This window comes from Sphaerisporangium sp. NPDC051017, from assembly GCF_040683095.1.
Lineage (GTDB): Bacteria > Actinomycetota > Actinomycetes > Streptosporangiales > Streptosporangiaceae > Sphaerisporangium.
In genome coordinates, this window is the sequence record NZ_JBFBCI010000006.1 from 1 (window position 1) to 114036 (window position 114036).

Sequence of the window (114036 nt, forward strand, 5' to 3'; positions counted from 1 at the left end):
CGCGGCCCAGGTCGCGATCTGGGCCGCGCTCGTGCACGGCCACGGGTACGGGCTGCGCGCGCTGAGCCGCGTAGGTCGGGGGCTCGGTGGCGGCGGGGGCAGGGGTGGCCCGGGTCACCGGAACGCGGTCATGCCGACGGGGCCAGGTCGAGCGCGATGAGCCGGAACGGACGGTTGAGTTTGGACGTGGGCTTGGGCAGCGCGGCGGACAGGGCGGCGTCGTCGCCCCCGGCCGCCGCGTCGAGCGCGGCGATCAGCTCGGTCTCTTCGTCGGCCATCCAGGTTCTCCTCTCGAAAGGAACCCGATGACACGCCGAGAACGTGTCACCCGCGCTTTCCTCGTCTGCGCCGTGCCCCTCGGCGACCTGGAACGTCCGCGCCGAACCCGGAAGGCACGACGGACACGCGCCGATGATCACAGAGGGTTTCGGCTCTGCTGTCGCGCACCGATCTTGCAATGGCACGGATCCGGTTGTCTTCTTCGGACGTGCTGGCCTTCGGCGCCGCGCGCACGCTCGAAGAAGCCCGCGCCGCACGCCCGCACTGCCCCGCAGCGCGCGAGACGGCCCTGATCAGGGGCTGAACCCCGGGGGACGCCCGCCGGAGTGGTACTCGGCGCGACGGCTCCCCGGCCCGGCGGGGAGCCGCCCCCGTATACTCGGCATTTTGGAAGGTGGCCGATCCGGTCCCGATGGCTAGCTTGGGCGTCGATCCTGTCTACCTGGCCGGAATGACGTCGTGAATTGGGGCGAGTTCGAGGGCGTGCAGTTTGGTCCGTAGGGTATCGGCATCGGGATGGCCGAGTTCGGCGAGGATGGCAAGGGCGCGTAGCCAGGCTCGGTAGGCGGCGTCGCGGTCGCCCGCGGCGCGCTGGGCCTCGCCGAGGCGGGTGAGGGTGTAGGCCTGTCCGTAAGGTTCGCCGAGCTGCTGGAAGAGCGTGAGAGCCTCCTGGTAGCCGGCGACGGCCTGGGCGTGCCGGCCGAGGTGATGCAGGGTCTGACCAAGGCTGTCCCAGGCGGCCGCCTGACCGTAGCGGTCGCCGCTTCGCTGGTGCAAGGCCAGAACCTCCTGACAGTGAGGCAGGGCTTGGCGGTGATCGCCGAGCTGGCTGTGGGCCCACCAGATCCCCACCAGGGCGAAGGCTTGTCCGATCTGGTGGCCGGCTGCGCGGAACAGGTGAAGTGCTTGCTCGGCGTGGCGCAGCATGTCGTGGTAGCCGGCTTGGCGGGCGAAAACCAGGGCGAGGCTGAGATGAGTTCGACCCTTGCCAGAGGATTCGGTCAGTTTCTCCCACTGCGACAGGGCGTGCCGGTAGTGGGTCAGGGTGTCGTCGCCGAGCCCTGGGGCGTTCGCGTCGTGGCGCCCGCACTGGGTCAAGAAGTCGGCCAGGCCGCCTCCGAGGACGAGGGTCCACACCAGTTGCCAGGCGTGGGTGTCGAACCCGGCCTCGGCTGCGTGCTGGACGACACCGATGAGGACCGTGTGCTCGGCGGCGGACCAGGCCAGCGCCTCATCAAGGCCGGTGAGGGGGTGGATCGTCACCCCCGGCTGCGCCGGGACCAGGGAAAGCGGATCGCGAGCCGGGTCCAGCAGCAGCGCCGCGGTATGAGCGGTATGCAGGTAGTGGTCGAAGACCCGGAGCAGCGCCGCGTGCCGTTCGGTGTCGCCGTCCCACCGCCGGGTCAGCTCGGTGGCGTAGGCGCGCAGCAGGTCATGCATGCCGTACCGGCCTGGGGCCTGTTCGGTGAGCAGGTGGGCGCGGGTCAGCTCGGCCAGCAGTCGCCGGGTCTGTGCCGGTGGCAGGCCGGCCAGGCTGGCGGCGGCGGGCACCGCGAGATCGGAGCCGGGATGCAGGCCCAGCAGCCGGAACAGGTTCGCCGCCCGGGCGCTCAGGGCGTGGTAGCTCCAGGAGAACACCGTCCGCAGGTCGGTGGTGGCATCGTCGGCGCCCAGCCTGTGCAGCCCGCCGCTCGTCTCCCTCAGCTCGCCGGCCACGGTCGCGAGCGGGAACGCGGGCCGGGTGGCGGCACGCGCGGCCACGATCGCCAATGCCAGGGGCAGCCCCTCGCACGCGGCGACGATCTCCTCGGTCGCTTCGGGTTCGGCGGCCACCCGGCCGGGCCCGAGGCGGGCGGCGAGCAGTTGGCGGGATTCGGCGGCCGTGAGCAGGTCCACGGTGAGCGGCTGGGCGCCTTCGACCGCGACCAGACCGGCCAACTGCTCGCGACTGGTCACCACCGCCACGCAGCCGGGCGAGCCGGGCAGCAGCGGTCGCACCTGCTCGGCGTCGCGTGCGTTGTCCAGCACCACCAGCACCCGCCGGTCGGCGAGCAGGCTGCGGTACAACGCCACCTGCGCGTCGAGGACGGGCGGGATGTCGTCCGCCGGGACGGCAAGGGCGTGCAGGAACCCGCGAACCGCCTCGCCCGGCGTCATCACCGGCCCGTTCGGGTCGAACCCGCGCAGGTTTACATACAAAATGCCAGCAGACGACGCCACTTCGCCGGCTCGACCGCCACGGCCACCCCGTCGCGACGCACATCCAGCGGTCCAAGAACGCCGAACTCGATCAACCGCCCCCTCTTCATCGGATGACATTCCGAATCTGACGCTGATCAGTCGGCTGGTCAAGGAGGGAGACAACTGCCACACAACCACCGCACAACCACCACGGCTCACCATCAAGATAGATCAGGCAGACGGCCGGAAATTCGGCTCACGAGTCGGGACACGCCCGAGAATTCACCCTGCCTGTTTCCTGTGGTACGTCGTATCCCGTCTCGGCCACTGAGAACACCGGCCCAAACGAAGGAAGCCACATGCTGAAGAGACTTGCGAGAGGCGCGGCCGTCCTCACCTTGGCTTGCACAGCGCTCCTGGCCACACGGCCCGCCCACGCCGCTTCGATGGACGCCGGCTTCGCGGCAGTGCCCAAGCCGGCGCTGGTTCCGGTCGGCACCGGCTCGCCGGAGGTGGAGAGCCAGCGGCAAGCCACGATGAAGGCGGTAGCGGCATCGGCAGTGTCGGGGAAGGCCACGACGGCGACCCTGCCGTGCTGGGAGGACACCTCGTTCAGGCGGGACGGCCTGATCAAGTACGTTTCGATGGAGTGGAACTACCCGGGTGACCGGCAGTACGAGCTGAGGGCGCGCTCCAGCTGGGTCGGTCCCTGGGAGCTGTTCACCGTCTGCCGCGACCCGTTCAGCAAGCTCACCACCATCAAGTCGCAAAGCAACAATAAGTACGTGTCGGTTGAGATGGGCTACCAGGGCACGATTTACGCCATGCTGCGGGCCCGGACGAGCGAGGACAGCCTCATCGATTCCTGGGAGCTCTTCTACACCGAATTCGAACCGAGGGAGGGCTACTGCGGCCAGATCCGGGCGAAATCCAACGGGCTCTTCGTCGCGGTGGAGGAGGGCTACACGGGCGAATCGCAGGGCATGCTCCGCGCCCGCACGCCGAGATCGCAGATCGGCACCTGGGAGACCTTCTGCTACTGAGCTGACGACGCAGGCGTGCCGGTGCATGTCCTACGGAAGATCGCTAGACACGGATCGCTGACCACAACCCAGCGATACCTACACCCCGACCGGCAGTCGATCACGGACGCGGAGCGGCGCTGAGCGCTCACCTGAAGGCCCGCCGGTCCCCAAGTGGTCCCCAGCTACGCGCGTCCTAATTTAGACAACACATCGGCCGAGGGCCGGGCGGCATTCAGCCGCCCGGCCCTCGGTGGACACCGAGACACACGCCCTTCTCGCCGTGATGCTTCGCTGGTCAACGGCGACCTGGCCGCGCGGCGGAAGCCGATCGCATGCGGCATCGACGAGATGGGTGGTGCGGCGGAGATCATCAGCCTTGGACGAGTCGCTCTATCTCCGGGCGGGGGTCGTCGGCCCGGCGGAAGGCATCGAGCGCTGCGACGTAGTCGGCCACGAAGTCGGCGTCGTCGGCCAGGGTGCCGAACCAGTCGGGGTTGCGAAGGAACCCGACCGGGTCGTCGGCGTTGCGCGCGACGGCCTCAAGGACTGCTGCTTCCTGACGGTCGCGGAACGGCACGTCATCGGTCGTGGCGTGACGTTCGGCATACCGCACCCAGCCGGCCACCACGGATGCACTCAGCGGCACGCTTTCGCCGGCGTCGCGGCGTTCACGGATGACGGGGACGAGCCACTTCGGTATTCGATCGGAGGCATCGGTCGCCAGCCGCGCCAGCGTGTCCCGCACGTAGGGGTTCGCGAACCGCTCGATGAGCCGGTCCTTGTACGCGTCGAGATCCACCCCCGGCACCGGCGCAAGGGTCGGGGTGGCTTCCCGGTCCATGTAGGCGCGAAGGAGGCCGACGATCACCGGGTCTGACGCCCCCTCATGTGCGAACTCGTATCCGGAGAGGATGCCGGAGTACGCAAGCGCCTGATGGCCGGCGTTGAGGAGCCGCAGCTTCATCAGCTCGTAGGGGCGCACATCCCCGACCAGCTGCACGCCGACCTGCTCGAACGCGGGGCGGCCCAACGGGAAGTGATCCTCGAGCACCCACTGAACGAAGTCCTCGCTCAGCACCGGCCAGGCGTCGTCGACGCCGTACCGCTCGAGCACCCACGCGCGGTCCGCGTCGGTGGTGACGGGTGTGATGCGGTCGACCATGCAGTTCGGGAACGACACCGACGACTCGATCCACGATGCCAGCTCCGGGTCGATCAGGCCCGCGAACGCGGCGAAGCTGCGGCGGGCGACGTCACCGTTTCCCTCGATGTTGTCGCACGACATGATCGTGAAAGGAGCGACCCCCCGCTCGCGGCGCAGTCGCAGGCCCGCGACGATGATCCCGAAGACCGTGGCCGGCGCAGCGCCTGGCTGCGCGTCCGCAACGATCGCGGGGTTGGCGGTGTCGAACTCGCCGGTGACGTCGCTGATGTTGTAGCCACCTTCGGTGATGGTCAACGACACGATGCGAGTGGCGGGGTCGGCCAGGCGTTCCAGAACGGCGTCGATCTCGTCGGGGGCGTAGAGGAAGTCGACGATCGACCCGACGCACGTAGCGGGAGCAGCCCCGTCCGGGTGGCGCTCGATGAGGGTGTACTCGTGGCCCTGGCTGCGGAGCGCGTCCCGCATGCGGGCGTCGCTCGGCAGGACGCCGATGCCGCAGATTCCCCACTGTGCAGCGGCAGCGAACGTGGACGGGTTGCGCAGCAGCTGGTCGAGGTACATCGCCTGGTGGGAGCGATGGAAGTTCCCGACACCGAAGTGCACAATGCCAACGCTGATCTGGGCTCGGTCGTAGGTGATGGGGGCAATTGACTCAGTCATGGCTCAAGCCGGCCATCGGGGTGATTCACGACGAGCGTGTACTCCGGGCTCGGGACGGTGTCGACCTCCGACGCGGCTGCTGCGACGATCCCGTTCACAGCCAGTCCGCCAGGGCCTGTTCGGTCGCCGTGAGATTGTCGAGCTGCAGGTCGTGCAGCCCGCCCGGGACCACGCGGACGACGTAGCCGCCGTCGCGCAGTCGCTCCTGCAGATCCGTCGGGACGTACGCGGAGGGGTCCGCGAGCACGAGGAGCGACGGTACCACCGGCGTCTGAGGCGGATCGAAGTCAGCGAGCCCGCCATCCGCCTTGTGGAACATCGTCAGATCGAAGCGCTCGGTGAACTGTACGATCTGGCGATGCTGCGCGGGGCTGCGGGTCGGCATGAGCACCGCCAGTTCGTCGGCGGTGATCGGCGAACCGTCCTCGTGGATGAGGATCGTCGCGGTCTCGCCCTCTGGGATGGTCCATGCGGGATCGAGGTAGATCGCTTTGGCCGGGCGGAGGCGATCGACGACGTGGCCGAGCAGTCGGCCGCCGAGGGAATGGCCGATGATGAGGTCCAGGCCGGTGGGGAGGGTGTCGACCAGGTCGTTCGCGATCTCCCAGTAGCCGTACGACTCGGCGCGGGGACTCTGGCCGTGGCCCCGCAGATCTACGAGCGTCACGGTGTAGCCCTGTCCGGCAAGCCACGGCGCGAACTCGAACCAGATGCCCGAATCGGCGGTGAATCCGTGGATCAGCGCGGCCGTCTTGGCGCCGTCTCCGAGTGTGGCGGTCCAGAGCTTCATCTCTTCGTCCTCGTGGATCGTGCGGTCTCGCGGGTGGGGGTGGTCGAGGTCATCGCTTTGACAGCTCGCGGATGACCGCGAGCCCGGCCGGGTCGACCGGGATGCCGTCGAACACCGCGCGGGCGTTGGCGTGACCGGCCTGGTGCAGGGCGAATGCGTGTCGCAGAGCGTTGTACTGCCCCTGGGCCTCGAGCGCGCCGTTGACAGAAAGCTTCGCCAGCTTCAACCCGAACGGCGGACGCTGAGCGATCTCGCCGGCGATCTCCAGCGTGAACGCCTCGAGATCGTCGCGAGGGACGACGTGGTTGACCATCCCCAGGCTGCGACACTCTTCGGCGGTGAGCGCGTTGCCGCGGAACAGCATCTCCTTCGCCTTGCGCGGGCCGAACTCCCACGTGTGGGTGTGGTATTCGTGTCCGTTCAGCGCGAACGCCACCGTGGGGTCGGAGAAAGTCGCATCGTCACTGGCGATGATGATGTCGCAAGGCCATACCAGCATGAGCCCGCCGGCGATCACCTTGCCCTGTACCTGCGCGATGGTCGGCTTCGGCACGTTGCGCCACCGCCAGCACATCCCGAGGTAGAACTCCTCCTCGTTCGACATGGCGCCGGCCTGCCCGGGCTGCAGGTATCCGCCCGTCATGTTCTTCGGCTCGAAGTCCGCCCCGGTCGAGGTGCCGGTGAGGTCGTGTCCCGACGAGAAGTGCGGCCCGTCCGCTGCCAACACGATCACGTGGATGTCGTCGTCGAGGGTGGCGCTCTGGAACGCGTCATCGAGCTCGTGGAGCATCAGGTAATCCTGGGCGTTGCGCGTCCCGGGCCGCGCCAGAGTGATGCGGGCGACGTGCGCCACGGGGGTGTCGACGCGGATTCGCTGATAGGTGACTTCCGACACGTGCTCGTTCCTTCCGGCGACGGAGCAGCACACTTGGCTGCCTTGCCAATTCTATGTTGGTCACCATAGAGCATGCGCGATGACCTTCCAAGCCGTCGACTAGATGCTCGAGGCGATCGCCGCGGCTCAGGGTCGGGGGTCCGCCCCTTCGACCCAGACATCGTCGAGGTTGTCGTCGATGAGCTGCGCGATGAGGGCCAGACCGGCCTGAAGGTCGACCCCATCCGGATCGATCAGCGCCTGGAGGTGAATGCCCATGACTGCGCCGTTGATCCCCGCGGCGAACGCCCTCTCACGCTCGCCCGCCCAGTCGGCGGCGACGCCCTCCGGCCGTTGCGCACGAAGCCATGCCTGAACAGCCGCCCTGCGCGATTCGAGGAACTCCTGGTACTGGGCGTGGACGACACCGGTGCTCGTCATCGCCTCGGTGAGAATCATGAACATCAACCCGGAGGGAGTGTCCCGCGCCCACGTGAGGTAGTCCGCGAGCACCTCCCCCAGCGACGGCACGGTGCCGTGCCGCTCGGATCGGGCTAGTCGGTTCATCGCCCGCTCGACCACGGCGAGGATGAGTCCGTCCTTGTTATTGAAGTGCCACGGGATGCTGCCGCGGCTGATGCCCGATCGCTCGGCGATGTCGACGAACGACGTGCGGTCGACGCCGCGCTCGGCGAACAGCTCTTCCGCGGCATCCAGAATTCGCCGCCGACTCTCGTCGCCGATCTCGTCGATCCGGCGTCGGGGGAGAGAACTCACGGGATCATCCTAGAACCGCGGCCGGAGTCGACAGCGGGCGCCGCCGACCGGGCGACCATCATGCCCGGGTGGACTGACATGCGAGGAACTCGTCGGCGTGAGTCATGGCCGCCCCGACCGCTTCGGTGCGCAGCCGAAGGTACGGCAGCAGCTCACTGCGCGTGGCGATATAGGCGGCATCGGTCTCGACGCCTTCGAGCACGAGCTCCCCAACCGCATCTGGCGATGCGCCCTGCGCCTTGAGCACCTCGTGAGCCGTGTCGAGGATCTGCGTCACCCGACTCGACTGAGCCGGCGCGCTCGTCGGCCGGAGTCCGCGGGTGTTCTGCACGATATCGGTCGCGACGGGGCCGGGGAAGAGCACTGACACACCGATCTGGAAGTGTGCGAGCTCGCGACGGAGCGCTTCGCTGAGCCCGACGACCGCGTACTTGCTCGCGTGGTACAGAAAGCCTGAACCGGCCTCGAGCAGCCCCGCTTCCGACGACGTGTTGACGATGTGACAGCGCTGTTCAGACGCGATCATTCCCGGCAAGAAGCTCTGGACGCCGTTGTACACACCCTCGAGGTTGATGCCCATGACATGATCCCACATCGCGTACGAGAGCTTGGTCGGACTCACGCTGTCGATGACGCCGGCGTTGTTGAACAGCAGCGTCACGTCTCCCAGCTCAGCCTGGACCGCGCTCGCGGCCTCGGCGTACCGAGCCCGATCGGCGACGTCGAGCTGATAGCAGCCCAGCCGGCCCGTGTCTGCGCCGAGGTCCTCGCGAAGCTGCTCGAGCGCGTCAACGCTGATGTCGGCGACGCCGACGCGCGCGCCGCGCCGCAGCAGGGCCTTCACGATGCCGCGACCGATGCCGCGGGCACCGCCCGTCACGAACGCTGTCCGGCCTTCAAAGTCGGTGAGAACCTGATCTGTTGTCATGCGCGCATGCTCCCTGGTTTCGAACGGCCGTCCTCCGTCGGACGGCCGCTGACCACTCTAGATCGTATGACCAACTCTATGTTGACTGTTATAGTCCTGGCATGAACAACGACGCGTCCGCAGCCTCGCTCGAGACGGTCCGCATCCGGATCGATGGTCCGGTCGCCACAGTCAGACTGGCGCGGCCTCACCGTCTCAACGCGATCACCTTCGCACTGCTGCGCGAGTTGCGGGATGCGCTCGAAGGACTCGGACGACGCGGCGACGTGCGCGCGATCGTGCTCACCGGCGAGGGGCGCGCGTTCTGCGCAGGACTCGACCTCGATGAAGGACTCGCCGATCCGGCAGTCGCCGATCCCGTCGAAGCCATGCATGCCGGCATGCAGGCCGGAGCGGCGGTCACTCAGACGCTCCGCTCGATCCGCCAGCCTGTCGTCGCCGCCATCCGCGGGCACGCGGTCGGAGCGGGATTCTCGTTCGCCGCCGCGGCCGACCTCCGCATCGCCGCGCCGGATGCGCGCTTCTCGGCTCCGTTCCTGCGCCTGGGAATGACCGCCGGCGACTTCGGCTTGTCCTGGCTGCTCCCGCGCCACATCGGCTACGGCCGCGCCGCGCACCTGTTCCTCACGGGCGGATCGCTCGACGCCGAACAGGCGCTCGCGTGCGGCCTCGTCTCCGCCATCGATGACGATCCGCTCGCAGCAGCCACCCGCCTCGCCGAGCAGATCGCCGCCGCACCGGCCTTCGGCGCGCAGGGCACGAAGGCGCTCGTGGATGCCGGTCTAGAGACCTCGCTGTCGGCCCACCTCGCGTCGGAGGCTCGCGCGCAGACGATCGGCGCGCTGTCGGGGGCCGCCCAGAAGGCGTTCGCCGACGCGCTCGCCGCCACGAAGAAGTAGACGAGGGAGCACCGGCGAACCAGCACCGGTGCTCTCCCTCACGCTTCGATCGACGAGTCAGCTTCGGTTCGGCATGCCGGCATAGGTCTCGACCCGCAGGTCATCGGCTCCGAAACCCGACGGCAGACCGGTCACGTGGATCCGCCGACTGGTCCCTGCTCGCAGATCGACGTAGTTGTCGCTGAACCTCACGCCCGGGGCGGGGGTCGGCAGGTGCACGAAGTAGGCGAAGTGCTCCGCAGCGATGTCGACCACAGCCTCACCGTCCCCCGCATCCGTGATCGTCACCTCGAGCGCCTGCTCGGAGAACGGCAGATCCTTGATCTCGGCGAAGAACAGGCGGTTCTCGGGGAACGCTCCGTCAACGCTCTCGACCCAAGCGAACCGGTCTTCGCTGAACGGGCCCTCCGTGCGCCACACGAGCGAGGCGGAGCGCGGTTCGACGGTCGCCGCGACGGTCTCACCCTTCCCGCGCCCCTCGAACGGGCTGACAGACACGCGAGCGGTCGTCGTCACCAGCGACGCGGTGCTGTTGCAGATCCAGAGCTCGAGGCCGTCCCCGACCTGGCGGAAGCTCGCAAGGACGGGGGCGTAGGCGCGTCTGGCGTACCAGTACCCCGCCTTCGGCACTCCCTCGTAATCGACGACGGACCAGCTGAACCCCGGCCAGACGTCGTTGAACTGCCATACCAACGTGCCGTTGTTGCTTGGCTGCCGACGTCGATAGTGCTCGATGCCGAACTTCAGCCCTTCGGCCTGCGTGACCATCGTGAAGTCCACATACTGCGGCATCGACTGGGGCAGGCCCGTGATGATCTCCATGATGGCGTCACCCTTGTTCTTCGGGTGATCCTTGTTGTGCGCATCCATCGTCGGGCTGTGCACGTCCAGTTCAGCCGGCGTGATCCAGCGTTCCAGCGTGCTCAGTTCGGGCGACGCGTGGATGCCGAACTCGCTGATGAACTTACCCGTGTCGTTCGCGTAGCGGCGGTAGTGGCGGGCCTCGCCGGCCGACGCGTAGTCTCCGCCGCCGGCGCCGACGTCCATCCCGTGCCAGACCTCCCACGCGTGGCGATCGCCGTCGCGAACCCCGTTGATCGCGAGGAAACCCTCCTCCGGCGAGTCGCCCCACGGACTGCCCGGCCAGTACGGGACTCCGCCGCCGTGCTCCGCCACCGCGCGCGGCAGGATGTCGTGGAAGAAGTGCCAGCCCCAATCGCCCGGGTCGTGATTCTGATACGCGTAGCCGTGGAGCACGTGCACCTCGTTGTTACCCGCCCACAGCGCCATCGATGCCCGGTTGCGCAGCCTACGTACCTGATACTCGGCTTCTGCGGCGACCTCCGCTGCGAGCTTCGGGTCGGCACTCGGGTAGTCGACGCACGCGAACATGAAGTCGTGCCAGATCAGCACGCCAAGTTCGTCGCACGCGGAGTAGAAGGCGTCGTGCTCGTAGATGCCCCCGCCCCAGATGCGGAGCATGTTCATTCCGCCGTCGCGCGCGAGTCCGACGAGTTCGCGGTGCCGCTCCGCGGACACCGAACCGACCAGCATGTCCGCCGGCAACCACGCCGCACCGCGGGCGAAGATCGGCACGCCGTTGAGCACAAAGCCGAACCGTCGGCCGCCTTCGGGGTCGTCGGATCTGTCGAGCTCGATGCGCCGGATCCCTACTCGGTCGCTCAGGGCATCGACCTCGACGCCGCCGGCAACGAGCACGACCGTGACGTCGTACAACGACGGCTCACCCAGGTCGTGCGACCACCACAGCTCGGCGTCGGCGATCCGCAGCAGACCCCTTGCGCGCCCGTCAACGACGGGCAACGAGACATCGTGACGTGCGCCCCGGGGCGAGACCAGCGAAACGGAAGCCTGCAGGGATGGCGTCGGCGAGAAGTCCTCCACCTCCACGAGCACGGTCACCAGAGCCGTGCCATCCGGCTCGATCGCTTCGGTGCGGATGTGGTGTCCGGTGATCGTGGCGATCCGCTCGCGACGGAGTTCGACGGGCCGCCAGATCCCGATCGACGGCGCTCGCGGGCCGAAGTCCCATCCCCACGAGAATGCCGCCTTCCGGCGCAGAGTCGCGAGGGGAAGCATTTCGCTGATGAAGGTTCCCCCGCCTGTGTTCGCTTGGGGCGCGGCATCCTTTGACCGGCGTCCGCTCATTGCGGCGAGCACCGCGGCCAAACGGGTGAACAATGCGGTGGCCTGGGGCGGAACGTCGAGTCCGGCGAGGGGCGGTCTGAACCTTACGAGGATCTCGTTGACGGGTTGCAGAACTGCGGTGACGTCGAAGTCCGCGGGCCGGAACATGTTCTCGTGCCCCCCGACGTGACGACCGTTGAGCCAGACATCTGCCACGGTATCGAGGCCGTGGAACACGAGACGGACACGTTCGTCGGCCGCGAGCTCGCTCGGCCCATCGAAGCGCGTCCGATACCACCAGTCCCGCTCTTCGATCCAGCGGATCGAGGCCTCGTTCTCATCGCGGTAGGGGTGTTCGATCAGGCCGGCCGCGAGCAGGGACTCGTGCACACCGCCGGGGACGATCGCGGGGATCCAGGACGACTCGGCAACGAGTGCGATGTCGACGTCGAGGGGGGCCTCTGCGATCTCGAAGCCCGACAGAGTGATGCTGGAGCGGCTCACGCCGGCCTCCTTCTTCCGTGGGACGGACAGTTCATTCGCCGCGAGTGATCGCGGCGAATCGGGGGTCGCCTTCGCGACCCAGTTCCGGGAGTCGCGCCACCGCGACGGCGCCCGCGAGGCCGAACGCGGCCAGGGTGAGATACAGCGCGTTGTATCCACCGAGCGCGAGCAGCGCGGGTGCGATGAACGGCACGAACGACTGCGGGACGGTGTTCGCGATGTTGATGATCGCGAAGTCCTTGCCCGCGTTCTCGGCGCTCGGCAGCATGCGCACGCACAGTGCACTGTCGATCGCGAAGAACAGGCCGGTACCGATGCCGAGCAGCGCCGCTGCCACGTACACGTACTCGATCGAGGGCGCGAAGGCCTGCAGCGTGAGCCCGGCGGCGCCGATTGCGCCGCCCGCGACGACGAATGGCTTCTGCCGCTGGAGCTTGTCTGAGACGAAGCCTCCGACGACGCTGCCGAGGGCGAGGAGGGCGACTGCGAGCAGCGACGTCAGCAGGACGGGGCCCGCGACATCCTCGGGCGTGAACCCGAACCGGTCCATCATGAAGAAGGCTCCGTAGGTTCCGCTCGCATACGCGCAGGTGACGAGGAACCGCACCAAGAACGCCCACCCGAACGCGGGGTGCTTCCAGGGGTTGAGCCAGAACGAGCGGAGGAGTTCCTTCAGGTTGAGTCCGCCCTCGCCGGCGGCAGGCACGTGCTTCGGATCACGCAGCATGAGGACCGCGAGTGTGCTGAGTGCTGCCGAGGTGACGGCGATCACACCCCACTGCACGGCCGGGTCGGTGACGATGCTCACCAGCGCGATGCCGACGAGCGGCGCGAGCGCTCCCGAGAGCCCCATGAAGCCGGAGACGGTGCCCCGTCGCGTGTGGGGGACCTGGTCGGCCAGCAGTGCACTCGTCGCCGCGAACTGGAAGTTGTACATGACCTGAGCGACGCACCAGATGACGGCCACCTGCCAGATCTCGGTGGTGAATGCGAGCCCGAAGTACACGAGGGCACCGCTGAGCCCGCCGACGAGGATCCAGGTACGGCGACGGCCGAGGCGAGCCGCCGTGCGGTCGCTGATGCGCCCGGCCAGGGGGTTGGCGATCAGGGCGAACAGCGCCCCGAAGCCGGTGATGATTCCGAACGCGGCGGCGGCCTCGCCGGCGATGCGCGTCGTATGGAGCGTCAGCAGCAGCTGCGTCGCGGTGAACAAGGCGACGAATGTGCCGGCGTTCGAGGAGAAGATCACTCCGACGAGTCGGGCGAACGGGGTGGCCGCGGGAGCCTCCAGAGCGGCTACCGGGGCGTCGTTTTGGATGGGCATGGCACTCCAATGTGCAGGGTGTGGCGCCGCATCGGGTCGGGTGGATCCTGCGGGTTACCGCTGAAGGTCTGTCGCGGTTTCGAAGAGGAGCAAGTGACACAGGGCGCCGAGCGCTCCCGGCACGCCCCGGTACCTGTTGAGTTGCGGGACCCGCGCGGCGCTGTTGATGATGTCGACCGCAGCGTGAACCCGGATCCGCGCTTCACCCGGTGTGAGCGAGGGCCGGGACAGCTGCAGGAGGTGCGTCCACTCGGTCAGGTAATCGTGCTGAGCGCGCCGCGCGACCTCCTGTTCGACGGGCGACAGGTGGCGCGGCTCGGTGATCAGCACGCCGACGAAGTCCTGATTGCCTCGGGTGAAGTCGACGTAGGAACCGGCGAGCGTCCGAAGCGTGGCCTCGGCGTCCCCGCCCGAGGCATAAGCAGCGCCGACTCCGGAGAACAGCACCTCGATCGTTCGACGGAACGACAACGTCAGCAGGTCGGCCTTCGTCGCGAAGTGGTTATAGACGCTGGGACCGGCGATGCCGACCGCAGCGGCGATCTCCTCCAGGCTGACGCTCTCGAAGCCGGATCTGGCGAACATCCGCGTCGCCTGGGCGAGCAGCGCTTCGCGACGGGATGCCGGCATCAGCGGCTGTGCCGACGCTCCCGTGCCGGCGCGCAGCTCGACATCGCCGAGACGGAACTCGAACACCGCGCTCAGAAGCCGCGCGAGGATCTGCTGGTACTCGGCGCGACCGATGTCGACATGGTGGAAGGAGGGACTGACGAGCAGAGCGAGCAGCGCCCACGCGAGGAAGTCTGCGGAGCCGTCGTTCACCGCCGGGCTCGCGGTGCGCACCCAGGCGGCGAATCGCCGATGTCCGGCCAGGAGTCGCCGCGTCAAACGGACCTGGTCGACGGGGAAGAGATGGCGTGCCTCGCGCTGCCAAAGCACACCGAGCTCGTGCCCATCCAGCGCGATCCCCGCGAGATGGTCCAACGCCGCGGCGACATCGTGCAGTTCGGCGGTCTCGATGGCGGCGAACATCGGCTCCAGCCCGCCCGAGACGACTTCCGAGAGCATGTGACGCTTGCTCGGGAAGTGGCGGTAGAGCGCGGAGGCGCTGATGCCGACGCGCTCGGCGATATCGCTCATCCCGGTCTGCTCGAAACCGCGGGAGACGAATAACGCCGCTCCTGCGTCAAGGATCTGCCGGCGGCGGTCACGGGGCCGCCGGCGCGGGGCCTGATCGGCGACAGGGCTCGGCGTTGTCATCGGCAGTCCTCTTCCCCGCGGCCCCGTACCGCCCACGACCAGTGTCGTCACGATTGGGTCGACCCGACAAGTCGGCTGATGACCTCGTCGCGGACCGCCGTGCGGCGGGCCTTGCCCGCAAGGTCGCGCAGCGGAGCGTCTCTGAACTCGATCTGTCGCGGCACTTTGTACCCGGCGATTCGTTCGGCCAGGAATGCGACGAGCTCATCGGCCGTGAGCTCGGCCGAGGGGTCTGCCTCGACGAGGGCGTAGGGGACCTGCCCAAGGTCGTCATCGGGAATGCCGACGACGAGGCAGGAGAGGATCGCGGGGTGCGCCGAGATCGCGGACTCGACCTCAGCGGGGTACACCTTGCGACCGCCGACGTTGAACATGTCGACCCGGCGATCGCTGATGTACAGGAACCCGTCCTCATCGAACCACCCGAGGTCACCGACCGTGTCCCATCCGTCCCTCGTCTCAGGCTCGGACCCGATGTAGCGATACGTGGCGCCGGCAGTCGGCCGCATGAAGATCTCGCCGACCTCCCCCGCGGGGAGCATGCGCCCCTCCTCGTCGACGATCTTCATCTCGCCGACGAGCGGGCGACCCACCGACCCACGGTGCGCCAGCCACTGGTCGCCGCGGATAGCCGTGACCGAGACCATCTCGCTGCCGCCGTACATCTCCCAGACAGCGGTCGGGCCGAGGATGTCCATCCACGCCTCCTTCAGCTCCGGGGGGCACGCAGCCGCCATATGCCACAGGTGGTGAATCGATGAGACGTCGTAGGCACTCGGGTCTGCCTTGTAGACGGGGAGCATCCGCTGCAGCACCGTCGGGACGGTCGACATGAACGTGACACGGTGCTCGGCGATGAGGCGCAGGCACTCCTCGGCGTCGAAGCGAGCCATGAGGACCACGTGCTGCCCGAGCAGCAGTCCCTGGATCGTGGTGACGAACGGGGTGTTGTGGGTGAGCGGGCCCGTGACGATCTGCGTCTCGCCGGGGATCAGCCCCATCGCCGCTGCAAGCGGGCCGGCGTCGATGCGGCTGTCCTGGGTGGCGGCGATGAGCTTCGGACGGCCCGTACTCCCGCCGGAGGGCACGACCTTCCACACCGGCGACACGACCGACGGGAGCGGCTCATCCGAAAGCGATGACGAGGGTTCGAAGCCGCTCGGAACGCTGGGCGTGGACATATCGGTTCCCTCGCGTCCGACGATGAGCGCTCGCGGCACGAGCGCCAGGATGTCGCGGTACTCGTTCTCGGGCAGGCGCGCCGAGAGCGGGGCGACGATGGCACCGAGCTTCCATGCGGCGACCGCCGCCTGAATCCACTCGAGGCCGTTGGGGAGAACGATCGTGACGTAGTCCCCCTGCCCGACCCCCAGTTCTGCATAGGCACGCGCAAGCCGGTTCGTCGAGGACTCCAGCTCGCCGCGCGTGATGGTGACGGCGCCACAGGTCACCGCGGGCGCGTCGGGCTTCTCGGCGGCAAGGCGTCCGAGCTGGTCGCCGATCGGCAGCACGGCGTTCTCGGCCTGACTCGTCGACTGCTCGGACTGCTGAGTGGACGTCATGGTCTGCTCACCTTCGTTGTGGGTCGCAGCAGTCACTTCGTCGCGCGTTCGGTCACGTCATTGTGAAGCTGCATTAGTTCGTGAGTAAGACCATCATCCCAACAACAGCCGCTTGTCAACCGACCTTGTGGGCAATATGTGAACCTGCAATAGTCATCGTCGACCTCACACGGTCACTCACCAACGAGGAGCATCGCCGTGCCGACCCCCGTCATCGTCGACATCGTCCGAACCGCCTCAGGGCGGGGCAAGCCGGGCGGCGCGCTATCGACCTACCATCCCGTCGACCTGCTCGCAGAGCTTCTGCGCGCGGTGACGGCACGGAACGAGCTCGACCCCGCGATCATCGACGACGTCCTGATCGGCTGCGTCGGGCAATCGGGTGAGCAGGCCATGAACATCGCGCGCAACGCCGTGCTCGCAGCAGGCTTTCCGGTGACGGTTCCCGGCGCGACCGTCGATCGGCAGTGCGGCTCCGGACTTCAGGCTGTGACGTTCGCCGCCGCCTCTGTCGCCGCGGGGATTCACGACACCGTCCTGGCCGGCGGCGTCGAGATGATGAGCCGGATCCCGCTCAATTTCGCCACGTCTGGTCGAGACCCGTTCGGACCCGCAATCGGCCGGAGATTCACGGGGGGCCTCGTCGGGCAGGGGATCTCGGCCGAACTGGTCGCCCGACGCTGGGGCCTGGACCGAGACGAACTCGACGCCTACGCGACGCTGTCGCACGCCCGCGCCGCCGCCGCAACCGCTCGAGGAGTCTTCGACCACGAGATCGTCCCGGTGACCCCGCCCGGAGCGGCCGCACCCCACACGGCGGACGAGACCATCCGTCCGGGCACGAACGCGTCGGATCTGGCGGCGTTGCCCTCGGCCTTCGCGTCATCGGACGCTGCCGCACGGTTCCCTGACATCACGTGGCGTGTGACGGCGGGAAACTCTTCGCCGCTTACCGACGGCGCGAGCGTCGCGCTCATCATGAGCGAAGCGAAGGCGTCGGAGCTCGGCCTCACCCGGCGGGCGCGGTTCGTCTCCCATGCCGTGGTGGGGAGCGACCCGATCGAGATGCTCACGGGGGTGATCCCCGCAACGAGACGCGCCCTCACCCGCGCCGACCTCACGATGACCGACATCGGCGCATTCGAGATCAACGAAGCGTTCGCGTCTGTTCCGCTCGCATGGGTGCGCGACCTCGACGCGGACCCGGAACTTCTGAATCCGTACGGCGGCGCGATCGCGCTCGGCCATGCCCTCGGCTCGTCGGGAACGCGACTGCTCGGCACGCTTCTCACACGGCTCGAAGACACCGGGGCCCGCTACGGCCTGGAGGCCGTCTGCGAAGGACAGGGGATGGCGAACGCCGTCGTCATCGAACGGCTCTGACGCGCTCGAAGATGCCGGGATGCGGGTGCTCCGACACGGGACTCCAGGGCGAGCCTAGGGCGCTGAGGCGCCGGACCTGTTCCTCACTGACCTGTCCACTCCCGAGGGCTGCGAGCAGCTAGCTACCCACGTTGCGGAGCGCGTGGACACGATGTGCTCGTGAACAACGCGGGGCTCGAGCAGCCGACGCGCCTCGAGAGCATCGAGGCCGAGGCGCTGACTCGAACGCTCCGCGTCAACCTCCAGGCACCGGTGCTCCTCGCCCGGTCGTTGCTGCCTCAGCTGCGCAGGTCGGCTGCTCCATCGGTCGTCAACATCACCAGCATCCACGACGCCGTGCCCTATGCCGGCAACGTCGCCTACGTCGCATCGAAGGCCGGGCTCGAGGCGGCGGGACGCACGATGGCGCTCGAGCTCGCCGCCGAGGGAATCCGCGTTAACTCCATCGCCCCCGGGGTGATCGAGACCGACATGAACCGCGAAGTCATCGACGGGTCGAGACAACTTCGAGGACTGGAGCCCCGACCCCCGCTGACCGGTTCCTCCCTGAGCGGAAGCCACGCCCGTCAGGCCACCTTGACGTCAGGATGGCCTGACGAAATACTCGGGGCATGGTCACACCTGACGAGCTCGAGAAGCGGTTCACGCTGCTGACGGCCACCGCCCGGTACGACGACCTGCGCGCCCGCGAGGCGCTGGCGTCCTGGGCGCGGGACGATTCCGGCGAAACGGGCGACGCCGATCCGTACACGCCGCCTCCCCTGACGCGGGAGGAGGCGCTGGAGGCGCTCGCCCTCGGAGAGGTGATCGCGCGCAAGGCCGCGTACGGCCGGCAGCTCGCCGTGCGGTCGGCGCGCGCGGCCGGGGCCTCCTGGTCGCAGATCGGGGCGGCCCTCGGGACGAGCAAGCAGGCGGCCTGGGAGGCGCACAGCCGATGGATCGACGACCAGGCGGAACGCCATCGCCGTGACGGCTACTCCGGCATGGACGAGCAGTACAGCGCGGCCGCGCGTGTCCTCGCCGGCGAGCTCGACGCCGGGCCCACCCCGGACGACGACGGCGCACCACCACCCGTCCGGTGAGGGCCGCAGTCAGGTGAGGGCGGCGAGGGACCTCCGCCCGCGGGGGAAGACCTTGTGCGTCACCGCGGCGAAGAAGGCCGTCACATCGGCGACGAAGACCGTCGCCGGGACGCCGAGGCGGCGCAGCGCGGGGCCGTGGTCGAGGGCGACGACCGCGCAGACGCCGAGCGTGAGCACCCACCAGCCGTAGCGCACGGCCGCGCGTAGCGGCCGGGGCAGGTCCCGGAACCCGTCGCGCAGCCGGTCGCAGTGGAAGGGGACGTGCCGCCGCTCGTCGTCGAAGATCCGGCCCGCGACCTCCGCGGTGAGCCGATCGCCGCTCCCGTCGCGCAGCGCCCGGTAGTAGCGCAGGGCGATGACCTCGGCGATCATGAGCACCATCAGTTCGAGCCGGAGCCCCAGCATGCGGCGCAACCGGACGAACACCGCGTCGCTCCAGTGCCCGCTGATGATCGGCGCGCCGGCGGCGGCCAGCAGGCGCGCAAGCAGCCGCGCATGGTTACGCTCCTCGGCGACGAACAGGCGCACCGCCCGCGTGTAGCGGTCGTCGCCCGCCGCGGCGGCCTTGGCGACCAGGTTGGCGCCGTCGCCGTCCTCGCCGACCTGGAAGCGTTGCAGGCTGCGCAGCACCGAGCCGTGCAGGCGTGCGCCCGCCGTCCAGTCGGGATCACCCCGCAGCTCGCGCCGCCGCGCCTCGGCCTCGAAGTCGCGCAGCCAGTCGTCGAAATCATGCGTGTCCGCCATGTCAGCGAACGTATGGGTCGCCTGTGCAGAAACCGCGCAGCCGTTGTGGGGGCTTTGCCAGAGCCATGTGCGAGTACGCCGCACCGCGACCGCCCGGCGGAGTGCGTTCCCGGACGCGCGACCGCCTTTCCGGCACGCCTTGATAATGGGTTGACAGTGATATTCACGGCGGATTGTTCGAGGCCGTGAAATGACCGCCGCGCCCGCTCGCCGCGATGCCCGCCGGCGCCGACGCCGAGCTTGGCGAGAAATTCTGGCCTTGTGGACCGGCGGAACGCGCGTGGCCCGCGCCTCCGGGCGGAGGCGCGGGCCACAGGGGTGGAGCTACGGGCGTCCCGTCAGGCACCGCCGAACACGGCGCTTACGGACACGGCATTGACGGACACGGCGCTGACGGACGCGCCCGTCAGACGCGCGAGATGCGGATCGCGTCGGCGATGACGTAGCCGACGCCGGAGGTCCAGCGGCTCACGGCGACCGCGTTGTAGTCGCCGGCGTTGAGCGCGAAGGTGCCGATGCTGCGCCAGCCTCCGCCGCCCGATCGCTGGTCGACGTACACCGTCTGGTTGCCACTCGACGTGGCGACGATGTACGGCGCCGAGCTGTTGTAGCCGGGGTCGGAGGAGTACCAGACCTCCACCCGGTAGTTGCCCGCGCTCGGGATGGCCGCCTTGTACCAGGCCGGGTCGCTCGACGCGACGGGGTTGGCGAAGCGGTAGTCGGCGCCGTACCGCTGGGAGGAGAAGGAGGACGTGCCCCAGTTCGCGCTCGCGGTGAACCGCCCCGCGGTGGTGTTGTCGAGGGTCGTGGACCAGGACGGGGTGCCGCCGCCGGTCACGTACGACATGTAGGTGTTCCAGTTCCAGTGCGGGCCCGGGTCGGTGTGCGTCGCGCCCGGTACCTCGACGTGCCCGATGATGTGGGTGCGGTCCTTGGGGATGCCGTACTTGTCGCAGATGTAGCGGGTCAGCGCCGCCGAGCCGCGGTACATCGCGTCGGTGAACCACGAGGCGTTGTCGACGAAGCCCTCATGCTCGATGCCGATGGACCGGGTGTTGTAGTTCCAGTTGCCGGCGTGCCAGGCGACGTCCTTGTCGCGCACCATCTGGGTGACGGCGCCGTCGGAGGAGCGGACGACGTAGTGCGCCGACACCTGGGCGCTCGGGTTCTGGAACCACGAGATGGTACCGGCGTACGAGCCCTGGGTGACGTGGATGATCACCCGGTCGATGGCGTAGCTCGACGGGCGGCTGGAGGCGGTGTAGTTGCTGCTGCTCGCCGCGACCCAGCTCCCGTTCGGGTAGTCGGGGCTGGCGGCGAGGGAGGCGTTGAGGTCGCGGGTGCGGGCGTAGGCGCCGCGGTCGGCGGTGACCTCCTGCGGGGCGACCGTCACCCCGGCGGCCTGGACCCCGGTGCCGAGCAGCTGGTACACGGTGTCGGCGTAAAGCCGGGCGATCTCGGGGGTCGAGGCGTTGGCGTACGCGGCGACGGCCTGGTACCACCGCCCGGCGTCCTTCCTCGCCTCGGCGTCGAGCCCGGCCTTGTCGGCGTACGAGCGCAGCACGGCGGCGCCGCCGAGGATGTTGGCGCCGGTGTCGGAGCGCAACGCGTCCACCGACAGGCCGGTGAGCTCGGCTGCGCGTTCGAGGGTGTGGTTGGTGGGGTTGCTGACGAGGTGCATGACGCCGTACCCCCCGCCGGCGCTCGGCTTGCCGCCGTGGCCGTCGAGGTGGGTCTCGGAGTAGGCGAGCGCGACGAGCAGGTCGCGGGGCACCTCCTGGGCGGCGGCGGCGCGGGCGAACGCGTCGGGCAGGGGCGCGGGGGCCGTGGCGTGGGCCGGGCGGACGGTGAAGACCAGGACGGAGCAGGAGATGACGAGGGCGGTGAGCAGGCGGTGTGCGGCTGTGGCCGGCCTGACATCGGGGGGTGTCATGGGGACTCCTCGGTAGAGGGTGCCAACGGCTGCACAGTAGAAAGTTTGATGACAAATGTCGATAATTGACATTACTTTCCATTTGACCGAAGATTTCTGTCCGACTCGACCGCATGTCAAGATCAATCTGACCGACCGTGTGAAGACTATTGCGTTCCGGCGCGCTTGCGATGAAGATTCTTTACATGACCACACCCGGAGCGGGCCGTACGGGCCGGCTCACCGCCGCACCCCCGGTCACCGCTCCCCGCACCACCCCCGGCACAGCCGCCCGCACAACCACCCGCGCGGCCGCCCCCCGCCGCGGCGTACTCGCCTCCCTCGCCCGTGCCGCAGCCCTGGGCCTCTCCTTCCTGCTGCTCGGCGCGCTCCTCACGCCCACGGCGTCCGCGAGCGCCGCCCCCGCCTCCGTTTCCGCGACGGCGCCGGCCGTCTCCGTCTCCCCGACGACGTCGGCCGCCTGCGCCACCGACCCGGCGACCCCCAAGCGCCAGCTGCGCGCCATGTGGATCGCGAGCGTCGCCAACATCGACTGGCCGAGCCGCACCGGCCTCACCGCGGCCGCGCAGCAGTCCGAGTTCCGCGCGTGGCTCGACCTCGCGGTCCGCGACCGGATGAACGCCGTCGTCGTGCAGGTCAGGCCGACGGCCGACGCGTTCTGGCCGTCGCCGTACGAGCCGTGGTCGGAGTGGCTCACCGGCACCCAGGGGACCAACCCCGGCTACGACCCGCTCGCCTTCATGGTCGCCGAGGCCCACGCCCGTGACCTGGAGTTCCACGCGTGGTTCAACCCATACCGCGTCGCCAACCACGAGGACCCGAACCGCCTGGTGGCGAGCCACCCCGCACGCAGGAACCCGTCCTGGCGGTTCGCCTACGGCGGCAAGATGTACTACAACCCGGGCATCCCCGCCGTGCGGACGTTCATCGAGGACGCCGTCATGGACGCCGTGACCCGCTACGACATCGACGGCGTGCACCTGGACGACTACTTCTACCCGTATCCGGCCAGCGGCCAGACGATCCCGGACGCCGACACCTACGCGCAGTACGGCGGCGGCTTCGCCACCATCGACGACTGGCGGCGCGACAACGTCAACCTGATGATCAAGGAGACGGGCCGGCGCATCCACCAGGCCAAGCCCTGGGTGCGGTTCGGCGTGAGCCCGTTCGGCATCTGGCGCAACGCCTCGACCGACCCGCTCGGCTCGCGCACCTCCGGACTGCAGTCCTACGACGCCATCTACGCCGACACGCGGCTGTGGGTGAAGCAGGGCTTGATCGACTACATCGCGCCGCAGATCTACTGGCACATCGGCTTCGCCGCCGCCGACTACGCCGCCCTCACCTCCTGGTGGTCGGACACGGTACGGGGCACCGGCGTCCAGCTCTTCGTCGGCCAGGCCGCCTACCGCGCGGGCGTGTCCGGCCAGGACCCGGCGTGGCAGCAGCCTGGCGAGCTGTCCAGCCACCTGTACGAGAACCGGGGGCATCCGGAGGTCGCCGGGGACATCTACTTCAGCGCCAAGGACGTCCGCGCCGACCGCATCGGCGCGTTCACCCGGGTGATGACCGACCACTACACCAGGCCCGCGCTGGTCCCGGCTTACGGCTCGGCGTCCGCGCCCCAGGCGCCGTCGATCACCTCGGCGACGCGGGTCGCGGGCGGCGTCGCCCTGGCCTGGCGCGGCGGCCCGGGCGCCCCGGTGTCCTACGCCGTCTACCGGGTCGGCGGCTCCCCGAGCGCGGACCCGTGCCAGTTCGCCGACGCGCGCAACCTGCTCGCCACGACCCGCGCGACGTCATTCACCGACACCACCGCGTCGTCCTCCGGCGCGTACACCTACTACGTGACGGCGTCCGACCGCACGCACCACGAGAGCGCGCCCAGCGCGGGCCGGGCGGTTCCGGGCACCGGCGGCGGGTTCAGCGTCATCGTGGACAACGCCGAGGCCGGCTTCACCGCGAGCACGGCCTGGGGCACGTCCGCGTACTCGCCCCAGCGATACGGCGCCGACTACCGGTTCGCGACCCCCGTCGCGGCGAGCGACCCGGCGTGGTTCTCGGTCGCCGTTCCCGAGGCCGGCTCCTACCGGGTCGAGGTCCGGTACCCGGCCGACCCCGGCTACAACTCGGCCACGCCGTACATCGTCGCCACGGCCACAGGCAACCAGGTCGTCACCGTCGACCAGCGGACGGGCGGCGGCCAGTGGCGCGACCTCGGCACGTTCACGCTCGCGGCCGGCACGCGCGACATGGTCGGCGTGAGCCGCTGGACCTCGGCGACCGGCTACGTCATCGCGGACGCCGTGCGCGTCACCCGGGTGTGACGCGCACCGGCGACCATGCCTGCCCCGTGCCTGCCCGGCGGCTCACGAGCGGCCGGGCAGGCGCATCATCGGGTACAGGGCCGGCCCGTCCGGCAGCACCATCGGGTCGCCCACGTCGCGGTAGCCGTGCCGCAGGTACAGCTCGCGGCTGCGGGTGCTGCTGGCCTCCAGGTAGGCGGGGACGCCCGCCGCGTCCAGCGCGCGGTGGTGTTCGCGCAGCAGGGCGCTTCCGGCGCCCCGGCCCTGCTGCTCGGGCAGCACGGCGAGGTAGGCCAGGTAGTGGTGCGGCAGGTGCGGGTCGTACTCGTCCCTCAGCTCGGCGAGCGTCGCGAAACCGTCGGCGTAGACGTCCTTGAGCGACATGACGTACTCGTCAAGGCCGGGCGCCGGGGGAACCGGGGGCCCGTCGTTGCGGAACCACACGGCCACCGCCGCCCCGTCGGCCGTCGCGTGTACGTCGCCGTAGGCGAAGGCGTGCCCGGCATGCCGGGAGTAGATGCCTGGCAGGATCTGGCGGCGGTCGTCCTCCGGCGGGACGAGCCAAGCCGACACCTCCAGGTCGTGGAACGCGGTGCCGATGACGCCGCCGATCTTCTCGGCGGCCCCGGGCTCATCGTGAACACGGATGATCTCGGTCATTTGCTTCCTCCGATCGCCGCCTGGGCACCCAGGCCGATGCCGGCGTGAACGCGCACGTCATCGGCCGACCGGAGATCCGGCAGAGCGACACCAGTCACGACGCGTGATCTTATAGGCGTTTTGTCAAATCTGCCATTACTCACTCCGAACAAGATGTCCGGGACGGACCATCAGTGATCGTGCGCGAATGGGAACCGGACGGCCTCCACCCGTCGAATGCCGTGACGCCCGTCCGGCCGGCACGTCAGCACGATCGAGACGTCCATAATCCCGGATGAACCAGGGAATACGACTGCCCCACCAACCCCACCGGTCCCTGCCGGAGGCCGTGCCCGATTACGGATGCCCGGCCGAAAAGAACCGGGCCGACCATTTCCAGGTGACCTCGAAAATCCTTGACTGACGCCCAATGGTCCGACGCTATACAAAGCGACCGAATCCCTCGATTCCCCACCCGCGGCGCGGCCGGATCCACGTTTCCCCCAGCCCCCGAGAACGCCCCGTCGACCCCAGGGTGACGACGGGGTCGCGATATGCGATGGCAGGCAAGCATCAGGACATGTCACTGTATGACGGTGTCCGAGACTCTCACCCTGCCGTACTCCGTGGACGAGGCCGTCGCCGCCGAGAAAGCCGGCCGCGGCCTGCGCTATCTGTTCTTCTGGGGCCACCGCCCCGCCCGCGACGGCGGCGTCGGCCCGGGCGTGCTCAGCCAGTGGTGGCCGGGCGACTTCACCGAAGACGGCCACCTGTTCCGGTCCGCCGAGCACTACATGATGGCCCACAAGGCATGGCTGTTCGGCGACGGCGAGACCGCCGCCGCCGTCCTCGCCGCGGACCACCCCGCCGAGGCCAAGGCGCTCGGCCGCAGGGTGCGCGGCTTCACCGACGAGACGTGGAACGCGCACCGGTCCGAGATCGTGACCCGCGGCAACATCGCCAAGTTCGGCGGGGATCCAAAGCTGAAGGCCTTCCTGCTCGCCACCCGGGACCGCGTCCTGGTCGAGGCGAGCCCGCGCGACCGGATCTGGGGCATCGGGCTCGCGGCCTCGGACGAGCGCGCGGCCTCCCCCGCCACGTGGCAGGGCCTCAACCTGCTCGGATTCGCCCTCATGAGGGCACGTGACGCCCTGGCGGCCTGAGCTTGGGCGCGCACGTCCTCAGGGTCGTTCATCGCCGTCCCCCCAGGGCGCGCCTGGCGCGGACGTCCCAGACCGGGGTGACGGCGGTGACATCCGGGCCGTGCCCGCGCCGGTAGAGCGGATGCCGGTAGACATCGCCGACCTGGAAGTCCTCGAAGTGGCGGCCGTGCCACGACACCTGGCGCCCGCCGTCCCGCGCCGCCGATCCGTCGTCCATGGTGTTTCTCCCCGGGTGTGGTGAAACGCGCGTCACACGCGTTTCACCACGCCGGCCCGGCCCGGAGGTTCAGGAGGAGGGGAACAGGCAGAACTCGTTGCCCTCGGGGTCGGCGAGTGTGGTCCAGCCCTCGCGGGCCGCGATCACGCGCGCCCCGAGCCCGACCAGCCGCGCGACCTCTGACTCGACGTCATCGCAGGTCAGGTCCAGGTGCAGGCGGTTCTTGACGGTCTTCGGCTCGGGGACCAGCACGAAGAAGAACCGCGGCGCGCGGCCGGGCGCCTCGACGAGCACGGTGGGATCGTCCTCGGGGTCGTCGACGCCCATGCCCCGCAGCCGCTCCAGCTCCGCCTCGTCGTACGGGGCGACCGCGTACCCGTCCAGGACCGCCGCCCAGAACCGGGCGACCGGCGCGGGATGACGGCAGTCGACCACGACGTCCTTGACCCGGGCCATGCCGCCATGATGCGCCCGCCCCGGCCGCTGATCCACTCGTTTTCGGCGGACCCTACATTCCCAAGTCCCTGCTCCCCTGAGCACCGCGGGCCACGGCGTCCGGGTACAGCCGTTCCAGGGCGGCGAGGCTCTTGGACAAGTAGACGTCCTGGCCGGGGTCCAGGCCGTAGGCCAGGTCCTCCAGCAGAGAGCACCTGGCGTAGAAGGCGGCGCGGGCGGCGATCGCCTCGCGCCGGCCGTCGCCCGGGTAGCGGCTCAGGGCGCGGTCGAGCGCGGCGGGACCGAGGTCGCGGTAGAGGAGGCCGAAGTCGTAGGCCGGGTCGCAGATCGCCGCATCGCTCCAGTCGATGACGCCGGTCACCGTCCCCGTGGCCGGGTCGAGGAGGACGTGCTCGACGCCCAGGTCGTTGTGGGAGAACGCCAAGGCTTCGGGGCCGGGCGGCGGGGGCGCCTCCAGGAATGCCTCGATGGCCGGGCGGCGCGCCGCGGGCACCCGCGCGGCGACCGTCGCGTACATCTGCGCGGCCTCCTCCAGCCACACCCGGGGCGGCTGGTGGTCGACCTCGACCAGAGGGACCAGGTGCTCGGCCGCGGCGCCGTGCAGCGCGGCGAGCAGCTCGCCGGCGGCGGCGCCGACCGTCTCGGCGTGCTTCGGCCACCGCGACAGGGGGACGCCGGTCAGCGGCAGGCCGGGAAGCTTGCGGTAGGCCAGGCAGCCCCGCTCCGCGTCGGCGAAGCACGGCTCGGGTACGGGCAGCGGCGCGAGGTCCGCGACGGCGGCGAGCAGCCGGGCCTCGCCCTCGACCCGCGCGGCCCTGGCCTCCGGGTCGGGGTCCTTGGCGAAGCGGACGATCAGCTCGCCGCCGACGCCGGTGACCTGGTAGGCGACGTTGTCCTCGCCCTCGCCGAGCAGCGTCACGGACCTGATGGCGTACCCCGGAAGGCGCGCCGCCACGATGTCGCGGACGTCCCGGCCACGGCTCCCCGCCTCGTCGTCGTTCATGCGTCCCATTTGCCAACACGGCAAAGAAATTCGTCAACCCGACAAGGGTTCCCGCACGATCTGCCTCGGAACGGAGGTAACACATGAGCGAGCAATCAGGCCCTCTCACCGGCGGCGATCGGCGTTACGACGTGGTGGTGATCGGGGGCGGCGCCGCCGGCCTGAGCGGGGCGCTCACGCTGGCACGTGCCCAGCGGTCGGTGGTCGTCGTCGACGACGGCCGGCCGCGCAACGCCCCGGCCGACGGGGTCCACGGCTACCTCGGCCGCGAGGGCACCCCGCCCGGCGAGCTGCTGGCCACCGGACGCGAGGAGGTCCGCGCGTACGGCGGGCTGATCACGCGAGGCACCGTCGTGGCGGTCGAGCGGGACGCGGCAGGCTTCACCGCCCGCCTCGACGACGGGAGCGCGGTCCGCGGCAGGCGGCTGCTGGTGACGACGGGGCTGGTGGACGAGCTGCCCGAGGTGCCCGGCGTGGCCGAGCTGTGGGGCGAGGACGTGCACCACTGCCCGTACTGCCACGGATGGGAGGTACGCGACCAGGCGCTCGGGATCCTGGGGACCGGCCCCCTGACGGTGCACCACGCCCTGCTGTGGCGGCAGTGGAGCGACGACGTGACGCTCTTCCTGCACACCGCCCCCAAGCCCTCCGACGAAGAGTTCGAGCGGCTCGCCGCGCGCGGCGTCGTCGTGGTGGACGGCGAGGTGAGCGCCCTTGAACGGTCCGGCGGCCGGCTGACCGGCGTGCGCCTGGCCGACGGCACGGTGATCCCCCGCCAGGCGCTGGTCGTGGCTCCGCGGTTCACCGCCCGCGCCGGCCTCCTGAGCGACCTCGGCCTGGAACCGGTCGAGCAGGAGATGGCCGGAGAGGTGATCGGCACGTACATCGCCGCCGACGCCACTGGGCAGACCGCCGTGCCGGGGGTGTGGGCGGCCGGGAACATCACCGGGCTGTTCGAGGGGGTCATCGGCTCCGCCGCGGCGGGCGTCCGCGCCGCCGGGGCGATCAACGCCGACCTGATGGCCGAGGACACCCGCCTCGCCGTGACCGCCCGCCGCGCCGGCGCCGCCTTCTCCCCCGAGATGGAACACCGGTCCGGCGCACGCGTGCTGGGCGATCTCCGCCGCGGCCTCTGACGCCCGCGCCGGATCCGGCGTGGCGCCCGTGAATAAGCTGGAGGGGGAGGTGAGGCACCGTGATGGCAGAGCGATCCCGGGGGCCCGTGCTTTCCCCCTCCGAGCGGGCGGACATGCGCGATCTCCTCGGCGCCGACCGCGAGTTGACCGTGGCGCGGATCGCGTCACTGACGCACGACTGGGACGACATCGTCGAGTCGTCCGCGCTGGCGGGGAGCGACGACGAGCACGACCCCGAGGGGTCGGCCACCGCGTTCGAACGTGAGCACGTCCAGGCCCTGCTCCACCAGGCGCGTAAGCACCTCACCGACCTGGAGACGGCGCTGGAGCGGCTCGACGACGGCACGTACGGGGTGTGCGAGGGCTGCGGCGGGCCCATCGCCGTCGAACGGCTGAGGGCCCGCCCGGCGGCGAGGACCTGCATCGCCTGCGCGTCCGCCGTCCAGCACTGAAGCGACCTCCAGGGGTCAGCGCGCCGGCGCGGAGTGGTTCCGTCCCCGGCCGCCACCCGGTACGAGGCCAGAAGGACCATGATCGGGAAGACTGACTTCAAGATCTTTGGGCCGCCGGCCTCGGGCGCGCGCGGAACACTCGGGTGAACGAGGATCAGGCCTCGCGGGCCAGCTCGAGGATCTCGGCGAGGATGCCGGGGGCGGCCGCGATGGTCGCCGAGGACCGGGTCGTGTGCGGGGTGCCGTCGAGGTCGGTGACCAGCGCTCCGGCCTCCTTGGCGATGACGACGCCGGCCGCGGTGTCCCAGGGTTTGTTGGCCAGCATGAGACAGGCATCCGTCTTGCCCTCGGCGACCCACACCAGGTCGATCGCCGCCGAGCCGAACATGCGGATGCGCTGCACCCGGGACGCCAGCCGCCAGGTGATCGCGTGGCGCGCCCGGTTGCGTTCCACGGCGTCGTCGCCCACCGCGTAGTCGCCGACGGACACAAGGGCGGCGTCCAGGGTCGAGGCGCCGCTGGCCTTGATGGGCTGGTCGTTGACGGTGGCCCCGTCGCCCTCGGCCGCCGCGTACAACGAGCCGAGGAACGGCAGGCCGATGACGCCGAGAATTGCGGTGTCCCCGCGGACCAGTGCGAGGGAGACGCCGCACAACGGCAGGCCGTGCAGGAAGTTGACGGTGCCGTCCACCGGGTCGAGGACCCATTGGAGCCCGTCGCCGGTACGCCCGTCGGCGCCGCTTTCCTCGCCGAGGAATCCCACCGCGGGGGTGCGCAGGGCGAGGTGGTCGCGCACCGCGCGTTCGACGGCGTAGTCCACTTCGGTGGCCATGTCGCGGTCGCCCTTGGCGGTGACCAGGCCGGGCAGGTGTGTGGTGATCAGGTCGCCGGCGATGGCCGCGGCTTCCAGAGCGACGGGCAACAGGGCTCGGGCGTCGTTGGTCATGAGGCTCCCACTGGTGCGGCGCGGTCCTGGCCGGAAACGGGCAATAAGCTACCCGGCACGCCGCCGCCGCGCGATCCCCCCCCTCACGTGCGTACGGGGAGGGGAACGCGCCGGCGGCACAGAAGGGTACGTCGTTGTCGTACTTTGGGCTGATCCGCAGGGACGTGGGCTGCGTACGATATTTGCGTGCACGCCCTTGTTCGCTCCGTGTGGAACGAGCCCCGTCCCCCCAACCCGCCGGCTCGCGGATGGCGGGACCGGGCGCTCGTGGTGGTCCTCGTGACGGTCACGGTACTCGAAGGGGTCATGCGGCCGGACCTTCACTGGCGGGCCGTCTCCGTGACCATCACCGCCGGGCTGGTGCTCACGCTGTTGTGGCGCCGGAGCAGGCCGCTGCTGACGGTCGCGATCGCCTTCGGCGTCTGCGCCCTGTCCCCGCTGGTGATGAACGGCGACCCCCTGGAGATGTACACCCTGGTGTTCCTTCTCCTGCTGTCGTACGCGTTGTGCCGGTGGGGGTCGGGACGCGAGGTCGTGATCGGGCTGGCGATCATCCTCGTCAAGGTGAGCGACTCGATGGTCTCCGACCATCCCGGCCTCCCCGACGTGATCGGCGGCTGGGCCGTCATATCCGTGTCCATCGCCGCGGGCGGGGCGCTGCGGTACCGGGCGCGGGCGAGGGCGCGCGAGCTCGACAAGGTGAAACTGCTCGAACGGGTGCAACTGGCCCGCGACCTGCACGACACCGTCGCCCACCACGTCTCGGCGATGGCGATCCGCGCGCAGGCGGGCCTCGCCACGTCGGCGTCGCACCCGGACGCCGCGACCGATGCGCTCCGCGTGATCGAGGCGGAGGCGTCCCGCGCCCTGGCGGAGATGAGCACCATGGTCCGCGTCCTGCGGCAGAACCAGCCGGCGGACCGGGAACCCGGACGGCGCGTCACCGACCTCAGAGAGCTCGCGAGCCGGGGCCGCTCCGGCCCGGCCGTCGACGTGGAGATCTCGGGCGACGTCGACGACCTCCCTCCCTCGGTGGAAGCCGCGATCTACCGCCTGGCCCAGGAGTCGATCACCAACGCCCGGCGGCACGCCCGCCACGCCACCCGCGTCGAGGTCCGCGTCACCGCCGACGACACGTCGGTGCGCCTGCGCGTGACCGACGACGGGGACGGCGGCCCCGCGCACCCGGCCTCACGGCCCGGGTACGGGCTCATCGGCATGAGCGAACGCGCCGGCCTGCTCGGCGGCACCTGCGAGGCCGGCCCGAACCCCGACCGGGGCTGGACCGTGACCGCGGTCCTCCCGCGCACCGGGACCGCGTCGTGAGCGAGGCGGGCGGATGAGCGTCCGCGTGCTCGTCGCCGACGACCAGGAGATCGTCCGCACCGGGCTCACGATGATCCTCAACGCCCAGCCGGACATCGAGGTCATCGGCGAGGCCGGCGACGGGCGGCGTGCCGTCGAGCTCGCGCGGCGGCTGCGCCCGGACGTGTGCCTGTTCGACATCCGCATGCCCGGCCTGGACGGCATCGAGGCCACCCGCTCCCTCGCCGGACCGGGCGTCGAGGACCCGCTGCCCGTCGTCGTCATCACCACGTTCGACCTGGACGAGTACGTCTACGCCGCCCTGCGGGCCGGCGCGCGGGGATTCCTGCTCAAGAACGCCGGCGCCGACCTGCTCTCCCAGGCCGTCCACGCCGCCGCCAACGGCGACGCGCTTATCGCTCCGAGCGTCACGGCACGGCTGCTCGGGACGTTCGCCCGCACCCGGCCCGCCTCACCGCCGGTGCAGCCCATCGAGGCGCTGACGTACCGGGAAGAGCAGATCCTGGCCACGGTGGCGCGCGGGCGGACCAACGGCGAGATCGCCGACGAGCTGCACATCTCCCTCAGCACCGTGAAGTCCCACATCGCGAGCCTGATGGCGAAGCTCGGCGCCCGCAACCGCGTCGAGATCGCCATGTGGGCCTATGAAACCGACCGCGTCAGGCCGTGATCCGGCCGTCGGAGACCGGTGTGGACGGAGGTTCGGGCCCGCCCGCGGATGAACCATTCGGCCACGGCCAGGTTGATCATCCACGCGGCGCCTGAGAGCAACGCCCGGGGGAGTTCACCCGGCATGCCGGCGATCAGGATCCACGGCAACTGCGTCAGCGCCTGCGTGCCCGCCCCCACGCCGATCGCGTAACCGCGCATGATCCAGGCGCGGTGCCCGGCGAAATCCCTCCGCCGCACGGCGACGAAGGCGAGAACGATGGACACGACCATGCCGACGCCGAACACGAGCCGAAATGCGGCGAGAAGATCACCGTCGCTCACGGGCCGGGGATAGAACAAGGTCATCCACAGGCCCGAAACCGCCGTGCCGAGCCCGCACACGACCAGCACCCGCCCGGCGATCCGATGCCACCGAGGCCACCGACGCCGGAAACCCGCCGCGAACTGAAAGGCCCCGAGAAGGCTGAACGGAAGAGCGGTGAGAACGTGCACCAGCACCAGCACCGGCACGGGCTGCGCGAAGAACCGCGCGTTCGCCGCCGTTACCGCCGCCCCGCCGCTCAGTTCCCCCACCCGGACGACACCCGCGACAGCCGGAATGAGGCTGAGCACCACCAACCCCACCGGCACGAGCCACCCCGCCCTCCCCGAGGAGGATTCCGGCCGCCTGCTCCGAGACGGCACCGACGCCTTTACGCCTACGCTCTGATCACCCATGCCCCGATCGTGCCAAGCGAAGCCATACGGACTCATCCGCAGAACAGCCCGTTCCGAGCCCACCCGATGGTCCGCCAATCAGGCGTACTTTCGGCCGATCGGCCTACCCACACCATTCAGGCAGACCGTCTCAGGCCATATTCATTTTGTGGTGGAATATGCGGGTGGATCGCGAGCGAGCGAGACAACTGGTCGGCGAGAGCCGCCCACGGCGTGGAGCGTGCAATGGTTCTGGGCTACCTCGTGCGACTCCAAGACAAAGGCCCGACCGTGAGGAAGGCTCGGGAGCTAGATACGTCCAGCGGCCCAGTGGGCCCCTCTGGATCCCAAGTAGAAGGAAGCCCTCGAATGGCCTCACGGCCGGGGGGCGAGGAAGGCGGGAAGACTAGAGATTCACTAAAAAGGTGAGTGGAGAAGGAAGTCCTCCCATGGCCTCGCAGCCCCGACTTTATCAGGCGGGGATCAGCTCGTGCAGCGTGCTCGGCGTGTACACGCGCGCCCCCGACGGCAGACCGGCCGGAGCCTGCAAGCCGATATGGGTGGCCTGCCCGGACGCGGAGCCCTTCGCGCGCATGAGATCGACCAGGTAGCCGACGCGCAGGTAGTCACGCTCGACCATCGAGCGCACCAGCAGGGACGCGGTGACCCGGTTGCCCTCCACCTGGTTGAAGTGGGGATGCCCCTTCAGGTACAGATGCAGCCACTTCGCCCGCCAGCCGCCGTCCTCCCCGCGCAGGAAGACGAGCGGCAGCGCGATCCGGCCCGAGCCGCGCAGGTCCGATTTCATCCGCACGGTGCGCGGCTCGAACGGCGCGCCCTGCTGCGCGGCGTCCCTGGTCATGAAGCCGAAGAAAGCCTCGGCCGCCTCGTCGAACCGCTCCCCGGCGTAGATGTTGACCTGGGGGATGATGATCGGCCGGGACGCGGCGGCGAGGTCGATGTTGATGAACTCCGTCGCGCCGTCCGGTGCCGAGGTGAGGTCCCCGGAGTACTGGGCGAAGCCGTTGGTGTAGTTCGTCCACGAGATGTGCGCCGGGTTCGCGTAGCAGGCGTCGAGCATGAGCGCGGACAGGTCGTAGTCGGTGCGCTCCTCGGCCTGGCGCCAGTAGACGAAGAACCTGAGCAGCTCACCGTCCACCGCCGACAGCGAGCCGCGGGGCAGCATGCCGAGCCCGGGCGCGACGGCCTTGCCCGACAGCGGCAGGGCGACGTCCAGCACGTCCGGGTCCACGGTGAGCTCACCGGGATCGGGCAGGCGGCGCGTGATCTCCTCGTCCAGGGCGGCGAGCACCGACGCCAGCGCCTTGTCCTCCAGCGGCGGGCGGGAGTCGGGCGAGGTCCAGGCCCGGCCGTGCCGGTTGGTGAAGACGCGGCCGGCGGCGGGGGTGAGCCGGTTCTGCAGGTGCTCGCGCAGGGACAGCAGGACACGGCCGGACGCCTGGGGCACGGCCCTCTCGACGGCGTCCAGCACGGCCGGCACGGACGGGCCGGTGCGCAGCAGGTGGTCCAGGCGGCGCAGCAGCGCGCCCGGCGCGTTCTCCAGCAGCGCTACGGCGTCCGCGGTACGGCTCTGCGCCAGGGCGGCCTCGACCCGGCCGTCGAGGCTCGCGGCCCGGCGCAGACCCCTTGCCACCTCGAACACCTGGGCGGCGCGCGGAAACGCCGGATGCTCGTAGGGGTGCAGCCGCTCGCCGAGCCGCTTCCACTGCTCCCGGTGGCGTCCCACATCACCAAGCTTGGCGGGAGAGGCCACCGTGTCCAGGGCTTGGAGCAGCGCACGGCGCTCGGCGCGGCGGAACGAGCGGAACCGCGTGGGGACGGTCAGCGTGACATCGCCGCCGGAGCAGCCGCAGGCCAGCCGCAGCACGTCGGTCACCGTGTCCACCAGGAGGGGACGCCCGGCGGCCAGCCGCACCTCGTTGATGACGGCCCGGTTCTCCCGCACGGGGATCCGCTCGGGCTCCTCAGCGCAGGACGAGGCCAGCGTCCGCAGCGTCACCAGGTCCTCGGCGGCGAGCGGCGCCTCGGAGCCCGCCAGCGAGAAGTACAGCTCACGCGCCTCCGCCTCCAGGCTGCCGCCCAGCTCCAGCACGGTGATCCGGTCCCCGGCCAGCGGGATGAGCTCGGCGTGCGCGGCGAGCAGGTCGGCGTAGGTGTGCTGGTAGGTGCCGTAGCGGGGCAGGTCGAGCAGGTTCAGCGCCGGCCCCTGCAGGCGCGCGGCGGCGACCGGGTCGAGCATGGCCTCGACCAGCAGACCCGCCCAGAACTCCAGGGTGTCGGGGACGTTGGCCGGGAAGTCGACGAAGTAGGGGTTGTGCCGCACGTGATCGCCCACCAGGTGGCGAACAACGGCAAGGACCCGCACCCCCAGGTCCATCACGGTCTCGCCGGGCAGCCGCGACAGCCGGTCGAGTAGGTCCGGCGAGCACGTGAAGCCGACGCTCAGCAGGGCGGCGTCGAACTGGCGGGCGGCGACCTCCCCCCATCCGGGCGCGGAACCGTCCAGGCTGTCGAGGGGGACACGTAACCGCCGGGCGATGACGAGGGCTTCCAGATCCACGCTCGGCACCCTATAGCCCGATCAACACGCCCGCTGAGCATATTTCCGGCCGCCCGGATCCTGTCCGCAGGCGGCCGTCCCCCGAAGGTGCTGATCCTGACCACGTTCGACCTGGACGACTACGTGTACGAGGCGCTCCGGGCGGGCGCCAGCGGCTTCCTGCTGAGGACGCCTCCGCCCGGCAACTCGCCGAGGCGGTCCGGGTGGTCGCGGCCGGCGAGGCCCTGCTCGCGCCCTCCGTCACCCGGCGGCTGATCTCCGAGTTCGCCCGCCTCGGCCCGCGCCGTCCCCGCGCGACCTTGGACGGGGTCACCGAACGTGAGTCGGAGGTGCTCACCCTGGTCGCCCATGGCCTGTCCAATCAGGAGATCGCCGAACGGCTCGTCCTGTCCGAGCAGACGGTGAAGACCCACGTGGACCGGGTCCTGGCGAAGCTCGGCCTCCGCGACCGGGCCCAGGCGATCGTCCACGCGTACGAGACGGGCCTGGTACGCGCGGGTGAGTGAGATCCTGGACGCCGATCGGGGTCGCCCGATTTCCGTGCTCGCCCGCCATGGTCAGGAACCCGGGGAGGCCCAGAGAGTCGGGCCCGGGGGATCCTGGACGCCGCGATCGACGCCCGTCGCCTCGGTCACGGACCGGGTGTCAGCCGGGCCGTCGCGCCGGGGAGACCAGGCCGGTCTCGTAGGCCACGATGACGAGCTGGGCCCGGTCGTGGACGGACAGCTTCGCGAGGAGGCGGCGGACGTGGGTCTTGACGGTGGAGACGCTGACCCCCAGCCGGTCGGCGATCTCGGGGTTGGTCAGGCCACGGGCGATGAGGGCCAGGACCTGCCGCTCCCTGCCGGTCACCTGGCTCAGCTCGCGGGCGATCGACGCGTCGGTCTCGTCTCGGCGCGCGAACTCGGCGATGAGGCGGCGCGTGACGGTGGGGGCGAGCAGCGCCTCGCCGGAGGCCACGACACGGATCGCGGCGAGCAGATCGGCCGGCGGAATGTCCTTGAGCAGGAAACCGGCGGCCCCCGCGCGCAGCGCCTCGTACACGTACTCGTCCAGGTCGAACGTGGTCAGGATGACGATGCGGACCGCGGCCAGTGCGGGGTCGGCGCGGATGAGGCGGGTCGCTTCCAGACCGTCCATGCCGGGCATGCGCACGTCCATCACCAGGACGTCGGGCCGCAGCCGGACGGCCGCCTCCACCGCCTGCGCGCCGGTGCCCGCCTCGCCGGCCGCGACCATGTCGGGGGCGGTGCCGACCAGCATGGTGAGCGTGGCCCGCAGCAGCGGCTGATCGTCGGCGACGACCACCTGGATCGGGCCGGTCACGACGCCGCCCGGCGTACGCAGGGCAGGCGGGCCAGCACCCGGTAGCCGCCTTCCGGGCGAGGCCCGGCGGTGAGGCTCCCGCCGTACATCAGGCACCTCTCGCGCATGCCGATCAGCCCATACCCACCACCGGCGGTGGGGAGGCCCGGCCCCTCGTCTGCCACCTCGACCTCCATCACGCCCGGCTCCGGCGAGGTGATCCGCACCCGGCAGCGGGCCGCGCCCGCGTGCTTGACCACGTTCGTCAGCGCCTCCTGCACGATGCGGTAGGCGGCCAAGGCCACCCCTTCGGACGGCTCGACGTCCAGGTTCACGGTCAGGTCCACCTCGACGTCCGCGCGGACGGCGAGCGCACGCAGGTCCCGCAGCCCGGGCGCGGGCGCCGTCTCCGCCTCCCCTGATACCCCGGGCGTGGGGTCGATCTCCCCCGAGCGCAGCATGCCCAGCGCGGCCCGTACCTCGGCCATCGCCGTCCTGCCGGTGGCCTCGATGACCCGCAGCGCCTCGCGCGCCTCCTGCGGCCGGGCCTCGGCTACCATGCCGGCGACTCCGGCTTTGAGGGTGATCAGGCTCATGCTGTGCCCGATGACGTCGTGCAGATCCCTGGCGATCCGCAGGCGCTCGTCCGTCACCGCCCGCGCGGCCAACTGCTCCGCCGCCCGTACGGCGTGCAGCCGCTGCTCCCGGACCGCCAGGCCGGCCGTCCACGCCAGGCCCATCAGCAGCCAGCAAAACGCGATCTCTGAAAGGCCCCCCGGCCACGCGGATCCCCCGGCCGGTGCCATCGCCGCCGCGACCCCGGCCAGAGACGGGACAAGGCAGGCGATCGCCCGCCGCCGCGGCTCCAGCGACCCGACGGCGTACAAGATGACAGCAACGGGGATGTACAACGCCTCCACGCCCATGAGAAGTCCCGCCGCGGCCCCCGCCAGCGATATGGCGAGCATCGGCACAGGCCAGGACCGCCGGGCCGCGACGGGCAGGGCGGCGACGGCCACCGCGGGCAGCACCAGGACCGGCGGGCCCGTGCGGGCGCTCGCGGCGAAGCCGAAGGCGACGGCGAGCAGCAGCGCGGCGACCGCGTCCACGGCGACCCAGTAGACGAGGCGCGGCCGGCGCGGGAGCAGAGGGCGCGAATCGCGATCGGTCACCCCTCGACCGTAAAGGGCGCGGATCACCGGGCGGAAAAAGTTCCTCCTGAAGGATGACCCGGCGGCGGGAACCGGCCCAGGCGTACCCTCCTGGGCCGACGCGAGGCTCGTGCCCGCGTTCGATGCGGGGCGGCGACGCGTGCGCGAGCGTTGAAGGCATGCACAGATCACGGTTCATGATCGGCGTCACGGCGGTGCTGGCCGCCGTCGTGACCATCACGGCGGGCGCCGCCCACGCGGACGCGCCGCCCAAGACAGCGGGGCCGGCCGGACCGGCGGCGTCCCCGGTGAGGCTGGTCCTGCCCGCCCCGACGGGGCCGCATCGGATCGGCACGGTGGCACTGCACCTGGTGGACGGCTCCCGGCCGGACCCCTGGGTGCCGACGGTCCGCAATCGGGAGCTGATGGTCAGCCTGTGGTACCCGGCGCGGAAGGCGGATCGTCATCCGCTCGCCCCCTGGATGCCCGCGTCCGCCGCCGAACACTACCTGCACGACATCGGCGTACCGCCCGGCACGCTGCTGCTGGACACGACGCACGGCCGCCAGGGCGCGCCGCTCGACGACCGCCTCGGCCGCCTTCCCGTCGTGCTGTACTCGCCCGGGGCCAACGCCTCGCGCTCGTACGGCACCGGCGTGGTCGAGGAGCTGGCCAGCCGCGGCTACCTGGTGGTGACCATCGACCACACCTACGACGCCGCCGTTGTGGAGTTCCCCGGCGGCAGGGTCGCGAAGAACCCCGACGGCGAGATCACCGACTACGCCAAGGCCGCCCGGGTGCGCGCCGAGGACGTCCGCTTCGTCCTGAACGAGCTGACCGCACTCAACGCGGGCCGCAATCCCGACGCCGAGGCCAGGCCCCTGCCCAGCGGGCTGCGGGGCGCGCTGGACCTGAAGCGGATCGGGATGTTCGGCCATTCGCTGGGCGGCGCGTCCACCTCCTCGGCCATGTACGCCGATCGGCGGATCAAGGCCGGGCTCGGCCTGGACGGCGCGGTGATCGGCCCCGTCGCCGAGGCCGGGCTGGACCGGCCGTACATGGTGGTGGACACGCCAGGCAAGGGCGGCATGTCCACGAACCCGGCCCTGCGGACGTTCTGGTCGAAGCTGCGCGGTTGGCGGCTCAACCTGACCGTCAAGGGCGCCGCGCACAACTCCTTCGGCGACGATGTCCAGCTCATCCCGCTGGTCGCGCCGCTGGTCGGGCTGACGCCCGAGGAGGTCGCGGAGTCGGTCGGCGCCATCCCCACCGCACGCGCCCTGGCCTTCCAGCGGGCCTACCCGCGGGCGTTCTTCGACCTGCACCTGCGCGGGAAGAGGAGCCCGCTCCTTGAGGGGCCGACCCCCCGCTTCCCGGAGGTTACCTACACCCGCTGACCGCGCCCCGTCGCACTCGCCGTCCCGCCGTCGGCCGCCGGCACGGCTCCGGTGCGAGACAGCACCACGCCGTGCCGCGTGGTGACCGTTCCGGCGGCGCTGGGAGAAATCGGGTGGGCTGCTGGGCGTCGCAGCGGCTGGCAGCGATTGGGCTGAGGACGTGTGTCAGCCACGGGTCGTCGCCGCGAAGATGCGGGCAAGCTGATGATCGATCAAGGCCACGGCTTCTTCGGGGGTCCGCTGCCCGAGCAGGACGGCGGTCTGAATCCCTTCGGCGCCTGACACCAGGAACGCGGCCTCGGCCGCGGCATCGATGTCGCGGGGCACCTGGCCGAGTTCCTGACCTTGTGCGATCAGACCCGCGACGAGGTTCTCCAGCGCATGCGGCGCGTCCCGGGCGACCTTGGCCAGGGCGGGATCGGACAGGAATCGGACGAAGTAGGCGGCGTACACCAGGTGCCGGTTGCGCCGTTCCTCATCCAGCGGGAGCAGCTCGAGCAGCACTCCCCGCACGATCGCGTGCATGCCGGGCGCTTCGCCGAGCATCGCGAGGCGTTCGCGGGCTCGTTGCTCGGCGTCGGCGTTGAGGATCTCCAGCGCGCCGAGCAGCAACTGGTCGCGGGTGCCGAAGTAGTACTGCAGCAGCCGGGCGGAGACCTCGGCCTCGGTGGCGACCTGTCTCAAGGTGACGTCTTCCAGGCCGCCTCGAGTGGCCAGACGCCATACGGCTTCCGCGATCTGGCGGCGGCGCTGGTCGTGGTCCACCTGTCTCGGCATGCCGTCCTTCCCTCGCGACTCGTTTGTGGTGCGATCGTACCAAGACCGGTATTATGGTTCGATCGCACCACAAGCTATGGAGGGCGTGTTCACGCCTGCCGTCACGGCCCTTCGGGGCGATGGGAGACAGAGCGCACATGAAGCACGTCACCGTGCTCATCATCGGCATGCTGCTGCTGGTCCTGGGAACACAAGGTGCCATCCGGCTGCTGGCCGACCACGACAACGCCGGGCTGCTCGCATGGTTGCCCGGCGGATTCGCGGTGTGGCTGGCGTGTTACGCGGTGGCCGCCATCGCCGGGGCACTGCTGGCCGGCTGGGGCGGCAGGAAGGCCAAGCAGAGCGGGCACGGACAATGACCGCCCGCACACCAGCGCCCCTCGGAAGTACACGCCCAGATAATGACGTCCGAGACTACGCAATCGGGGCCTCCCCAAGAACCCGGATCCGCTTCCGAGACTGCGTAGCAAGGTCCGGCCGCCCGCCCCACCCGGCTCCCGGGGAGCCCACCGAGTCTCTATGGAACGTCCCACAAATGCGGGCCGGGCGACGGTGTCGGCGCGGGCCCAGCCTCGGGACCAGGGATGACGGTCACCTCGATCGCGTCGGAGCTGTACGCCCGCGATCGCTCGACGATCCAGCCGTCCTTGATCCGATCGGCCGGAACCGGATCGCCGAAGAAGAACGCGGCGGTGCGCTGCTCGTGGCGGCGTTCGCCGCGCCGATGGTTGGCCAGCACCCTGCGCGCCACCCGGAACAACCACAGCCTGGCCGCGTCGCCCTCGGGCACCTCCTCGATCCGCCGCCAGGCGGTCATGAACGTCTCGGCCACCACGTCGGCGGCGTCGTCGGGGTCCTGGCAGCACCGCAATGCATAGGTCAGGACGGGACGGTAGGCATGCTCGTAGATCTCTACGAACCGGCCGGGGGGATCTTCTCCCATCCGGTCTCCTCATCTGGATGGTCTGTCACCCATCCATGTCCGGAAATTGAGGAGCATTACTGGGTTTTAAGCGACTGATCGGCCGCCGTTCAACGCCGGACGTGGTCCATCCAGGCTCGCGGGGTGGTGCGGGCGAGCTCGGCGGTCTCTCGCGGCCCCCGAGGGCGGTGAACGCCTCGATCGCCTCCTGCCAGTGTCGCGCCGCCAAGGCGGGGTCCGGCTCCGACTCGGCGGCGGCGAGGTCGCGCGGCTACGACAGCGTCACCGAAGGCCCGGGGACTCAGCGCACCTGCAGCACGGTCTTGCCGCGCAGCCCCGTGACCTCGACGCGGCCGGTGAGGGCTCGCGGCGCCTCCTCGAGGGGGAGCGTCGCGCCGATGACGGGCCGGAGGGTGCCTGCCGTGACGAGCCTCGCGATGTCGGCGATCCGCTCGGGCTTGCGATCGAGCCGGTAGTTCGCGGTGCGGATGCGCTCGTCGGCGAGGAGCTTCTCGTCGAGGCCGAAGGCGATCGAGAACAGCGCCCCGCCGTCCCTCACGGCGCCGGCCAGGCCGCTCGTGATGGACCGGTCGCCGACGGCGTCGAGGATCGCGTCGACGCCCTCGGGTGCGAACTTCTGCAGCGCCTGTTCGAGGGACTGCTCGCCGCGGATGATGATCTCGGTGGCGCCGAGCACTCGCACCTGCTCCGCGAGCTGGGCGGAGGCCGTCGCGATGGTCCGGATCCCGCGGGCCGCGGCGGCCTGCACCGCGAAGGTGCCGACGCCTCCCGTGGCGCCGATGATGAGCAGCGTGCCGCCCTCGGGCACCTGCATGTGGTCGATCGCGCCGAGCGCGGTCATACCGGAGGTCGGTAGCGCGGCGGCCACATGGCTCGGCAGCTCGTCGGGGATGGCCGCCAGCGCGCCGAACGCGGGTACCGCCTGCACCACGGAGACCTCCGCGAAGGTGCCGAACTGCAGCGGCCGGCTCCAGAACTGACCGAAGACGCGATCCCCCACGCGGAACTTCGTGACGCCATCGCCGATCGCGGTCACGGTGCCGGCGCCGTCCATGCCGAGCGTGAGCGGGAATCGATACTCTCCCAGCGCCGCCAGGCCCCCGGAGGCGATGCCCATGTCCAGCGGGTTCGTCGCCGCCGCCTCGATGGCGACTTGCACCTGGCCGCTGCCGGGCTCGGGCACGGGCAGTTCCTTGAGGGCCGGGGTGTCGCCGAAGCGCTCGATGACGATTGCTCGCATGCTCTCTCTCCATTCCGCGGCGGACCGTCCGCCCTGCCGCCACGCCAGCCTGCAGTAGAGCGAGGTCTCGGGGAATGACCGATCCGGCAGCGACCATGACCGGAAAGGCATCAATGGCGGTGCCGATCAGGTAATAGTGTGTGGGCATGGCAGCGGAGTCCCGACCCTTGCGATACTTCGTCGCGGTGGCGGAGGAACGCAGTTTCACGCGCGCCGCAGGACGGCTCGGCATCGCCGGCCCCGCGCTGTCGCGAGCGATCCGCAACCTCGAGGCCGAGCTCGGCGTGCGCCTGTTCGAGCGCTCCACGCGAGTGGTGGAGCTGACCGAGCCAGGCGCGGTGCTGCTGGCTCATGCGCGGCCCGCCCTCGAGGCTCTCGACGCGGCGGTCCGTCGTGCCGTGCGGGCCTCGGCGCCGCATCGCAGCGTGCTGCTCGCCGTCAAGGCGGATGCCGACGGCGGCCTGCTGGAGGACATCCTCGCCGCGGCGGCCGCCGAGCCTGACGCCGAGCCCGTCGCCGTGCGCCTGTGCGGCTGGCGGGAGCACACACGGCTGCTGCGGACGGGCGAGGCCGATGCCGCGCTCATGTTCGAGCCCTACGACCCGGCCGGTATCGACGTGGATGTCGTCGCGGTCGAGCCTCGCGTGGCGGCGCTGCCTGCCGACCATGCCCTCGCCGGGGCCTCCCGGGTACGGCTCGCCGACCTCGGCATAGGCCCCGAGGAGGTCGGCGAGCGGGCGGAGCGCGAGATCGGCGAGCAGGGCGTGCACGACCTCGCGCAACTGCTCGCGCTCATCGGCCTCGGCGCGACGACGACCCTGCTCCCGAGGTCGGTCGCTGCGAGATACCCCCGGCAGGCGGTGGCCTACGTCCCCGTCGAGGACTGCCCTCCCGCCCTGCTGGTCATCGCCTGGCCGGAGCGCTCCCGCAGCCGGGGCGTGGCCGCGCTGGTACGCGCGGCGGCCGCCGTCGCCGAGTCGCGAGGAATGGGTGCCGCCGTCGAGGCGTCGCGGTGAATCGTCGACCTGGTCGATTCTTTGGGACACGCCCGGCAAGGGCGGACACCGGCCACGACGACACGGGCGCGCATCAGGACTTCCGAAACCAATTACAGTACTCACGTACTGTAGAAGGTACCGCTCGGGTTGTGTAGCCTTCCACGGTGAATCACCGAGTTCCCTCTGATCGCGCCGCATCGCGACGCGAGGACCTGCTGGACCAGTTGACCGAGCTCTTCTTGGCCGAGGGCTTCCTCCAGTTCGGGATCGGCGATCTCGCGGCCCGCCTCCGGTGCTCTCGCAGCACCCTGTACTTGGTGGCCTCAAGCAAGGAGCAGATCTTTCTCGCGGCCGTCCGGCATTTCTTCCGGAGGGCGACCACGCGCATCGAGACTCTCGTGGCGAACGATCCGTCACCCCGCTCCCGTCTGAGCACCTACCTCAACGCGGTCGCGGCCGAACTGGCGCCCGCATCGGAAAGCTTCTACTCCGACGTCGCGGCGTTCGCGCCCGCGAACGAGGTCTATGAGGAGAACACCATGCGCGCCGCGGCGCGCGTCGGCGAACTGGTGAAGGAAGGCATCGACGCCGGGGAGTTGCGCGCCGCCAGTGCCGCCTTCGTCGGGGTCGCCGTCGCCGAGGTGATGAAAGCGATCCAGGACGGCCGCGTCGACGCCGCGGCGAACATGAGCGACTCGGACGCTTATCAGGCACTGACCGATCTCGTCATCAACGGCCTGCGACCACACGAAGGCTGAGTCGACCCGCACCGAGGCCTCTCCGCGGCCGCCGTACGGCGTTCGGAGTGCGAACGGTCGCGCCAACGCCGCGTACCATGACTAGTACTACAGTCCGCATGCCAGTACTATCACTGTTCCAAGAACGTGGAAGGGGTTCTCGATGCCAGTGACACGCCTGATGCCGACACCCGAGGCGGATGACCTGATCGTTCTGACGCGCAGCATCGTCGACAAGGAGTTGAGGCCCCGAGTCGACGAAGCGGAGCGGAACGCGGACTTCCCCCGCGACGTGTTCCGCACGCTAGGAGCAGCGGGTCTGCTCGGCCTGCCTTACCCCGAGGAGTACGGCGGCGGTGGGCAGCCTTACGAGGTGTACCTGCAGGTGCTCGAGGAGATCGCCACCGCGTGGGCCAGCGTGGGCGTGGGCACCAGCGTGCACGCCCTCTCGTGCTTCGGTCTCTCCATGTTCGGCACCGAGGAGCAGAAGCAGAGGCACCTCCCCGACATGCTCGGCGGCGAACTCCTCGGCGCGTACTGCCTCTCCGAGGCGCACGCCGGTTCGGACCCGGCGGCGATACGAACGCGCGCCGTCCGCGATGGTGACGGCTACGTCATCACCGGCGCGAAGGCATGGACCACCCACGGCGGCAAGGCCGACTTCTACAAGGTCATGGCCAGGACGAGCGACGAAGGCGGTCGCGGCATCTCCTGCTTCCTGGTGCCCGCGGACGCGCCCGGACTCACGGCGGACGTCCCGGAGAGCAAGATGGGCCTGATGGGATCGACGACGGCGACGATGCTGTTCGACGGCGTACGCGTCCCGGTCGAGCGCCGGCTCGGAGCCGAGGGGCAGGGTCTGCCGATCGCGTTGGCCGGGCTGGACGCCGGACGACTCGGGATCGCCGCGGTCGCCACCGGCGTCGCCCAAGGTGCGCTCGACGTGGCGGTCCGGTACGCCCGCGAGCGTGAGACCTTCGGCCGGCCGATCATCGAGCACCAGGGCCTCGCGTTCCTGCTCGCCGACATGGCGGTCGCCGTCGAGACCGCTCGCGCGACCTACCTGCACGCCGCGCGGCTGAAGGACGCGGGTAAGCCGTACTCCCGGCAGGCCTCCATCGCCAAGCTCGTGGCCACCGACAACGCGATGCAAGTGACCACCGACGCCGTCCAGGTCCTCGGCGGCGCCGGCTACACGAAGGACTTCCCGGTCGAGCGATTCATGCGGGAGGCCAAGGTCATGCAGATCTTCGAGGGGACGAACCAGATCCAGCGCCTCGTCATCAGTCGCGGACTCGCGCGGTGACCACCTGCTCGATGGAGAACTCATGCGGCTCGCCGGCGTCACCTTGCCGGATGAGAGCCGGATGAGAGTAGTGGAGCCTTCGTGCCCTACCTGGGAATGTCCACGCGCGCCCGTGCGGCGATCTCGACGAGCCGGCCGGGGAGCGCGAGTTCGACCACTCCCCACGCCGTGCTCGCAGGGCGGGGGGGAACCGAAGTACCGACGATGGAAGTCGGACACGATCGGGAAGTGCTCGCGGAGTGCTGCACCTGACCAGAGATTTGGACTCCTCCCCGGCCTGAAGAGAAGGCCGGAGATTCTCCCGTCGCGTCGCGGTCAAGCGGCGCGCGGGGGTTGACGCTTCGCAGACCGGGCAGCCCCCTCGATCTACCCGCCCACGGACGGTTGAGGTGCCGGGCTTCCTCACGGTCGCCCGGCACCTCTGGTGGGAGGGGCTATGCCCCCGCTATGGTCAGCTCTCGGACGGGCCGCCGTTCTTGGCGATCAGGGCGTTGGCGTCGCGCAGGAGCAACTCCTTGACCTGGGTGTCCGAGACGTACTTAGGATCGTTGACGGCGTCAACGAACTGTTCGAGCTTCTTGACGATCTTCGTCTTGTCCTGCTCTCGGCCCTTGTCCTCCGAGACCATGACCTTGGAGATGCGGTCCTGGAGCTTGGCCGCGCCACGGGCGGTCAGCTTGCCGACCTTCTCGAAGCGGTCGATCAGGGCGGAGATGTCGTTGGTGGAGGTGCCGATGGTGAACTTCACCGTCTGCACGGTCTGGTTGCCGGCGTTGTTGACGGCGGTGACGGTGAGCGTGTGCTCGCCCAGGGCCGGCTCGTGCAGCTCGAGCGTGCCCGACTGGAACGGCTGCCCGTCCAGCGTGCCGGTCACCGTCTTCACCCCGGAACGGGTGTCGACGACCTGCCAGCCGATCGGCAGGTCCAGGCTGTCGCCGTAGGTGGTGCCGTCCGCGACACCGGAGATCACCACGGTGGGGGAACCGGTGTCGATCTTGACCGTGACCGCCTTGCTCTCCTCGATGTTGCCGGCCTTGTCCGTCGAGCGGTACCGCAGCTCGTGCTCACCCGCACCCGAGACGGTGACCGTCGCGGTGTACGGGGTCCAGTTACCGCCGTCCAGCGCGTACTCGGTGCCCGCCACACCGGAACCGGCGTCGGTGGCGGACAGGGTCACCGGCACGCCGCCGTTGTGCCAGCCGCCGTTGCCCGGCGGGAGGGACGCGGTGGTCACCGGTGCCGTCGCGTCCACCTTGACAGCCAGGGTCTTGGTCTCCTCGACGTTGCCCGTCTTGTCGACGGAGCGGTAGGCCAGCGTGTGCAGGCCGTCCCCGGCGACGACGACCGGCTCGGTGTAGCCGGTCCAGTCGCCGCCGTCGAGCTGGTACTCGGTACGGTCGACCCCGCTGCCCTGATCGGTGGCCGACAGCGTGACCAGCAGCGCGCTGGTGAACCAGCCGCTCGCCGGCTGGGCCGGGTCGATCGTCGCGCTCGTCACCGGCGCGACCGCGTCGAAGGAAAGGGTGAGCACGGCCGGGTTGTGGTCGGCCACCTTGTGCCCGTCGGCGCCCGCGCCGCCACCGGTGAACCGGTCCGCGTAGTCGGTGTTGATCGGCGCATAGCGGAAGTCCGCCACCGCGCTGTCCAGCCCGTCGGTGACCAGCACGTGGTCGAGCGTCTGCAGCACGCCCTGGTACTGCGTGCTGTAGCGGAACTCGGCCGGAGCGCTGCCCCAGAGGTTGGTCAGGCTGGTGCCGGTCTGCAGCGCGGCCAGCGACGGCTCGGTCTCGAACTGGTTGAGGTCGCCCAGCACGATCACCTGTCGGCCGGCCGCCTCCAGCGACGCCACCTGGTCGCGGAGCCGGTTGGCCTGCTGCAGCTGGCAGGCGCCGGACGCGCCGATGCCGCCCTTGGACTTGAAGTGGTTGTTCACGATGGTGAACTCCCGGCCGTACACCTTGACGTCGAGCGCCAGCGGCGGCCGGTCGTAGGCGAGGCCCGAATCGTCACACCCCGGGGTGGTCCGGTCGAACTGGCGCAGGTTCGCCACCGACACCCCGTCCTTCACCAGGTAGCCGACGTCGATGCCGCGGGAGTCGTTGCCCTCCAGCAGGTACGCGGTGTAGCCACCGAGCGTGGCGGCCAGGTCCCGGAGCACCTCCAGGTTGTAGACCTCCTGCACGGCCACGATGTCGGGACGCTTCAGCAGGCGGTCGATCGCGTCGGCCAGGCGCGCCTTCTTCTCGTCGTACTCGGCCTTGCTGACCGGGGACAGGTCCAGCTCCACACCGACCGGGAAGTAGTTCAGCACGTTGAAGGACACCACGCGGACCTGACCCGGGGTGGCCTGCGTGATACCCGCGTACGGGTAGGCCACCGGACCGTCCACGACGGACGGCAGCGCGCCCGGCTGGGGCAGCAGCTTGTAGTTGCTGTAGGAGAAGGAGAGCGGACCCGTCGCGTCGCGTACCTGGTCGAAAAGGTCGGCCGTGACGTAGGTGGTGGACGGAGCCGGCGGCTTGTGCGGGTTGGCCGGGTTGCCGGCGCCCGCGTCGGCGTCGAGCGCGAGGAGCGACACCGGCAGCGGCTTGCCCTCCAGGATCCGGTCGCGGGTGGTCCCCGGCGTGAGGAAGAGCTCGCCGAACTTGTTGGTACCGCCCGAGTTCGCCGTACCCACGGGCAGCTTCACGAGCATGTTCTCCAGCGACTCGTAGTACGCCCTGTCGGCGCCCTGCGACTCGGCGCGCGCCTGGTCGATGACGACCGGGGCCGGCACGGCCGCGGTGCCGACCTTCGTCGGCTCCTGGCCGATCTGCTCGGCGATCTCGGTGAGGCCGAACTTCTCCTTGACCTGGCCGGTCACCCGGACGACGTCACCGGGGCGGAACGAGGAGGCAGTGTCGACGTACCCGACGAAGACGCCCTCGGAGGTGGCCGGGTTGTTGTCGTCGTCGGACGGCAGCGACTGCAGGAAGATGCCGCGGTCCTCCGGGTAGGTGCGGTTGTAGTCGGCGCCCACCTCGTCGTCGATGCCGGTGACCACACCCTGCACGGTGACCGTCTTGCCGACGCACGGGGACACGGGGCCGCTGCCCTGGATACCGTTGATCTTCGTGCAGTCCGGGGTGGTCGGGTCGGGGTTGCCCGGACCCTCGTTCACCCCGCCCTTGGTCAGCTCCACGTCATCCCAGTACGTGGTCATGTTGGGTAACGGGGAGACGGCCTTGCGGTCCTGCAGGTTGCCGACCCGCACCGAGGTCACGGTGAAGTCGGTGATCCCGAACTTGGTCCGGATGTCGGCGTCGAGGTCCCGGGAGTTGGCGACCCAGTCGCCGTTGCCGGTGAACCGCTCGCCGATGATGTACTTGGTCGTGGCCGAGTCCTGCGGCGAGCCGGTGTAGTCGGTACGCGACATGGGGTGGAAGTAGCGCAGGCTGTTGACCTGGCCGCCCGAGGTGAACTGCACCTCGGCCATCGCACCGGCCCAGTTCGCGGAGCGCGAGTCGGGGTAGAAGGTCTGCGCGGCGTCGTAGCTGAAGTACAGGTCGTTCGCGCTCGGCACGTTGACGTTCTGCTGGGCGGCGATGCCCATGACGCCAAGGTTCGAACCAACCTGCCAGAACATCTCAAGTCCGAATTGCCCATCCGGGATCGGACTGGGCGGCGGATACTGACCGGACGCGTTGAAAGTCTGGACGACCCACCGGTACGGAGCGGTCTCATTCCCGATCAGCACCGGCGTCCACCCGGTGGGGGCGGCCGCGTTGGCGCCGGGCTGCTCGAAGCTCGGGTTCTGCAGGTACTCGGTGACGGTGTCGGCCTGGGCGACCGCACCCGACAGGGGTGCGGTGACCAAGGCGGCCACGATCACGGCAGCGATCCGCCAGCCGATTCCTCGCTGGAGGGATCTCATGGCGTAGTTTTCCTCCTCGTTGTGCGCGGATTCATGATCCACATCCGCAGCCAAGCGAGTCGGGATGGCGTAGCGCTGAATTCCGATCGGCTACCAACCGTCGATTTGGCACGATCTACTACTTATGTCGCCGCACCAAGTGGCCCATGAGGCCACATCCCCGCGACCGCAGCCGTTCACCCGCTGGTCGATCCGCGAACGTCGATCTGCAAACAGCGGGAGCCTTCCGATTCGGTGCTCCGGGCCGATGGGGAAGTCCATCGGGGCCGGCGCGGTGAGATCCTCCTCGATCAGGGCCGGGCCAGGCTCCCGTACGAAGAAGGCGAACCTCGATCTTCGGGAGTCGCGCCCTTTCTCGTACCCGAATTGGGCCAGCTATTACCAGCGGCGAAGGCCGCTGCCGACCCCACGCAAGAAATCAAACCCGGTCAAAGCTCCGAGATGCCGGGGCCATGGCCCACCGCCCCCGCGTACGCGATTTTCCGGCGAAACCTACATGTAATAGAGGGCCGCAATGCCCATGAAAATCCAACCACCGGCAAATACGAGCAGGCTGCCCAGCAGGAACCCGATAGCGGCTCCGAACCGGCGGTATCCACGGCCGTACGACTTCGTCTGGAGTAAGCCGATCGCAGCGCCCGCGATCGGCACTCCGGCTGCCGTGACGATCGATGGAAGTTTGGGCGAGGGAAACCAATCACGGAAAACCCACATGGACACGGCGAGCAACACGGCGGCCAGTAGTGCGAAGCCAACTGTCACCTGCTCGTAAGGCGATCTGCTTTCGTTGTCCTGATAATCCACAGGATGAGTGTCTCATGAGCCCAGTTACGCATGAACTGGTGTTCTCGACGCAGAGCGGCTCCGCTGGCGCCATTTCAGCGGATTTCGGCTGTACTTTACAAACGCCATAGGACTACGGGAGATCACTTGACGGCCGCTTGCGGGGTGCTTATAACCGCCTCCTCTCCGGGGGGCCGGTCGGCAGCCTGGTGGCGAGCACGGCGGCCATCCCGCAGGCGGCGATCAGCGCGACGAACAGCACCGTGCCGAGCTCACGCTCCAGCAGAGCACCGGCGATCACCGGCCCGATCGCGAACCCCGTAGTGTAGGCCAGCGTCGCCGCGCCGTTGTAGCGGCCGCGCAGTGAATCCGGCGCGAGTTCGTTGACCAGCGGAGGCACGGTCGGTGACATCAACGTCTCGCCCAGGCCGAAGACCAGCGCGGCCAGCAGCACCGCCGCCACCGCGGCCCAGCCGGACATGCGGCCGGAGGCCAGCACCAGCGCCCACGTCACCGCCCACGACAGGCACAACAGCAGCAGGGCGGTCCGGCGTCGTATCCGGTGGAGCACACGGAGCACCAGCAGTTGTGCCAGCGTGACGGTCACCATGTTGACGGTGAAGGCTATGGCCAGCATGCCGGCGCCCAGCCCCGTCTGGGCGGTGTAGGCGGGCAGCGCCGAGGTGAATTGGGCGTAGCCCACCGTGACCAGCACCGCGATCAGCAGCCAAAGGCGCAGGAAGACCCGGTCGGACACCACCGCGCGGTACCCGCCGGCGGCCGCGTGCTCGGGCGGATCGGCCGGGGGCACCGCGACCGGCCATAGAAACATAAGGGGTATCGCCAGCAGGAAGCTGGCCGCGTCCAGTCTGTACAGCAGGGCGTAGGAGGGGTCGTGGCGCGCGCTCACGATGAGTGCGGCGGCGGTGCCTCCAATCGCGAAGCCGGCGTTGGAGGTGGCGTGCCGTACCGCGAAGACGGTGGATCTGACCTGTGGGGGCACCAGCCGGGCAAGGAGCGCGTCCATCGTCGGTGTCGCCACGGCGAGCCCGAATCCGGTCAGCGCGGTGGCGAAGAACGCGTGCCAGGGCTCCCGGACCAGCGCGATGGCGGCCGAGCCCGCCGCGGCCATCGCCAGTCCGGTGGCCAGGGTCGGCCGTGGACCGAACCGGTCGGCCGCCGCCCCGCCCAGCGGGTTGCCGGCCAGTGCGGCCAGCGCGAGCATGGCGGCGGCCACTCCGGCGGTCGCCAGGGGGATGCCGCGTTCCTGGTGCAGGTAGACGATGAGGAACGGCATGGTCATGCCGCTGCCGACGGCCGACAGCGCGTCCGCGCCCAGCACCGGCCACGCGCCGGCCGGGAGGGAGGGAATCCAGCCGCCGATCCGCACGCCCGGCGCCCTGCTCACGAGTGCCCCACCGGAATGGCGAGCGGTGGGCGCCGCCGCCGGATCGTGGCCGGTTCATGATCCGCCGAAGGTGCCGGCGGCCGGGCGCGCCGGTCCTGCGATGGCTCCGGTACAGGCGCGGTCATCAGGCTCTCCATGGTCGATCGGGCGGGCCCCCCGGCGGCCGGTCGGCGGATCACGCCGTGGGCCGCGCGGGTAGCCCGGTCCCGGGGCGGAACAGCGGCGTACGGTGGCGCCGGGTCAAGCGGCGACGGCGATCTAGTCGACCTCACTGTGCGGCCATCGGTCACCCCCGCACATCCGGGAAAACCCCAACCACACCCCCGATCGTTAGCAGCGCGGACGCGGCTGTGGCACTGGTGCAGCGGGGCTTCCGGGGTTGGCACGTTCCTGGTCCGGCTGTGGCGGGCCACCGGCGACCGGCGGTCACTGGAACTCGCGGCGAAGGCCGCGGCGACCGTCCACCGCAGAAGGTGGCACGCGCCGGCGCTGGCCACCTGCCACGGGCTCGCCGGGGACGGAGATTTCCTTGTCATTGGAGAAGGGGGTGAAAGCCATGGAGATCGATCTCAACGCGCTGCAGGTTCTGCCGGTCGAGGAACCGGTGGAGTTGAAGCCGTGCCTGCCGTTGAGCACCTGCTTGTACACATGTACGCCCAAGGTGACCGCAGGCTGATCGCTTCCGCCACGGCCGGCGGGCCGGGCCTTCCCACCGCCCGCAGGCCTCGCGGGTCGCGCACGCCCTCGAGCGTATTGGCTGGAGCGAACAGGTCGCGTCACTCCCGGCGCAGGTGCGGGCGTAGCGACTCCAGCACTCCTGGGTCCTCGATCGTCGAGGGCACGGGCTCGTCGTGGCCGTCGGCGATCGCGCGCATCGACTTGCGCAGGATCTTCCCTGACCGGGTCTTCGGCAGGCCGTCCACGATCGTCACCTCCTTGAACGCGGCCACCGGGCCGATGTCGCGGCGCACCGCCGCGACAAGCTCCGCCTGGAGGGTCTCCGGCGCGATGTCCACGCCGGCCTTCAGCACCACGAAGCCGCGCGGCACCTGCCCCTTCAGCGAGTCGCGCACGCCGATCACCGCGCATTCGGCCACGGCAGGGTGCGCCGCCAGCACGGCTTCCATGGAGCCGGTGGACAGGCGGTGCCCGGCCACGTTGATCACATCGTCGGTGCGGCCCATGACGAACAGGTAGCCGTCGGAGTCGACATAGCCGCCGTCGCCGGTCAGATAGTAGCCGGGGTACCGGGACAAATACGACGAGAGGTACCGTTCGTCGTCTCCCCACAGCGTCGGCAGGGTGCCGGGCGGCAGGGGCAGCCCGATGCAGATCGCACCCTCGGCGCCCGGCGGCACCTCCTGCCCCGATGGGTCCAGGATCCGCACGTCATAGCCGGGCACCGGCACGGTGGGAGAGCCGGGCTTGATCGGCATCGGCTCCAGTCCGCGGAGGTTCGCCGCGATGGCCCATCCGGTCTCGGTCTGCCACCAGTGGTCCACGACCGGCACGCCCAGCTTCGCCGAGGCCCACCGGTAGGTCTCCGGGTCGAGCCGCTCGCCGGCCAGGAAGAGGGTACGGAACGCCGACAGGTCGTACTTCGCCGTCTCGCGGGCGTCCGGGTCCACCTTCTTGATGGCCCGCACCGCCGTCGGGGCGGTGAACAGGGCCTTGGCGCCGTACTGGGAGATCACCCGCCAGAACGCGCCGGCATCCGGCGTGCCCACCGGCTTGCCCTCGTAGAGCACCGTGGTCGCGCCGACCAGCAGCGGTCCGTACACGATGTAGGAGTGGCCGACGACCCACCCGACGTCCGACGCGGTCCACCACACGTCTCCCGGCCCGATGTCGTAGACATTGGCCATCGACCAGGTCAGCGCGACCGCGTGACCGCCGTTGTCGCGCACCACGCCCTTCGGCTTACCCGTGGTGCCTGAGGTGTAGAGGATGTACAGCGGGTCGGTCGCCGCCACGTCGACGCAGCCGACCGGCTCGGCCGCCGCCATCAGGTCGTCCCAGTCGACGTCGCGCTCGCCCATCCGGGCCCGCGCGGGGTCGCGCTGGAGCACGACGACCTTCTCCGGGGCGTGCGGCGTGGCCGCGATCGCCTCGTCCACGATCGGCTTGTACTCGACGACCCGGCTCGGCTCGATCCCGCAGGAGGCGCACACCAGCGCCTTCGGCGCGGCGTCGTCGATCCGGGCAGCCAGCTCCTTGGGCGCGAACCCGCCGAACACCACCGAGTGCACCGCGCCCAGCCGCGCGCAGGCGAGCATCGCGATCACTGTCTGGGGCACCATCGGCATGTAGATCACGACGCGGTCGCCCCGTTCGACGCCGAGGCCGCGCAACGCCCCGGCGAACCGCGCCACCTGGTCGCGCAGCTCGGCATAGGTGTACCGCGCGGTCGCGCCGGTCGCCGGGGAGTCGTAGAGCAGGGCGGGGCGATCCCCGTGCCCCGCGTCCACGTGCCGATCCAGGGCGTTGTGGCAGGTGTTCAGCTCCCCGTCGGGGAACCAGCGGTAGAACGGCGCACGGTCGGCGTCCAGCCCGCGTCGGGGGCGGCGCGACCAGGTCACCGCGTCGGCCGCCGCGAGCCAGAAGGCATCCGGATCTTCCAAGCTCGCCGAGTGGACGTCCTGGTAGTCACCCATCATGATCCCGTCAGTCGTTCGTAGCCGACGCATCGCTCCCTCGGCAGCCGGGGTAGCGCGGCAGGCGGGCGTCCCATGACGCCCAGGGAAACCCCGGGCGGCCCTCGCGCACGGCCTACTCGATCAGAAGAATCCCTGGGCGTTTTGAGAGTATGACACCAGGATGTTCTTCGTCTGCTGGTAGTGGTCGAGCATCATCCTGTGGTTCTCGCGACCGATCCCCGACTGCTTGTACCCGCCGAACGCGGCGTGCGCCGGGTAGGCGTGGTAGCAGTTCGTCCACACCCGGCCCGCCTGGATGTCCCGGCCGGCCCGGTAGGCGGTGTTGCCGTTACGCGACCACACCCCGGCGCCCAGGCCGTACAGGCTGTCGTTAGCGATCTTGATGGCGTCGTCGTAGTCGTCGAACCTCGTCACCGAGACCACCGGCCCGAAGATCTCCTCCTGGAAGACGCGCATCTTGTTGTCGCCATCGAACACCGTCGGCTGGACGTAGTAGCCGCCGGACAGCTCACCGCCGAGATCGACCCGCTCACCACCGGTGAGGATCTTCGCGCCTTCCTTCTTACCGATGTCGATGTAGGAGAGGATCTTCTCCAACTGGTCGTTGGACGCCTGCGCGCCGATCATGGTGTCGGTGTCCAGCGGGTTGCCCTGCTTGATCTTCTTCACCCGCTCCACCGCGTCGGCCAGGAACGACGAGTAGATGGACGACTGGATCAGCACGCGGGACGGGCAGGTGCACACCTCGCCCTGGTTCAGCGCGAACATCGCGAAACCCTCCTGCGCCTTGTCGTAGAAGGCGTCCCGCGCGTCCGCGACGTCGGCGAAGAAGATGTTCGGGCTCTTGCCGCCCAGCTCGAGGGTGACCGGGACGATGTTCTCGCTGGCGTACTGCATGATGAGCCGCCCGGTGGTGGTCTCCCCGGTGAAGGCCACCTTCCGGATTCCGCTGTGCTGCGCGAGCGGCTTGCCCGCCTCCACGCCGAAGCCGTTCACCACGTTCACCACGCCTGGCGGGATCAGGTCGGCGATCAGCTCCAGCAGCACGTGGATCGACGCCGGGGTCTGCTCGGCCGGCTTGAGCACCACCGCGTTGCCCGCGGCCAGCGCCGGGGCCAGCTTCCAGGTGGCCATCAGGATCGGGAAGTTCCACGGGATGATCTGCCCGACCACGCCGAGCGGCTCATGGAAGTGGTACGCGACGGTGTCGGCGTCGAGTTGCGAGATGCCGCCCTCCTGCGCCCTGATCGCGCCGGCGAAGTAGCGGAAGTGGTCGATGGCCAGCGGGATGTCGGCGGCCAGGGTCTCCCGCACCGGCTTGCCGTTCTCCCAGGACTCGGCGACGGCGATGGCCTCCAGGTTCTGCTCGATCCTGTCGGCGATCTTGTTCAGCACCTCGGCGCGCTCCGCCGGTGAGGTGCGGCCCCACGCGGCCGCGGCGCCCTCGGCGGCGCGCACGGCCCGATCGACGTCCGCAGCGGTCCCCCGGGCGACCTCGGTGAACGTCGCGCCCGTGATCGGTGTCGGGTTCGCAAAATATTCACCACCGGCCGGCGGCACGTACTCCCCGCCGATGAAGTGGTCGTACCGCGGGCGAAACTGAACCACGCTGCCCGAATCTCCTGGCGCCGCATATATCGCCATTTGTTCGCCCTCCTGGGTCCTGTACCGACGAGATGCAGTGAAAAGTAGAGACCTGGACGTTGCAGCGCCGTTGCAGGGGCGTGAACGGGGGATGTGCCGCCCTTGTCCGCGAAGGAACGGCAAGGCATGCTGCTGTGAGCAAGACCAATGCGAGGGCGGTCGCTCAGGTGGGCGCAACTGCCCTCGTCGACGTCGCCGCGGAGTGCACCATGGACGCTGAGATTGCGGAAGCCGCGACCACCATGGATCTGATATCCGATCCCACCGAACAGTTCCACGTTTTGCAGCAGGTTCACGAGGCCGTGCTGAGCGGCGACCGGCCGCGGGTGACACCGCGCTCGGTGATCTTGGACTCCTGGCGGCGCTCCCTCGCGGCACGGGTCGATCCGGAGGTTTTCCGCCCGCCGATGGTGTACAAGCCGGAGGACGTGCCGGACGTGCGCTCCGCGCATCCGATGCGCGACGTGCTGCCCCTGCTGCGCGAACTGCTCGTCAGCATCGCCGACGAGTCGTCGTACGTCATGATCGTCACTGACGCGGACGGCACCATCCTGTGGCGGGAGGGGCCCGCCGAGCTGTGCCGGCTCGCCGACCCGGTCGGATTGCGCGAGGGCACCGGCTGGGCGGAGGGGGCCATCGGGACCAACGCGATGGGCACGGCCCTCGCGGTCGACGCTCCGGTGCAGATCTACTCCGCCGAGCACCTGGTGCGCGCCTACCACACGTGGACCTGCGCCGCCGCGCCCGTTCACGACCCCGACAGCGGGCGGGTGCTCGGCGTGATCGACATCAGCGGACTGCTGCACGAGCTGCACCCCGCCATCGTCACCCTGGTCTCCGCCAGCGCACGGCTCGCGGAGAGCCATCTACGCAGGCAGATGGAGATGCGAGACGAGCGATTGCGGGTGAAACACCTGTCCCACCTGATCGGCCTGCGCGGCGAGCCGGCCGCGCTGCTCACCACCACGGGGCGGGTGATCGCCGCGGAGCCGTACGGCGGGCCGTGGCCCGCGCGGCTGCCCATCCGGGCCGGCAGCGACCGGGTGCTGCTCGCGGACGGTCGCGAGGCGCTGGTGGAGCCGCTGTCCGAGGGCTACCTGATCCGGCTGCCGAGGTCGGCCCAGGGCTCGCCGGCGACGCGGCGCCCCATACTGTCGCTGTCGTTCCTGGGCGACCGGCCGGTGGCGGTGCTGGACGGCCGGGAGCTGCCGCTCACCCTGCGGCGCGCCGAGCTGCTCGCGCTGCTCGCGCTGCGCCCCGCCGGGCTGACCGCCGAGCAGCTCGCCCTCCAGCTGTACGGCGACGACGGCAACCCGACCACGGTGCGCGCCGAGATCCACCGGCTCCGGGCCCAGCTCGGCGAGGCCTCCATGACGGCCAAGCCGTACCGGCTGCGAGCCGAGGTCGAGGCCGACTTCCTGACCGTGCGCGACGCGCTGCGCTCGGGCGACATCCGCGCCGCGGTGGCGGCGGCGCACGCCCCGCTGCTCGCCCGGTCGGAGGCGCCGGCGATCAGGGCCGAACGCGACCAGCTCGTCACGGCGCTGCGATCCGCGGTCCTCGACACCCGGGACCACGAGGCGCTGTGGACGTTCGGGCAGAGCGAGCCCGGCAGCGAGGACATCGAAGTGTTCGAGCGCCTCATCGGGGAGTTGCCCGCACACGATCCGCGTCAGGCGGTCGCCGCGGCCAGGCTCGCATGGCTGCTCAGGGATGACGACGATACCGCCGATACCGCCGATACGGCTGGGATCAGCCGTCACGCAGGGTCCGGGAGAGCCCGGATTCGCCCGCATGGTCCTGCCGCGGGGGTCGCGGCGGCTGTCCGGGGCCCGCGTCGGGCGTAGCCCCCACTGGTCACTCGTCGACGTATCGGCGGCCGATCGCCAGCAGCCGCAGCAACCCGTCCACACTCCACGCGGCCCGCCCGACGAAGAGGCCGTCGGCCGGCGTCTCGCGAAGCAGCGCGGCGGCGTTGCCCGCGTCGACGCCGCCCCCGTACAGCAGGGCCCGGCAGCCGGCCCCGGCGCCCAGCCGGCGGGCCTCCTCGGCGATTCGGCTCATCACCGGCGCGACCTGTTCCGGCGTCGCCGGGGTGCCGCCGGCCCCGATCGCCCACACCGGCTCGTACGCGATCAACGTCTGACGTATCTCCTCCGGTTGGAGCCGGGACAGGGCCGCCCGCACCTGCGCGGTGACGAACCGCTCCGCGTCACCGGCTGTGCGCACCGCCCCCGGCTCGCCGACACAGATCAGCGGCAGCAGGCCGTGATCGACCGCCGCCCGGGCTTTGCGCGCCACCGTCTCGTCGGTCTCCCCGAACTGCTCCCGCCGTTCGGAATGGCCCATCTCAACGAGCTGGGCGCCCGCGTCGGCGACCATGCGCATGGAGACCTCGCCGGTACCGGCCCCCTCCGGCGCCCAGTGTGCGTTCTGCGCGCCGAGCAACACGGGCGCTCCGGCGAGCTGGTCGCGGCCGAGTTGATCGCGCACGGCCGCGAGGCTCGTGTGTGCCGGCAGGATGAACGGTTGCACCTCGTCCGGCAGCGGCGTCTCGGCCAGCGCCTCGGCGAGCAGCCGCGCGTATTCGCGGCTCTCCCCGATGGTCTTGTTCATCTTCCAGCTCGTACCGATCCAGACCATGGCCGGCGCCGGCTCCTCTCTCGTCGGTCAGCCGGCCGGATGGCCGGCGGGAAACGCTTCCACCTCGTCCCGGGGTCGCGCCGGTGCCGCGTCGATGATGACGACCGCCCCCGCCGCGGTGCCGCCCCGTGCCGTCACGCCTTGGTCCTCGCCTCGTACTCGCTGATGGCGGCGACCTTCTCCGCCGACGCGGAACGGGGGTCGAAGCGGTAGCCGAGCCACTCCCTGGCCAGGCGCCGGGCGAGTTCCAGGCCGACGACCCGCTCGCCCATGCAGAGCACCTGCGCGTTGTTGCTCAGCACCGCCCGCTCAACGGAATAGCTGTCGTGGGCGGTCACCGCCCGGATCCCCGGGATCTTGTTCGCGGCGATCGCCACGCCCATGCCGGTGCCGCAGATCAGCAGGGCCCTGTCGGCCTTGCCCTCGACGATGAGCCGGGCCGCCGCCGCGGCGACGTGCGGGTAGTGGGTCTCCTCGTCCTCGTCGACGCCGACGTCGATCACCTCGCTCACCCGGTCGTCGGCCTGCAGATCCTTCGCCAGTTGTGTCTTGTAGCGGAGCCCGGCGTCGTCGCTGCCGAGCACGATCCGCAGTTTGTCACCCATCGTCGTTCTCCTTGGTGGGGTGTTTCGGCGACACCGCCGGAGGTGCGGCGGCATCGCCCCGTTCGGGTCCTGGTCCGAAGGCCCGCGGCCGCTGGCGGGCACCGCGCCGGCGTATTGGGGAGGAGGCCGGCGCGGGTCCCGCCAGTAGCCGCCGGCCAACGGCCAGACCTGTCAGACCGGGCCTGCCGAAATCCGGGCCTGCCGGCGGCCGGCGGCGTCAGCCGGGGATCAAGGACACCTTGATCGACTTCGTGCCGTCGGCGACCAGGTCCAGCCCGTCCTGGAACCGGCTCAGCGGCAACTGGTGGCTGCAGATCTGGTCCATCGGCAGCTTCCCGGACTCCAGCAGCCGGATCGCGGCCGGCCAGCAGTGCGGCCCGAGGTGCGCGCCGAGCACGTCCAGTTCCTTGTCGTCGCTGATGATGCTCCAGTCGACGGTGACGTCGGAGCCGAAGACGCTGTACTCGACGTAGCGGCCGAGCTTGCGCAGCAGGTTCAGGCCCTGGGCCACCGCGGAGGGGTGCCCGGTGCCCTCCAGGTAGACGTCGGCGCCGTAGCCGTCGGTGAGGTCCTTGACGATCGCGACGGCGTCCTGCTCGGCGACGTTGATGGTCCGGGTGGCGCCGCACAGCTTGGCGAGCTCCAGCTTGTCCTGCGACATGTCAAGGGCGATCACCTCGGCCGGGAACTTCTGGGCCGCACCGGCGATCATGCCGAGGCCGATCGGGCCGCAGCCGGCGACGACCACGACGTCCTCGAACCGGATGTTGGCCCGCTCGACGGCGTGCAGCGCGCACGACAGCGGCTCGGTGAACGCCGCGTGGGCCGGGGGCAGGTCCTTGCTGATCTTGTAGACGAGCGCCTCCGCCGGATAGACCATGTACGACGCCATCCCCCCGGGGTGGCGGCGCTTGAACCCGTACATCTGGTGCGGGGCGCACATCCAGTACTCGCCGCGGAGGCAGTATCGGCACTTCCAGCACGGCACGATCTGCTCGGACACGACCCGGTCGCCGACCTCGACGCCCCAGCGGCGGGAGGCCTCCTCGTCGAGCTGCACGATCTCACCGACGAACTCGTGCCCCGGGATCACCTCGGTCTCGGCCCATGCCGGACGGTTCTCGTCGCCCCAGAACTTCGCCGCGCCGTGGTAGCACTTCAGGTCGCTGGCGCAGATCCCTACCGCCTCGACGCGGACGAGCGCCTCGCCCTTGCCGGGCTTGGGCACAGGCACCTCCTCCAGGCGGTAGTCCTCCGGGGCGTGACAGACCACGGCCTGCATGGTCTCCGGAATCGGCTGGACGCTTGTCGCAGTCATCGCGCTTCTCCTTGGTTCAAATCGGCGGGGGGCAATTCGGCGAGAGTCAAATCGGCGAGGGTCGAATCGGCGGGCACGCCGCTGTGCGCCGCCGCTGTTGGCTGATGAGAGACAACGAAGGCTGGACCACTCACGCAGTCGGCCTGCGCGAGCACCTCCCCGACGGCGGTGAGGATCAGCCCCATCGAGACGGCGCCCGCGTCGGGTGTGCCGACGCCGCGCTCGGCCAGCGGCCTGGCCCGGCCGACCCGCGCCCGAAGTGACGCGGTCGCGGCCCCGGCCTCGACGGCGGCGGCGGCAGCCACCCGCCACGCGTCGGACAGGTTCAATCCGGCGCCGAGCTGCCGGTCCAGTTCCTCGGCGAACGGCAGCAGAGCGTCGAGCATCGTCTTGTCGCCCCGCTCGGCCTTGCCGACCCGCTGAATCGCCGCGGCGCCCGCGTGCACGGCGTCCCGCAGCAGCGCCGGGGTGACCTCGTCGGTGTTGCCGAGGACGGCGCCGACGGCGGCCAGGCCCACTCCCCACAGCAGACCGCTGGTGCCGCCGGCCTTGTCGCCGAACGCGTCACCGGCCACGGTCAGCACGTCGCCGACCCCGCCGTCGGCCGCCTCGGCCGTCGCCTGGGCCGCCCGCAGGCCGCGGACCATGCCGATGCCGTGGTCACCGTCGCCGGCGACCGCGTCGATCCTGCCGAGGTTCTCCTCATTCTCGGCCACGACGGCGGTCATGGCCGCGATGGCCCGCCGGGCGACCCCGGCCGCCGCGCGGGACACCGGGCTGGCCTCCGCCGGGCGGTCGTCGGTGACCTCCTGTTCCGCCACGTCGGTCCGCCCGGCGTACGTCGGCAGCGTGGAGGTCTCGCCGCGCCGGAAGGCGGCGGTGTCGGCCGGGGCGAGCCAGTACCGTTCCAGCTCGTCGTCCAGCCAGGTCAGCGACAACGAGCAGCCGGCCATGTCGAGGCTCGTCACCAGCTCGCCGACCTCGGGCAGCACGGGCTCGACCCCCGCGGCGGTGAGCAGCCTCTGGACGTGTCCGTAGAGTACGAACAGCTCCTCGTACTTGGTGCTGCCCAGACCGTTGAGGATCACCGCCGCCCGCCCGCCGGCGCCGGCGGGCCGCTCGGCGAGCACGGCGTCGACCAGCGCCTGGGCCAGTTCCCTGGCGGGCATCCACTCCCCCGTACGGATCCCCGGCTCGCCGTGGATGCCGAGGCCGAACTCCATCTGGTTCTTGTCGACCGAGAACAGCGGCTCGGCCCGGCCGGGCAGGGTGCACCCGCCGAACGCGACCCCGAAAGAGAAGGTGGCGGCGTTGGCCGCGCGCATGACCCGCTCGACGGTGTCCACGTCGCAGCCGCTGTCAGCGGCCGCACCGCCGATCTTGTAGACGAGGAAGGTGCCGGCGATGCCACGCCGCCGGTCGGCCTCGTCCGGACCGGCGGAGGCGATGTCGTCGGTGACGTACACGTTGCGGCAGTCGATGCCGGCGGCGCGCAGCCGCTCCTGCGCGCCGCCGAAGTTGAGCCTGTCCCCGGCGTAGTTGCCGTAGGAAAGGATCACGCCTGCGCCCCCGTCGGCCGCCCGGGCGATCCGGACGACCTGCTCCGTGGACGGGGAGGTGAAGACATCACCCAGGACGCAGCCGTCGGCGAAGCCCGGGCCGACCGTGCCGGAGTACGACGGGTAATGACCCGAGCCGCCGCCCACGACAAGGCTGACCTTTCCCGCCCGGGGGCCGCCCCGCCGGATGAAGCCGGATGCTCCGGGCACCCGCTCGACGTAGCGGCCGTACGCCGCGGCAAAGCCCTCGATGACCTGTTCCTTGAAGTCCGAGGGGTCGTCGTAGATGTGCGTCATCGCCAGTCTTTCCTACGCGCGTGTCGATGTGTTGTGGTACGTCATGTGGCGACCTCGTACCGGATGCCGGCCGCCTTCCACGCGTCCAGCACCTTCGGGTCCGCTCCCGCGTCGGTGATGACGAGGTCGAACACGTCCAGCGGCACGATCTTGTGCAGGGCGACCCGGCCCAGCTTGCTGTGGTCGACCAGCAGGAAACGCCGGGTCGCGGCCTGCACCATCGCCCGCTTGAGGGCGACGATGCGCTCCTCCTGATGGAAGGCGTCGGTCGCCGAGATCGCGGAGGTGGACATGAACAGGGCGTCGGCCTGCAGGCCCGCGATCTGCTCGATGGTCTGCAGCCCGACGAAGGAGTCGTGCGGCATGTCGTAGACGCCGCCGAGGCCGATGACGGTCAGGTCCACCTCGGCCGCGAGCTGACTGAGCCGGCGAAGTCCTTCCAGGAATGTCGTCGCCACGTGGAGAGGTGCCCGCTCACGCAGTCCCTCGATCATGTGCATGACCGTGGTCGAGTCGTCGAGCAGCACCGACATGCCGGCGTCGACGTAGCGCAGCGCCGCCGCCGCGATCGCCTGCTTCTCTTCGGTGCGGGACATCATCCGGTACGACATCTGGGACTCGAAGACTCCGGACGGCTGGGCGGTCACCCCGCCGTGGAACCGGCGCACGATGCCGCGCCGCTCCAGTTGTTCGAGGTCGCGGTGGATCGTCATGATGCTCACCCGGAACTCGGCGGCGAGTTCCTGCGGCGAGCAGGAGCCCTGCGCGGCGACGCGTTCGGCGATCTGCCGCTGCCGCGTCTCGGTCTTGCGCTCCCGCTGCCGGAATGGCCCTTGGCCGTTGGTCATCTGATGTCCTCGTGATCGCCGGGGGTCGGTCATGGACTGGCACGCACTGCTGTTCGCCCGTGCCGCTGGATAGCATCCTCCCGATGCGGGCAACCAGGCTGTCCCGCCGCGTTTGCGGGCCTGGTCCTTGCCCTGGGCGCGAGGTGGCTGCCACCGCCCACGACCGACCACCCCCTCGACGTGTCGCCGTAACGGTCCGCCGGAGTCGCGGATCAGCTACTCAGGACGAAATTGTTGAGCTTGTCCGCGTTGTCCTTTGTGATCAGGATGCAGTCGAGTGCCTGCTTCTCCTGGGCGGCGCCGGTCTTGCCGGTCTTGAGGAAGCTGTCGGCCTGCTGGACCGCCAGCGTGGTGCCCTGGACGATGGGCTGGAGCACGGTGGCGACCATCTCGCCCGCCTTGACCGCGTTGACGGCGTCCTGGTTGCCGTCGAAGCCGAGCACCTTGACCTGCGCCAGCTTGCCGGCGTCCTTGAGCGCCTGGATCGCGCCGAGGGCCATCTCGTCGTTGCCGGCCACCACACCGGTGATGTCCGGGTGGGCGCGCAGCATGACCTCCATCTTCTGCTTGCCCTCCGCCCGGTCCCAGTTCGCGGTCTCCTGCTGCACAAGCTTCAGGTCCGGGAACTGCGACAGCACCTCGGCGTACCCGTCGGAGCGGACCTTGGCGTTGTTGTCGGTGGGGTTGCCGAGCAGCTCCACGTACTGACCCTTGCCGCCCATGGCCTTGGCCCACTCCTGGGCGCCGAGGGTGGCACCCTGAGCGTTGTTGGACACGATCTGGGACTTCGCGATGCCCTGCTGGTTGATCTCGGCGTTGACCAGGAACACCGGGATGCCGGCGTCGTTGGCCTTCTGGACCGCTCCGACGCTCTCCTTGGCGCCCGCCGGGTCGAGGATGATCGCCTTGACCTTCTTGGAGATGGCCGCGTCGATGAACTGGTTCTGCTTGTCCGGATCGCTGTTGTGGGCGTCCACGGTGGTCTCGTACCCGAGCTTCTTGGCCTCGTCGGCCGCGGTGGTGACCTCGGCCTTCCAGTACGGGTTGGACGGGTCAACCGTGATGACGGCGAATGTGCCGCCGCCGGCGGCGGCGGAACCGCTGCCGGAGCCGGAACCGGAGTCGGAGCTGGAGTTGGAGCCGCCACAAGCGGTCAAGCCGAGGACGAGGGCCATCGGCAGGCCGAGCAGAGCAAGCCTGCGCTTCATCGGACACCTTCTTTTCATGTAGGGGTGATGGGGGTGGGGGTGTGATCGGCTGGGACGGCGTCACCGGCTACCGATGAGTGCCGGATCCGAGCCGGGGGATCCGGCCGTGGGTGTCGACGGCGGGTTCGCGGCCGCGGCCCGCTTGAGCTCGCGGCGCTTTTGCAGCTTGTGCTGGATCTGGTCGACCGCGACGGCGAGCACGATGACCGCGCCCTTGATGACCTGCTGCCAGAACACGGAGACCCCGACCAGGACGAGGCCGTCGACCAGGAAACCGATGACGAAGGCTCCGATGATCGTGCCGCGGACCGTGCCCCGGCCGCCGGACAGGGCCGCGCCACCGATGACGACCGCGGCGATGGCGTTGAGTTCGTACAGTTCACCGCCGCGCGGGGTGGCCGCCGGCAGGTCGGCGGTCAGCAGCAGACCGACCGTGGCGGCGCAGAAGCCGGCGAGGACGTAGATCAGGACCTTGATCCGCTTCACCCGTACGCCGGACAGTTCCGCCGCCCGCTCGTTGCCGCCGCTGGCGTACAGCCAGCGGCCGAACGCGGTGCGGTTGAGCAGCAGGGAGAAGACGATGGCGAAGACGACCATCAGCCACACCGGCATCGGAATGCCGAGCGGGGTGCCGGCGAGCAGGGAGAGAAAACCGGTGTTGCCCAGCTTCTCCTCGCCGCGCAGCTTGGTGAAGGTCTCACCGTTGGTGATCAGCAGGGCGATGCCGCGCGCGGCGTAGAGCATGCCGAGGGTGGCGATGAACGGAGCGACGTTCAGCCGGGTGATCACCAAGCCGTTGAGGTAGCCGACCAGGGCTCCCACGGCCACCGAGATCAGGATCACCACCCACACCGACGGGTAGGCGATCAGGTCCGTGAAGGGAACATGGGCCCCCTGCAGCAGATATCCGGCGATCACGCCGGTCACCCCGACGGTGGAGCCGACCGACAGGTCGATCCCGCCGTTGAGGATCACCAGCAGCATGCCGATCGCCAGGATCGCGTTCATGGCGACGTGCCGGGTCATCAGGATGAGGTTGTCCAGCTCCAGGAAGTGGGGCGACAGCGCGGAGAAGCCAACGACGATGATCGCCAGGGCGATGAGGGCTCGCCCCTCGACCAGCAGCTTGTTGACGTTCATCCGGCGGCCCAGGATCCGCGGGCCGGCGGCGGCCTGTGTGTCGCTCATTCCGTTGCTCCGATGTGTAGGGCTTCAGGCCCGGGCTCGCCGGAGGCGGCCAGGACTTCCTCACGGCCGGCGGTACGGGGGTCGAACTCCCGCACGATGCGGCCCTTCGACATGACCACCACCCGGTGCGAGGCCGTCAGCGCCTCGCTGATCTCGGACGTCGCGTACAGCACCGCGAGTCCTTTGCGTGCTTCGCGGAACAACAGCGTGAAGATCTCGCCCTTCGCGCCGACATCGATGCCACGGGTGGGCTCGTCGAGCAGGAGCACCTTGGGCCGGGTCAGCAGCATCTTCCCGATGACGACCTTCTGCTGGTTGCCGCCGCTGAGAGAGGTGATCGGAGCCTCGGGCCCGGCGGTCTTCACCCGTACCTCTCTGGTCATGGTCTGGACGTCGGCGTTCTCCTTCTTCCGGGAGACGAACCAGCGTTCGACCATGGACAGCAGGCTCGACAGCGACATGTTCGACCCGACCGACATGAGCTGGACGAGGCCGTCACGCTGCCGGTCCTCCGGCACGAGCCCGATGCCGGAGGCGATGCGTTCGGAGATGGACAGCGGCCGCAGGTCCTGCCCTCCGAGGAGCACCCGCCCTGCCGCGATGGGCTGCCGCCCGGCCAGCGCCTCGAGCAGTTCGGTCCGGCCGGCGCCCATCAGCCCGTAGAGGCAGACGATCTCCCCGGCCCTGACCTGCAGCGAGACGTCGTTGACGGCAAGCCGGCCGCCCGCGTCGGCGTCGGGTACCCGGACGTTCTCGATGGCGAGGGCGACGTCCCCGTGCTCGCGGGGCTCGCCGGCGAAGTCGTACTCGGCGGCGCGTCCGACCATCTTGGACACCACCCACGGCAGGTCGATGTCGGCCGCGTCCGCCGTGGCGACCAGCGCCCCGTCCCGGAAGACGACGGCGTGGTCGGCTATCTCGATCGCCTCTTCCAGGTGGTGGGAGATGTAGACGATGGCCACGTTCTGGGCCTTCAGCTCACGAATCACCTTGAACAGGACGACGACCTCGGCCGCGCTCAGCGCCGACGTGGGCTCGTCCATGATCAGGATGCGGGCGTTCGTGGCGAGCGCCCGCGCGATCTCCACCACCTGCTGCTGGCCGAGGCGCAGGTCGGACACCAGCGTCGTCGGCGCGATCTCCTCCTCCAGCCGCGCCATCACCTCGCGGGCGATCTCGCCCTCCCGGGCATAGTCGACCCCGCCGCCCCGGCGGCGCAGCTCGCGCCCCAGGAAGATGCTGTCGCGTACGTTCAGGTTCGAGCAGAGGTTGAGCTCCTGGTGGATGATCGAGATGCCCAGATCGACCGCCTGGGTCGTCGACTGGAGGTCGATCACCTCGCCGTCGAGTTCGAGGTGGCCACTCGTCGGCCGCTCAACCCCGGAGAGGATCTTCATCAGGGTCGACTTGCCGGCGCCGTTCTCACCAAATAGAACCGTTACTTTCCCACGACGCACTTCGAAGTTGACGCCCTTGAGCGCCTGTGTGACGCCGTACGTCTTGGTGATATCGACCGCCCGTAGGACGACGTCGCCGGCGACCGGCGCGTTCCCGGGTACGGTCCGGGCGGCGACGGCGCTCACGGCGTCACCTCGATATCCACAGGCTGGATGAGGAACGACTTCGCCGGGCCACCGGTTGACCAAGCGCCGTACACGGTGACCTGCTTGCCCTTCAGCGAGGAGGTGTCGAGCTTGGCCAGCACGGCCTGCTGTATCTGAAGCTTGAACTGGTTGGCCACGGACTGGTAATCAGTCTGATCTGTGAAATCACCAAACTTGATCGTTCCTGTGGCGTCCCGAACCGGTGTCCCGCTGATGGATGCGCCGACCGCGACCCGCACCACGGTGTCCTTCGGCACGTCCCGGACGGCCAGCAGGACGAAGTTGTCGGCGACCTCCTCGACCGTGCCGGTCGCCTTGACCGGGAACGCGAAGTTGCCTGTGCCGAGGTCCTGACCGTACTGCCTGCCGGCGGCCCCCTGGTCGGACTCCACGGCCGGAGCCAGTACGGCGAGGTCGGTGGCCTTCTGCTTAATCATGGCCGTGACCTTCGGAAACTTGTCGGCCGCGTAGCTTTCGGCAACGAACGGGGGCGGGTTGAGGTCCGCCACCTGCTGCGGCGAGAGGACCTTGGTGTCGAACGCCGCCGCAACCACTAGAGCCGCGAGGGCGACGACGCCCACGAGCCACTTCATCGAGGCAGGTCGATGTTTGAGATCGGGACGCATGCCCGCCACCTCCAGATCGGGGGATTGCCACAGACCCGGGGAGACGCAGGGGTAGCACTCAGGCCGTCTGTGATATTCGCAGCGTAGGGTGTGACCTAGAACAGTACAAGTGTTAATTCGAGATTTCCTCACAACACGGGACGTTCACGGCTGTAACCCGACAGCAACACACCAACGACCACGCAAGCCCCGGCTCTCCCCGCGACGCGACCGGCTGCGGCGTCGTCCCGTCGAACGTCGCCTTGTCGAACATCGTCAGTGCGTCGGCCCGGCCTAGAGAAAGCCGAACCGGCCGGCCGGCATCATGGCCAGGAGCGGGTTCCCTGATACTGTCTTCGCGTGCCCCGAAGGAGCATCGGTCGGGGCTTGGCCATCGCCTACTTCGGCTGCCTCAGCCGGGGAAAGCGAGTCCGGAACGACACGCCAGGGCCCCGGCGAGCGATGATCTACCAAGACAGCACGGCACAAGCCGACCGGAAGATCGCCCACGCGATGAACAGCGTGATCCAAGAAGCCGGTAACGGCGGGTGATCAGCCCGTAGGATCACGGTCCGCAACGGCCGTGATCGCGAACCTAATGGCACGCCAATGGCACGAGCCCCGGCCAGATGATCGCTGGCGGGGGCGTTTTGGCTGGTGGGCGCTACTGGGTTCGAACCAGTGACCCCTCGCTTGTAAGGCGAGTGCTCTACCGCTGAGCTAAGCGCCCCCGTCGCCGACCCCTGATGGTCGATCGGGGTACACCTTACGGTACTGAAGGGGACCTCAGCACATCCAGCGCCCAAGTGGTGCCGGGGTCGGGGACGCCGGCGGCCTGCCAGCCGAGGAGGGCCGCGCCGAGCATGCCGGCGTTCATGCCGAGGGCGGCGCGGCGCAGGGGTGGGGCGGCGCGGAAGGTCAGGCGGGACTGGAGGCGTTCGGCCAGCGGGTCGAACAGCGCGGGGCCGGCCTCGGCGAGACCGCCTCCGAGGACGATCATGGAAGGGTCGAGCAGGAGGGTGTAGGTGGCCAGGGCGTACGACAGGGCCTCAAGGGCGTCGTCCCAGACCGCGGAGGCGGCCGGGTCTCCGCGCATGGCGAGGTGGACGACGTCCTCGGCGGTGGCGGGGACGCGCGCGGACGCGATCTCGCCGACGTAGGGGGAACTGCCCAGGGAAGTTACGTCCTGAGATGGCTCGGGTAAGGGGGCGTGACCTTCCACCGGCCCGGGCGAACGGAGGCCGGGGGCGGGCGAGTGGTGGAAGTCCTCGTGTGTGCCGGCGTGCGGCAGGTCGCTTCGCGCGGGAGGACCTGCGTACAGGTCTCCGGTGCGGCGAGGGAGGCCTGGGGGGCGCGTGGAGGCGGCTCGGCTGAGCCTTTCGGCGTAGCGGCGGGCCACCGAGGCGGCGGAGGCGTAGGTTTCCAGGCAGCCGACCTGGCCGCAGGCGCAGCGTTCGCCGCCGGGGAAGACGGGGACGTGCCCGATCTCGCCGCCACAGCCGGACGAGCCGCCGTACGGGGTGCCGCTCATCACGACGGCACCGGCGATTCCGGTGCCGATGGGGAGAAAGAGGAAGTCGCGCTCGCCACGGCCGGCGCCGAGGACGCTCTCGGCCAGGCCGCCGGTGCGGACGTCGTGCCCCAGGCGGACGGGGACGTCCAGCGGGGAGTAGTCGGCGGCGGGGACGTCCTTCCAGCCGATGTTGGCCGAGTAGACGGCCCGATCCTCGGTGACCAGGCCGGGGACGGCGACGCCGACGCCGGAGGGGGTGCCCTGGCCGGCGCGGGCGAGGTCGGCGACGAAGGCGCGGATGGCCTCGATGACGCGCAGAGGGCCCTCGTCGCGCGGCGTCGGGCGGCGGTCGGTGAGGAGGATCTCCCCTTCCGCGCCGACGAGACCGCCCTTCATCGCGGTGCCGCCGACGTCGAGGGCCACGACATAGCCGCGTACGGCCGAGGTGGCCGCCGCACCACCGGCCGGAACCGGATCCGAGCCCGCACGCCGGGAGGGAGCCGGGTCCGAGCCCGCACTCCGAGCCGGAACCGGATCCAAGTTCCCACTCCGGGAGGGAGCCGGATCCAAGCCCGCGCCTCGGGACGGAACCAGATCCAAGCCCGCACTCGGGAAGGGAGCCGGGTGCGAGACCGAAGTCGGAAGTGGAGGCTCTGTCGGCGCTATGGGGGGGTTGGTGGGGGGACTCCCAGGGGTGGGTTCGTGCACGGAGTTCGTCCCCTCTGTCGCGATCTTCACGGCCGCGTCGCGGACCGCTCGGCCCCCCGCCGGCCTGCGACCCGGGTCCGGCGCCGCAAGGGGCGGTCCATATCCCCGCGCGTCACCGGACCGGATGACTACTGCACATTCCCGCGCAGTTTTGCTCAAATGAGTGCATGAGTCAAAACCGGATGAACCGGAAAAAACGGACAGCCGATGTGATCAGCGGCTGGGGTGCCGGCCGAGGACGCGGCTGAGGGCGGCCTCGACCTCCTCCGAGAGCCCAGGCGCGCCGGCGCGGACCCGCGACGACCCGGTTTCCGCCTCGGACGAGCGCGCGACCCGCACCCACCCGCAGGACCGGCACTCGACCTCCCCCAGCCTGCAGATGAGCTGGGTCGAGCCGCAGGACCCGCAGTGGTCCAGATCGAGATCGTGTTCACGCTGACAGGCCGGGCAGATGAGCACCTGGGCCTCGCGACGCACCCCGCGCCGCCAGGGGCTCACGCCGCGCTCCGGGTCCGTCTGCCGGACCCCGCATCGATAGCAGGGCATCGTCGCCACCGCCTTCGTCTTCGCCAGGCCGTCGCCTGGCGCACATCACTGGGGGATTGTCGCGAGCACCCGGTGGTACTCGGTGATGTCGCGCGCCGAGGGGATCGGGTTCACGGCCTTCCACCGGACCACGCCCTCGCCGTCGATGACGAAGGTGCCGCGGACCGCGACGCCCCTCTCGTCGTCGAAGACACCGTACGCCCTGGCCACCTCTCCGTGCGGCCAGAAGTCGGAGAGCAACGGAAACGTGAAACCCTCCTGGTCGGCCCACGCCCTGTGCGCGAACACCGAGTCGACCGACACGGTGAGCACCTGGACGTCCTCGGGTGCCGATCCGACGAATTCGTCACGGAGGGCGCTGAGCTCGCCGTGGCAGACGCCGCTGAAGGCGAGCGGGTAGAACATGAGCACGACTCGGCGACCCCGCAGGTCGGCCAACCTCACGGGGACGCCGTGCTGATCTTGAAGCTCGAACTCCGGAGCCTTGTCACCCACCTCGGCAGCCATGCCATTCCTTTCCCCGCAGAAGACGGACGAATGACTGCGAGACACACCAATCCTGCCGTACGGCCAGTGCGAGCCGTACGGCAGGGGAAGCGAAGAATCCTAGCGACGTCCCTTGGGAGTGACGAGCCGCGTGCCCGACCAGTCTCGGGCCGCGCTCACGCTGCTGGTCTGGGCGAGGCCGGCAGTGGTGGCGTCCTCCCCGATGTCGCTGGGTTCGACGTGACCTTCCCGGCCCACCTTGGGAGTCAGCAACCAGATCTGGCCGCCGTCGGCCAGCCCGGTCATGGCGTCGCTCAAGGCGTCGAACAGATCACCATCTCCATCGCGCCACCACAGCAGCACGACGTCGACGACGTCCTCGGAATCTTCATCGACCAGTTCGTTGCCGGTCAGATCTTCGATCGACAGGCGGAGCTCATCGTCCGAGTCCTCGTCCCAGCCGATCTCCTGCACCACCTGACCCGGCTTCAGACCGAGTCGCTCGGCCAGGCCGCGCTCGCCCTGCGCCTGACCCGCGGTCGCGCTCACGTGTATCCCTCCTGCTTGAATGGCCCCGCCCTCTGGCGGCTCAACCGGCCCCTGAGAGGCCGCTTCGGCACAGTCCACACGCTGTGACCCATCGTCGTCAACGGTCGCCACGACCGGTGACCCGCACCGTTATCTGCTAGTCCGACAAAAACGACAAACGAACACGTCGTTCCGGGTTGTCGACGTTGAGGTCGACGATGGCGACGGATTGCCACGTCCCCAGCGCCAGCCGCCCGTCCAGTACCGGAACCGTCGCGTACGGCGGGACGAGTGCCGGCATCACGTGTGACCTGCCATGACCCCGCGAGCCGTGGGCGTGACGCCAACGGTCGTCGGCCGGCAGCAGATCGTCCAACAGATTGAGGAGATCCTCGTCGCTGCCGGACCCGAGTTCCAGCAGCGCCACCCCCGCCGTCGCGTGGGGGACGAACACGTGGAGTAACCCGTCTCCCCCGCACGACCGCGCGAACTCCTCGCAGTGCCGGGTGATGTCGTACACCCGTTCCCTGGTCCCCGTGCTCACCTCGAACGTCTGAGATTTCACCTAACGGATCTTATGATCCCCGCTGAACTGGGACGACAATCGCATCCGGACCCGGAAAAACCAATCCGGTGTGCCCGTCGTCGAACCGGACGACATATGGCGGGCAACCGTCGGGGCCCCGTACCTCGATGATCAAGCCCGGCCTGTCCCTGTCACCCACCGTGGTCCCGTGGACGAGGAGCCGGTCGCCTACGGTCGCGTACACGTCGATCCCTCCTTCTTCAGGGTCTCTTCCAGACTGGTACCCAGGTCGGCCCGCGAAAAGAGGGAGAGGCCCTCCCCCGTCAGAGGGAGGGGAAATAAAGACCGAAACGTTACTCTGCGGGGATGTGGCGCTTCGGGCTCCGGACGCGGACGGCCGCCTCTTACGTACTGGTCACCACGGCCGCCGTGCTCCTCGTGGAAGCCATCCTCGTCGGCTACGTGATCTCCTCGGCCAACGGCTCGGACCTCCTCTCGCGGCTCCAGAACCAGGCGGGCAACGACGCCAAGGTGCTGAGCGCCACCGCGAGCAAGGTGTACGCGCGCACGCCGGACATCGACCAGCGGACGCTGCTGATCATGGCGATGAAGGGGTCGATCGGCCTGACCGCCCTGAACGGGCCCGCCGAAGGCCTTCGGTTCGGGACCCCGAAGAAGGGGTCGCCCGGCGCGGTCGAGGCGCTGGTGGACACCCAGGGATGGACCCTCAGCAGCACGGCCCCTGAGGCGTTCCTCCCGAGCCGCCTCCTGGTGAGCAAGCCGCCGTCCACGACCGAGGGGGCAGGGGGAAAGGGTCAGACCCCGCTGGGCGTCGCCGTCTGGTGGATCAGCCCGATCCTCGCCCCCGCCGCCTTTCCCTCGTCGCAGGAGAAGTCGTGGGGCAGCTCGCAGACCCCGGCGGCCGACCCGCTGAAGCCCTCCAGGACCCCCGCGAGCGCCGATCCCGCCGGCAAGGGGCTCGGCAAGAAGCTGCAAACAATCGGATACGTATACGTGCAGGCGCCCGTGGATACGAAGACGACCACCTCGTACGGGAACGTCGTCATTCCCCTGCTGCTGCCTGGCGCGCTGGTGCTGGCGCTCGTGGTGCCCGTCGGCGTCATGTTCGGGATGCTCAGCACGGGTCCGCTGATCCGCCGCATCACCCGGCTGGCCGAGGTCACCACGGCCGTCGCCACGGGGGACTTCGCGCCCAGGGTGAAGGTCTCGGGACAGGACGAGGTCAGCCGCCTGGAGGACGGGTTCAACAAGATGACCGAGCGGCTCGGCGCAGCCGTGGAGGCCGAGCGGCTCTCGGCGCGGGCCGACGCGCGCCAGGCCGAGCGGTCGCGGATCGCCCGCGAACTACACGACTCCATCTCGCAGGACCTGTTCTCGCTGAGCCTGCTCGCCGCCGGGATGCGCAGGGCCGCGCCCGGGGAACTGCGCCGCGAGACCGAGGCCATGGAGCGGACGGCCGCGCGCGCGATGCGCGAGATGCAGGCGCTGCTGCTGGAGTTGCGCCCGGTGGCGCTGGAGGACTCCGGCCTGGTCCCGGCGCTGGAGGAGCTGTCCCGGGCGTACGAGACCCGGCTCGGGATCAGCGTGCGCACGTTCCTGGCCGAGGTGCCGCTGACGCCACCGGCCGAGCACGCGGTGCTGCGCCTGACGCAGGAGGCGCTCGGCAACGCCGTCAAGCACGGGGACCCGGAGGGCGTCGAGGTACGGCTGTGGCACGAGGGGCGTGAGGTGGGCATCCGGGTGGCGGACGACGGCCGGGGCTTCGACCCGTCCCACCCTCCGCCGAGCCACGGGATGGGCCTGCGGCTGATGCGCGAGCGGGTGGAAGAGCTAGGAGGCCGGTTCTCGCTGGTCAGCGAGCCGGGCGGGGGCACGGTGGTGACCGCGGTCCTCCCCGCGGCTCCGGGCGGCACCCCCGGCGAGCCGCGGACGCCGGAGGACGCGACCGAGCACACGCGTCGCCGGGACCCCGTGGAGGCCTCGTGATCAGGGTCCTCATCGTGGACGACCACGAGGTCGTGCGGCAGGGGCTGCGGTTCGTCCTCGACCAGGAGGAGGGCATCGAGGTCGTCGGGGAGTGCCCGGACGGCGACCGCGCGCTCGCCGCCGTCCGGGCACTGCGCCCCTCGGTGATGCTGCTGGACATGGTGATGCCCGGCATGGACGGCCTCGAGGTGCTGCGGCGGCTCGGCCCCGACCGGCCGGCGGTCATCGTGCTGACCTCTTTCCAGGAGGACGAGCGCGTGGTGGCCGCCGTGCGCCTCGGCGCGCTGTCCTATCTGCCCAAGACCACGGCCGTGGACCGCGTGGTGGAGGCCGTACGCGCGGCCGCGCGGGGCGGGAGCGTCCTGGAGCCGGGGATCGCGGCGCTGCTGCTGCGCCAGGTGCGGCGCGGCGAGCCCCGCGGCCGCCTGGACGCGCTGACGCCGCGCGAGCGGGAGGTGCTGACCGCGCTGGCCAAGGGGCGTTCCAACTCCGAGATCGCGCGGTCGCTGTCGCTGGGGAAGGAGACGGTGAAGACGCACGTGTCGAGCATCCTGGCCAAGCTGGGCGTCGCCGACCGCACGCAGGCCGCGATCGTCGGCCTCCAGCAGGGCCTCGTGCCGCTGGACGAGGCGCTGGAGGCCGACGGCTCGCAGAGATGAACGGCTCTCACGGGGATGAGCATGGATAAGCGCGGGCAGACGGTGCGCAAGGTCAGACGGTGAGCCGGTCAGACGGTGCGCAGGGCGTCGGTCGGGGGCAGGCGGGCGGCGCGCAGGGCCGGATACAGCCCCGCCAGCCCGCCGACCAGCAGGGCGACCGCGAACCCGCCCCACAGCCCCTCGGCCGGGATCAGCACCGCCCAGCCGCGGGCGCGCGCCAGCGCGAGCGTGACCGCGCAGCCGATGCCCACTCCCCCGGCGCCGCCGAGCGCGGCCAGCACGAGCGATTCGGTGAGGAACTGGCCCGCTACGTGCAGGCGGGCGGCGCCGAGAGCCCGGCGCAGGCCGATCTCGCCGCGCCGCTCCAGCACCGAGATGACCATGATGTTGCCGATGCCGATCCCGCCGACCAGCAGCGCGATGGCGCCGAGGCCGAGGAACAGGGCGGACCCCGACTCCGCCACCGCCATCCGCGTGGTCAGGGCGTCCGACGGGCGGTTCACGTCCACCGTCTCGGGCCGGGCGGGGTTGGTGGTGGGGCCGAGGAGTCCCGCGACCTCCTCCACCCGATCCTGCCGCGCCCGCACGTACACCCGGGTGGGGTGGCCGTTGTACCCGAGCAGGCGCGTGGCGACCGGGAAGCCGACGAGGGCCGACCGGTCGATCTCGGGGGCCAAGGTGAAGGGGTCGAGGATGCCGGTGACGGTGAACCAGTGCTCCTGGATCCAGACCCGGGTCCCGGCGTCGACCCGGCTGATGCCGAGCGTCCGCGCGGCCTCGTAGCCGAGCACGACGACCGGGTACGCCGCGGTCGTGGCGTCCAGGAAGCGGCCCTGGCGGACGTGGCCGTCCAGGGTGGTGAGCAGTGAGACGTCACACGCCCGCACGGCCAGGCCCCCGGTCTGGCCCACCGGCACGTGATCGTGCCGGTAGACGTTCTGGCCGAGCATCTGCGTGGTGGGCGCGACGCCGGTGACGCCCTCGACGCGGCGGATCATCCGCGCGGCGTCGGCGGGCAGCTCGGCCTCGGCGCCGCCGAGATCCCTGCCGTTGGCGACCGTGAGCAGGTTGGTGCCGAGCCGGTCGATCTGGGCGAGCAGCGCCGACTGGCTGGAGCGGGTGACGCCGAGGACGGCGACGATGGCGGCGATCCCGATGGCGATGCCGAGGGCCGACAGCAGGGCGCGCGGCCGCCGGGCCCGCAGGCCGAGGGTGCCGACCCCGATCAGGTCCGCGGCCCGCAGCCGGCTGAGATTCGCCGCGCTCACCGGAGGGCCGTGCCGGTGTCGGCGACGACGCGGCCGTCGCGGATCTCGATCCTGCGCGGGCAGGCGGCGGCGACGCCGGGATCGTGGGTGACGATCACCAAGGTGGTGCCCTCCTGGTTGAGCTCGTGGAGCAGGCCGACGATCTCCGCCCCGGTGGCGGAGTCGAGATTGCCGGTGGGTTCGTCGGCGAAGACGATGGACGGCCTGCCGACCAGGGCCCGGGCGATGGCGACCCGCTGGCGCTCGCCGCCGGACAACTTGGACGAGCGGTGCCGGGCCCGGTGCGCGAGCCCGACCCTCTCCAGCGCGGCGACGGCCAGGCGGCGGCGCTCGGTGGCGGGCACGCCCCGGTAGAGCAGCCCCGTGGCGACGTTCTCGGTCGCCGTCAGGCTGTCCAGCAGGAAGAACCGCTGGAAGACCACGCCGACGTGGTGGGCGCGCAGCCCGGCCAGGCGCCGGTCCCTGTACCGCTCGACGGCGTGGCCGGCCAGCCGGACCGAGCCGGAGGTCGGACGGTCGAGCGCGGCCATCAGGTGCAGGAGGGTCGATTTGCCTGAGCCGGACGGCCCGAGCAGCGCGACCATCTCCCCGGCCCGGACGGTCAGCGAGACGTCGCGGACCGATTCGACCGGCGGCTCGCCGGGGTAGACCTTGCGGACGCCGCTCAGTTCCAGCACGGGGCCGCCGGCGTCGCCGTCCCGGGGCGAGGGCCCGGCCGGGACGGTGGATGTGGCGGGGGGCGTGCGCGTCATTCGACGGGCACCTCGACCTGCGCGCCCTCGTCCACGCCGGTCACCTCGACCACCCCGGCCGCCTCGTCGAACAGGCCGGTCTCGACCAGGACCTTCTGGCGGCGGCCTCCCTGCACCGTGACGACCGCGGTCCTGCCGCCCGGCTGGGCGAGCAGCGCGACGATCGGCACGGTGAGGACGTCGCGGTGCCGCTCTACGGTGATCTCGACCTGGACCAGCGCCTGGTCGAGCGCCTTGACGGGCTTGCCGCGCAGGCGGACGGTGACCGGGACCGCCGATTGCGTCTGCCCGGGGTCCTGCGCGCCCGCCACCTGCACCGCGACCGTGCCCACCCGGGTGACCGAGCCCTCGCGCGTCCTGCCGTCGGGCAGCGTGACGATCACCTTGTCGCCGCGCCGCACGGTCGGGGCCATCGTGGGGTCGAGCTGGACGGACACGATGGGCTCCGCGCTGGTCCCGTGCAGGACGCGGCCGCCCGCGGTGTCCCCCGCCTTCACGTCCTGGCCGGTCACGCGCAGCGGCCTCGGCAGGAAGACGACCTGCCCGAGCGGCACGGCGCCGGTGACGGGCAGGTGGACGTCGTGCTGCCAGCGCCGTATCGCGTAATAGGTGGAAAGGTCGAAGTCGCGGTCCACGGTAAAGCCGGTGTAGCCGAGCGCCCGCAGGTTGCGTTCGAGCTGCAGGACGTCGGCGCCGTCGGTCATGCCGAGGGTGAACTCCCGCCAGGCCGGCCTGGCGCCGTACATCAGCGGGACCTTGCGGCCGTTCACCTCGTAGAGCGCGTGTCCGCGGGTGATCGTCGCGCCGATGGCGGGCAGCCGGGTGACGACGCCTCCCGCGCCGTTGACGGTGTAGGAGCCGTCGTAGGTGACGGTGCCGTTGACCTGCCGGCGCTCGGCCACGTCGGTGCGGGTGACCGGGGCGGTGCCGGTGGCGACCGGGGGGACGGTGGTGGCGGGCCGAGGGGCCTCGCGCAGTAGCGCCCAGCCCCCTCCGGCGGCGGCGAGCACGACGACGCCGGCGAGCGTGGTCGTGACCGCCCTACCCACGCGCGCCGTCCGAGGAGGCTTTGACGCCCTTGCCGGGGAGGTACTGCCTGCATGCCTCGAACTGGGTCCTGAGACCCCTTTTGCCGAGGTCGTCGAGCCGCTTGGGCAGCGAGAAGGCCCCTTCGGGGTTCGGGTCGGGCCAGTCGCGCAGGCCGTGCTCGCGCATGCAACGGGAGAACTCGCGGAGCTTGGCCATCTCGGCCGCGGTGACCGGTTTGCCGCCCTGCCCCTTGTCGGGCAGGCGGTCGATGTACGTCCTGCAGGCGTCCAACGCCGCCCGGCCGGGCTTGGCGGCCCCGTCGGGCACCCCGACCTCCCCTGTACTCGGGTCGACGGTCGGGTCGGGGAAGCCGGGCATCCCGTGGGTCCTGAGGCACCTGGCGACGTCCTTGAACAGGGCCAGCGTCCGCGCGGCCCCGGTGGGGGACGGTGAGGGCGTCGCGGTGCCGGGCGACGTGGACGCGCATCCGGCGAGCACCGCGACCAGGCATGACGAAGCCGTGAGTCGGCGCAGCATCGATCTTTCCTAGCGTCGTGGGTGGACGGGCCCCGCGGGAGCCGTGATTTCAAGGCTTCCGGGGTGGAGCCGTCCGCGCATCGCGCGAGGGCGGGGTTGGATGTCCCTCTTGCGGGGGAGGCAGAGGGGTGCGGGCACCCTGATGAACCCCCTGCTAAGAACGGAGTATCTCTCCGGTTTTGCATGATTTGCCGCCAGCGGGGAGGATCGTCCTACCATCGGTGGTCTAGGCCATGGTTGTGTCCCTGCCAGCAGGGACATCTTGGTTACCGGACGGTAGAGATGCACTTTCCGGAGCAAGCAGCCAGGATGGAAGACGACCTAGACAACGTAGAAGAGGCTTACCAGTCCATAATCGGAAGGCGAGACCCAGTGGCTTCCGGACGCCAGCGTTTCTCGATCATCAGCGACGGCCTACCCAGCCAGTTGCCTGATGTCGACCCCAGCGAGACTCAGGAGTGGCTCGAGTCGCTTGACACCGTCGTGAAGACGGAGGGTCGTAGCCGAGCCCGCTATCTGATGCTGCGCCTGCTCGAGCGAGCGCGCGAGCACCAGGTGGGGGTGCCCGGACTGCGGAGCACCGACTACATCAACACGATCCCGCCGGAGCGCGAGCCCTGGTTCCCGGGCGACGAGTACGTCGAACGACGCATCCGCGCCTATATCCGGTGGAACGCCGCCGTCATGGTCACCCGGGCCAACGCCCGCACCAACGTCGGCGGTCACATCGCGACCTACGCCTCGGCCGCGTCGCTGTACGAGGTGGGCTTCAACCACTTCTTCCGCGGCAAGGACCACGGAGAGTCCGGCGACCAGGTCTTCATCCAGGGCCACGCCGCCCCGGGCATCTACGCCCGGGCGTTCCTGGAGGGCCGCCTGAACGAGGCGCAGCTCGACGCGTTCCGCCAGGAGCTGTCCCACGGCTTCAAGGGCCTGCCGTCCTATCCGCACCCGCGCCTGATGCCCGACTTCTGGGAGTTCCCCACGGTCTCCATGGGCCTCGGCGCGATCGACGCGATCTACCAGGCGCGGTTCAACCGCTACCTGCTCAGCCGCAAGATGAAGGACACCAGCCGCAGCCACGTATGGTGCTTCCTCGGCGACGGCGAGATGGACGAGCCCGAGTCGCTCGGCGCGATCGGCCTGGCCGCCCGTGAGGAGCTCGACAACCTCACGTTCGTGATCAACTGCAACCTGCAGCGGCTCGACGGCCCGGTACGCGGCAACGGCAAGATCATCCAGGAGCTCGAGTCGTTCTTCCGGGGGGCCGGATGGAACGTCATCAAGGTCGTCTGGGGCCGCGACTGGGACCCGCTGCTGGCCGCCGACGTCGACGGCGTGCTCGTCAACAAGATGAACACCACCCCCGACGGGCAGTTCCAGACCTACTCCGTCGAGTCGGGCGAGTACATCCGCGAGAACTTCTTCGGGGACGACCCCCGCCTGCGCAAGATGGCCGAGCACCTGTCCGACGACGACATCCGCAAGCTCTCGCGCGGCGGCCACGACTACCGCAAGGTGTACGCGGCGTTCAAGGCGGCCCGCGAGCACGTCGGCCAGCCCACGGTCATCCTCGCCCAGACCATCAAGGGATGGACCCTCGGCAAGGACTTCGAGGCGCGCAACGCGACGCACCAGATGAAGAAGATGACCAAGGCCGAGCTCAAGGAGTTCCGCGACCGGCTCTACCTCCCGATCCCCGACAAGGACCTCGAGGGCGACCTGCCCCCGTACTTCCACCCGGGCGAGAACGACGAGGAGATCGCCTACATGCGGGAGCGCCGCGCGGCGCTCGGCGGTTACCTGCCGAGACGCGTCACGCGCGCCAAGGCGCTCAAGCTCCCCGGCGACAATGTCTACGCGGACCTGAAGAAGGGCTCGGGCAAGCAGAACGTCGCCACGACGATGGCGTTCGTCCGCCTCCTGAAGGACCTGATGCGGGACAAGGAGATCGGCGCGAGGTTCGTCCCGATCATCCCCGACGAGGCGCGCACGTTCGGCCTCGACGCGATGTTCCCGACCGCCAAGATCTACTCCCCGCACGGCCAGACGTACGAGGCCGTCGACCGCAACCTGCTGCTGTCGTACAAGGAGTCGACCGAGGGGCAGATCCTCCACGAGGGCATCAGCGAGGCCGGCTCGATGGGCTCGACGATCGCCGTCAGCACGTCCTACGCCACGCACGGCGAGCACATGATCCCGATCTACATCTTCTACTCGATGTTCGGGTTCCAGCGCACCGCCGACCAGATGTGGGCGATGGGCGACCAGATGGGACGCGGCTTCCTGCTGGGCGCGACGGCCGGGCGCACCACGCTCAACGGCGAGGGCCTCCAGCACGAGGACGGCCACACGCCGCTGATCGCCTCGACCAACCCCGCCGCGGTCGTCTACGACCCGGCGTGGGCGTTCGAGATCGCGCACATCGTGCAGGACGGCCTGCGCCGCATGTACGGCGAGAACCCCGAGGACGTCTTCTACTACCTCACCGTCTACAACGAGCCGTACCCGCAGCCGGCCGAGCCCGAGGGCCTGGACGTCCAGGGCGTCCTCAAGGGCCTGTACCGCTTCGCCGAGGCCCCGGACGTCGAGGGGCCGCGCGCGAACATCCTCGCCTCCGGCGTGGCCGGTCGCTGGGCCCTGGAGGCGCAGCGGCTGCTGGCCGAAGAGTGGGGCGTCGCGGCGACGGTGTGGTCGGCGCCCTCGTGGTCGGAGCTGCGCCGCGAGGCTCTGGACTGCGAGGAGCACAACCTGCTCAACCCCGAGTCCGAGCAGCGCGTGCCGTACGTCACCGGCCTGCTGAAGGACGTGCCGGGGCCGTTCGTGGGCGTCAGCGACTACATGCGGGCCGTCCCGGACCAGATCGCCCGGTGGGTGCCCGGCGACTGGGCCTCCCTGGGCACCGACGGCTTCGGCCTGTCGGACACCCGCTCGGCGCTGCGCCGCCACTTCCACGTGGACGCCGCGTCGATCACCCTGACGGTCCTGGCCGAGCTGGCCAAGCGCGGCGAGGTCAAGCAGGAGGTCCCGCGCGACGCCATCTCGCGCTACCACCTGAAGAACGGCGTCACCGAGGTCGTCGCGCAGGCGACGCCGGAGAGCAACGAGACGCAGTCCATGGGGGTCTGATCCCCGAACGTCGTCACGGGCCCCGCGTACGCGTGCGCGGGGCCCGTCGCCGTTCCGAGGGCCCTGGACGCGTCCTGGATGGGCCGCCAAGTCAGTCACAAGCCATGAACAAGCCGCCTGTCCCCATCTCGTCCGGCAAGGACGAGACCCCGTCCTCGACGCTGCCGTGGGTGCTGGCCGGGGGCGGCGCGGTCGTTGGGCTCGGCGTGGTCATGGTGCTGGTCGTCGCGCTGGGCCGCAGGCGGCGCCGGTCGGCGTCCGCGCCGGCGTTCCCGGGGCCACAGGGGTACGGACCCGCGCCGCAGTGGCAGCCGGCCGCCCGTCCGTACGGCCTGCCGCCGGGGGCGCATCCGGGCGCGGGACCGGTGGCCGGTCCGGGGCCGCGGCCCGGACAGCCGTACGCGCCGCAGGCGCCGGTCCCGGCCGGACGCCCCGACGGGTACGGCGGGGACGACCGGCACGTCGCCGACCTGGAACGCGAGATCGCCGAGCTGCGCCGGCGCCTGGACAACCGGCCCGAGGGCCCGTGACGGCGGGCTCAGCCGAGCGCCTGGTCGCGGGCGATCAGGTCGGGGATGTCCGGGGCGTACTCGTCGAGCTGCCGCCGGGCCGTCGCCGGCTCGCCGGTCAGCGCGGCCGTGCGGACGCGGTCCAGGCGGAACACCCGCACGTCCTCCCGCAGGCGGCACCACGCGACGAGGTACCAGAACCCGCCGCGCCCGCCGAGGAAGACGCCCGGCTCGACGTCGCGTTCGGTGAGCGCGCCGGAGCGGTCCTCGTAGGTGATGTGGAGCACGCGGCGGTGCCGGAGCGCCTCGTCGATCACACGGGCGACACCCGGCCGCGCCTCGGCGTCGCGGGGGTCCGAAACGTGACCGGGAGGGTCCGGAGGGTGGCCCGGGGGGTAGGGTGCGTGGCTGTGCGGGGCGGAAGCGTGGCCGCGGGGGTCTGAAGTGTGCTCGTCGCCGGGGGACGGCGTGGCGGCGACGAGCTTGCGTAACGCGCTGCGGGCGGCGGCGGCGAACGGCCGGTCGCTCGCCCGGCTGAGCGCCACCGCGACGGCGATCGCCTCGTCGGCGGTGAGGTCGAGCGGAGGGGGCGACGCGGTCTTGCCGAGCGCGAAACCGCCGCGCCTGCCCGGCTGGGCATGGATGGGCACCCCCGCCCGCTGGAGGACCGCGACGTCGCGCTCGATGGTGCGGGAGCTCACCCGGAGGCGCTCGCCCAGCTCGCGTGCGGACCGGGACCGGGGGGAGATCGCGCGCAGCTCTTCGACGAGCGCGTAGAGCCGATCGGTTCGGTTCACATCCCGAACGTACGCCCGCCCACCGACATTCGAGCGGCCCGCGAATCCGCGCCCCGTCCAGCTCGCGAACCCGCGCCCCGTCCGGCCATCGGACGCACGCCCCGTCCGGCTCGCGAACCGGCGTCCATCCGGCCCGCGAAGCGCGGTCTACCCGGCGGTCCAGGCCAGGAAATCGGACAGGGGCCAGGTGTCGACCACGCGGTCCGCCTCGACGCCGCACCGCACGGCGCGCTCGCACCCGTAGTGCTGCCATTCGAGCTGGCCGGGGGCGTGCGCGTCGGAGTCGATGGAGAACAGGCACCCCATCTCGTACGCGGGCCGCAGCAGGCGCTTGGGCGGGTCGAGCCGGTCGGGGCGGGAGTTGATCTCGACGGCCACGCCGAACCGGCGGCACGCCTCGAAGACGATCTCGGGGTCGAAGTCGGACTCGGGTCTGAGGCCGCCGCGCCTGCCGCCGCCGCGCACGATGCGCCCGGTGCAGTGGCCGAGGACGTCGACGCGCGGGTCGGCGATGGCCGTGACCATGCGGCGGGTCATGTCGTCGCGGTTCATGCGGAGCTGGGAGTGGACGCTGGCGACGACCACGTCCAGCCGCTCCAGCAGCTCGGGCTCCTGGTCGAGCGAGCCGTCGGGCAGGATGTCCACCTCGATGCCGGTGAGGACGCGGAACGGCGCGAGCTCGTCGTTCAGCGCGGCGATGACGTCGAGCTGCTCGCGCAGCCGGTCGGGCGACAGGCCGCCCGCGACGGTGAGGCGCGGCGAGTGGTCGGTCATGGCGAGGTACTCGTGGCCGAGGTCGCGGGCGGCCAGGGCCATCTCCCTGATCGGCGACCCGCCGTCGGACCAGTCGGAGTGGCTGTGCAGATCACCCTTGAGCGCGGCGCGCAGGGCGGCGGTGGCCTCGTCCAGGTCGAGGCCCGCGGTGTCCTCGAGGCGACGCAGGTAGGTGGGGGTCCTGCCGTCCAGCGCCTCGGTGACGACCAGGGATGTGACCTTGCCGATGCCCTTGAGCTCGGAGAGGCCGCCCGAGCGGGCCAGCCGTTCGAGCTCGCCGTGGGGCAGGTCGGCGATGGTGGAGGCCGCGCCGCGGAAGGCGCGCACGCGGTAGGTGGGCTCTCCGGCCCGCTCCAGCAGGAAGGCGATGCGTTTCAGGGCTTCGACCGGTTCCACAGGGCGAATCTACCCCGGCCGCGCGGCCGTCCTCGCCGCCCATCTCGCGCGAGCGCCGGAACTTATGTTCTGCTTATACGAATTTCTCCGGATAGGAACCTCATTTACGGCAAGCCCGTTGAACGGTCCAAACGGTACGCTGATCTGACTTTTCGAGAGATGGACATCGATGGCGAACCCCGAGCCAGGCCCCCCGCGACCTTCGCACTACTTGGCACCAGCGGGACCCTCGGCGGGGGAGCCGGCGGGCGAGGCCAAGAAGAAGCTGTCGAGCAGCGCCATCGCCCTCGGCACGATGGGCGTACTGTCCACGCTGTTCGTCGGTTTCTGCGCGGCCCAGGACGCCTACGCCCCGCGCGTGGCCGCGGACTGCGTGGACCTCCACAGCAGGCAGCCGGACGGCTCCTATCTGAGCGTCAACGATCGCTACTGCGATGACGACGGCGGCGGCTCGGGCTCCGGCGGGTACCACGGATCCCACGGCGCCTACGGCTGGTACTACGGCGGAACCCGGCTGGCCGGCCGGGTTCGCGGCGGCACGACCATACGGCCGTCCAACGCCCACATCAGCACCCGCGCCGGGAACGTCATCCAGCGCGGCGGCTTCGGCGGCCGCATGTTCGGCGGGGGCTGAGCGGCGATCACGACCTCATCGGGAAGGCGATCCGAATCATGACCAATCCCGCACGGCGATTATCGTCGCATGTGGTGACCGTGGGGACTCTGACGATCCTCTCCAGCCTGGTGATGACCTCCTGCGCCCCCTCCCCCGGCCCGTCCGACGCGTACTACGGCGTGAACGGCCACAGCTCCGGCGGGAACGGCACGCAGCCGGACACAGACGACGACCACGAGGAGGAGCCGGACGCGGTGACCGCCGACTGCGTGAGCCGCGCCAGTGAGGACGACGGCTCCTACAAGGTCGTCAGCGCGTCCCACTGCCCGCCCAGGGCCGGAGGCGGCGGGCACGGGCGCTCCGCCTACTTCTGGTACTACGGAGGCCGCCGTCGCAGCGGTCGGGTCTCGCGGGGGACGACCGTCATGCCCAAGGACACCGAGATCGTCACGAGAAGCGGGCGGTCCATCACGCGCGGCGGCCTGGGCGGCCGCGACCACGGAGGGAGCTGAGGTGCGGCGCGAGACGTCCGCGCGGCGGGACGGCTGGGAAGAGATCATCGAGTCGCAGGGGCTCGCCTACCATCGCACCGCGCACCCCGAGCACCTCACCCGCCCGTACTGGGACGAAGGCGTGCACTACAGCTTCACCATGGACGAGGTGCTCGACCTGGAGAGCCAGGTCGAGGAGCTGCACGGCATGTGCCTGGAGGCGGTCGAGCACGTCATCACGCGCGGGCGCTACCACGACTTCGCGATCCCCGGATGGGCCGCGCCCGAGGTGGAGGCCTCGTGGCGGCGCCGCGACCCGCACGTGTACGGACGCTTCGACCTGCGCTACGACGGCACCGGGCCGGCCAAGCTGCTCGAGTACAACGCCGACACCCCGACGAGCCTCGTCGAGACCGCGCTCATCCAGTGGTTCTGGCTCAAGGACACCCACCCGGGCGACGACCAGTGGAACTCCGTCCACGAGCGCCTGATCGAGCGGTGGAAGGGGCTGCCGCTGCAGAGCGGCCCCGCGCACTTCGCCTGGACCAACATGGACGAGACCGGCGAAGAGGTGATGACGCTCGGCTACCTGCAGGAGACCGCCGAACAGGCGGGCCTGACGACGGTGGCCGTCGCCATGGAGGACATCGGCTGGGACGCCGCCGGCCTGCGCTTCGTCGACATGGAAGGGCGGGTCATCCGGACGCTGTGCAAGCTGTACCCGTGGGAGTGGGCGGTCGCCGACCCGTTCGGGCCGCAGGCGGTGCGCGGTCAGGTCTCGATGACCTGGATCGAGCCGCTATGGAAGATGCTGCTGTCCAACAAGGCGCTGCTCGCCGTGCTGTGGGAGATGTACCCGGGCCACCCGAACCTGCTGCCCGCCTACCTCGACGGGCCGCGCGGCCTCACGTCCCACATCGAGAAGCCGCTCCTCGGCCGGGAGGGGGCGAGCATGCGCGTCGTCACGCCCGAAGGCGTCGAGAAGACGGACGGCGAGTACGGCGCCGAGGGCTACGTCTACCAGGAGTTCCAGGCGCTGCCCGACTTCGACGGCTGGCGGCCGGTGCTCGGCGCGTGGGTCGTCGGGGACGAGGCGGCCGGGCTCGGCATCCGGGAGACCTCCGGCCTGATCACCGATGACTCCTCCTCGTTCGTCCCCCACCGCATCGCCCTCTGACCTTCCGGCTCGACCCCCTCCCCCGGCCCCCCACGGCCGGCGCCCCCCGACCTCGTACAGGAGAGACCTATGACCATCGCGCTCGCCGGCCCCCTCGCGGAGGCGCTCGGGCACGGGGCCCTCGCCATCCTCGCCTACGCCGTCCTCGGCGTCCTGCTGCTCATCACGGGCTTCTACGTCATCGACATGGTGACCCCGGGCCGGCTCAGCAAGGTGATCAAGGATGACCGCAACCCGAACGCCGCGCTGCTCGCCGCGTCCGGGCTCGGGGCCCTCGGGCTCATCGTCGCGGCGTCGATCTGGTCCTCGGGCGGCGCACTTCAAGAAGGGCTGCTCGCGACCCTGGTGTTCGGCCTCGTCGGGATCGCCGTCCAGACGCTCGGCATGATCTTCTTCGACCGGGTCGTCGGCATCTCGGTGCGCGAACTGGTGCGCGAGCCGTCGCTGCAGCCCGGGGCGATCCTGCTCGCGGTGACGCACTTCGCCATCGGGCTCATCACGGCGGTCGCGGTGATATAGCGCACAGACGCACCCGCATGGGGCTACCGCACTCGCGCTCACCTGGCACTCTAGGGATGTGAACGACCGGGTACGCGAGGACACCGCACGACGGCTCGAACGCGCGATGGGCAGTCTCGGCACGGCGGCCATGGCCCGGATGGACGATCGTCTGCCCTGGTACCGCGCCCTGTCGGCCGAGGACCGCTCCTGGGTCGGGCTCGTGGCCCAGGCGGGCATCGCCGCCTTCGTCGAGTGGTTCCAGCACGCCGACGAGGGCAGGACCACCCCCAGCATCGAGATCTTCGGCACCGCGCCCCGCGAGCTGAAACGCTCGGTGTCGCTCCAGCAGACCGTCGACCTCGTGCGCGTCGTGGTGGAGGTCGTGGAGGCCGAGGTCACCGACCTCGCCGCGCCCGGCGGCGAGGAGCTGCTGCGCAACGCGATGCTGCGCTACACCCGCGACGTCGCGTTCGCCGCGGCGCAGGTCTACGCGCGCGAGGCCGAGGTGCGCGGCGCGTGGGACGCCCGGCTGGAGGCCCTCATCGTGGACGCGCTGGTCCGCGGCGAGGTGGACGACGGGCTGCACTCCTGGGCGGCCGCGCTCGGCTGGACGTCCTCGCCGGTCGTCGTGCTCGCCGGGTACGCGCCCGACGCCGACCCGCAGTCCGTCATCGACGGCATGCGCGACAAGGGGCGGCGCCTCGGGCAGGACCTGCTGGCGGGCGTGCAGGGCGACCGGCTGATCGTCATCGTCGGCGGCGCCGACAGCGTCAAGGACGCCGCGCGGCACGTCGTCCCCCGGTTCGGGGCGGGCCCCATCGTGATCGGCCCGGAGGTCCCCGACCTGCACACGGCGGCGCGCTCGGCCCGCGCGGCCACGGCGGGCCTGCGCGCGGCGGCCGGCTGGCCCGACGCGCCGCGCCCGGTGCTCGCCGAGGACCTGCTGGCCGAGCGGGCGATCGACGGCGACGAGGACGCGCGGGCCCAGCTGATCGAGAACGTGTACGAGCCCCTGGAGGGCACCCCTCTGCTCGACACACTGGCGACCTACCTGGAGCAGGGGACATCTTTGGAAGCCACGGCCCGTCTGTTGTTCGTCCACCCGAACACAGTGCGTTACCGTTTGAAAAAGATCACGGAACTGACGGGCTACCAGCCGACCGAAGGACGGTCCGCCTTCACCCTCCAGGTCGGGTTGATCCTCGGCCGGTTGTCGCGAACCGTTGTGACTTGACCAGGTTGTGTAACCGGCCGGAAACCTCGGGTGGAGGTTTCCTACAAAGGCCCCCCGACAAAGTTCGTACGGATCATTAGCAGTGTGGTGAACTCCTACAGGGCATGGTGGATTTTGTGCTCGTCATCGTCGCTCCCGGCCAAGGTGCCCAGTCTCCCGGATTCCTCTCGGCGTGGCTCGAGATCCCCGGTGTGAAAGATCGTCTGTCGGCGTGGTCCGAGGTCGCGCAGCTCGATCTGGTCTCCTACGGCACCACGGCTGACGCCGACGAGATCCGCGACACCTCCGTCGCCCAGCCACTCTTGGTAGCCGCCGGCCTCGCCGCCGCGGAAGCCCTGCTGGGCCCCGACGTCCCGAGCCCACCGGACCGGGCAGGCGTCGTCGCGGGGCACAGCGTGGGCGAGTTCACCGCCGCCGTCCTCGCCGGGGTCCTCACCCCGGAACAGGCCCTGGCCCTCGTCCGCGAGCGTGGCCAGGCCATGGCCAAGGCCGCGTCGGTCACCCGCACGGGCATGACGGCCCTGCTCGGCGGCGACGAGGCCGAGGTCCTCGCCGCGATCGAGCGCCACGGCCTGACGCCCGCCAACATCAACGGCGCGGGCCAGATCGTCGCCGCGGGCACGATCGAGCAGCTCGACGCCCTGGCCGCCGACCCTCCGGCGCGCGCCCGGCCCCTGTCGGTCGCCGGCGCCTTCCACACCCACCACATGGCTCCGGCCGTCGAGCACCTCCGCGCCGAGGCCGCCGCGATCACCCCGGGCGACCCGCGCGTGACCCTGCTGTCCAACTCCGACGGCGCGGCCGTGACGAGCGGCGCCGAGTTCGTCGGCAGGCTCGTGGACCAGGTCGGCCGCCCGGTCCGCTGGGACCGCTGCATGGCCACCATGCAGGACCTCGGCGTGACGGCCATGATCGAGCTGCTCCCGGGCGGCACCCTCACCGGCCTTGCCAAGCGGGCGCTTCGCGGCATCGAGACCGTTGCCCTCAAGACCCCGGACGACCTTGAGGCCGCCCGCGCTCTGATCAGCAAGGAGACCGCTCAGTGAGGATCATGCGGGGCGCCCCGGGCGCCAAGGTGCTGGCGTTCGGCGGCTACCAGCCGCCCGGGGTCGTCACCAACGACGATCTCGCCAAGACGATCGATACCAGCGACGCCTGGATCCAGAGCCGTGTGGGCATCAAGGAGCGCCGCATCGCCGGTCCGGAGGAGTCCGAGATCGACATCGCCATCCAGGCGGGCGGGAAGGCGCTGGCGGCCAGCGGGCTGTCGGCCGGCGACATCGACCTGGTCGTCGTCGCCACCTGCACGCTGGAGGCGCAGATCCCGAACGCCGCCGCGCGCGTCGCGCACCGGCTCGGCATCCAGGCCCCCGGCGCGTTCGACGTGAACGCCGCCTGCGCCGGTTTCTGCTACGCCCTGTCGGCCGCGGCCGACGCCGTCCGCGCCGGGTCGGCGACGCACGTGCTGGTCATCGGCACCGAGAAGCTGTCGCAGTGGGTCGACTGGACCGACCGGGCCACCTGCGTGATCTTCGCCGACGGCGCGGGCGCCGCCGTGGTCGGCCCGTCGGAGACGCCGGGCATCGGCCCGGTGGTCTGGGGCAGCGCGGGCGACAAGTCCGACGTGATCGCCATCAGGAACCGCGAGTCCTTCCTGTCTCAGGAGGGCCAGACGGTCTTCCGCTGGGCGACCACCGCGCTGCACCCGGTCGCCAAGGAGGCCCTGGACCGCGCGGGCGTCGCCCCCTCCGAACTGGCCGCCTTCGTCCCCCACCAGGCCAACCTGCGCATCATCGAGGCCATCGCCCGCAAGCTCGGCGCCGACCAGGCCCTGATCGCCAAGGACATCGTGCTGGCCGGCAACACCTCCGCGGCGTCCATCCCGCTCGCACTGAGCCGCATGACCGAGCGCGGCGAGCTCCGCTCCGGCGACCTCGCCCTGCTGCTCGGCTTCGGCGCCGGCCTGACCTACGCCGGCCAAGTGGTCGAGATCCCCTGAACCTGTACGGAGGCCCGCACGGCTCACCGTACACACCCAATGAAATCCCGAAAATTCAAGGAGAAATCGCGACATGGCAGCCACCGAGCAGGAGATCCTCGCGGGCCTCGGCAAGATCATCAACGAGATCACCGGCATCCCGGAGTCGGAGGTCACCCTGGAGAAGAGCTTCGTCGACGACCTCGACATCGACTCGCTGTCCATGGTCGAGATCGCCGTCGCCGCCCAGGACGAGTTCGGCGTCGAGATCCCCGACGACCAGCTCAAGCACCTGAAGAACGTCAAGGATGTCGTCAACTTCATCCAGAACTGACCGGCTCAGGCGTCCAGCCGCTGGACGTCTGACCACCCCCCACGCCTCGCGTGGGCCATGCTTCGCGACAATCACAGGGAGCGCATCGTGAGCACAGACCGGGTACGCGTCGTTGTCACCGGGCTCGGCGTGACAACGCCCCTCGGTGGAGACGTCGACTCGACCTGGTCGGCGCTCCTCGCCGGGAAGTCGGGTGTCCGCCCCCTCACCGAGGAGTGGGTGGACTCCGTTCCGGTGAAGTTCGCCGCCAGGGTCGCCGTCGAGCCCACCGAGGTACTACCGAGGCCCGAATCCCGGCGCCTCGACCGCGCCGAGCAGTTCGCCCTGATCGCCGCGCGCCAGGCGTGGCAGGACGCCGGCACGCCGAAGGTCGCGCCCGACCGCCTCGGCGTGGTCGTCGGTAGCGGCATCGGCGGCATCACCACCATCCTGGACGCCTACGACCTGTTCAAGGAGAAGGGCTGGCAGCGGCTGTCGCCCTTCACCGTCCCCATGCTGATGCCGAACGGCTCGGCCGGCTGGATCGGCATCGAGATCGGCGCGACGGCCGGCGTCCACGCCACCGTCAGCGCCTGTGCCACCGGCGCCGAGTCCATCGGCTACGCCATGGAGATGATCAGGTCCGGGCGGGCGGACGTCGTGGTGGCCGGCGGCACCGAGGCCGCCATCCACCCGCTGAACGTCGCCTCGTTCGCGGCGATGCGGGCGATGTCCACGCGCAACGACGACCCGCAGCGGGCCTCCCGCCCCTGGGACCGGGACCGCGACGGGTTCGTGCTCGGGGAGGGCGCGGGCATCATCGTCCTGGAGTCCGAGGAGCACGCCCTGGCCCGCGGCGCCCGCATCTACGCGCGGGCCGCCGGCGTCGGCTACTCCGCCGACGCCCACCACATCGCCCAGCCGGAGCCGACCGGCGCGGGCATCAGAAGCGCGGCCCGGCGGGTCCTGGAGGACTCCGGGCTGACGGGCCAGGACATCCGGCACGTCAACGCGCACGCCACCTCGACACCCGCGGGGGACGTCGTGGAGACGGTGGCGATCCAGGAGATCATCGGCGACCACCCGATCGTCACGGCCACGAAGTCGATGACCGGCCACCTTCTCGGCGGCGCCGGCGGCATCGAGTCCGTCTTCACGATCAAGGCCCTGTACGACCGGATCGTCCCACCCACGGTGAACCTGGACAACCTCGACGACGGCGTCGAGGTGGACATCGTCCGCGGTGAGCCGCGCAAGCTCCCAGACGGCCAGATCGCCGCGATCAACAACTCGTTCGGCTTCGGCGGCCACAACGTCGCCGTCGCCTTCGCAAGCGTCTGATTTGGAGCGACAGTGACTGTGCTCGACAACGGGGTTGTGAGCGAAACCTCCGAGGAGGCCGCCCCAGACCCCCGAGATCCGCTGATACGTCTGTCGGCCCTGTTCGACGAGGGCTCGATCCACCTGATCACCCCCGAAGACCGCAGCGGCGCCCTCGCCGCCATGGGACGCATCGAGGGTGTGCCGGTGGTGGGCTTCGCCAGCGACGCCCGCTTCCAGGGCGGCGCGATGGGCAACGAGGGCTGCGAGCACATCGTGCACGCCTACGACGTCGCGGTCCGCGAGCGCGTGCCGATCGTCGGCCTCTGGCACTCCGGAGGCGCCCGCCTCGCCGAGGGCGTCGAGTCCCTGCACGCCGTCGGGCGGGTCTTCGCGGCGATGACCCGGGCCTCGGGCGTCGTGCCGCAGATCTCGGTGGTCCTCGGCCCGGCCGCCGGCGGCGCCGCGTACGGGCCGGCGCTGACCGACCTCGTGATCCTCTCCGACCAGGGCCGCATCTTCGTCACCGGCCCCGACGTCGTCCGCAGCGTCACCGGCGAGAAGATCGACATGGCGGGGCTCGGCGGCCCCGAGCCGCACAGCAAGCGCAGCGGCGTCGTCCACATCGTCACCAAGACCGACACCGAGGCGGTCGCACAGGCCCGCCGGCTGTCCGTGCTGCTCGGCCACCAGGGGCGCCTCCGTCTCGAGTCGGTCGAGGACATCGACTTCTCCGGACTGCTGCCCGAGGAGGTCCGCCGGGCGTACTCCGTGCACCCGCTGGTCAACGGCCTGCTGGACGAGCCCGGGGTCGAGCTGCACCCCAAGTGGGCGCCCAACATCGTCACCACGCTCGGCCGTCTCGGCGGCCGCACGGTCGGCATCATCGCCAACAACCCCATGCGGCTCGCCGGCTGCCTCGACTCGACGTCCGCCGAGAAGGCCGCCCGGTTCGTCCGCACGTGCGACTCCTTCGGGGTGCCGCTGGTCGTCCTGGTGGACGTCCCCGGCTACCTTCCCGGCGTCGGGCAGGAACACGACGGCGTGGTCCGCCGCGGCGCCAAGCTGCTGCACGCCTTCGCCGAGGCGTCGGTGCCGCGCGTGACGCTGGTGACCCGCAAGTCGTACGGCGGCGCGTACATCGCGATGAACTCCCGCGCGCTCGGCGCCACCAGGGTCTTCGCCTGGCCGACCGCCGAGATCGCCGTCATGGGGTCCCTGGCCGCCGTCCGGGTGCTCAAGCGCCGCGAGATCGCCGCCGCGCCCGAGGAGGAGCGCTCCGCCCTGGAGGCGCGCCTCGCCGAGGAGCACGAGAAGGTCGCCGGGGGGCTCGACCGGGCGATCCAGCTCGGCGTGGTGGACGAGGTCATCAAGCCCGAGGAGACCCGCACCGCCATCGCCAAGGTACTCGCCCAGGCAACCCCCGCCCGCGGCGCCCACGGAAACATCCCCCTCTGACACACCGCCGAGACGCCCCGCTCCTCACCTTGTGGGAACGGGGCGTCCGCGCGTGTGGCGGCCGTCCGCGAAATGGTCCTCGCTACGCTCCGGCTGTATCCCAGCCGTGCTGGGCATTCGGGACGGCGAGTTGGGCGACGAACAGGGCCGTTTCGTCCTTGAGCAGCGCCGGGTCGATCCTGCTGGCGCTCACCCCGCCGATGCCCATGGGCATGTCCCCTCGGCGTGGCGGCGTGTGCGGGCGGGCGATCATGAAGTACACGTCGTCGTTGACGAACCGTCCACTCGCCGAACCGTCCTCGGCGACCCGCAGATGGGCACACGCGACACCACCCGTCCACCCCAGCATCGGTGCTGTGAGCGTCCCGCCGACACGCATCTGCTCCAGCCACATCAGCGGGATGGTCCTCACCGAGCAGGTCGCGATGAGCCGGTCGTAGGGGGCGTTGGCCTCGTGCCCGTACAGCCCATCTCCTTGGACGAGCGTGGGCTCGTATCCGGCCTGGTCGATGGCGGCCTTGGCGCGGGGAGGGTGTGTCGATTCCCGTCAATTGATGGCAAACAACTGTCGTGTATGGCTCAAACTGACGGTCCAAGGATGGCATACCGGTGGACGAGTGCTTGGCTCGTGCCGAAGGAACAGCACGCTAGACGCAAAGGACAGCGGCATGAGCACCCTGAACGCGCAAGATATTTCTCTCTACTACGAGACCCACGGGGACCCGGAGGCCCCGCCGGTTCTGCTTCTCTCCGGGCTGGGCGGGGTGGGAGCGAGCTGGGGGACGCAGATCGCCCGCTTCGCCGAGAAGTACCACGTGATCCTGCCGGATCAGCGGGGCACGGGGCGCACGACGCGGGCCCTCAACGGCTACACCACTCGGCAGCTCGCGGCCGACATGGCCTCGCTCGTCGAGGAACTCGGCGTCGGCCCGGTCCATGTCGTTGGTGCGTCGACGGGCGGCGCCATCGCGCAGTACATGGCGCTGGAACGTCCGCGGCTTGTGCGCTCGCTGACGTTGAGCTCCACGTTCGCGCGCTTTGACGCCTTCACCAGGCGTGAGTTCGAGGTGCGGCGTAGGCTCGCCGCTGAGTGGGACAGGCGCGATCTGCTGTCCGGCTACTCGCTGTTCTTGTTCGGGCCGCGGTACACCCGTGAGCACCCCGAGGCCGTCGTGGAGTGGATCGACCGCGCAGCCGCGCTCCCGGCCCACCCCGATGACCGGAGGATCGGCCTGGCGCGGATCGACATGATCGCGGCACACGATGCGTTCGCACGGCTCGGTGAGATCACCCAGCCGACACTGGTGCTGTGCGGCGAGCACAACTTCTGCACGCCGCTTCCGCTGTCGGAGGAGCTCGTGCGCGGCATCGCGGGCGCCACGCTGACCGTCTTTGAGGAGGCGGGCGAGCTCATCGAACTGGAGCAGCCGGTGAGGTTCTTCACAGAGGTGAGCGGCTTCATCGACGGGCTGCGCGACCCGGCCCGGGGGTTGAGGCGGGCCGCGCGATGAGACTCGAACTGCCCGATGCCTCCATCGTCTACGACGACGCCGGCGACGGCGAACCCGTGGTCTTCTTGCACGGTTCGCTGTGCGCTGACTGGCTCACGCCCATGGCGCGCGAGCTGACGGAGTTCCGACGCGTCGTCATCCACCGTGCGGGCTACAGCCGCAGCGAGGACCGCACGAGCGGGGCCGGTGTGCCCGCGCAGGCCGCCCACTGCGCCGCGGTTCTGGCGAAGCTGGGGGTGCCGCGCGCCCACTTGGTGGGGCACTCCGCCGGGGCCGACATCGCACTGCACCTGGCCTACTCCCGCTCGGACCTGGTTGCCTCGCTGGTCCTCCTGGAGCCCGCGCTGCCCCGGGCGGACGACGAGCCCGCGAGTCCGGCGATGCCGACCGCGATCGCCGCGGCCAGGGCCGGTGAATGGGAAGCGGCATTCTACACCTTTCTCACGGGGGTGTGCGGGCCGGGCGTGCGCCGCCTGTTCGTGGACCGGCTCGGAGAGCAGGGGCTCGCCGAGGCCGTCGCCGGCAGCCGTTACTTCTTCACCCGGGAGTCGGCCGCGTTCGCCGGCTGGAAGTTCGGCGCGCCGCAGATGAGCGCCGTGCGGGCGCCGACGCTGCTCGTCGTCGGAGGCGGGGGCGACCGGCTCGGCACGCCCCACCGGGCGCGGGCCACCTCCATCGCAGCCCATCTCCCGCACGCCGAGACGCTGGTCGTCGACGACCTCACCCACGCCATGCCGCTGGAGGATCCCGTGCTGATGGCTCGCATCGTCAGCGAGTTCGTCGCGAGCCATCCGCTGTCCGACTCGGCCGGTTGAAGCACCGGGTCACCGTGCGGCGGGTCCACGCGATGCCCCGGCTCGGGGCGGCGCATGCCGCGACGCGCGCGTCGACGGACGGGGGAAGAAGGCGACGGCGCCCTTGACCGGGCGCAAGGCCGTCACCGTCTCGACGTCCCGCACGCCGGGCAGCCGGCCCACGACTGACGTCAGGAACCGCCACAGCGCAGACGTGTCCCGCGTCGAGACGCTCGCGAACAGGTCGCTGGCCCCGGTGACCCCCGCTGCGAACGCCACCTCGGGGCTGGCGGCGAGCGCGGCACCCGCGGCGAGGAGTTCGCCGATCCCGATGGTGAGCCACAGCATGGTACGCACCGGCACGTCGAAGGCGGCGAGGTCGACATCGACATCGAAGTGCAGGACGCCGCCGGCCCGCAGCTGGTGCAGCCGACGGCAGACAGTGCTTGCCGATGCGGTCGTGGCGGCCGTCAGCTCGTCGATCGACGCCCGTCCGTCAGCTCGCAGCACCTCGAGCATGCGGCGGCTGGTCCCATCCATCTTCGGCGGCGCTCCGACCGCAGGAGGAACATGCCGCGCGAGCCGGGTTGCCTGGCTCTCCGTGAGAGGCCCCTGCTTGGTGAACGGCTGACCGGCACCGCCATAGAAGACGTGCAGTACCTCGTGCGCCCGCACATCGAGGATGTGACGGGTACGCGGCAGCGCCTCGAAGAGCAGCGACTCGACACTGTCACCGCAGGCTGACGCGACGATCTCCGTCCCGCCCGAACACAGACTGATCCAGCTGGTGTCGGAACGCCTGGCCAGAGCTTCGGCGATCTCCGCGGCGGCTTCGGGGGCAGCCCGGACGCGCAGAACCCACTGCCGCTCGTGCAGCACCGCCGGATCGGTGAGCGCGAGCACGCGCAGGCCAAGAGCGCTGGACAACCTGCTGAAACGCCGCGCAACGGTCTGGTCGGAGACCCCGAGCACCTCGCCGATGCGCCGGAACGGGGCGCGCCCGTCGATCTGCAGGGCGTGAATCACCGCCCGGTCGAGTTCGTCAACGCCTTCCCGTGTCATACCGGCAACGCTAACAAGGCCGAAGGCGCACGGATCACGGCGAGAAACCGGCATCGGAAGCCGTGGAGGCACGGTTCTGATGACATGACGGCTACAGAATGCGTCGACCATAGCGCCAGGCTCGGCATCGACGTGCAGGTCGTCGAGCGTAACCCCGCCGACAGGGGGTTCGTCCCGTATCCCAGGCGGTGGATGGCCGAGCAGACCTACGGCATCCTCGCCTGGCACCGCCGCCTGCTCCGCGACCACGAACACCGCCCCGCCAACTCCGAATCGCGGGTGTACTGGGCGATGAGCGACGTGATGGCCCGCCGGCTGACCGGCACCTCCAGCCCATCCTGGCGGGACGCATGACCCCCGCCACGAGGCGAGGACCCGCTGGCGTCGTAGGCCGCCTGGTAGTCGCCCTCGTCGGACCAGACGAGCGGAAGCTCCTCGCCGTTGATCACGCGGCGGAACCAGGTGCGCTCGACCTCGGCCATGTGGCGTACCAGCCCGAGCAGGGACAGGGTGGACGGCGGCATGGACCGGCGGCGCAGGTCCTCGTCGGAGAGGTCGTCGCACTTCATCGCAAGCGTCGCGCGATGGAAGTCGAGGAAGGAGCGCAGCATCTCGCGCTCGCCCGCGATGAGGGGCGGGCTGATCCGTGAAATGGTCCTCGCTCCCGCTCGGGCTGTATTTCCAGGGGCCTTCGGACCCCGAGGGGAGCGCCCCTCGGACTCCCCGGCCACACCCATGTTGACGTGGGGGAATTCGCTGATGGGCACACTCGACTATGGACAGCTTCGGCGCGGGGGGCCGTGGCGAGGGCTTTTTTGTTGCGGGGAAAAGAGGTGTTCATCCCATGATGCGCCATATGAGCTTTTGGTACACATATAAGCATCTTGGGAGTTCGTGTATAGGACACCAGGGCTTGACGAACCATCTTTCACGGGCCAGGCTCCGAATCGGCCTGCAAGTCCGTACATCCTCGCGGTCTAGGAGACGACCATGGCGCTACGGTTCTACGGAAAAGGCGGCAGCCAGACGGAGAGTTGCCCATCGGTACACGGGGACGACGCTGACGGGAGCCTCGTAATCGTTGGCTGGCCGGAAGAGGACCCTGAAGTGCTCGCCAAGATCATGGAGGTGAGCCACATCGAGCCCCACGAGCGCGCGTTTAGGGTACCGAAGGAGCTGAAGAAGGCGCTTTGGGAGGCGTGCGGTGGCCATGATCCAGACTTTGACTGAGCTGTTCGCGAAGACGCAGCACTCGGTAACGCACCTTGAGTTGCGTGACACCTACGGCTCTGGAGGCCCCGGATACCGGGCGTGGCGCGAAGGAGCCTCATTGGAAGAGGCCGCCCGGATAGATGCGCCCTTTGTGGCTCCCTGGGTATCGCTGGTAAAAGCCACGACTTCGCGCGGGGTCACCTTCCGTCGCGCTCGAGTCATTTCCGAGCCGGTCACCCACTACATTCGCTACGAGCATGCGGCAACCGTCTACTCCAACCTGGCCGGAGGAGAGCAGGTTCGATGGCTCCCTCGCCCAAAGGCAAGGGACATCGCCGTGCCAGGCTGCGACTTCTGGCAGTTCGACGACGGATTGGTGTGCTGGATCTTCCAGAACGGAGAGGGAGACCCGGCCGGCTATGACCTGTCGGAGGAACCAGTCGAGGCCAAGCTGTGCTCTACCGCCTTCGAGGCCGTCTGGGAACGGGCACTCGATCACTTGGAGTACCAGCCCGCCTGAACGCGATTCCCGCACGTGCCATCACAGTCCAGCAGCGTCCAGCAAGCGCGCCGGGCCATCGCCGACAGGCTGCGCGAGATCCTTCGTGACTCCGGCCTGACCTCACGAGCGTTGGCCCGTGAGGCCGACTGGGAGGAGTCCAAGTGCTCCCGGCTCATCAATGGTCGGACCCCGCCCAGCGATGAGGACATCCGAGTCTGGTGTACTGTCTGCGGAGTCCCGGAGGAGATCCCGAACCTGATCGCGGCCAGCCGGAACGCGGCTAGCGCGTACCTGGAATGGCGTAGGGTCAACCGCAGCCAGAAGCACATGCAAAACCTGGCGCTGAAGCTCTTCTCCGAGCCCAGGTACCGCTTCTACAGCTCCAACCTGGTCCCTTGGCCCTTGCAGGTGCCTGCGTACATGCGGGCGGTCATGCTGCGCTTCAACGACTTTCACGAGAACGCGGCCACCGATGTTGAGGAGGCGGTGCAGGTCCGCGTGGCCCGCCGCCGCTTTCTGGAGGACGGTATGCGGAGCTGTGCGCTGATTATTGAAGAGACAGTGCTGCGTAACAGGCTTTTCGACGACGATACGACCCTTGAGCAACTTCGTTACTTACTCGTTGGCATGCGGCAGCCCAATGTATCGCTCGGCGTCATCCCGGTGGACGCACGGCGCATCCATCGGGCAATCGAGACATTTCACATATACGGCGACACAACAGTATCTGTCGAGCTAACCTCGGCAATCCTCACGATTACCCAACCGTGGGAGGTCGCCCTCTACGAAAGGTCCTTCAACAGGTTGGCAGGGAGCGCCGTCTATGGAGCTACCGCCGAGGGCCTTATCAGAGCTGCCATCGCGGCGCTGGAGTAAGTGACGTAGAAAACCGTACACACTCGTTGAGCGCCAGAAACGCGCGCTTCTACCTTCGGAGGCATGGCAGTCGGACACACGGCGGGAGCAATGAAATGACCGTTACAACGCAGCGACGGCCTTGGGGTGCTTCGCGCGTCACCCCTTTTGATCCCTCCGCAGGTGTGGAAGTGCCGCGCGTCCAACTGGACCCCGAGACCCAGACCGGCCGCTACTACGACCCTGAGGGCCAGCCGATCAAGGCCGGTAAGCACGGTACGAACGTGGAGACCAACAAGGCTACGACGACGAGCACAAGAGACGGGAAAGAACCACAGAATCCCGATTCGGACAGTACCACCGCGTACGATCAAGACTGACCATGATCGACGCTCCCGTACTGGTGATCACGGCTGTTGACGACATTACGGCTGACCTGGTCATTCGGCGGCTCTATGATCGTGCAGTCCCTGTGGTGCGCCTGGATCCGGCTGATTTCCTGGGTGGCGTTGCCACGATGTCGGCGAGATTCGGCCGCGAGATGTCGGGTGTGATTCGTACGACGAGCCGGGAGCTTGACTTGGGGCGGGTGCGGGCGGTGTGGTGGCGCCGTCCCACCCCGTACCAGGTCCCCGCTGGTCTGGATGAGCACATTTCGAGGTTCACGGTGAACGAGGCAGGCATGGGCTTCACCGGCGTGCTGGCCGCCCTGGATAGTTTGTGGGTGTATCATCCGTGGGACATTCGGGCGGCCGACCACAAGCCCGTTCAGCTCAATGCCGCGGTGGACTGCGGGTTCCGGATCCCGGAAACGCTGATCACCAACGATCTTCAGCAGGCCCACGTATTCGTGCAGGCCTTTGAGTCCGTGGTGTACAAGCCGTTGCGACAAGGACCACTGCCTTCCGAAGACGGACGTCTCGGCACGATCTGGGTCGGCCCGGTCTCGGCTGACGATCTCAACGAAGCCGTGGCCGACACCGCGCACACCTTCCAAGCCCGGGTGCCCAAGGTGGCCGACGTACGCGTCACCGTTGTCGATCAGCGAATCTTCGCCGTGCGGATCGACAGCGGCGGACTCCTGGACTGGCGATCCGATTACTCTGCGCTCGACTACTCCCTGGTTCCCTGTCCGGTTGAGGTGGAACGGGCCATCCACAGTTACATGACACGCTTCAGGCTGTTGTTCGGAGCCTTCGACTTCGCCCTCACGTTGAGCGGGGAGTGGATCTTCTTGGAGTGCAATCCGAATGGCCAGTGGGCCTGGATCGAAAAGCAGGAAGATGCCGTGGCCGATGCGCTGGCCGATCTCCTGGCGAAAGGAAAGGGATGACTCAGCACTCGCCAATCCGGCGGAAGACCATGGCCGACCGGATCTTCGGTGAGGAAGACCTGAAGGCGTCGCGGTGGCGCGCTGCTGTGGAAGCGGTACCTCGTGAGACGTTTCTGGGCGAGGCGGTCTACAGGGACACCGACACCCCTGAAGGAACCGTGTGGAACCCTGTCTGGAGGCGGTCGATGTCTGCCCAGGCGTGGCTGGAGCTCGTCTACCAGGACGAGACGTGGGTGACCCAGGTCGGTGGGATCGCAGCGATCGACGCCACTGAAGGGGTGAAGGGTTCACCGACGTCGTCGTCGACCATGCCAAGCCTGGTCGTGACGATGCTGGAAGTGGCCGGCATCGGTGACGGTGAGACGGTTCTGGAGGTCGGTACCGGTACGGGTTACTCCACGGCGCTGATGTGCGCGCGCTTGGGAGACGAGGCCGTAACCTCTGTCGAATTCGACGTCGCTGTGGCGGCCAAGGCGAAGGCGGCCTTGGCCAGTGCGGACTACGCTCCGACCCTGGTTCAGGGAGACGGTCTTGTTGGCTTCGAGAAGAATGCCGAGTACGGCCGCCTCATCTCGACCTGCGCGGTTCGCCACATCCCCATGCCGTGGATGTGGCAGGTTCGCGACGGCGGCAGCATCACCACGCCCCTGTGGGGCTGGCTCGAAGGTTCGGTGCTCGCGAACCTGACGCTCGACCACGCCGGAAACGCCTCCGGGTATTTCGCGCGGGAGAGCGTCGCGTTCATGCCCGCCCGTCCGCACATGCCGCCACCACGCCCGTCCGCGCTCTACTTAGGGCGTGGCGTGGAGACCGAAAGTCGGATCGACCCTCGCCGATTGCACCATCCTGTTGGGCGATTCGTCGCTCAGCTCGGAGCGCCGTCCGCCGTGCTTCTCGGCGCGGGGGACGAAATCGTCCTGCTCGACGTGGCCACCGGGTCACAGGCAGAGACCGCTCCTGCGCCGGATGGTGGATGGGTCGTACGTCAGCACGGCCCGCTACGTCTGTGGGATGCCGTCGAGCAGTCCATACTCACCTGGCAGGCGGCCGGGTCCCCGCACCAATCGGCGTTCGGCCTGACCGTCACGCGAGAAGATCAGCGAGTATGGCTCGGCGCCCCCGACGGGCCGAGCTGGCGTCTTCCCGTCTGAATCGATGGAACCTTTATAGGCCCCCGACCGCGCGGCGTGGCGGGGGCTCTCCGTGTTTGACGATACGCGTCGCGTTTGTCGTGAACGACGTGGCCTCGGTCCAGCCGTGAACTACACGCCCCGGTAAGAGTTCTGTTGATGGGGGAGTCCGAGGGGCGCCCCTCGGGGCCGGGAGGCGCCTGGGAAACACAACCCGAGCGGAGCGAGGCCCTTCGGGCGTTGTGGGCGACCACGTCCAGGGACTCCGCCTCGCGGGCCCCCGATAGAGCGCGGTCGACGGAGGCATGGCCGTCCGAGGAGGATTGCCCTAACTGGGAAAGCTCTCCGCATCTAGACGGAAGGTCCCTCCCAAGTCGGCCCGTCGGGTTCTCCTAGCCAGACGTACTGGCGGTCTATGGTCCTCGCTTCCGCTCGGGCTACTTTTGCAGGGCCTCCGGCCCCGAGGGGAGCACCCCTCGGACTCCCCCGTCCCGCCACACCCCATGCTGCGTGACGAGATTTCACTTATGAGCAACTTGGCTGGTGAAAGTCACCACAAGCAGCACCCACACAAAGAGAGCCCTCGTGATGCGAGGGCTCTACTCCATAACAGTCGTCGTGGCTGGGACCGCGATCCTAGGCGCCGAACCCACTGATCTTCACACCATCCACGAATGCTGCCCACTCATCCGCCGAGAAGATCAGCACCGGCCCCGTAGGGGTCTTGCTGTCTCTGACGCCGGTGAAGCCGGACAGATTCGAGGCGATTTCAACGCAATTGTTACCCCCACCGCTGTAGGTGCTCTTACGCCAGAGGGCCTTGGCAAGATCAGTCATGAAGTTGTTCCTTGGCGTCGGCGATCAGTCCGATGGAATGCTCCGGAGACAGAGCGACATCACAGATGCGCTCAAAAGCCACTGTATAGCGCTCGACCTGTTCGGAACTCTCGACGTACACGTCACCGGCAGTGCTCTCCACGTAGGCCACATCAGGATCAAGCTCATCCGGGAACGACAAGATCGTAAATGCGCCTTCGAGGCCGGCATGCACTCCCACGCTGTAGGGGAGCAGCCTGATCGTCACATTGGGTCGGCGAGCGGCGGTGATGAGGGCCTCCAACTGGCCATACATCACTTCACGACTGCCGATCTGGCGACGCAGCACCCCTTCGTCCACCACCGCGTGAAGGTGAGGGGCCTTGGCCCGGCTCAAAAGAGTGCGCCGCGCCATGCGGGCCATGACTCGTCGATCGATGTCCGCAGGGTCATGGAGTTCCGGTCGAACCGTACTGATCACCGTGCGCGCATAGTCCTCCGTCTGCAAAAGGCCAGGCACAAGCTGAACTTCCCATTGACGAATCAGAGCCGCTTCATCTTCAAGTCCCACGTAAGAACCCGTGAACACGTCCGCGTAGGCCGTCCACCATCCGCGGCGGCGGACCTCCTTCGCGAGCTGTATCAATGCCGCGCGCGTCGATGAATCGGTGCCATACAGATCGCAGATCTGCGCCACGTCCGTGGGGCTGGCGCGGGTACGGCCGGTCTCGATCCGACTCACCTTGCTGCGGCTCCATCCAAGTTGCGCGGCAGCCCCCTCAGGGCTGATCCCGGTTCCCTCCCGCATCCTCCGCAGCTCTCGAGCAAGACGGCGCAGCCGAACCGTAGGACTGTGGGCGATCGACATGCGCACAGTCTGCCCGATGGCAGCGACAGTCACATCACAATCGCTCTAGGTAGTCAAAATCTGCACAGTGCATTGACAGGCTGCACTTGGCGAACTCATCATGACGAGCACCAAGACGGACGGAGGGTGAATGGCTAGCAAGGATCTTGTACGTGCTCGTTTCAACAGGAACGACGGCATGCCCACGAACAAGGAAGGGTTTCCTCAGACGACGAAGGCACAGCAGTACCACCACCTGGTCACGTTGGCCTGGGAGCTCAGCAGGCGCGGACTGCGCGCGGTGGTAGATCTGCCGCTGAAGACGGACCCGGTCCTGGTAGTGCCCCGGACGGCGAGTGCTGTGCGCGTCATGGCGTGCCTGCACAGGGGCACGTGGCTTTACACCTGGGGCCGGGGTTCAGGTCAGCGGGTCCCGGTAACGGCGGACGACGCAGCCGACCGTGTCTGGGAGGTCGCCCAATGACGACCGTCGATCTTCTCGGCAAGGTGGACCTACTCGGTAGGGCCAGCTCCATCGCGCTCGCGCGGATGTACGTCCGGGAGGTACTGCTGGAGGCCGGATACCGAGTCGTGGATGACGTCCTCCTCTTGGTGGGCGAGGTGGTCGCGAATGCGGTGAAGCACTCCTACTCGGGACGTCAGGCTCGCGGCGTGATGCAACTGCTGGTCTACCGCAACGACCGGACTGTACGCGTAGAGGTGGTCGATGAAGGCTCACCCAACACCATTCCGCAGATACCCGCACAGGTCGATCCCCTCAGCGAGAACGGCCGGGGGCTGTGGCTGGTCCGAGAACTTTCCTCCGCATGGGGATGGCAGCAGGATGAAGCGGGTCGCACGGTTTGGTTTGAGATAGCGCCGTAGCAGCAGTCGGCGGCCGGAGAATGCAAGCAAGTCCCCGAAACATCTAGCAAGGAATCGGCGCCCGTCCGCTGAGCCGCGGACGGCGTGGCCTCGATCTGGCCGTGCGCACCGAAAGCGTGCCGGGCTGCAGCCCTTCTAAAATCACCCACAACATAAAGGGGGAGTCCGAGGGGCGCGCCCCTCGGACCGGGAGGCCGCTGGGAAACACAGCCCGAGCGGAGCGAGGCCCTTTTCAGGGGCCTACGGTGCCGTCGATGGCTTCGCGGAGGAAGTCGGCGTGGCCGTTGTGGCGGGCGTACTCGTGGATCAAATGGAGCATCACCAGGCGGAGGGACACATCCTCGTTCCACCGGGCGTTGTGGGCGACCACGTCCAGGGACTCGGCCTCGCGCTCGATGCGGCGCGCGTGCTCGACCTCCTCCTGCCAGGCGTCGAACGCCTCCTTGCGGGTGGACTCGCTCGCATCGTAGGCCGCCTGGTAGTCGCCCTCGTCGGACCAGACGAGCGGAAGCTCCTCGCCGTTGATCACCCGGCGGAACCAGGTGCGCTCGACCTCGGCCATGTGGCGTACCAGCCCGAGCAGGGACAAGGTGGACGGCGGCATCGATCGGCGGCGCAGGTCCTCGTCGGAGAGGTCGTCGCACTTCATCGCAAGCGTCGCGCGATGGAAGTCGAGGAAGGAGCGCAGCATCTCGCGCTCCCCCGCGATGAGGGGCGGGCTGATCCGTTCGGTCGTCACGGCTTGGTCCTTTCACGCCGAAAGCGCCACGCTAGCCGAGTCGTCCCGTTCGCACGACATGCCCACCTGTCGTCCCGTCCGCACGTACACGCCCGCCTGCCACCGGCCGCCTCCCCCAGGCCGGCACCCTTCGGCGGGCCGCTCGACGGCCGAGCAGGCGAGACGGGCAGGCAGCCGAGGCAGGCAAGCGAGGCAGGAAAGGCCCGCACGGCCGGGAACGGTCCAATCAGGACGTGCCCGGCGCACGCGGCAGCGACGAGGGGCCCGTGAGGCCGGAGCGAGGGTCAGACGGCGGCGTGGAGCCAGCGGACCGGGGCGCCGTCGCCCGCGTAGCGGAAGGGTTCGAGTTCCTCGTCCCACTGCTTGCCGAGCAGTTTGTCGAGCTCGTCCTCCAGCGCGGCGCGGCCCTGGGCCGCCATGAGCATGACGTTGCGCAGCCGATCCTCGGGGATCATGATGTCGCCCGAGACGCCGACGACGGCCGTGAAGGCGCCGAGCGCGGGCGTGTAGGCGTTCCGGGAGCCGTCCACCCCCGGCGAGGCGTCCTCGGTGATCTCGAAGCGGATGCGCTGCCAGCCCATGAGGGACGACGTGATCGCCGCGGCCGTGCCGGGACGGCCCTCCCACTCGGCCTGGGTGCGCACCGTGCCGGGCTGGGCCGGCTGAGGAGTCCACGATAGGTCGACGGGTATGCCAAGGACACCCGCGACCGCCCATTCGATATGCGGGCACAGCGCGGGCTGAGCCGAGTGGACGTACAGCACGCCACGAGCAGACACCGGACCTCCCGTTTCGTACGAGGTGCGCCTTCCCCAACGTCCTCATACTGGGATGATCACAAGTGACTGAGGGAGAGACTACCGTCCGTCGTGGCGGGGCACCAGAGCCGGGTCATACCTAATCACGCTTGCCAACTCTCCGCATAGGGAAAGATACACTCGGTGATTATCTGTCCCTTCGAGGAGTCACCGATGAACGTGCAGGCAGTGGAGCACACGCCGGGGCGAACTGCCCTGATTCGTCCGGGCATGCTCCTCAGCCGTTCCCCGGTCGCCGCCACCCGGTGGACGCAGGCCGTCGAGAACATCGAGGGCCTCTACCTGCTCCGGCTCGCGCCCGGGGCGGACCCGTGCGAGATCGCCGCCACGCTCGCCGCCCAGGGGCACGAGGTCTCCCCCAACCACGTGGTGACCGGCCAGCCCCTGTTCTTCGGCGGCCCCACCGGCGCGCCTCGCCCGGCGCCCGCCCCCGCGTACGACACGGCGGCGCCGTCCCGGGTGACGGTCGGCCTGCTCGACACCGGCCTGGTCCGGCACCCGTGGTTCGAGGGGCAGCCGTGGTTCACCGGCCGGCCGGAGGAAGTGCTCGACGCCGACGGCGACGGGCGTCTCGACCAGCAGGCGGGGCACGGAACGTTCATCGCGGGCCTGCTGCTGCGCCAGGCTCCCGGGGTGCGGCTCCGGGTGGCCCGGGTGCTGGACAGCGAGGGCGTCGGCGACGAGGCGGGCGTGCTGCGCGCGCTCGGCCGCCTGCGCGATGTCCGCCTCGATGTCCTGCTGCTGTCGTTCGGATGCTTCACCTACGACGACCGGCCGTCGCCTCTGTTGGAGCGCGCGCTGGCCGGGTTTCCCGACACCGTGATCGTCGCCTGCGCGGGGAACACGGCGTCCTCGCGGCCGTTCTGGCCCGCCGCGCTGCCCCGCGTGATCGCCGTCGGAGCCCTCAATTCCACGGAAACCGGGCGCGCCCGGTTCTCGGCGTTCGGGCCGTGGGTGGACGCGTGCGCCCGTGGCGAGGACTTGACCAGCAGTTTCGTGGACTTTCACCCGTTCAGGAACTACGCGAGCTGGAACGGCACGTCCTTCGCGGCCGCCCTCGTCGCCGGCGCGATCGCCGCCGCCGCGCGGCGCATGTCCCCCGCCGAGGCCGCCGACCACGTGCTCGACGCACGGCACGGCACGCGTTTCCCCGATCTCGGGGTCTTCGTGCCCACGGTTCACTAAGGTTCTCACCAAGAGTATTCAAGCAACTACACAGGGTCGCTATATGCCTTACGACCTCGATCTTCTCGACGAGACCGCGTGGCGCGGACTGGTCGACCGCTTCGGGTTCCGCATGTGGGCGGTCGCCCGCGCCTGCGGTCTAGACGCGACCGACGCCGCCGACGCCGTGCAGGCGGCCTGGCTGCGGCTCGTCGAAAAGCTGGACACGATCCGCGACCCCGAGGCCGTCGGCGCCTGGCTGGTGACCACGACCCGCCACGAAGCCGGGCGGATCCGCCGTAAGCGGGCGGGTCATCACCTGACCGGGCTGGTCCCCGACCTCCCGTCCACCGAGGGCGACCCCGTCGCGCGCATGCTCAGCGAGGAGGACGGGCGGCGGCTCTGGGCGGCGATCGACACGCTGCACGAGCCCTGCCGCACGCTGCTGCGCCTGATCGTCACCCTCCCCGAGGTCACCTACGCCCAGCTCGCGCGGCGCATGCAGATGCCCATCGGCAGCATCGGCCCGACGCGCATGCGCTGCCTCAGACGCGTCCGCTCCCTCATGGGCGAGGAGGCCCGATGACCCGACACGAACCCCATCCGGCGAGTGCCGATGATCCGTCACCCGCCGAGATCGACCTTTTCGCCACTCTGACCGCCAGGGACCAGCCTCGGGTGACTCCGGCCATCGGCGGCCTCCGCATGGCCTCGGGGGGCGACGAGGGGCGGCTTTCGGCCGGTGCCGCCAGAGATGGGCACGTTCCGGCCGTGGGCGACGGTGAGCGCCTCCTGCCGCGTCCCGCCGATGACGAATACCTGCTGGCCGCCCTCAGAATCGCGGCGGGGGTGGACCCGGTCCCCGAGCGGGTCGGCACCGACGCGCGCGCCGTGTTCGCGCTGCGCCTGCCCGGAGCCGTCCTGGCCGGCCCCCTGGAACCCCAGCCGGGTCTCGTGGCGGACGCGCGGCCCCTGGCGGGCGTCCGCTCCGACGGCTGCCCGGCCGACGACGAGCCGCGCCTGCTGCGTTTCGGCGCCGACGGGCTGACGATCGACATGGAGGTCACGGTCCGCGATTCACACCTCGACCTCGCCGGCCAGGTGCACCCCGCCCCCGTCCGGGGCGCCCGCATCGAGATCAGGACGCCGCACATCAGCAAGATCCGTTTCCCCACCGAGAACGGCCTGTTCGCCACGACGGGCCTCCCCCACGGCTGGTTGAGCGTCGTCTACCACCGCCCGGGCGACCGCCCCGTGGCGACCCGGTGGCACTGCGTCCGCCAGTGACCGGCGATCCGCACCCCGCCGCCTCCGGCAACCCCCCGGCGTCCCACACCCCCGCCATGCCCGAGTCCTGGACGCCCACCACCCCGCGCCCTCCCGAAGACAGAGAGCCGCAAACCGGACGCCTTGTGGTGGCGGCCGAAGAGGCGGTGTCGCTGTCGGGCGCAGACCCCGGGCGGGCACGGGAGCATGCGAGCGCCGTGCTGGTCGAGGCGGAGGCGCGGGGGCACGCCGAGGCTGCCTCCGTCGCGCATCGCGCGCTGGCGCTCACCGCCCGGGAGTTCGGCGACCTCGGGCTCGCGGCCGAGCACCTGCGCCTGGCCGTCGCCGCGGCACGCGACCTGCCCGAGCGCGCCGCGCAGGCCCGCCTGTCCCTGGTCACCGTCCGCGCCGACCTCGGCGACCCCGAGGGCGGGCTCCGCGTGGCCGACCTGGCCGAACGCCACCTCACCGGCCTCGACCGCCACCGGCTGGGCGTCCAGCGCGCGGTCGCGCTCGTCCGTCTCGGACGGACGGCCGAGGCGGTGGCCCGCTGCGACCGCGCCATCGAAGGGCTCACCGGATCCGGGGACGCCCGCTTCCTGGCCGGGGCCCTGGTGAACCGGGGAATCGCCCACGCCTACCTGGAACACTACGACGAGGCCTCCCGCGACCTGTCGGCATGCCTCGTGATCGCCCGGGACGCGGGGCTGGACCACCTCGCCGTCCTCGCCCAGGCCAACATCCCGTTCGTCGCGGCCAGGCGAGGAGACATCCCGGCCGCCTACGCCGGGTACCAGGCCGCCGAGCGGGAGCTGACCGGCTACCCGGAGCGGCTCGCCGTGATGCGGGCCGACTTCGCCGAGGCCCTGCTGGCCGCCCACCTGCCCGGCGAGGCCCGCGCTCAGCTCGCCCTGGCTGTGCCCGAGCTGGCGATGGCCGGAGCCCGGGGCGCGCTCGCCGAATCCCGGCTGCTCCTCGCCGAACTGGAACTACTCGTGGGCGACCCTCATCAGGCGAAGGCGGGCGCGGAGCTCGCGGCCCGGGAGTTCACCTCGCAGGGACGCGACGCCTGGCTGCCCTTGGCGGAGGAGGTCGTCCTGCGTGCCCGTCTCGCGGAACGTTCCGCCGGGCGACGCCCGACGGGCGAGCGTCCCGGCCAGGTGACGGACGGCCGGAAGGTAACGGGCGAACCCATCGGAAACCCGCTGAACGACCGGGCCGACGACCGGCGGCTGCTGGACGAGCTGCGCGAGCTGGGGGGACGCCTGGCCTGGGCGGGCTGGACGGGTCAGGCGGCCGCGCTACGGCTCACCACCGCCGAGCTGGCCCTGACGCTGGGAGACCGCGCCCGTGCCGAGGCCGAGCTTCGGCACGTCATCGCCACCGATCCGGCAGGGCGGACGCACCGCCTCGTCCGCCATCACGCGACCGCCCTGGAACGCGACCTTCACGGCGACCGGCCCGCGGCCATCGCGGCGCTCCAGGCCGGGCTCGCGGAGGTGACGTCCGGCGGCGAGCGCCTCACCGACCCCGGGGTACGCGCGCACGCCGCCCGGGCCGGTGAGCGGCTCGCGGAGTTCGGCCTGTCGCTCGCCCTGGCCGACGGACGCCCCGAAGTGGTCCTCGGCTGGGCCGAACACTGCCGCGCCCTCACCCGGAAACCCGTATCGGACGCGAGACCGGAAGACGCCGCGCTGACCGAGACGCTGCGCCAGGCGCTGGAGGGCGCGGCGCTGGTCGAGTTCGTGCGGCACGGTGACCGGCTGGCCGCGATCGTCGTGACTGCCGATCGCCATGCGCTGCGCGAGCTGGGCTCGTACGCGGCGGCGGCCGAGGCCACCGTTCGCGTCCGGTACGGCCTGCGGCGGGCCGGGCTCCGGGACACTCACGCCCTCAACGAGGTCGCGGCCGAGGCGGGCCGCCTGGGCGCGCACCTGCTCGGGCCTCTGGCCGGAGACATCGGGGACAGGCCGCTGGTCATCGTGCCGACCGGCGCGCTGCACACCCTGCCGTGGCCGGTGCTCCCGGCCTGCCACGGCCGGCCGCTGTGCGTGGCCTCCAGCGCCACCGCCTGGCTGACGACGGCCACCCGGCGACCGGGTTCCCGCGGAGCCGAGACCTCACCGCGTCCCGTCCCGGCCGCCGCCTTCGCAGATCCGTCTCAACCCGCGCCCCACGTGACCGCGCCTGAACACCACATGTCCGAGAGCCCGGGGGCGAGGGTCGTCGCCGTGGCGGGGCCGGAACTCCGGTACGCCGACGCGGAGGCGGCGATGGTCGTCCGCGCCCATCGAGCCGCGGCCGGAGCATGTCCGTCCTCAGGCGGCGGGAACGAGTCCGTGCGGGTCAGGGCTGTGCGCGGGGATGTGTTCGCCGCGCTCGAGTACGCGGACGTGCTGCATGTCGCGGCGCACGGCACGTTCCGCGTCCGCAGCCCCCTGCTGTCCAGCATCACCCTGGAGGACGGGCCGCTCATGGCGTACGACCTGCTCCGGCACGGACGGACGCCCCCGCTGGTGATCTTGTCCGCCTGTGACGCCGGGATGGCGCACGCGCCGGTCGACGGTGCGCCGCTCGGCCTCGCCGGCGCGTTCCTGGACCAGGGGACCGCCTGCGTGGTCGCCGGTCTCGTGCCCGTCCGGGACGACGAGGCGCTGACGCTCATGACGGCGTTCCACGCGCTGCTGACCTCCGGCCACACCCCCGCCGAGGCACTCGCGACCGCGAGCCGCAAGACGGGCGTCGACGGGTTCGCCTGCTTCGGCTCACTGGGGCATCCGATCTGACACGCGGCTCACCAGGCGCTTCCGGCGAATCGGGCGTCCTACCCCTTGGCGACCGGGCGGGAGGAGTCGATGATCCAGTTGGACCATGAACCGACGTAGAGGGCGGCGTGGATGCCCGCGAGTTCCAGGGCCAGGACCTCGTGGGCGGCGGTCACGCCGGAGCCGCAGTACGCGCCGACCGGCACCTCGGGAACCGCCCCGAGCGAGAGGAAACGCTCCCTGAGGAACTCGGCGGGGTGGAACCGGCCCGAGGACGGGTCGACGTTCTCGCCGGTGGGCGCGCTGACCGCGCCCGGAATGTGCCCAGCGACCGGGTCGACCGCCTCGACCTCGCCCCGGTAGCGCTCGCCCGCCCGCGCGTCGAGCAGCACGCCTTCCTCGGCGAGAGCCCCCGCACCGGTGGCGTCCAAGATCGGCATGCCGCCGGGCCGGGCCGTGAAGTCGCCGGGCGCGGGCGTGGGCACGTCGGTGGTCACCGGGAAGCCCTCCGCCGCCCACCGGCGGTACCCGCCGTCGAGCACGCGGACGTCGGGGTGCCCGTAGTAGCGCAGCACCCACCAGGCGCGGGCCGCGGCGGTGGAGTCGGCGTCGTCGTACACGACCACCGGGACCGAATCGGACACGCCGAGCCGCCGCATCGCGGCCTGGAAGGCTTCGGCGCCGGGCAGCGGGTGCCGGCCGCCGGCCCCGGGCGGCGCGGCGAGATCCTGATCGAGATCGCAGAACACGGCACCGGGAATGTGCCCCTCCCGGTACGACTCGATGCCGGGCGGGCCGGCGAGCCGCCACCTGACGTCGAGGATGATCCCCTCGCCGAGGTCCTCAGGACCGATCAGCGGGCTCGTGGGTGCCCCCGCGCTTTCAGCCATGCACAACCCCCTACGGTTTCGCGGGCCTCCCGCGGCCGTACCGGCCACGGCGCTCCGCGGACGACTCTCGATGGACGCCCATCAGTCTCGCACTCGGGCGAGAGGCCGGGAGGGCCGGAGCGGCCGTGGCGACCGGCCCGCCCCGGCGCGCGGCTTCGCGGAGGAGGCTTCGGCGCGCGGCTTCGCAGAAGAGCGCTGTGCCGGCGCGGTGCTCCGGGACCGCGCCGGCACGGACGGCTCAGCCCGCGGTGCGGGCGGTGGCCTCGGACAGGGCCTTGGCGAAGGCCAGAACGTTGCTCACGGCCTCGGGGCCGTCGGCGGCCTCGCTCACCCGCAGGGACAGGTCGTCGGCGGTGATGGCGCCGGTGTAGCCGTGGTCGGCTTCGCAGTTCTCGTCTCCGCAGGTGGCGGGTTCCAGGTCGACGTGGGAGATGGCCCCCCAGCCGATCGTGAGCGTGACCTCGCTGGGAGGGACTCCCGGCACGTACGACGCGGGGTCCGGCACCACGCGGGTGACCGCCACGGACTGGACACGGCTGAGGCGCACGGCCTCGGTGGTGGTGGAGGCGTGCGAGGTGGGCATGCCGTCGGCGGGCGGGTGCTCGTCGGTGTGGCACACCAGGAGCCGGGTAGGTGAGAGGATCACCACGGTGACGTGACGGCGGACTTCCATCGCCGGGTCGAACGTGGCCTCGTGGTGGACGACGAACGCCGTCACCTGCTCTTTGCCCAGTGCGGACTCCGCCGCGTCGGCCACGAGATCGGGGTAGTAGCCGCTGCGTTCGATGGCCTCGCGCAGACCAGCGGCCGAGACTCGGGTTTCCCTCATGGGTCCATCCTGCCCTGTCTCGGCGTGGTGTTTCACCTCACAGGCGTCCGCCCTGAGGGCAACCGGGGAAGAGGGGCCATCGACGGCGCAACGCTTATTTCCGGAAATATCCCCAGCCTCACGTGGCACTCACGCGCTCATACGCCCCGCACGGTCCCGTCGGCCTCTTGGTGCGGGGGCCGGGTCAGCGCAGGCGGCGCGGGCCCCTGTCCGGGCGGGGGCCGACCGCGTCACGGATGACGGCGCGGGCGCCGAGGACGCTCACGCCGCCCTCGCCGACCAGGACCGGGTCGAGATCCAGCCGCGCCAGCTCGGGCAGCTCGTCCGCCAGGCGGCCCACGCGGACCAGCAGGTCCTCCAGCGCCCCGACCGCGACCGGCGGGTACCCGTACCCCCCGAACAGCAGCGGCGCGGCCCGTAGCGACCGCACGAGCCCGGCGGCGTCCTCGGCGGTGAGGGGCGCCATCCGGAACGCATCGTCGCCGAGGAGCCGCGCGGTGATCTCTCCGAGCCCGAACGACACCACGGCACCGAAGTGCGGGTCGTCCACCACCCGCACCATCGTCCGCACGGCGGGCTGGGGCGCCATCCGCTGGACCGACAGCGTCACCCGCGGCCCCAGCCGGGCCGTCAGGTCGTCGTACGCGCGCCGCACCCCGCCCGGATCCGACAGGCCGAGCCACACCGTCCCCGCGCGGTGGACCACCTCGGGGTCGGCCGAGCGGACGACGACCGGCCAGCCGAGCCGCTCGGCCGCCGCGACCGCCTCCTCGGCGGAGTGGACGGGCTCGGCGGGCCAGACCTCCAGCCCGTACTCGGCGAGCAGGCCCGTGGCGTCGATCTCCCCGGGCCCGCCGCCCGCGAGGACGTCCTCCACCAGCGCCCTGGCGCCCTCGGTGTCGACGTCGTCCAGGGACGGGGTGGCGCCCTGGGGCCGGTCGCGCCAGGCCGCGTACCGGACCACGTGGGCCAGCGCCCGTACGGCCTCCTCGGCGGCGGGATAGGAAGGGATGGACCCCTTGCCCGGATCGCCGCCCTCGCCCGGGACGCGCAGCTCGTCCGGCATGCCCATGCGGCCCTCGAAAGTGGCCAGCACCGGCTTCCCCGTCTCACCGGCCACCCGGACCAGCTCGGCGGCGACCTCGGCCGCGTTGCCCGGGACGGGCGGCATGTAGATCGCGACGACGGCGTCCACCCTGTCGTCCATGCCGGCCAGCGCCTCGCGGTACTCCCCCGCTCCGGCCCCCGCCCCGAGGTTGGCGGGCGGGCACGGCTCCAGGCCCGCCGCCACGCAGGCGTCCACCGCCAGCAGCGCCAGCGCGTCGGAGTTGCTCACCACGCCCACCCTCGGCCCCGCGGGCAGCGGCTGGTAGGCGAGGAGCTGGGCCACGTCGAACAACTGCGCCAGGTCGTCCACGCGGATCACCCCCGCCTGCTCGAAAAGGGCGCTGATCGCGGCGTCCGGCAGGCGCAGGACGGGCGCGGAGTGCCCCACGGGGACCCCGCGCGTGGTCCCGCCGCTCTTGACCACCACGACGGGCTTCTTCCGCGCCGTGCGCCGGGCGAGACGGGCGAACTTGCGCGGGTTGCCCAGCGACTCCAGGTAGAGCAGGACCACGTCGGTGGCCTCGTCCCCCTGCCAGTACTGCAGCAGGTCGTTGCCGGACACGTCCGCCCGGTTCCCCGCCGACACGAAGGTCGAGATGCCCATGCCGCGCTGGGCCACCCGCTGGAGCAGCGCGGTGCCGAGCGCGCCCGACTGGCTGAAGAACCCCACCCGGCCCCTGCCCGGCAGACGGGCCGCCAGAGTGGCGTTGAGGCGCACCCGCGGGTCGGTGTTGGCGATGCCGAGGCAGTTGGGGCCCACCACGCGAAGCCCGTACGAGCGGGCGATGCGCACCAACCGGTCCTGGCGGGTGCGCCCTTCCGCGCCCGTCTCCCCGAAACCGGACGAGACGACGACCAGGCCCTTGACACCCTTCCGCGCGCATTCCTCGACCACGTCCAGGACGGCGTCCGCGGGAACGGCGACCACGGCGAGATCCACGTCCCCGTCGATCGCCGAGACGCTCTTGTACGCGCGGACGCCCGCCACCGCCCGTACCTCGCGGTGGACGG

At 70.2% G+C, this 114036-nt stretch carries 107 protein-coding genes, 1 tRNA gene and 2 pseudogenes (1 of these 110 only partly in view); 48 read left to right on the forward strand and 62 right to left on the reverse strand.

Translation table 11 applies throughout. The features are described 5' to 3' along the window. Positions 1–128 precede the first annotated feature (128 nt). Entirely contained in the window at positions 129–278 is a 150-nt protein-coding gene (locus AB0M95_RS07495) for a hypothetical protein (protein WP_363760835.1), read from the reverse strand. Positions 279–717: 439 nt separating this feature from the next. Beyond that, positions 718–2478: a tetratricopeptide repeat protein gene (locus tag AB0M95_RS07500; RefSeq protein ID WP_363760838.1), complete on the reverse strand. Its 1761-nt coding sequence runs from the start codon at positions 2476–2478 to the stop codon at positions 718–720. 428 nt (positions 2479–2906) lie between these two features. Here AB0M95_RS07500 and AB0M95_RS07505 point away from each other — a divergent pair, with 428 nt between their 5' ends. Then, complete coding sequence (locus AB0M95_RS07505; RefSeq protein ID WP_363760840.1) at positions 2907–3503, forward strand: hypothetical protein; 597 nt, start codon at positions 2907–2909, stop codon at positions 3501–3503. A 352-nt stretch (positions 3504–3855) separates the two neighbouring features. Here the strand turns inward: AB0M95_RS07505 and AB0M95_RS07510 are convergent, their stop codons facing one another. The 5 genes from AB0M95_RS07510 to AB0M95_RS07530 form a co-directional block, all read right to left on the reverse strand. Further along, entirely contained in the window at positions 3856–5310 is a 1455-nt protein-coding gene (locus tag AB0M95_RS07510; RefSeq protein WP_363760843.1) for a mannitol dehydrogenase family protein, read from the reverse strand. Between the two features lie 94 nt (positions 5311–5404). Then, the gene (locus tag AB0M95_RS07515) at positions 5405–6100 is read right to left on the reverse strand and encodes an alpha/beta hydrolase (protein ID WP_363760846.1); all 696 of its coding nucleotides are present in this window, start codon (positions 6098–6100) and stop codon (positions 5405–5407) included. Between the two features lie 49 nt (positions 6101–6149). Continuing rightward, positions 6150–6995: an enoyl-CoA hydratase gene (locus AB0M95_RS07520; protein WP_363760849.1), complete on the reverse strand. Its 846-nt coding sequence runs from the start codon at positions 6993–6995 to the stop codon at positions 6150–6152. Between the two features lie 126 nt (positions 6996–7121). After that, positions 7122–7751 (reverse strand): TetR/AcrR family transcriptional regulator, encoded by a 630-nt coding sequence (locus AB0M95_RS07525; RefSeq protein ID WP_363760852.1) that lies wholly within the window; start codon positions 7749–7751, stop codon positions 7122–7124. Positions 7752–7809: 58 nt separating this feature from the next. After that, positions 7810–8679 carry an SDR family NAD(P)-dependent oxidoreductase gene (locus AB0M95_RS07530; RefSeq protein WP_363760855.1) on the reverse strand — a complete coding sequence of 290 codons (870 nt, stop codon included), beginning with the start codon at positions 8677–8679 and terminating at the stop codon, positions 7810–7812. 101 nt (positions 8680–8780) lie between these two features. Here AB0M95_RS07530 and AB0M95_RS07535 point away from each other — a divergent pair, with 101 nt between their 5' ends. Next, positions 8781–9578 (forward strand): enoyl-CoA hydratase/isomerase family protein, encoded by a 798-nt coding sequence (locus tag AB0M95_RS07535; RefSeq protein ID WP_363760858.1) that lies wholly within the window; start codon positions 8781–8783, stop codon positions 9576–9578. A 57-nt stretch (positions 9579–9635) separates the two neighbouring features. Here AB0M95_RS07535 and AB0M95_RS07540 read toward each other — a convergent pair whose 3' ends face one another. The 4 genes from AB0M95_RS07540 to AB0M95_RS07555 are packed head-to-tail and all read right to left on the reverse strand — an operon-like array spanning position 9636 to position 16376. Next, positions 9636–12230: a glycoside hydrolase family 2 protein gene (locus tag AB0M95_RS07540; RefSeq protein ID WP_363760861.1), complete on the reverse strand. Its 2595-nt coding sequence runs from the start codon at positions 12228–12230 to the stop codon at positions 9636–9638. 31 nt (positions 12231–12261) lie between these two features. Then, on the reverse strand, positions 12262–13554 hold the full coding sequence (locus AB0M95_RS07545; protein WP_363760864.1) for an MFS transporter: 1293 nt from the start codon (positions 13552–13554) through the stop codon (positions 12262–12264). Between the two features lie 54 nt (positions 13555–13608). Beyond that, the gene (locus AB0M95_RS07550) at positions 13609–14814 is read right to left on the reverse strand and encodes a TetR/AcrR family transcriptional regulator (protein ID WP_363760867.1); all 1206 of its coding nucleotides are present in this window, start codon (positions 14812–14814) and stop codon (positions 13609–13611) included. 47 nt (positions 14815–14861) lie between these two features. Further along, positions 14862–16376: an AMP-binding protein gene (locus AB0M95_RS07555; protein ID WP_363760870.1), complete on the reverse strand. Its 1515-nt coding sequence runs from the start codon at positions 16374–16376 to the stop codon at positions 14862–14864. Positions 16377–16574: 198 nt separating this feature from the next. On the opposite strand from AB0M95_RS07555, the gene AB0M95_RS07560 reads away from it, so the two are divergent. The 3 genes from AB0M95_RS07560 to AB0M95_RS07570 all read left to right on the forward strand — a co-directional run bounded on the left by AB0M95_RS07560 (position 16575) and on the right by AB0M95_RS07570 (position 18841). After that, positions 16575–17759: a thiolase family protein gene (locus AB0M95_RS07560; RefSeq protein WP_363760873.1), complete on the forward strand. Its 1185-nt coding sequence runs from the start codon at positions 16575–16577 to the stop codon at positions 17757–17759. Positions 17760–17918: 159 nt separating this feature from the next. Beyond that, positions 17919–18413: an SDR family oxidoreductase gene (locus AB0M95_RS07565; RefSeq protein ID WP_363760876.1), complete on the forward strand. Its 495-nt coding sequence runs from the start codon at positions 17919–17921 to the stop codon at positions 18411–18413. Next, positions 18371–18841, forward strand: coding sequence for a hypothetical protein (locus tag AB0M95_RS07570; RefSeq protein ID WP_363760879.1), 471 nt, complete (start codon positions 18371–18373; stop codon positions 18839–18841). Before AB0M95_RS07565 ends, AB0M95_RS07570 begins: the two co-directional genes overlap by 43 nt. Positions 18842–18850: 9 nt before the next feature. Here the strand turns inward: AB0M95_RS07570 and AB0M95_RS07575 are convergent, their stop codons facing one another. Together AB0M95_RS07575 and AB0M95_RS07580 are read right to left on the reverse strand one after the other, a co-directional pair. Then, on the reverse strand, positions 18851–19585 hold the full coding sequence (locus tag AB0M95_RS07575; RefSeq protein WP_363760882.1) for a ferritin-like domain-containing protein: 735 nt from the start codon (positions 19583–19585) through the stop codon (positions 18851–18853). A gap of 406 nt (positions 19586–19991) precedes the next feature. Further along, positions 19992–21518, reverse strand: a complete 1527-nt coding sequence (locus AB0M95_RS07580; RefSeq protein ID WP_363760885.1) for an N-acetylmuramoyl-L-alanine amidase — start codon at positions 21516–21518, stop codon at positions 19992–19994. A gap of 185 nt (positions 21519–21703) precedes the next feature. On the opposite strand from AB0M95_RS07580, the gene AB0M95_RS07585 reads away from it, so the two are divergent. Beyond that, on the forward strand, positions 21704–23848 hold the full coding sequence (locus tag AB0M95_RS07585; protein WP_363760888.1) for a family 10 glycosylhydrolase: 2145 nt from the start codon (positions 21704–21706) through the stop codon (positions 23846–23848). 42 nt (positions 23849–23890) lie between these two features. Here AB0M95_RS07585 and AB0M95_RS07590 read toward each other — a convergent pair whose 3' ends face one another. Beyond that, entirely contained in the window at positions 23891–24487 is a 597-nt protein-coding gene (locus tag AB0M95_RS07590; RefSeq protein ID WP_363760891.1) for a GNAT family N-acetyltransferase, read from the reverse strand. Between the two features lie 569 nt (positions 24488–25056). Between AB0M95_RS07590 and AB0M95_RS07595 the strand changes: the two genes are divergently transcribed. Continuing rightward, on the forward strand, positions 25057–25629 hold the full coding sequence (locus AB0M95_RS07595) for an NADAR family protein (protein ID WP_363760894.1): 573 nt from the start codon (positions 25057–25059) through the stop codon (positions 25627–25629). Between the two features lie 28 nt (positions 25630–25657). On the opposite strand, the gene AB0M95_RS07600 is transcribed toward AB0M95_RS07595, so the two are convergent. From AB0M95_RS07600 to AB0M95_RS07610, 3 genes are all read right to left on the reverse strand, one after another. After that, a complete protein-coding gene (locus AB0M95_RS07600) occupies positions 25658–25846 on the reverse strand; it encodes a hypothetical protein (RefSeq protein ID WP_363760897.1) in 189 nt (62 codons plus the stop codon). A gap of 69 nt (positions 25847–25915) precedes the next feature. After that, the gene (locus tag AB0M95_RS07605) at positions 25916–26302 is read right to left on the reverse strand and encodes a VOC family protein (RefSeq protein WP_363760900.1); all 387 of its coding nucleotides are present in this window, start codon (positions 26300–26302) and stop codon (positions 25916–25918) included. A gap of 52 nt (positions 26303–26354) precedes the next feature. Further along, positions 26355–27305, reverse strand: a complete 951-nt coding sequence (locus tag AB0M95_RS07610) for an aminoglycoside phosphotransferase family protein (RefSeq protein WP_363760903.1) — start codon at positions 27303–27305, stop codon at positions 26355–26357. Positions 27306–27388: 83 nt separating this feature from the next. On the opposite strand from AB0M95_RS07610, the gene AB0M95_RS07615 reads away from it, so the two are divergent. Both AB0M95_RS07615 and AB0M95_RS07620 read left to right on the forward strand, forming a co-directional pair. Continuing rightward, a complete protein-coding gene (locus tag AB0M95_RS07615) occupies positions 27389–28441 on the forward strand; it encodes an NAD(P)/FAD-dependent oxidoreductase (RefSeq protein WP_363760905.1) in 1053 nt (350 codons plus the stop codon). 62 nt (positions 28442–28503) lie between these two features. Continuing rightward, positions 28504–28893, forward strand: coding sequence for a TraR/DksA C4-type zinc finger protein (locus tag AB0M95_RS07620; RefSeq protein ID WP_363760908.1), 390 nt, complete (start codon positions 28504–28506; stop codon positions 28891–28893). 154 nt (positions 28894–29047) lie between these two features. Here the strand turns inward: AB0M95_RS07620 and AB0M95_RS07625 are convergent, their stop codons facing one another. Next, positions 29048–29839: an inositol monophosphatase family protein gene (locus AB0M95_RS07625; RefSeq protein ID WP_363760911.1), complete on the reverse strand. Its 792-nt coding sequence runs from the start codon at positions 29837–29839 to the stop codon at positions 29048–29050. Positions 29840–30025: 186 nt separating this feature from the next. On the opposite strand from AB0M95_RS07625, the gene AB0M95_RS07630 reads away from it, so the two are divergent. Beyond that, positions 30026–31165 (forward strand): sensor histidine kinase, encoded by a 1140-nt coding sequence (locus AB0M95_RS07630; RefSeq protein ID WP_363760914.1) that lies wholly within the window; start codon positions 30026–30028, stop codon positions 31163–31165. A 13-nt stretch (positions 31166–31178) separates the two neighbouring features. After that, positions 31179–31835 carry a response regulator transcription factor gene (locus AB0M95_RS07635; protein WP_363760916.1) on the forward strand — a complete coding sequence of 219 codons (657 nt, stop codon included), beginning with the start codon at positions 31179–31181 and terminating at the stop codon, positions 31833–31835. On the opposite strand, the gene AB0M95_RS07640 is transcribed toward AB0M95_RS07635, so the two are convergent. Then, positions 31808–32467, reverse strand: coding sequence for a DUF2306 domain-containing protein (locus AB0M95_RS07640; RefSeq protein ID WP_363760919.1), 660 nt, complete (start codon positions 32465–32467; stop codon positions 31808–31810). The two genes, AB0M95_RS07635 and AB0M95_RS07640, sit on opposite strands and share 28 nt — an antisense overlap. A 538-nt stretch (positions 32468–33005) precedes the next feature. Beyond that, complete coding sequence (locus AB0M95_RS07645) at positions 33006–35114, reverse strand: hypothetical protein (RefSeq protein WP_363760922.1); 2109 nt, start codon at positions 35112–35114, stop codon at positions 33006–33008. Positions 35115–35192: 78 nt separating this feature from the next. Between AB0M95_RS07645 and AB0M95_RS07650 the strand changes: the two are divergent. Then, a pseudogene (locus AB0M95_RS07650) lies at positions 35193–35620 on the forward strand (response regulator transcription factor); the annotation flags it as partial. Between the two features lie 139 nt (positions 35621–35759). Here AB0M95_RS07650 and AB0M95_RS07655 read toward each other — a convergent pair. Then, a complete protein-coding gene (locus AB0M95_RS07655) occupies positions 35760–36440 on the reverse strand; it encodes a response regulator transcription factor (protein WP_358510901.1) in 681 nt (226 codons plus the stop codon). Continuing rightward, complete coding sequence (locus AB0M95_RS07660) at positions 36437–37591, reverse strand: sensor histidine kinase (RefSeq protein WP_363760925.1); 1155 nt, start codon at positions 37589–37591, stop codon at positions 36437–36439. The genes AB0M95_RS07655 and AB0M95_RS07660 overlap by 4 nt, the downstream gene beginning before the upstream one ends. 158 nt (positions 37592–37749) lie before the next feature. On the opposite strand from AB0M95_RS07660, the gene AB0M95_RS07665 reads away from it, so the two are divergent. Then, entirely contained in the window at positions 37750–38967 is a 1218-nt protein-coding gene (locus tag AB0M95_RS07665) for a lipase (RefSeq protein ID WP_363760928.1), read from the forward strand. A gap of 165 nt (positions 38968–39132) precedes the next feature. Here the strand turns inward: AB0M95_RS07665 and AB0M95_RS07670 are convergent, their stop codons facing one another. Further along, on the reverse strand, positions 39133–39744 hold the full coding sequence (locus tag AB0M95_RS07670) for a TetR/AcrR family transcriptional regulator (RefSeq protein ID WP_363760931.1): 612 nt from the start codon (positions 39742–39744) through the stop codon (positions 39133–39135). A gap of 137 nt (positions 39745–39881) precedes the next feature. Here AB0M95_RS07670 and AB0M95_RS07675 point away from each other — a divergent pair, with 137 nt between their 5' ends. After that, positions 39882–40103, forward strand: a complete 222-nt coding sequence (locus AB0M95_RS07675; RefSeq protein ID WP_363760934.1) for a hypothetical protein — start codon at positions 39882–39884, stop codon at positions 40101–40103. A 158-nt stretch (positions 40104–40261) separates the two neighbouring features. On the opposite strand, the gene AB0M95_RS07680 is transcribed toward AB0M95_RS07675, so the two are convergent. After that, a complete protein-coding gene (locus AB0M95_RS07680; protein WP_363760937.1) occupies positions 40262–40687 on the reverse strand; it encodes an RNA polymerase sigma factor in 426 nt (141 codons plus the stop codon). A gap of 280 nt (positions 40688–40967) precedes the next feature. Then, positions 40968–41927, reverse strand: a complete 960-nt coding sequence (locus tag AB0M95_RS07685) for an NADP-dependent oxidoreductase (RefSeq protein ID WP_363760940.1) — start codon at positions 41925–41927, stop codon at positions 40968–40970. A gap of 146 nt (positions 41928–42073) precedes the next feature. Between AB0M95_RS07685 and AB0M95_RS07690 the strand changes: the two genes are divergently transcribed. The 3 genes from AB0M95_RS07690 to AB0M95_RS07700 all read left to right on the forward strand — a co-directional run bounded on the left by AB0M95_RS07690 (position 42074) and on the right by AB0M95_RS07700 (position 44968). Continuing rightward, a complete protein-coding gene (locus AB0M95_RS07690) occupies positions 42074–42943 on the forward strand; it encodes a LysR family transcriptional regulator (protein WP_363760943.1) in 870 nt (289 codons plus the stop codon). Positions 42944–43089: 146 nt separating this feature from the next. Further along, positions 43090–43683: a TetR/AcrR family transcriptional regulator gene (locus AB0M95_RS07695; protein WP_363760946.1), complete on the forward strand. Its 594-nt coding sequence runs from the start codon at positions 43090–43092 to the stop codon at positions 43681–43683. 142 nt (positions 43684–43825) lie between these two features. After that, positions 43826–44968, forward strand: coding sequence for an acyl-CoA dehydrogenase family protein (locus AB0M95_RS07700; RefSeq protein WP_363760949.1), 1143 nt, complete (start codon positions 43826–43828; stop codon positions 44966–44968). A 451-nt stretch (positions 44969–45419) separates the two neighbouring features. Here AB0M95_RS07700 and AB0M95_RS07705 read toward each other — a convergent pair whose 3' ends face one another. The 3 genes from AB0M95_RS07705 to AB0M95_RS07715 all read right to left on the reverse strand — a co-directional run bounded on the left by AB0M95_RS07705 (position 45420) and on the right by AB0M95_RS07715 (position 51072). Then, positions 45420–48881 carry an endonuclease/exonuclease/phosphatase family protein gene (locus AB0M95_RS07705; protein WP_363760952.1) on the reverse strand — a complete coding sequence of 1154 codons (3462 nt, stop codon included), beginning with the start codon at positions 48879–48881 and terminating at the stop codon, positions 45420–45422. Between the two features lie 492 nt (positions 48882–49373). Then, complete coding sequence (locus tag AB0M95_RS07710; RefSeq protein WP_363760955.1) at positions 49374–49685, reverse strand: hypothetical protein; 312 nt, start codon at positions 49683–49685, stop codon at positions 49374–49376. A gap of 148 nt (positions 49686–49833) precedes the next feature. Next, the gene (locus tag AB0M95_RS07715) at positions 49834–51072 is read right to left on the reverse strand and encodes an MFS transporter (RefSeq protein ID WP_363760958.1); all 1239 of its coding nucleotides are present in this window, start codon (positions 51070–51072) and stop codon (positions 49834–49836) included. Between the two features lie 135 nt (positions 51073–51207). Between AB0M95_RS07715 and AB0M95_RS07720 the strand changes: the two are divergent. Both AB0M95_RS07720 and AB0M95_RS07725 read left to right on the forward strand, forming a co-directional pair. Next, a pseudogene (locus AB0M95_RS07720) lies at positions 51208–51543 on the forward strand (lanthionine synthetase LanC family protein); the annotation flags it as partial. Between the two features lie 85 nt (positions 51544–51628). Continuing rightward, positions 51629–51748: an ALQxL family class IV lanthipeptide gene (locus AB0M95_RS07725; protein WP_363760961.1), complete on the forward strand. Its 120-nt coding sequence runs from the start codon at positions 51629–51631 to the stop codon at positions 51746–51748. Positions 51749–51848: 100 nt separating this feature from the next. Here the strand turns inward: AB0M95_RS07725 and AB0M95_RS07730 are convergent, their stop codons facing one another. Together AB0M95_RS07730 and AB0M95_RS07735 are read right to left on the reverse strand one after the other, a co-directional pair. Beyond that, entirely contained in the window at positions 51849–53726 is a 1878-nt protein-coding gene (locus tag AB0M95_RS07730; protein WP_363761225.1) for a propionyl-CoA synthetase, read from the reverse strand. A 123-nt stretch (positions 53727–53849) separates the two neighbouring features. Further along, positions 53850–55373: an aldehyde dehydrogenase family protein gene (locus AB0M95_RS07735; RefSeq protein ID WP_363760964.1), complete on the reverse strand. Its 1524-nt coding sequence runs from the start codon at positions 55371–55373 to the stop codon at positions 53850–53852. A gap of 209 nt (positions 55374–55582) precedes the next feature. Between AB0M95_RS07735 and AB0M95_RS07740 the strand changes: the two genes are divergently transcribed. Beyond that, positions 55583–57220 (forward strand): GAF domain-containing protein, encoded by a 1638-nt coding sequence (locus AB0M95_RS07740; protein WP_363760966.1) that lies wholly within the window; start codon positions 55583–55585, stop codon positions 57218–57220. 10 nt (positions 57221–57230) lie between these two features. Here AB0M95_RS07740 and AB0M95_RS07745 read toward each other — a convergent pair whose 3' ends face one another. From AB0M95_RS07745 to AB0M95_RS07820, 16 genes are all read right to left on the reverse strand, one after another. After that, entirely contained in the window at positions 57231–58016 is a 786-nt protein-coding gene (locus tag AB0M95_RS07745; protein WP_363760969.1) for a triose-phosphate isomerase, read from the reverse strand. 134 nt (positions 58017–58150) lie between these two features. Further along, positions 58151–58621 carry a ribose-5-phosphate isomerase gene (locus AB0M95_RS07750; RefSeq protein WP_358510947.1) on the reverse strand — a complete coding sequence of 157 codons (471 nt, stop codon included), beginning with the start codon at positions 58619–58621 and terminating at the stop codon, positions 58151–58153. A gap of 217 nt (positions 58622–58838) precedes the next feature. Beyond that, complete coding sequence (locus AB0M95_RS07755; protein WP_358510950.1) at positions 58839–59939, reverse strand: alcohol dehydrogenase catalytic domain-containing protein; 1101 nt, start codon at positions 59937–59939, stop codon at positions 58839–58841. Continuing rightward, entirely contained in the window at positions 59936–61795 is a 1860-nt protein-coding gene (locus AB0M95_RS07760; RefSeq protein WP_363760973.1) for a dihydroxyacetone kinase family protein, read from the reverse strand. Before AB0M95_RS07760 ends, AB0M95_RS07755 begins: the two co-directional genes overlap by 4 nt. Before the next feature lie 41 nt (positions 61796–61836). Further along, entirely contained in the window at positions 61837–62643 is an 807-nt protein-coding gene (locus tag AB0M95_RS07765; RefSeq protein ID WP_358510956.1) for a DeoR/GlpR family DNA-binding transcription regulator, read from the reverse strand. A 212-nt stretch (positions 62644–62855) separates the two neighbouring features. Next, complete coding sequence (locus tag AB0M95_RS07770; RefSeq protein WP_363760977.1) at positions 62856–63851, reverse strand: D-ribose ABC transporter substrate-binding protein; 996 nt, start codon at positions 63849–63851, stop codon at positions 62856–62858. Positions 63852–63911: 60 nt separating this feature from the next. Continuing rightward, positions 63912–65039, reverse strand: coding sequence for an ABC transporter permease (locus AB0M95_RS07775; RefSeq protein WP_363760979.1), 1128 nt, complete (start codon positions 65037–65039; stop codon positions 63912–63914). Continuing rightward, complete coding sequence (locus AB0M95_RS07780) at positions 65036–66622, reverse strand: sugar ABC transporter ATP-binding protein (protein ID WP_363760981.1); 1587 nt, start codon at positions 66620–66622, stop codon at positions 65036–65038. Before AB0M95_RS07780 ends, AB0M95_RS07775 begins: the two co-directional genes overlap by 4 nt. Further along, the gene (locus tag AB0M95_RS07785; RefSeq protein WP_363760983.1) at positions 66619–67269 is read right to left on the reverse strand and encodes a DUF2291 family protein; all 651 of its coding nucleotides are present in this window, start codon (positions 67267–67269) and stop codon (positions 66619–66621) included. The genes AB0M95_RS07780 and AB0M95_RS07785 overlap by 4 nt, the downstream gene beginning before the upstream one ends. A gap of 634 nt (positions 67270–67903) precedes the next feature. After that, a tRNA-Val gene (locus tag AB0M95_RS07790) sits at positions 67904–67978 on the reverse strand. Between the two features lie 36 nt (positions 67979–68014). Beyond that, positions 68015–69184, reverse strand: coding sequence for an ROK family protein (locus AB0M95_RS07795; RefSeq protein WP_363760985.1), 1170 nt, complete (start codon positions 69182–69184; stop codon positions 68015–68017). 498 nt (positions 69185–69682) lie between these two features. Further along, positions 69683–69967: a hypothetical protein gene (locus tag AB0M95_RS07800; protein WP_363760987.1), complete on the reverse strand. Its 285-nt coding sequence runs from the start codon at positions 69965–69967 to the stop codon at positions 69683–69685. 93 nt (positions 69968–70060) lie between these two features. Beyond that, a complete protein-coding gene (locus AB0M95_RS07805) occupies positions 70061–70522 on the reverse strand; it encodes a peroxiredoxin (RefSeq protein ID WP_363760989.1) in 462 nt (153 codons plus the stop codon). Positions 70523–70621: 99 nt separating this feature from the next. Further along, entirely contained in the window at positions 70622–71050 is a 429-nt protein-coding gene (locus AB0M95_RS07810) for a DUF3052 domain-containing protein (protein WP_358510982.1), read from the reverse strand. Positions 71051–71186: 136 nt separating this feature from the next. Then, complete coding sequence (locus AB0M95_RS07815) at positions 71187–71594, reverse strand: secondary thiamine-phosphate synthase enzyme YjbQ (RefSeq protein ID WP_358510984.1); 408 nt, start codon at positions 71592–71594, stop codon at positions 71187–71189. A 10-nt stretch (positions 71595–71604) separates the two neighbouring features. Continuing rightward, positions 71605–71799, reverse strand: a complete 195-nt coding sequence (locus AB0M95_RS07820) for a DUF1918 domain-containing protein (RefSeq protein WP_358510987.1) — start codon at positions 71797–71799, stop codon at positions 71605–71607. A gap of 122 nt (positions 71800–71921) precedes the next feature. On the opposite strand from AB0M95_RS07820, the gene AB0M95_RS07825 reads away from it, so the two are divergent. After that, positions 71922–73562 carry a sensor histidine kinase gene (locus AB0M95_RS07825; protein WP_363760991.1) on the forward strand — a complete coding sequence of 547 codons (1641 nt, stop codon included), beginning with the start codon at positions 71922–71924 and terminating at the stop codon, positions 73560–73562. Further along, entirely contained in the window at positions 73559–74221 is a 663-nt protein-coding gene (locus AB0M95_RS07830; RefSeq protein ID WP_358510992.1) for a response regulator transcription factor, read from the forward strand. The genes AB0M95_RS07825 and AB0M95_RS07830 overlap by 4 nt, the downstream gene beginning before the upstream one ends. Before the next feature lie 68 nt (positions 74222–74289). Here AB0M95_RS07830 and AB0M95_RS07835 read toward each other — a convergent pair whose 3' ends face one another. From AB0M95_RS07835 to AB0M95_RS07850, 4 genes are read right to left on the reverse strand one after another with little or no spacing between them, the layout of a single operon-like run. Beyond that, positions 74290–75489 carry an ABC transporter permease gene (locus tag AB0M95_RS07835; RefSeq protein WP_363760994.1) on the reverse strand — a complete coding sequence of 400 codons (1200 nt, stop codon included), beginning with the start codon at positions 75487–75489 and terminating at the stop codon, positions 74290–74292. Next, positions 75486–76241 (reverse strand): ABC transporter ATP-binding protein, encoded by a 756-nt coding sequence (locus tag AB0M95_RS07840; RefSeq protein WP_358510998.1) that lies wholly within the window; start codon positions 76239–76241, stop codon positions 75486–75488. Before AB0M95_RS07840 ends, AB0M95_RS07835 begins: the two co-directional genes overlap by 4 nt. After that, positions 76238–77290: a peptidoglycan-binding domain-containing protein gene (locus tag AB0M95_RS07845; protein ID WP_363760996.1), complete on the reverse strand. Its 1053-nt coding sequence runs from the start codon at positions 77288–77290 to the stop codon at positions 76238–76240. The genes AB0M95_RS07840 and AB0M95_RS07845 overlap by 4 nt, the downstream gene beginning before the upstream one ends. Continuing rightward, positions 77283–77807, reverse strand: coding sequence for a hypothetical protein (locus tag AB0M95_RS07850; protein ID WP_363760998.1), 525 nt, complete (start codon positions 77805–77807; stop codon positions 77283–77285). Before AB0M95_RS07850 ends, AB0M95_RS07845 begins: the two co-directional genes overlap by 8 nt. Positions 77808–78179: 372 nt before the next feature. Here AB0M95_RS07850 and aceE point away from each other — a divergent pair, with 372 nt between their 5' ends. Together aceE and AB0M95_RS07860 are read left to right on the forward strand one after the other, a co-directional pair. Beyond that, positions 78180–80936: a pyruvate dehydrogenase (acetyl-transferring), homodimeric type gene (gene aceE / locus AB0M95_RS07855; protein WP_363761000.1), complete on the forward strand. Its 2757-nt coding sequence runs from the start codon at positions 78180–78182 to the stop codon at positions 80934–80936. 104 nt (positions 80937–81040) lie between these two features. Further along, positions 81041–81466 (forward strand): hypothetical protein, encoded by a 426-nt coding sequence (locus AB0M95_RS07860; RefSeq protein ID WP_363761002.1) that lies wholly within the window; start codon positions 81041–81043, stop codon positions 81464–81466. Between the two features lie 8 nt (positions 81467–81474). Here AB0M95_RS07860 and AB0M95_RS07865 read toward each other — a convergent pair whose 3' ends face one another. Beyond that, positions 81475–82242, reverse strand: coding sequence for a WYL domain-containing protein (locus AB0M95_RS07865; protein WP_363761004.1), 768 nt, complete (start codon positions 82240–82242; stop codon positions 81475–81477). 147 nt (positions 82243–82389) lie between these two features. After that, positions 82390–83412, reverse strand: coding sequence for a PHP domain-containing protein (locus tag AB0M95_RS07870; RefSeq protein WP_363761006.1), 1023 nt, complete (start codon positions 83410–83412; stop codon positions 82390–82392). 211 nt (positions 83413–83623) lie between these two features. On the opposite strand from AB0M95_RS07870, the gene AB0M95_RS07875 reads away from it, so the two are divergent. The 10 genes from AB0M95_RS07875 to AB0M95_RS07920 all read left to right on the forward strand — a co-directional run bounded on the left by AB0M95_RS07875 (position 83624) and on the right by AB0M95_RS07920 (position 92500). After that, positions 83624–84046: a hypothetical protein gene (locus tag AB0M95_RS07875; protein ID WP_363761008.1), complete on the forward strand. Its 423-nt coding sequence runs from the start codon at positions 83624–83626 to the stop codon at positions 84044–84046. 74 nt (positions 84047–84120) lie between these two features. Then, complete coding sequence (locus tag AB0M95_RS07880; protein WP_363761010.1) at positions 84121–84540, forward strand: hypothetical protein; 420 nt, start codon at positions 84121–84123, stop codon at positions 84538–84540. A gap of 1 nt (position 84541) precedes the next feature. Next, positions 84542–85696 carry a glutathionylspermidine synthase family protein gene (locus tag AB0M95_RS07885; RefSeq protein ID WP_358511023.1) on the forward strand — a complete coding sequence of 385 codons (1155 nt, stop codon included), beginning with the start codon at positions 84542–84544 and terminating at the stop codon, positions 85694–85696. 69 nt (positions 85697–85765) lie between these two features. Next, the gene (locus AB0M95_RS07890) at positions 85766–86215 is read left to right on the forward strand and encodes a DUF350 domain-containing protein (RefSeq protein ID WP_363761012.1); all 450 of its coding nucleotides are present in this window, start codon (positions 85766–85768) and stop codon (positions 86213–86215) included. Positions 86216–86321: 106 nt separating this feature from the next. Then, complete coding sequence (locus tag AB0M95_RS07895; RefSeq protein WP_363761227.1) at positions 86322–87431, forward strand: helix-turn-helix domain-containing protein; 1110 nt, start codon at positions 86322–86324, stop codon at positions 87429–87431. Between the two features lie 116 nt (positions 87432–87547). Beyond that, a complete protein-coding gene (locus AB0M95_RS07900; protein ID WP_363761229.1) occupies positions 87548–88477 on the forward strand; it encodes an ACP S-malonyltransferase in 930 nt (309 codons plus the stop codon). Positions 88478–88482: 5 nt separating this feature from the next. Then, positions 88483–89430 (forward strand): beta-ketoacyl-ACP synthase III, encoded by a 948-nt coding sequence (locus AB0M95_RS07905; RefSeq protein WP_358511383.1) that lies wholly within the window; start codon positions 88483–88485, stop codon positions 89428–89430. Positions 89431–89503: 73 nt separating this feature from the next. Next, positions 89504–89743, forward strand: coding sequence for an acyl carrier protein (locus tag AB0M95_RS07910; protein WP_184616608.1), 240 nt, complete (start codon positions 89504–89506; stop codon positions 89741–89743). 57 nt (positions 89744–89800) lie between these two features. Further along, entirely contained in the window at positions 89801–91063 is a 1263-nt protein-coding gene (fabF, locus tag AB0M95_RS07915) for a beta-ketoacyl-ACP synthase II (protein ID WP_363761014.1), read from the forward strand. A 36-nt stretch (positions 91064–91099) separates the two neighbouring features. Then, positions 91100–92500, forward strand: a complete 1401-nt coding sequence (locus tag AB0M95_RS07920; RefSeq protein ID WP_363761016.1) for a carboxyl transferase domain-containing protein — start codon at positions 91100–91102, stop codon at positions 92498–92500. Between the two features lie 82 nt (positions 92501–92582). On the opposite strand, the gene AB0M95_RS07925 is transcribed toward AB0M95_RS07920, so the two are convergent. Beyond that, positions 92583–93011, reverse strand: coding sequence for a hypothetical protein (locus AB0M95_RS07925; RefSeq protein ID WP_363761231.1), 429 nt, complete (start codon positions 93009–93011; stop codon positions 92583–92585). A gap of 157 nt (positions 93012–93168) precedes the next feature. Between AB0M95_RS07925 and AB0M95_RS07930 the strand changes: the two genes are divergently transcribed. Continuing rightward, entirely contained in the window at positions 93169–94011 is an 843-nt protein-coding gene (locus AB0M95_RS07930) for an alpha/beta hydrolase (RefSeq protein ID WP_363761018.1), read from the forward strand. Then, entirely contained in the window at positions 94008–94826 is an 819-nt protein-coding gene (locus AB0M95_RS07935; RefSeq protein WP_363761020.1) for an alpha/beta hydrolase, read from the forward strand. The genes AB0M95_RS07930 and AB0M95_RS07935 overlap by 4 nt, the downstream gene beginning before the upstream one ends. A gap of 9 nt (positions 94827–94835) precedes the next feature. Here AB0M95_RS07935 and AB0M95_RS07940 read toward each other — a convergent pair whose 3' ends face one another. Continuing rightward, positions 94836–95867, reverse strand: a complete 1032-nt coding sequence (locus AB0M95_RS07940) for an AsnC family transcriptional regulator (RefSeq protein ID WP_363761022.1) — start codon at positions 95865–95867, stop codon at positions 94836–94838. A gap of 206 nt (positions 95868–96073) precedes the next feature. Continuing rightward, positions 96074–96478, reverse strand: a complete 405-nt coding sequence (locus AB0M95_RS07945) for a DUF664 domain-containing protein (RefSeq protein WP_363761024.1) — start codon at positions 96476–96478, stop codon at positions 96074–96076. A 379-nt stretch (positions 96479–96857) separates the two neighbouring features. On the opposite strand from AB0M95_RS07945, the gene AB0M95_RS07950 reads away from it, so the two are divergent. From AB0M95_RS07950 to tgmC, 6 genes are all read left to right on the forward strand, one after another. Then, positions 96858–97097, forward strand: a complete 240-nt coding sequence (locus tag AB0M95_RS07950) for a hypothetical protein (RefSeq protein ID WP_363761026.1) — start codon at positions 96858–96860, stop codon at positions 97095–97097. Next, positions 97078–97599 carry a DUF6879 family protein gene (locus AB0M95_RS07955; protein WP_363761233.1) on the forward strand — a complete coding sequence of 174 codons (522 nt, stop codon included), beginning with the start codon at positions 97078–97080 and terminating at the stop codon, positions 97597–97599. The genes AB0M95_RS07950 and AB0M95_RS07955 overlap by 20 nt, the downstream gene beginning before the upstream one ends. 15 nt (positions 97600–97614) lie before the next feature. After that, the gene (locus tag AB0M95_RS07960) at positions 97615–98457 is read left to right on the forward strand and encodes a helix-turn-helix transcriptional regulator (RefSeq protein ID WP_363761028.1); all 843 of its coding nucleotides are present in this window, start codon (positions 97615–97617) and stop codon (positions 98455–98457) included. A gap of 95 nt (positions 98458–98552) precedes the next feature. Continuing rightward, positions 98553–98816: a putative ATP-grasp-modified RiPP gene (gene tgmA, locus AB0M95_RS07965; RefSeq protein ID WP_363761030.1), complete on the forward strand. Its 264-nt coding sequence runs from the start codon at positions 98553–98555 to the stop codon at positions 98814–98816. Between the two features lie 2 nt (positions 98817–98818). Further along, a complete protein-coding gene (tgmB, locus tag AB0M95_RS07970) occupies positions 98819–99769 on the forward strand; it encodes an ATP-grasp ribosomal peptide maturase (protein WP_363761032.1) in 951 nt (316 codons plus the stop codon). Further along, complete coding sequence (gene tgmC / locus AB0M95_RS07975) at positions 99766–100920, forward strand: ATP-grasp peptide maturase system methyltransferase (RefSeq protein ID WP_363761034.1); 1155 nt, start codon at positions 99766–99768, stop codon at positions 100918–100920. Before tgmB ends, tgmC begins: the two co-directional genes overlap by 4 nt. Positions 100921–101535: 615 nt before the next feature. On the opposite strand, the gene AB0M95_RS07980 is transcribed toward tgmC, so the two are convergent. Next, positions 101536–101736 (reverse strand): DUF397 domain-containing protein, encoded by a 201-nt coding sequence (locus AB0M95_RS07980; protein WP_363761036.1) that lies wholly within the window; start codon positions 101734–101736, stop codon positions 101536–101538. After that, positions 101729–102583: a helix-turn-helix transcriptional regulator gene (locus tag AB0M95_RS07985; RefSeq protein WP_363761038.1), complete on the reverse strand. Its 855-nt coding sequence runs from the start codon at positions 102581–102583 to the stop codon at positions 101729–101731. Before AB0M95_RS07985 ends, AB0M95_RS07980 begins: the two co-directional genes overlap by 8 nt. A 130-nt stretch (positions 102584–102713) precedes the next feature. On the opposite strand from AB0M95_RS07985, the gene AB0M95_RS07990 reads away from it, so the two are divergent. Next, complete coding sequence (locus AB0M95_RS07990) at positions 102714–103046, forward strand: hypothetical protein (protein WP_363761040.1); 333 nt, start codon at positions 102714–102716, stop codon at positions 103044–103046. Then, positions 103043–103447: an ATP-binding protein gene (locus AB0M95_RS07995; protein ID WP_363761042.1), complete on the forward strand. Its 405-nt coding sequence runs from the start codon at positions 103043–103045 to the stop codon at positions 103445–103447. Before AB0M95_RS07990 ends, AB0M95_RS07995 begins: the two co-directional genes overlap by 4 nt. A gap of 232 nt (positions 103448–103679) precedes the next feature. On the opposite strand, the gene AB0M95_RS08000 is transcribed toward AB0M95_RS07995, so the two are convergent. Together AB0M95_RS08000 and AB0M95_RS08005 are read right to left on the reverse strand one after the other, a co-directional pair. After that, positions 103680–104186, reverse strand: a complete 507-nt coding sequence (locus AB0M95_RS08000; RefSeq protein WP_363761044.1) for a DinB family protein — start codon at positions 104184–104186, stop codon at positions 103680–103682. 284 nt (positions 104187–104470) lie between these two features. Next, entirely contained in the window at positions 104471–104965 is a 495-nt protein-coding gene (locus tag AB0M95_RS08005) for a DUF3145 domain-containing protein (RefSeq protein WP_363761046.1), read from the reverse strand. Positions 104966–105157: 192 nt separating this feature from the next. Here AB0M95_RS08005 and AB0M95_RS08010 point away from each other — a divergent pair, with 192 nt between their 5' ends. The 4 genes from AB0M95_RS08010 to AB0M95_RS08025 are packed head-to-tail and all read left to right on the forward strand — an operon-like array spanning position 105158 to position 110220. Next, positions 105158–106189, forward strand: coding sequence for a S8/S53 family peptidase (locus AB0M95_RS08010; RefSeq protein WP_363761048.1), 1032 nt, complete (start codon positions 105158–105160; stop codon positions 106187–106189). 43 nt (positions 106190–106232) lie between these two features. Then, positions 106233–106754, forward strand: coding sequence for a sigma-70 family RNA polymerase sigma factor (locus AB0M95_RS08015; RefSeq protein WP_358511054.1), 522 nt, complete (start codon positions 106233–106235; stop codon positions 106752–106754). Then, a complete protein-coding gene (locus AB0M95_RS08020) occupies positions 106751–107455 on the forward strand; it encodes a hypothetical protein (protein WP_363761050.1) in 705 nt (234 codons plus the stop codon). The genes AB0M95_RS08015 and AB0M95_RS08020 overlap by 4 nt, the downstream gene beginning before the upstream one ends. Further along, a complete protein-coding gene (locus AB0M95_RS08025; protein WP_363761052.1) occupies positions 107452–110220 on the forward strand; it encodes a CHAT domain-containing protein in 2769 nt (922 codons plus the stop codon). The genes AB0M95_RS08020 and AB0M95_RS08025 overlap by 4 nt, the downstream gene beginning before the upstream one ends. A 38-nt stretch (positions 110221–110258) precedes the next feature. Here AB0M95_RS08025 and AB0M95_RS08030 read toward each other — a convergent pair whose 3' ends face one another. From AB0M95_RS08030 to AB0M95_RS08040, 3 genes are all read right to left on the reverse strand, one after another. Beyond that, on the reverse strand, positions 110259–111089 hold the full coding sequence (locus AB0M95_RS08030) for a sulfurtransferase (RefSeq protein WP_363761054.1): 831 nt from the start codon (positions 111087–111089) through the stop codon (positions 110259–110261). Positions 111090–111327: 238 nt separating this feature from the next. Next, on the reverse strand, positions 111328–111918 hold the full coding sequence (locus tag AB0M95_RS08035; RefSeq protein ID WP_363761056.1) for a DUF5998 family protein: 591 nt from the start codon (positions 111916–111918) through the stop codon (positions 111328–111330). Between the two features lie 184 nt (positions 111919–112102). Continuing rightward, positions 112103–114036: the 3' portion of a GNAT family N-acetyltransferase gene (locus AB0M95_RS08040; protein ID WP_363761058.1), read on the reverse strand. The gene runs 715 nt beyond the window's last position; the window shows 1934 of its 2649 coding nt (coding positions 716–2649); the start codon falls outside the window, past its right edge; its stop codon occupies positions 112103–112105.

Bases quoted from the DNA above. Each gene is read 5' to 3' on its own strand.
- AB0M95_RS07530 (WP_363760855.1), bottom strand. From the start codon at position 8,679: ATGACAACAGATCAGGTTCTCACCGACTTTGAAGGCCGGACAGCGTTC.
- tgmA (WP_363761030.1), top strand. From the start codon at position 98,553: ATGACCGTTACAACGCAGCGACGGCCTTGGGGTGCTTCGCGCGTCACC.
- AB0M95_RS07760 (WP_363760973.1), bottom strand. From the start codon at position 61,795: ATGACGCACATCTACGACGACCCCTCGGACTTCAAGGAACAGGTCATC.
- AB0M95_RS07770 (WP_363760977.1), bottom strand. From the start codon at position 63,851: ATGAAGCGCAGGCTTGCTCTGCTCGGCCTGCCGATGGCCCTCGTCCTC.
- AB0M95_RS07745 (WP_363760969.1), bottom strand. From the start codon at position 58,016: ATGGTCTGGATCGGTACGAGCTGGAAGATGAACAAGACCATCGGGGAG.
- AB0M95_RS07585 (WP_363760888.1), top strand. From the start codon at position 21,704: ATGACCACACCCGGAGCGGGCCGTACGGGCCGGCTCACCGCCGCACCC.
- AB0M95_RS07690 (WP_363760943.1), top strand. From the start codon at position 42,074: ATGGCAGCGGAGTCCCGACCCTTGCGATACTTCGTCGCGGTGGCGGAG.
- AB0M95_RS07840 (WP_358510998.1), bottom strand. From the start codon at position 76,241: ATGACGCGCACGCCCCCCGCCACATCCACCGTCCCGGCCGGGCCCTCG.
- tgmC (WP_363761034.1), top strand. From the start codon at position 99,766: ATGACTCAGCACTCGCCAATCCGGCGGAAGACCATGGCCGACCGGATC.
- AB0M95_RS07615 (WP_363760905.1), top strand. From the start codon at position 27,389: ATGAGCGAGCAATCAGGCCCTCTCACCGGCGGCGATCGGCGTTACGAC.
- AB0M95_RS07635 (WP_363760916.1), top strand. From the start codon at position 31,179: ATGAGCGTCCGCGTGCTCGTCGCCGACGACCAGGAGATCGTCCGCACC.
- AB0M95_RS08010 (WP_363761048.1), top strand. From the start codon at position 105,158: ATGAACGTGCAGGCAGTGGAGCACACGCCGGGGCGAACTGCCCTGATT.
- AB0M95_RS07505 (WP_363760840.1), top strand. From the start codon at position 2,907: ATGGACGCCGGCTTCGCGGCAGTGCCCAAGCCGGCGCTGGTTCCGGTC.
- AB0M95_RS07785 (WP_363760983.1), bottom strand. From the start codon at position 67,269: ATGCGTCCCGATCTCAAACATCGACCTGCCTCGATGAAGTGGCTCGTG.
- AB0M95_RS07570 (WP_363760879.1), top strand. From the start codon at position 18,371: ATGGTCACACCTGACGAGCTCGAGAAGCGGTTCACGCTGCTGACGGCC.
- AB0M95_RS07765 (WP_358510956.1), bottom strand. From the start codon at position 62,643: ATGACCAACGGCCAAGGGCCATTCCGGCAGCGGGAGCGCAAGACCGAG.
- AB0M95_RS07730 (WP_363761225.1), bottom strand. From the start codon at position 53,726: ATGGGTGACTACCAGGACGTCCACTCGGCGAGCTTGGAAGATCCGGAT.
- AB0M95_RS07610 (WP_363760903.1), bottom strand. From the start codon at position 27,305: ATGAACGACGACGAGGCGGGGAGCCGTGGCCGGGACGTCCGCGACATC.
- AB0M95_RS07680 (WP_363760937.1), bottom strand. From the start codon at position 40,687: ATGGGAGAAGATCCCCCCGGCCGGTTCGTAGAGATCTACGAGCATGCC.
- AB0M95_RS07725 (WP_363760961.1), top strand. From the start codon at position 51,629: ATGGAGATCGATCTCAACGCGCTGCAGGTTCTGCCGGTCGAGGAACCG.
- AB0M95_RS07550 (WP_363760867.1), bottom strand. From the start codon at position 14,814: ATGACAACGCCGAGCCCTGTCGCCGATCAGGCCCCGCGCCGGCGGCCC.
- AB0M95_RS07545 (WP_363760864.1), bottom strand. From the start codon at position 13,554: ATGCCCATCCAAAACGACGCCCCGGTAGCCGCTCTGGAGGCTCCCGCG.
- AB0M95_RS08035 (WP_363761056.1), bottom strand. From the start codon at position 111,918: ATGAGGGAAACCCGAGTCTCGGCCGCTGGTCTGCGCGAGGCCATCGAA.
- AB0M95_RS07735 (WP_363760964.1), bottom strand. From the start codon at position 55,373: ATGGCGATATATGCGGCGCCAGGAGATTCGGGCAGCGTGGTTCAGTTT.
- AB0M95_RS07750 (WP_358510947.1), bottom strand. From the start codon at position 58,621: ATGGGTGACAAACTGCGGATCGTGCTCGGCAGCGACGACGCCGGGCTC.
- AB0M95_RS07510 (WP_363760843.1), bottom strand. From the start codon at position 5,310: ATGACTGAGTCAATTGCCCCCATCACCTACGACCGAGCCCAGATCAGC.
- AB0M95_RS07670 (WP_363760931.1), bottom strand. From the start codon at position 39,744: ATGCCGAGACAGGTGGACCACGACCAGCGCCGCCGCCAGATCGCGGAA.
- AB0M95_RS07685 (WP_363760940.1), bottom strand. From the start codon at position 41,927: ATGCGAGCAATCGTCATCGAGCGCTTCGGCGACACCCCGGCCCTCAAG.
- AB0M95_RS07740 (WP_363760966.1), top strand. From the start codon at position 55,583: ATGGACGCTGAGATTGCGGAAGCCGCGACCACCATGGATCTGATATCC.
- fabF (WP_363761014.1), top strand. From the start codon at position 89,801: ATGCTTCGCGACAATCACAGGGAGCGCATCGTGAGCACAGACCGGGTA.
- AB0M95_RS07580 (WP_363760885.1), bottom strand. From the start codon at position 21,518: ATGACACCCCCCGATGTCAGGCCGGCCACAGCCGCACACCGCCTGCTC.
- AB0M95_RS07945 (WP_363761024.1), bottom strand. From the start codon at position 96,478: ATGCTGCGCTCCTTCCTCGACTTCCATCGCGCGACGCTTGCGATGAAG.
- AB0M95_RS07980 (WP_363761036.1), bottom strand. From the start codon at position 101,736: ATGACTGATCTTGCCAAGGCCCTCTGGCGTAAGAGCACCTACAGCGGT.
- AB0M95_RS07950 (WP_363761026.1), top strand. From the start codon at position 96,858: ATGGCGCTACGGTTCTACGGAAAAGGCGGCAGCCAGACGGAGAGTTGC.
- AB0M95_RS07775 (WP_363760979.1), bottom strand. From the start codon at position 65,039: ATGAGCGACACACAGGCCGCCGCCGGCCCGCGGATCCTGGGCCGCCGG.
- AB0M95_RS07895 (WP_363761227.1), top strand. From the start codon at position 86,322: ATGGGCAGTCTCGGCACGGCGGCCATGGCCCGGATGGACGATCGTCTG.
- AB0M95_RS07700 (WP_363760949.1), top strand. From the start codon at position 43,826: ATGCCAGTGACACGCCTGATGCCGACACCCGAGGCGGATGACCTGATC.
- AB0M95_RS07665 (WP_363760928.1), top strand. From the start codon at position 37,750: ATGCACAGATCACGGTTCATGATCGGCGTCACGGCGGTGCTGGCCGCC.
- AB0M95_RS07955 (WP_363761233.1), top strand. From the start codon at position 97,078: ATGATCCAGACTTTGACTGAGCTGTTCGCGAAGACGCAGCACTCGGTA.
- AB0M95_RS07890 (WP_363761012.1), top strand. From the start codon at position 85,766: ATGACCATCGCGCTCGCCGGCCCCCTCGCGGAGGCGCTCGGGCACGGG.
- AB0M95_RS08030 (WP_363761054.1), bottom strand. From the start codon at position 111,089: ATGGCTGAAAGCGCGGGGGCACCCACGAGCCCGCTGATCGGTCCTGAG.
- AB0M95_RS07705 (WP_363760952.1), bottom strand. From the start codon at position 48,881: ATGAGATCCCTCCAGCGAGGAATCGGCTGGCGGATCGCTGCCGTGATC.
- AB0M95_RS07535 (WP_363760858.1), top strand. From the start codon at position 8,781: ATGAACAACGACGCGTCCGCAGCCTCGCTCGAGACGGTCCGCATCCGG.
- AB0M95_RS08015 (WP_358511054.1), top strand. From the start codon at position 106,233: ATGCCTTACGACCTCGATCTTCTCGACGAGACCGCGTGGCGCGGACTG.
- AB0M95_RS07600 (WP_363760897.1), bottom strand. From the start codon at position 25,846: ATGGACGACGGATCGGCGGCGCGGGACGGCGGGCGCCAGGTGTCGTGG.
- AB0M95_RS07555 (WP_363760870.1), bottom strand. From the start codon at position 16,376: ATGACGTCCACTCAGCAGTCCGAGCAGTCGACGAGTCAGGCCGAGAAC.
- AB0M95_RS07755 (WP_358510950.1), bottom strand. From the start codon at position 59,939: ATGACTGCGACAAGCGTCCAGCCGATTCCGGAGACCATGCAGGCCGTG.
- AB0M95_RS07935 (WP_363761020.1), top strand. From the start codon at position 94,008: ATGAGACTCGAACTGCCCGATGCCTCCATCGTCTACGACGACGCCGGC.
- AB0M95_RS07495 (WP_363760835.1), bottom strand. From the start codon at position 278: ATGGCCGACGAAGAGACCGAGCTGATCGCCGCGCTCGACGCGGCGGCC.
- AB0M95_RS07990 (WP_363761040.1), top strand. From the start codon at position 102,714: ATGGCTAGCAAGGATCTTGTACGTGCTCGTTTCAACAGGAACGACGGC.
- AB0M95_RS08020 (WP_363761050.1), top strand. From the start codon at position 106,751: ATGACCCGACACGAACCCCATCCGGCGAGTGCCGATGATCCGTCACCC.
- AB0M95_RS07575 (WP_363760882.1), bottom strand. From the start codon at position 19,585: ATGGCGGACACGCATGATTTCGACGACTGGCTGCGCGACTTCGAGGCC.
- AB0M95_RS07850 (WP_363760998.1), bottom strand. From the start codon at position 77,807: ATGCTGCGCCGACTCACGGCTTCGTCATGCCTGGTCGCGGTGCTCGCC.
- AB0M95_RS07995 (WP_363761042.1), top strand. From the start codon at position 103,043: ATGACGACCGTCGATCTTCTCGGCAAGGTGGACCTACTCGGTAGGGCC.
- AB0M95_RS07595 (WP_363760894.1), top strand. From the start codon at position 25,057: ATGACGGTGTCCGAGACTCTCACCCTGCCGTACTCCGTGGACGAGGCC.
- AB0M95_RS07605 (WP_363760900.1), bottom strand. From the start codon at position 26,302: ATGGCCCGGGTCAAGGACGTCGTGGTCGACTGCCGTCATCCCGCGCCG.
- AB0M95_RS07985 (WP_363761038.1), bottom strand. From the start codon at position 102,583: ATGTCGATCGCCCACAGTCCTACGGTTCGGCTGCGCCGTCTTGCTCGA.
- AB0M95_RS07515 (WP_363760846.1), bottom strand. From the start codon at position 6,100: ATGAAGCTCTGGACCGCCACACTCGGAGACGGCGCCAAGACGGCCGCG.
- AB0M95_RS07675 (WP_363760934.1), top strand. From the start codon at position 39,882: ATGAAGCACGTCACCGTGCTCATCATCGGCATGCTGCTGCTGGTCCTG.
- AB0M95_RS07805 (WP_363760989.1), bottom strand. From the start codon at position 70,522: ATGGCTGCCGAGGTGGGTGACAAGGCTCCGGAGTTCGAGCTTCAAGAT.
- AB0M95_RS07625 (WP_363760911.1), bottom strand. From the start codon at position 29,839: ATGACCAACGACGCCCGAGCCCTGTTGCCCGTCGCTCTGGAAGCCGCG.
- AB0M95_RS07590 (WP_363760891.1), bottom strand. From the start codon at position 24,487: ATGACCGAGATCATCCGTGTTCACGATGAGCCCGGGGCCGCCGAGAAG.
- AB0M95_RS07940 (WP_363761022.1), bottom strand. From the start codon at position 95,867: ATGACACGGGAAGGCGTTGACGAACTCGACCGGGCGGTGATTCACGCC.
- tgmB (WP_363761032.1), top strand. From the start codon at position 98,819: ATGATCGACGCTCCCGTACTGGTGATCACGGCTGTTGACGACATTACG.
- AB0M95_RS07860 (WP_363761002.1), top strand. From the start codon at position 81,041: ATGAACAAGCCGCCTGTCCCCATCTCGTCCGGCAAGGACGAGACCCCG.
- AB0M95_RS07620 (WP_363760908.1), top strand. From the start codon at position 28,504: ATGGCAGAGCGATCCCGGGGGCCCGTGCTTTCCCCCTCCGAGCGGGCG.
- AB0M95_RS07825 (WP_363760991.1), top strand. From the start codon at position 71,922: ATGTGGCGCTTCGGGCTCCGGACGCGGACGGCCGCCTCTTACGTACTG.
- AB0M95_RS07905 (WP_358511383.1), top strand. From the start codon at position 88,483: ATGCGGGGCGCCCCGGGCGCCAAGGTGCTGGCGTTCGGCGGCTACCAG.
- AB0M95_RS07930 (WP_363761018.1), top strand. From the start codon at position 93,169: ATGAGCACCCTGAACGCGCAAGATATTTCTCTCTACTACGAGACCCAC.
- AB0M95_RS07910 (WP_184616608.1), top strand. From the start codon at position 89,504: ATGGCAGCCACCGAGCAGGAGATCCTCGCGGGCCTCGGCAAGATCATC.